This is a genomic window from Rhodococcus sp. SB1D, assembly GCF_048573875.1.
Lineage (GTDB): Bacteria > Actinomycetota > Actinomycetes > Mycobacteriales > Mycobacteriaceae > Rhodococcus_F > Rhodococcus_F qingshengii.
Map to the genome: position 1 here is coordinate 111919 of NZ_JBMAIQ010000002.1, position 111617 is coordinate 223535.

Below are 111617 nucleotides of genomic sequence, written 5' to 3' on the forward strand. Positions count from 1 at the left end.
GGCTGCCCTTCACGCGCATCCGGCGATCTCCGACGCGCTTGTCGTCCCCGCACCCGACGCGCGCATGGGGCAGCAGGTTGCCGCGGTGATCGCGACCTATCCCGAGTCCGACGAGCTGACTCTCGAAGCGGTTCAGGAACATTGCCGTAAGACGTTGGCCGGTTACAAGGTGCCGCGCACGATCGTGCTGGTCGATGAAGTCAAGAGGACCCCGGCCGGTAAGGCGGACTACCGCTGGGCGACGACACTGGCGTCGTCCTAGCAGTGTGGAGTGGGTGGCGACAACCTTTCACACGGATTTCACCACGACATAAGAGACATACCGGAAAGATGGCGCAGAGTAAGTCGTTCGCGCCTTGCGTCGTCACTCCACGAAAGGGTCTCAGCTCATGCTCATCATCGGAATACTCCTGTTCGGGATCGTCATCGGAGCGGGAGCCCAGCTGATTCTGGGGAAAACGACCGCACGAGTGGACTGGACCTTCGCGTTCATCGCGGGAATCGGTGGTTCGCTGGTCGGCGGATTGCTCGTGAGTTTGATTGCAGGCGACGGATTATCATTGCGCCCGAGCGGCATCCTCGGGTCCCTTGCCGGCGCTGTCATCATCACCGCGGGGTGGCAGTGGTACCGCGGGAGGAACGCAACTACAACTACGCGTCCGTCTGATCGCTGATTTCCACAGTTCCGTCAGGGGACGGAGAGCGTCGACATATGACCGAACTACTCGATGAAGTCCTCACCGCACATGGCGGAGTCGAACGTTGGCAGTCTGTTTCAGCGATCACGGCACGGGGACGTTTGGGCGGTCTGCTGCCTCAGCGCTTCCCCGGCAACAAGCTGGCGAAGTTCACGGTCGAGGTTGAAGTCGCCGAGCAACGCACTGTCCTCCAAGACTTTCCGCGTGTCGGCGAGTGCGCTGTGTTCGACAAGGGCGTCGTGCGGATCGAAACTCGTGACGGCGAAGAACTCGGGAGGCGAACCGACCCACGTCCAGAGTTTTTCGGGTTGAGTGGAGTCCGGCGCAACCTCCACTGGGACGCGCTCGACACCGCTTACTTTGCCGGCTACGCCTTTTGGAACTATCTGAACGCACCGCTGCTGCTCGCCCGCGACGACATCACTGTCACCGAAGCCGAACCTTGGCAGGAATCCGGGCAGCAATGGCGACGACTACAAGCAACATTTTCGCCAGAAATCGACACCCATTGCCGGCAGCAGACCTTCTATGTCGACAACGGTGGCCTCATCCGCCGTCACGACTTCGTCGCCGAACCGGTAGGCAGCTGGGCGAAAGCTGCTCTCTACTGTGACCATCACCGTCAGTTCGACGGTCTCACCTTTCCCACTCGACGGCGCGTTCTCCCGCGGGGCCCAGGCAGTCGCGTTCTCTCGCGGCCGACCCTCCTGGCGCTCGACTTCGACGACATCGAGATCAAGCGATGAAAATCAGTTCTCGGTTACCTGTTGTCGAGTGTGAACAAACGGAACACGGTCCGCATGCACAGAACGACGCCGACGAACCCCAGTACCGCACTCGCGAGTGCATAGCCCGACAGCTGAGGTGTGAGTTGTGGTCCGCCAGGTACGAACAGAAGGATCGCCGCGACAATCAGCGCGGTCACTCCCGCCGCCATACCCAGGGCGTTGTTCGCCGACCGTCGTAGCCATCGCCTGTCGTCGGGGTGTGCGACCGAGCGAGTGCGAAGTGTGAAGCTTCCCGAGGCGATCGAGGTCGCGATCTGATCGAGCTGACCAGGCAGGCGCCTGACCACCGCGGTTGTGACCGCCGTCGTCGACAGGATGGCCTGCGCGGCTGCAGTCGGGCTGGCGACATGGGTCAACAGTCGGGGTACTTCGGCCCGAACAGCAGCGACGAGGTCGATCTGCGGATCCAGGAGCCGCAGGGCGCGCTCCAAAGACGCGAGCGAACGGAAAGCGGCGGCGACGTCTCCCGGCACTCCGATTCGGTGTTCGCGAAGCACAGTGAACATTCGCGCGAACGATGCCATGGAAACATTGGGTTGGACACTGAGCAGGGTGATCTCTCGGCCCACCTGGTGACGTAGTGCTCCGCGATCAACTTCGGGCGGCACGTCGAATGCCATCAGCATCGCGTCGACTGTCGCCACCGGATCACCTGCGAGGGCAGCGTTGAGGAGCACGGCGAACAAGATCCGTGTCTCGCCGTCCAGAACCCCTACTGCGCCGAAGTCGAGGAGCCCGACCCGGCCGTCATCGAGGATCATGATGTTGCCGGGGTGCAGGTCCGCGTGAAACACGCCGTGGACAAAGATCCCGTCGAGCAACGACGCAAGAAGTTCGTTGGCGATGCTGCTGCGGGTGTCGCGGTCGAGGCCGGTGAGCGCCGACTCACCGTCGGAGAGCGGTGTGCCGTGAAGACGTTCCATCACGAACACCCGTCCGCTACTGAGGTTGGGGTAGATGTGCGGAACGACGATATCCGGGCGGTTCGACATGGTGGAAGCAATCGCGCCGGTATTCGCTGCTTCGGTGCGGTAGTCGAGTTCCTCGAGCAGTGACGTGACGAGGCCCCCGGCGAGTCGGTGAACGCCGATATCGCGTGCCCAGGGAAAACGGGTCTCCGCGCGGGATGACACGCGAAGGAAGATATCGCAATCCACGCTCACTTGTGCGCTCGCCTCGGGGCGTTGAACCTTCACCACAACGTCGACGCCTTCAACGGTGCGCGTGGAATGTACCTGTGCGACAGAGGCGGCGGCGAACGGCTCCACATCGAACCATGCGAACACCGACTCTGGTGCGTCGCCGAGTTCCGATGCCAGTAGCTTCGCAATGCGGACTGGATCAGCCGGTCGTGCCGAACTTTGCAGAGACGAGAGAGTGCGAGCCAACTCGGGTGGTATGAGGTCGTCTCGCGTGCCGAGGATCTGTCCCAGCTTGACGAAAGTGACACCGCACCGGTTGATTACTTCCACCAGCGCGTCCCCGAACTGAGGCGCTGATGGCCCAGCACGGAGAGCGGGCCCGCCTCCCGCTCGCACGACGATGCCCATGATCTGGACGTATCGCTTGGTTCGTCGCCACGATTTGCGGCTGCGCTGCAATGCTTCTGGCGGTCCGGGGATGGACCCTGTTGGAAGGACAACTTCGAGGAAAACCAATGCGGCCAGGCATGCTGCGAACACCCAGAGCGCGACAACTCCGAAGAATATGAGCGCTGTTCCTACGCTCACCAGAAGTTGATCGTCCTGGCTGGCAATTCCTGCGAATGTCGCGGCGTAGCCCGAGAGTGGGACACCCACCGAGAGCGCTATCACCGCGATCACAAGTGTCCGTGGCCAACCGACCCTCGTCCCCAGCGTTCGTCGCATCACGCCCGCCAGTGCTGCTGCAAGAAATGGCGTCGTGACGATCCAGACCATCAAGTCCATTGCGATAGCGTACGGGTTTGCAATCTGCGATTCATCCAGGAAAACCCTGAGCCCACCCCGACTGACGGGTAACAAAGTCCGACAGTGCCCAAGCGTCGAACGTGCTCGGGCACTTTGGAGTTCATTCGCTCCGATGTCGACCCGTCCTGATCGAACGTCCAAAAAGAAGATAGTGCACCGCAGCAAAGAAACAATCACAGCGCACGGTGCGCTCAACCCTCGATCGCAGTGGATTATCGTCGAGGAGTTGCGCGATCGGCAGCCCTGAAATCGAACCAGTCGGGCGACCGTTGCGGTACACGATGCGGTTTCGCTGGTACCGTCGATGTCATGACTCTGCAGAAAGGCGCATGAGCGCCCACCTCCGGCGTAGGTTCCTGCGCCCTCGATATGTCTTCTTCGCCGCTGCTCACCTGTGGGTGGTCGACGAGCGTCAACCCGTTGCGGCACTGATTGATCCGCACACAGAATCGTTGGCGGGGTTGGTGGCGTGGACCGATCTTCCTCCGACCCCTCCGGGATTCGGCCCAGCACAGATCTCTGCCGACGAGTCCGGTTTGTGGATACAGAATCACCGCGACGGCCCTTTGGTTCACGTCGGTACCGACGGCATCGACCGGTCCGAATACACCGAAGGGCACCATCTGATCGGCGCGGGACGCGCCGGCGCCTGGTGTATGACGACTACACGCAGGCACAACGACATCTCACCCTCGCCGGATATTCCGCCACGGACGCTGAGGCGCAAACCGGCGCTGCTGGTGAGCAAGCCGGGTGGTGGGATGCGTCTGGTCGAAGTGGATGCCGCGGCGATCGTGTCGGCCGAGTTCGACGAATCCTCGCTCTATCTCGGTGTCGAGCACGATCCGTGGGAACGGGTGCCGCGCGTGGACGGCACGGGAGGAAAGCGGGCCGGGTTCGAGTTGCGTTACAGCTCATCGGTATTGCAGATACCTCTGCATGATCCGGCCCCGCTGCGCATCGACCGCAACACCTACCTGTGCGCGGAAAATCGGCAGGTCGGGTACGCCAGCGAGTATGCGGATGTGTCGTACAACGAAAACCATCGCCGCAAGCGCGCATTCGATGGCAACGTGCGCTGGTACTGGGGCAAAGACCCCATTGCGCGTGGCGCCACAACTGTACGGGCCTACCGTGGTGAGGTTCCGTCGCCGGTGACGACTTTGATGCTGCCCGGGATGGATGTCGCCCACGGGGTCGCAGGGGCCAGGAGGCTGTGGTTGGTCGCGAGGACCGCTACCCGTCCTGCCGGCGGTCGGTCGGTACTTTCCACCGGGGTCGATGGCGGCATCCATTCGCTGATCACCGGCGGCATCGACATCACCGATCGGTGCTGGCCTGTCGGGCCTGAGCCACTCGATCATCACGGGTACGTGCAGTACTGCCTGCGCGGTCTCGACCGAATGCGGTTCTCGGACAAAGTCGATCAGGTGAGCGCCACGTACGTCGGCCACTGGCCGAGCGGCCGGATCCATGTCCGATTCCGGCATCGTGACTACCCGGGACTGATGTTGACAGCTCGGCTGAATCTGTACGACGAGCTTGGTGTTCGTCTCGACAATCTCCTGTCCTACGCCTCGGCAGAGTTGAGGGAACAAGCCGACACCCGCGCCTACCCCGCGGCTTCCGAAGCGATCGCGGGAGTCCTGCATGTCTGAGCTGAGCGGCGCAGGCGATCGGGCCGGAAAGCTCACCGAAACCAGTGGGAGGCGCGTTGACCTAGGCCGCAGACGACCGATACCCGAATGCATAACGGAGGCAGTGATGACCGAATGGGTGCAGATGTTGGTGACCTTGGCCGACGGACCGCGGCAACCGGTCCACGGGGTCGTGGTCCCGTACCGCAATTCCGACGAACCGTTTCACTATTACTTCGGCAGCTACGGTGAAGAACCTGTGTTTCTTCCCGTTCGCCTCCCCGGCGTGCATCTGTATCGGTGGGGGCGCCGATCGAGGATCGAGTCACTCGACGGGCAGGTGATGTTCGTCAGCGACGGCACCACCGCTTGGGACTTCACCGCCGACCCAGACCAACCGCGCTGCACCGAACTCCATCACGTGCACTCGCCCGGCGCGGGCCGATACCTTGCGATCACCCCGCGCGTTGAGCATTGGGTCGGCAACGATCATTCACGCCCGACAGGGCCGGTGACAGACGTCGAGTTCCTCGGCCGTCGATGCTGGTCGGTGGATCTCGCCCCACGCGAGAGCCGGAATCTGCCGAAGCCGTCGCTGCGGCTTGTCGTCGACGCCGAAACCGGTGCGGTACTTGCCCAACACTCCGGCGACGGTATCGACGGCGCCGCATACACCGACCTCAGAGTGGGGGAGCACCTCGAACTCTCCCTGTTCACCTGGGACGGTCCGGTCACCACCGATGCAGAATCGAGGAGCCTCACCGGTCGCGGCGGGCCACCAGTAACGCCGGCGCAGGAGTCGATGAGCTGGTTTCATGAGGAGATCGCCGCCGAACCCATCAGGGTGCCCATGCTGACGGACCTGACCCCACGCTTCGTTCACTCGATCGAACCCGAAACCGGCGCATTCGCCGCAGAACTCGGTGATAAAGCGGGATGGATCGCCCGGAGGCCACGATCGAACCAGCCGTGGAAAACCAAGACTTACGGATATCAGATCGCCTGGTCTACAGAAGATTTCGACTGGGTCTGCCAGATTCACCACGGAACACTCGACACCGCCGGGATCGAGTCCCTACAGCAGCAACTACACCCCGGCCTATCGGTAGTGGGCACGCCTGAACTTGTATTCGGCGGTTCGAACGGCGACTGAGACTGAGGGCGATAGGCACTCTTCAAGGAGAACGGGCATCTGGCAGCGTCATCGAACATGGCCGGAAACTTGCTGCACTGCCCACCGCGGCGACGAACGCACCTCCGCCGGTCCCGGTGTTCGACAACGATTCGGTGTGGATCGGCCCTGATTCAGTGTGAATTGTGATGGTGCCGAACGGTATACCCTTGATCGCTGCCCGAACGATTGCCGATTCACCATTGGTGGTCAACTTGCAGCCAATCTGCGCGCACTGTTTGTCAGCGGTTGCCGCCAGTGACAGTTCGATTGCGGGTGCCGCATCTGAGCTTTGCGAAGTCTCGACTGCCGCCAAAAATGCCGGGGACAGCGACCCCAGCTTGCTCGAGCCGGTCGCCGGGTGGGCGTAAACTCAGCCACTTTTCGCCCACTGCGTGTGGCTCTACCACCGGTTTCCCTCTCGTTCCCCGATGTTGCCTGACTGGCGAGACAATGAGAGCCTATACGTACTTGGGGGAGTCGGATCCAGGAGTATCGTATGCAGATCCACGCTTTGCTTCCGGCCATGATCCCGCCGGACGATGGCCGTTTCGTCGAACTATCCGATGTCCACGTGCGCGCTTCTGCTGCAATGAGAGTCCTGCGGGATTCGATTCCATGGGATGGATACGCATTGACGGCATGGGATGCGGGTTCAGGAAGTCATAGGCACGTCACGTTGGCGAGCGAAGGCTACACGCGGGAGCTCGACGAACATATGAACGACGCGTTCGTCGACGGGAATCCGGGCTTTCATTTGTTGCATACCCAGGTTCCGCACGCCCTCCGTTGGCTGGACTTGCAGAGGGATTGGCACATCCCGTTCGCGCAGACGCAGTCCGCCGAGGGATTCTTGATTCCCGCTGGGTTCAAGGAGGGCGCGACCATGTGTCTGAGGTTGCCTGGTGGGCGATATACCGGTGCTCTGCACGTGAGTTGGGCGCGCCCCAAAGACGCCAGTAACGAGGCTCTTAGCGTGATCGAGAGGTTCCGTCCTGTACTCGCTGACGTCTGTGATCTCTTCCGGAGCGCTCATGGTGCCGTGCAACGGGCTGGGGTGGCAGCGCACGCCGTCATAGTCACCGATACAGGCGCAATTTCGGAGCTGCCAGGTCATACGGCGGGTCCGGTTCTTGGGGAGTCTGCGCGCAGGTGGTTGGCGTCAGCGATCCGGGATTGGGCTGGCCGACCGGCGCAGTATTTGTGGGCCGAGTCGGATGGTTCGTGCCATCGAATCGAGTTGTCGGCGGGTCCCGGAACGTCCCTCGTGGTCGTTGAACGTCGGATTCCGTGGCCGTTCGGGTTGAGCTGCCGGGAAGTGCAAATTCTTCATTGGGTCACCCGAGGCTGTTCCAATCCCCAGATCGCGAAGAAGCTGTTCATCAGTCCTAGAACCGTTTCGACCCACGTCGAGCATCTTCTCGTCAAACTCGGGAGCCAATCTCGTGTGCAGCTCGCCGCGCTTGCTGTGGAAGCAGGACTGTTGCTCGCGAGCGAGATGTGAGTACCCGGAGTGCGACCGTCGTCAGGGTGACCGCAACGACCAGCGAGTCGGGGGAGTCGGAACGGGCGTAAACCAAAGCCCTACGGTAGCGCCAAAGGCGCTGTGAGGGGAGATGTATCTCCGTTGATGATGCAGCAGCCGCGTCTTTAGTGGCGGATTCTCACCCGTTCAGTTCCGGTTATGAAATTCTCGATGCCCCAGTACATTTCGCCCGTTCGGTTTGTCGTGTCCGCATGTGATGTCCGACCGGAGGTATGCGGAAAATACGTCAACTGACCGATGGTCGAGGAATGTGATTGTTCATACGCTTTTCATCTGGCTATACGCCGCCCAGCCGGCCCTGTTGACGGCCTGCAGAGACGAAAAGAGTATCAATGAAACGCACTGGCTTATTCAGTCGTTCCCCAGCGAGGAACATCGCCTTCGGCGCACTATTCGCGCTGATCAATATGATCGCGCTCTGGCCACCTTTGTACATCGCAATGTCCCACCAGCACGGTCTGGTCATCGGCGTACCGATTTCGGTCTGGTACCTGATACTCGTGTCCGCAGCTGCGATCGCAGCAGTCACCGGTCTCTGGGTCACCGAGTGTCGTCAGGGAGCGGTGGACTGATGATCGTCACTTTTGGCGCCTTAGGCGTCTTCTTCGTCGTCATCGTTGTTGTCCTTCACATCTCCAAGAACCGGCAAAGCGTCGCGACGTTCAGCAACTACGCCGTCGGCGAGCGCTCGTTTTCGAGCTGGTTCGTGTCGATGGCGTACACGAATTCGTGGTGGCCCGGTTCGACTTTTACCGCGGTTTTCGGTCTGACCGTTGCTAGTGGCGTGATCGGGTTGTACTTTCTCGTCTACTCCGTCCTTGGTGTTCTCGCGATGTATTTCATCGCCCGGCCAGTATGGAAGTGGGGTAAGAAGTTCGACCTGCGGACCCAGGCGGATCTACTGGACCTGCGGTACAACAGCCGCGGCCTGAAGTTGATCGGAAGCGCCATCAGTGTCGTCGCCCTCGTGCCCTGGCTCGTTCTCGGGCTCATTGCAATGGGCGCGGTAGTTCAGTGGGCATCGCTGGGTAAACTCTCTGACGCCGACTCCATCCTGATCGGGATTGCAGTATTGGTCGTGCGTCAGTTCTGGACCGTCCAGATGGGTATGAGGGGTCTCATCCTCACCGATATGGTCCAGGGGATTGTTGCCTACATCGGATCGGCCATTTTGTGCCTGGGCCTGTTGTTCTTCTACTTCGGTGGCATCTCGAACATGAGCAAGCTTACCGACGCTCAACTGAGCCTGCCCGGCTTCGGATCCGATGAAGGCGGACTCTACTACTTCGGCATCGTTGCCGCCGGAATCATTGGAAGTCTTTGCTGGCCTATGATATTCACGCGAATCTACACTGCGGCCAGCGTGCGTGAAGTGAAAAAGGGCTCGCTGCAAACAATGGCGATCGGCTTCGTGTTCTGCGTTCTACTCATGTTTGTCGCGCTGTGCGCGGCGCCGATCCCTTTCGCCGCTGCCAATCCAGTATCGTCGTTCTTCGCGATCGCGCAGGACGCCGGTGGTACCTGGTTGTTGGCGATCGCGCTTGTCATAGTTTTCGCGGCGGGAATGGGCTTCGTCGACGGCGTCACCCAAGCGATCGGCACTCAAGTTGCGAACGACATCGTTGCTGTCGTTCACCCACTGCGGGACAAGCAGGAGCTCTACCTCGCCAAGGCTGCGATGGCAGTTACCGCAATAGTTGCCGCGATCATCGCGTACCGCATCTACGATTCACCCAACTTGGCCGGCGTCACGCAGTTGGCGTATCAAGCCATCATCCAACTTGCCGTACCGATCTTCGGCGGACTCATGTGGCGCAAAGGTAACAGGGACGGCGCAATCGCCGGGCTGCTCGTCGGTGCGGTAATCGCTCTGGCGCTGACGGTTCCGTACATGGACCAAGGCGGGGCAGTGCCGTGGCTTGAGGGGTTAGGTTCCGGACTGGTCGGCCTCGTAGCCAATCTTGTCGTCTTCGTCGCGGTCAGCCTCCTTCGAGCCAGTGACCGGGAAGAGTTGGAACGAGTTGATCAGCTCTTCGAGTCGGCCCGAGAGCCGTCCCGCAGCCCAGGCCAGACAACACCCATACCGAGTGCCGGCCAGATAGCGCCCGCACCTTTACCGTGACCCGATCTCGGGACTGCCCCACAAAGAAGAGGAATTGAGTTCATGAGCACGTTCGATCAAACCATCACCATCCCCCACCTCGGCGGCTCGGTCATAGGGGCCACGTTCGGGCGACCTTACAACCCCGAATTGCCGACCCTGGTCATGATCAACTCGTACACCACCTCTGCGGAGTTGTACCGCGACCAGTTCGCGGATACTGCGCTGACCGACAGGGCCAACCTACTGGCCCTCGAGCCGTACGGTCATGGCCGAACCCGTTCGACATACAAGCATTTCACCTACTGGGACAGCGCAGTTGCGAACCTGCAGGCTCTTGCGGCACTGGACATTCCGAACGCATTCGTCTTGGGGACTTCGCAAGGGGGGTGGATTGCCACCCGAATGGGCTTGCTGGCACCAGAGGTAGTCAAAGGCCTGATTCCGTTGGGTACCTCGCTGGACGTCGAGAGTCAACGCAGCCGCGACCTCGGGTGCTGGGACGGGCCGGGATTCTGCACCCCCTACATCGAGGCCTTCGGCGAGCCGGTCGACGACGACTGGGTTGTTCCCGATGATTTCGTCGATGCCACCTTCGACGCTGCGCTGGGAGGCTTGAGCCCGGAAGACCGAGTGAGGTGGCTCGAGATCTACCGCACGAACTACTCCGGCGACGCGGGCCGGCACCGACTGCGGCTCGCCACGATCAATCTCCGTGATCGCGACGGGTTGTTCGGGCGATTGGACGAAGTGACGCAGCCGGTTCTGTGGCTCCACGGCACGGCAGACCAGGTTTATTCAGTGGCCAACGCCGAGGACGAAATCAAACTGTTCACCCGTGCGGCCGAAGTGCGCCTCGAGACGATCCCGAACGGGCATCACTTCCTGAGTGCGTCCAAACCCGCTGAAGTCAATGCTGCTGTGATCGATTTCCTCGGTCGGTGGGCATGACCGACACACAGCTCGAGCAAAAGGCAGATTCTATGCAAGACCTATTGTCGGACAGGCGAATTCATGCAAATATGGTCGCAGTGAATGCGATGCTGCAAGCAGACCCCGTCTTGATCGATGTCACCCCGGCACTCGATGCGCTGCCCGGCATGACCCGCCACACCATCCTCACCTCGGGAGCCCCGTTGCCCTGGCCTGCATACGAAGGAGGCCAGCGCCGAGCGATACTGGGAGCAGCACTCTTCGAGGGGCTCGCGAACTCGGTGGAAGAGGCCGACGCTCTCCTGCATGCGGGAGACATCCTCGTCCGGCCGTGCCATGACTACGGGTGCGTAGGCTCGCTGACCGGGGTGACGACGGCGTCGATGCCTGTCCTCGTTGTCGAAGATTCGATGTCGGGTTCGCGCGGACACTGCGTTCTCTACGAGGGAAGTGCCCGCGAACGCCTCACCTACGGGGTATGGAACGAGGCTGTACACCAACAATTGACCTGGATCAAGGACGTGCTCGGACCAGCCCTCTCAGCGGCACTACGACACAACGGCGGTCTACACACCAGTCCCATCATTCGGCGTGCCCTCGGCATGGGCGATGACTTGCACAGCCGTAATACAGCGGCAACAGCGGTGTTCTTCGAGCAGATCTACGAGTCTGTTCTCGAGGCCAACGGCTTCACCGCAGCAACCCGCGACGTTCTGAACTTCCTCAGTCAGAACGATCTGTTCTTTCTCCATGTCGCGATGGCGACGGGTAAGAGCATCGCGACAACCGCCAGCAATACACCGCACAGCAGCATCGTCACCGCTATGGCGTTGAGCGGGAAGGAGTTCGCGATTCGTACAGCTGGCACCGGCCAGCGATGGTTTCGCGCGCCGATTCCCACGTTGCAGGCGAAATATTTCGACGGGATCACCGCTGAGGATACTGCGTACATGGGCGGGGAGAGCCTGATCACCGAGACGGTGGGACTCGGCGGCCTTTCGGCGGCGGCTGCTTTTTCGCTTCAGGATTACAGCGGCGGATCGGCTCAGAACATGGTCGAAACGACGGAGGCAATGTACGGCATTACTCACACTGAGCACCCCCAGTGGAAGATTCCGTATCTAGAGTTTCGTGGCGTTCCGTTCGGAATCGACGCGGCACGTGTGGTTTCCACCGCGATCACTCCACGTATCCACATGGGTGCCGCCCTGCGTGAGGGCGGACACGCGGGCGCCGGTCTGCTCATCGCCCCGATCGAACCCTTCCGCGAGGCCATCGCGGCGCTCACCGTGTCGGCGGCATGACGGAGAATCCCCCTTCGGCCGTCCACGTATCCGCAACTGGCGGCTACTTCAGCCGAAGAACCATCACGGACCTGGCTGCGGACCTTCGGGCACGTCGGGTCACGTCAGCGGACTTGATCGGGATTGCCATCGAGGAGGCCGAGAGCTCGCAATCGACAATCAACGCGTTCGTCACCATCGACGTGGCCGGAGCTCGTGCCGCCGCAGCCGCCGCCGATCGAGAATTGGCCGCAGGTGCTGACCGGGGTCCGCTGCACGGGGTGCCGATAGCGGTGAAGGACATGATCGATGTACGAGGTCTGCCGACGACCGCTAGTTCGCGCCATTTCGTGAATCGGATCGCCACTCGCGATGCAGATTGCGTCGAGCGGCTCAGACGAGCAGGTGCGATAGTGATCGGGAAGACGACGACGCATGAATTCGCGAACGGTCCGACGGGGGATCGTGCTGCTACTGGACCCACTCGTAACCCACATGCATTAGGGCACATGTCCGGAGGGTCTAGTAGCGGTTCGGCGGCCGCCGTCGCTGCCGGCATCGTTCCAGTCGCACTCGGCACCGATACCGGTGGTTCCGTGCGAATCCCCGCAGCATGCTGCGGCGTCGTCGGCATTCGCCCCACACAAGGGGCGATCAGCACGCACGGAGTACTTCCTCTGGCCAGTTCGATGGACACCGTGGGTGTTCTGGCTCGCTGTGCGGCTGATGCACACGTCGTACTGTCAGCGTTGATCGACGATTTCTCACCACCGGCCGAGTGCACTTCCGTCGCCGGTGTGCGCGTTCGCTGGATATCGCCGAGATCAATTCATGCCACTCAACCATCGATTGCCCGTTCTGCCCGCGATCTGGTCGCACCGTTCCTCACCGACGAAATAGATATCCACGGCGCGGAGGCACTTCGCTTCTCCTATCGTGTCATCCAAGGGCGTGAAGCTCACGCGGTCCACGCCGAAAGGCTCAGTCTCGCACCCGATCTCTACGACCCAGAGGTGCGTGAGCGTCTCGAGATGGGCGGCACGTACACCGATTCGCAGTTCTTGCAGGCGATCGCGATTCGTGAACAGTTCCGTGTAGGTGTTGCTCAGCTACTGAGTGCGGTCGATTTCATTGCGCTGCCTACGATTCCCTTTTCGACACCGCCGCTGTTCAGCCGTCGGGTGAGTGTCGAGGATCAGCCGGTCGACGTTCCAAGTGGTCTGCTCTCACTCACCGCGCCGTGGAGTCTCATCGGACTGCCCGCAGTGTCCATTCCAGCAGCCGACGTCGACGGTCTACCTGTCGGTGTACAGCTCGTCGGACGCCCACACACCGAGGCTGGTCTTCTCTCGTTCGCAGCGAAGCTCGAGGCGCGGAAGCTGTTCGAGAGTTGACCGGGCCAGATCACGCTGCTCGCGCACCGATCAGCTGACCTCGCTGATTCGTAGTCCCAGTCTGCCGCCGCATGCAGGTAACCGATGTCACGCAAGGTGATCGGGGTTCTTCACGGACAATGTGATGAACAATGCTGACGCAATCAGCACGACTCCGAAAACCGAAAACACCGCCATGGCACCCCCGGCTCCGAACATCGCACCGCCTGCTGCGGCACCTGCAGCGATTCCGGACTGGACACCGACCACCACGATCCCGCCTGCACTTTCCGCCTTGTCGGGCACGGTCCTGGTCGCCCACGTCGACCACGCCACCGAAACTCCGCCGAATGCCAAGCCCCACAACACCACCAAGGCTGCGCTTACGCTCTGAGTTGCAGGCACCAGTGCCAGACCTAGAGCAGCTATCCCGATCAGTAAGGGCATCAGCGCCAATGTCAGACGCAGGCTGAGTTGGAGGAGCCATCCGGCGACAAGTGTGCCTGCCAAGTTCGCCACTCCGAAGGCAAACAATAGAACAGTCAAGGTGGAGGCGCCGACATCGACCATGGTTTCGAGCGCCGGCCGAATGTAGGTGAACAGTGCATAGTGCCCGATATGGACGAGCAACATGCCGACGATGCCGATCCCGAAGCGTGGATGTACCAACACCGACCACAAAGTTCTCAACCGTGCCTCGTGCCGCGGTGCCATCGGGGGCAACGCGAACAGTTGGAAGGCAAGCGTCACGACCCCGAGGGCTGCGGTGACCCAAAAGGCACTGCGCCAACCGGACAGTTCACCGAGGTAACTACCGAGCGGCACGGCCACGATGGTTGCTACGGCGATACCGCTGAAAATGATTGATACAGCGCGAGGTACCGACGATTCCGGTACCAGACGCATCGCCGTGGCAGCCGCCATGCTCCAGAAACCACCTAACGCAATGCCGAGCAGGATCCGCATCGCCAACAGCACCACCATGTTCGGGGCCAGGGCCACGAGCGAGTTCGACGCGATCATCAGCACAGTGAAGCTGAGCAGAACAATCCGCCGGTCCATCCGTCGTGTCAGGCTTGCCGTCAGTAGTCCAGAGAGGATTGCTGCTCCAGCCGTGACGGTGACTGCTTGGCCCACCAGTGCTTCCGGCACACCCAAATCATCGGCAATCGGAGTCAACAGACTGGCCGGAAGATACTCGGCCGTAAGCAGTCCGAATACGCCCAGAGCCAGTGACATCACCGCCATCCACTTCGGTGTTACCGGCAGCGGTGGCGGGTCGACAACTGCGGTTGCTCGGACGGGTCGGGTATCGGGCGCGGTGCTGCATACATCACTGGACAACGGTTGTACTTCTCCTGGATCGCATGAAAGGCTTTGAGTCAACACTAGATACGACTTTCAGGATGATCTATGACTGAGGATCCGGCCGTTTTGATCAAGAGTCCGGCCGAGTCGGCTGCCGGGACGTTCGCCTCGTCCTCCGACCTCATCAGCGAACTGTTGACGAGTATGCGGTTGCGTGGAGTGCAGTACCGTCGCGTTCATGCCGGTCCGCGATTCGGCATCGGCTTCGATGCGAAACCGGGCCGTGCCTATTTCCACTTTCTCGCAGTCGGTCACGCGTTCCTGCGTGCCGAGAACGGCACCGTCCACGAACTGTCAGCGGGTAACGCTGTGTTCATCCCGCACGGTCGACCCCATCAGTGGCTGTCCGGGCCGGGCGTAGTGGTTCAGGGCATCGACAGCTACGACTCCGAACCCCTCGGTGATGCGGTGGGGGACGTGAATGTCGGCCTCGCCGCCGACCTGTCTCCCAGCGCCGTATTGTTCACCGGTTACATGGAATTCGATCTCGGCGGGATGCAAGGCCTGAGTCGTATCATGCCCGAGATCATGATCGCCGACGCCCAGGGGGAGCGATATCCCGGACTTTTACCGATCCTTGCTGCGATGAGGCGTGAGACCTGTTCGGCGCGTGTCGGTTTTGCTGGTGTTTCAGCGCGTCTCGCTGAAGTCGTGGCTGCGATGATCGTGCGAGGGTGGGTTGAATGTGGCTGCGACAATGCCTCTGGACTGGTGGCGGCGCTGCGCGATCCGCGACTGGCGGGAGCCATCTTGGCTGTCCACCGGGATCCCGGACATCATTGGACGGTAGCGGAGTTGGCATCGCAGTGCCATGTTTCCCGATCGGTGTTCGCGGAGCGCTTCCATGCGATGATCGGCGTACCGCCTCTGCGGTACGCGACGGAACTGAGAATGCTTCTTGCCAGCCAGTGGCTGGCCCAGGACACGATGTCGGTGGAAGCCATGGCTCGAAATCTTGGTTACACCTCTCAAGCTGCGTTCAGCCGCGCTTTCAAACGCGTTACCGGGCAACCTCCCAGCGCACGCAGAACGACCTCGCCCATACAGTTCGTTGCGTGATGCCTCCGACAGCGATCGCCCCGAGAAGGTAAAAGGGGAAGGGGTTTCGAGTGCTTCTATGCCCAACCCACCACGAGCCTCGCCGATTGTTCAGGAATCGTGGGGTCCAAACCGGTGAGTTTCGCAAATCGATGAAGACGATTGGAAACGGTGTTGCGGTGACAGAACAGCTCGTTGGCCGATTCCCCGATACTGCCTGTTTTCATATAGCTGCGCACGCATTCTTCGAGACGGACCCGCTCCGCGTCTCCGCAGGTCACCAAAGCATCGTCGACATCGGTGAGTAACCCGCTAGCTGATTCTTGTAGGCCTAGTTTGGCCAGTCTTGCCCACCCTCGGTCCCAGGTGAGAGCAGCATGGTCTTCGCTGGTGATTGTTCGTGTGAGAGCTCGTGCGGTATTGGCCGCCGCGCGAAGGGCTGACAGACCGGTGTCGGCGTTGACAATTCCGACTCGGAGCTTGAGGAGGTTCCGGCCGACATCGGTGGCTTGCGATCCGTCGAGGTCGAATCTGCGCGTGAAGGCAATCAGGACGTCGCCGAGGTAGTGGGTGTACACCGTTCGTCCGGAGCGCTCGGTTTCGGAGATGAACACTCGTAGCGCCGGGATGTCGTCACCGGCCGCTCCGATGACCAGAAGGGGGGCGCGTTGTGGGATTCGGAGTTCGGCTGCGATCGCATCCAGTCGATCTGCGTCTGTGGATCGGGGATCCTGGAACAGGTTTGCGATGCGTCCTTGCAGCGCAGACGATTCCTCTCTCAGCATGCGTTCTCGTTCGGCCATGTAGGCCCCTTGTGTCTGTGCGGCGTACTCGTCGACGGTGCGAAGCACGATCCACGTGTGTCGGACCAACAGTTCGGCATCCCTCGGTGACGACGCGGAGGTGAGGGCCTCCCACAGCACGTTGTAGTCCAATCGGATCGCGGTCATCAATGAGGTGATGGGGATCCCTGCCCGTGCACGAGAGATGCCGACATCGTTCGCGACGGGGACGAAATCGGGCAGACCTCCCGCGCGCAGACCTTGGAGCATGGCGGAGAAGGCCATCCGGCCTGTGCGTTCGATCTCGGACGTCGGTAGCGGCGACGAGTCGTAGCCGGCGATCGAGGCGACACGTTTGACGAAGGTGTCGGTCAGTTCGGCGACGTCGAGGCTGTCGAGCAGCTCTTGCCATCTTCCTGAGTCGCGGGCGTCCGGCTCGTTGCCCGGTCGTGAGGGGGCGAAGTGGTTCACCAAGTCAGAATAGGGCATATGCACAAATTCGTCGCCGTAATCGGCGGGGAATGCCTAGGGACAGTGAGCGAATAACCTGAAATGCTTGCAACAGGCCGAAATCCCCTGGGGACAGAAGCAGACCGAATCCCTCATCCCTGATGGAGAGTTATGACGTACACACAATCGACGTCGATCGAATTCGGAGCCGTTCATGAGCTCGACAAGAAGAGCGCAAACAAGGTCGCACTCGGCGCTCTGGTCGGTTCCGTGCTCGAGTACTACGACTTCTTCCTGTTCAGTGCCGCGGCCGCTCTCGTGTTCAATGTTCAGTACTTCACCAGCGGCAACGCAACCTTGGCCGCACTTGCCTCGTTCGCCACTTTCGGAGTAGGGGTAGCGGCCCGACCGATCGGCGGCATTGTCTTCGGTGCAATGGGCGATCGGATCGGCCGCCGAAAGACGCTGATGATCACCATCGTCGGTATCGGCATCATTACCGCGTTGATCGGCATACTGCCCACCTACGCAGCGATCGGCATCGCGGCGCCGGTGCTGCTCGTGCTGCTGAGAATCGTGCAGGGACTTTTCGTAGGAGGGGAATGGTCAGGTGCCTTGACCTTGGTGGTGGAGAACGCGCCACTGCATATGCGGGCGCGATACGCAGTGATTCCCCTCATCGGATCTCCGATCGGAACAATTCTGTCTTCTGGTGGATTTTTTCTGGTCACCATTGCAATTTCGCAGCAGAACTTCGAAACCTGGGGTTGGCGCATTCCCTTCCTCCTCTCGTTACCGTTACTTCTTGTCGCGGTTTATATTCGGCGCAAACTCGAAGAATCCCCTGTCTTCCGTCAGCTTGAGGAAGCTGGGGAGTTGGCGACCAATCCCGTGAGCACAGCCTTCAAACACAGCTGGCGTCAGATTCTGATCGGAATGGCGGCTTCACTTCTCGGAATGGGCGGGTTCTACCTCGTCACGACATTCTGTGTGTGGTACGGAGTGAACGTACTCGGATACAGCCGATCGTTGATGCTGCTCGGAACTATCGTCGCGGCCATAGTCGAGATCTTCGTGATCTTGTTGAGCGGGCGGTTGGGCGCGCGGTTCGGTTCGAGTCGAGTGATCGTGTGGGGCGGGATCGCCTCTGCCGTAGTCGCTCTGCCGGCCTTTCTGCTACTGACTTCGGGCGTTCCCGTGCTCATCGTTCTGTCGATGACGTTGGCAGTGGCGACGTTGTCGTTTCCCTACGCAGGTACAGGAGCTGTTCTGACCGGACTCTTTCCGGCGCGAACCCGATTCACAGGTGTTGCCGTCGCGAACAACACCGCCGCGATGATTGCAGGATTCGTTCCACTTCTGGTTACCAGCCTCGTAGCTGCAGCTCATGATCACTGGTGGCCAGCTGCGTTGGTTCTCGCGCTGATCTCGTTGATCACCGCATCGGCAGGAGCGATCGCGCCGAAATTCAGCGTGGACCTTCCCGGCTTCAAGCACTGAGAAACGTAGCGCGGCTGGTGTGCGAAACATCGCACCTCGTACCCCTGGATCAGACGCGGCTCGATTACTGGACAAGGACATTTCTCTTATGCAACTCGATCTCATTGTGCGGGCGCGCGAAATCATCACCATGGATCCTCATCGGCCGATCGCTTCGGTTGTCGGGGTAATCGGTGACCGTATCGTCGGGTTCGACGACGAGGTCGCCGGTATCGAGGCGATACGAACCCTGGACTTCGCAGACGCCTGTGTGACGCCCGGTCTGATCGACGCTCACTGTCACACCGTCTGGTGGGGACTCGGATTGGCGTCGATAGACCTCAGCCGCGCCGCCAGTCTCGAGGATCTCTACAGGCTGATCGAGACCGAAGTAGAGCGTATCGGTGATGACGCCGATGCCTGGGTCCACGGCACAGGTTTCAACCAGGGGCACTATGGCGGCGAATTCCCTGCTATCGATCGGCTCGACGCCGTGACGGGAGACCGCCCACTGTACTTACGGCACACCTCTGGTCACGCTGCGATTGCGAACACCGCTACGTTGCGTCTCATCGGTGCGCTTGACGACAGGTTCGAAGTTCCCGTCGGAGGTGTCGTCGTGCGGGATGACGAGGGCCGCCCTACCGGTGTCGTCGAAGAGTCGGCGCAAGGTTTGGTGCAGGCGTTGCTTTTGCCCTACTCCACCGAGCGGCTCGCCGAGGCAATCGACGGAGCAACCAAACGCTTTGCTGCGCAGGGGATAACAAGCTTCACAGAAGCTGGTGTCGGTGGCGGTTGGATCGGCCACAGCTCCATCGAAATCGCGGCCTATCAATTGGCCGCAGATCGCAATCATCTGCACGCCCGTGCACAGTTGATGCCGGCAATCGACGCCCTTCATCCCCTTGCTGCGAACGCTTCGGACTTCTGCGGCGAGGGGACAGGAGTTGGCTTGGACCTCGGGATTCGTTACGGCTTCGGCGATTCCCACCTTCAGTTGGGGCACGTCAAGGTTTTCCTCGACGGTTCTTTGCTTGGGGCGACCGCCGCTGTGACAGAGGACTTCTGCGGCCATGAACACAACCGGGGCTACCTCCTCGACACGCCGGAACTATATCGAGAGCGTGCACTCGCGGCATATCGATCGGGGTGGCCGCTTGCGTTGCATGCAATCGGAGACGCAGCAATAGACCTGGCCCTGGACCTGATCGAGGAGGCGCAGAAGAGTTACGGCCGCCACACAGCTCCGTGCCGTATCGAACATTTCGGCATCGCTCGACCGGATCAAGTGCGGCGTGCCGGCGATCTTGCCATTGCTGTGACCCCCCAGGCAGGTTTCATCGGGCCGCTCGGCGATCAGATTGCCGATCTTGTCGGCACCGACCGTGAACCGTGGCTCTACCGTGGGCGATCGGTCATCGATGCGGGAGCAATACTCGCAGGCTCATCAGACCTTCCTGTCGCCGACAACAATCTTCGTAGAGGTATGCAGTCGGCCGTCGATCGTCGTACCGACACCGGATTCGTCCTGGGCTCGAACGAGGCGATCACACCGGAGGAAGCCCTTCGAACGCACACGGAGTGGGCTGCGCGCGCGACCGGTCAGATCGACGACAAAGGCACCCTCGAACGGGGAAAACTTGCGGACTTTGCCGTGTTCTCGTCGTCGCCGCTCACGGCGCCGAACATATCGGAGATCGACGTCGTCGCAACAATACTCGGAGGAAACCTCACCCATGATGCCCGACCGACTCGCTGAAGAATTACTCGTAATCTTGTGAAGGAGAATGCCGTGAACGTGATGCGAGAGCCGGCTGACGAACTCGCCGTCGATCTCGGCTACGTGAAAGCCGGACAAATGCACTTCGACCGGACGTTGCGCGAACTCGGTGACGACGAACTGCGTGGACCCTCGTTGCTTCCAGGATGGACTCGCGCGCACGTGATCGCGCACGTCGGTTTCAACGCCCGCGCCCTCGGCCGTCTGGTGGATTGGGCGACGACAGGCATCGAGAAACCGATGTACGAGTCTGCCCATGCGCGGAGCCGGGAAATCGACAGTGCAGCACCACTGTCGAATGTCGAACTCCGTGAACTCGGCGACAGGGAGGCGAGAGCGCTCGAAATCGCCTGGAGCGCAGTCCCCGACAATCGTTGGTCTACCGAGGTGAGCAACGCTCAAGGTGTGCGGATACCGGTCGTCGATACAGTGTGGATGCGATCTCGCGAATTGTGGTTACACGCAATCGATCTCAACTATTCGGCGAGTGCAGCGGACATACCGCCAGCGGTGCAGCGACGAATAATTCACAATGTCCTGGATACTTGGGCCACCCGAGACGACTATCGCGTGCACATGACAGTCGCGGACACCGGTGAAGAGTTCGAACCGGTATCGAGTCACATCACCACCGCCGATTCGACCACGGCACGCACGGCGGTGTCCGGGTCGCTTCCGAATCTGCTGATGTGGATGACCGGCCGCAGAAACATCGCAGTGTCCGCGGTCGACACGTCGGGCCGCGAGATCGGCACAGCCCCGACAGCTCCGCGCTGGCTCTGACGCTCACTATCGACAACACGAAAATGAGGAACGAATTGTCAGTCTCGTCAGTAACGGGCGGCCCGCTGGTGTCGCAACATAGAGAACTCGTAACCGCAATTCCAGGACCGCAATCGCAGGTGCTTATGCGTCGAAAAGAGGCGGCCGTTGCGGCCGGTGTAGGGCACGTTGTACCCATATCGATCGTCGCAGCCGGAGGCGGCATCTTGATCGACGTCGACGGCAATTCTCTGATCGATCTCGGTTCGGGCATTGCCGTCACCGGCGTCGGCAATTCAGCTCCAGCCGTTGTCGAAGCCATAACTCGCCAAGCGAAACTGTTCACTCACACCTGCTTCACCGTCACCCCATACGACGGCTACGTTGCGGTCGCTGAGAAACTCAACTCGATCACCCCCGGTGACCACGAGAAGCGCACAGCACTGTTCAACACCGGTTCCGAAGCCGTCGAGAACGCGATCAAGATCGCACGCTCCTTCACCAACAAACATGCGGTTGTGGTCTTCGATCACGCGTTCCACGGCAGAACCAACCTCACCTTGGGCATGACTGCGAAGAACACCCCTTACAAAAACGGCTTCGGTCCGTTCACGCCCGAGATCTACCGTGTTCCAACCTCGTACCCATATCGCGATGGGCTGAGCGGAGTGGCGGCGGCAGAAATTGCGCTCCTGCAGATCGAAAGACAGGTCGGCGCTTCCAATCTCGCAGCAATCGTCATCGAGCCCATCCAGGGCGAGGGTGGATTCATCGAACCCGCGACCGGTTTTCTGCCTGCTCTATCCGAATGGGCAACTGCCAACGGCGTCGTATTCATCCTCGACGAAGTCCAAACCGGGTTCGCCCGTACCGGTGATCTCTTCGCTGCGAACCACGAGCGAGTCGTACCTGATCTCATCGCAACAGGAAAAGGTATCGCGGGTGGATTGCCACTGGCCGCGGTCACTGGCCGCGCAGAGATCATGGACTCGCCACAATCCGGCGCTCTCGGGGGCACCTACGCCGGAAACCCAATCTCCTGCGCCGCGGCGCTCGCCACAATCGAAACGTACGAAAAGAACGACCTGGTTGTTCGTGCACGTGAAATCGCGGCGATCATCGATGAGGTCTTCACCGAACTGGGCGCCTCGGACGACCGTATTGGTGACATCCGCGGCCGCGGCGCGATGAAGGCCATCGAAGTAGTACACCCCGACAGCACAGATCCGAACCCGGCGCTGACCGCTTCCGTCGCAAAATTCGCCGCGGATCATGGCGTAGTGGTTCTTACGTGCGGCACCTACGGAAACGTCATCCGATTTCTCCCTCCGCTCGCAATTTCGGACGAACTGCTACGCGAAGGTCTACGCGTCGTGGCCGACGGATTCCGTGCGCACGCCCCGACCTCAGCCACAAAGGAAAGCCAGTCATGACATTGAAGCCACATGAACAGGACCTACTCAACCGTGTCGAGACCGGTATCGGCGTCGGCGGAACATGGGCGACGTCGAGTTCGGGTGCGACCTTCACCGTCGAAGACCCCGCAACCGGGCTTGTGATCAAGACGATTGCCGACGCAACGGTCGACGACGCCATTCGCGCCCTCGATTCAGCCGTTGCAGCACAACAAGAGTGGGCCGAAACACCTAGCCGCCTACGTTCGGACATCCTCCGCAGAGCATTCGACTTGCTAATGGATCGCAAAGAAGAGTTTGCTCTGCTCATCGCCCTGGAAATGGGGAAGCCGATCGCCGAAGCGCGCGGTGAGGTCGTTTACGGTGGAGAGTTCCTTCGGTGGTACTCCGAGGAAGCCGTACGCGTCAGCGGAGACTATCGCCGAAACCCCGAAGGGACAGGCAACATCACAGTGTCGCACCTCCCTGTGGGGCCCTGCTACTTCATCACACCGTGGAACTTCCCACTCGCGATGGCAACCCGCAAGATTGCTCCGGCACTCGCCGCCGGTTGCACCACCATCATCAAGCCGGCGGAACTCACTCCGCTGACCACGATCTACCTGGTGCAGCTGCTGGAAGAGGCAGGACTTCCGCCGGGTGTGGTGAACGTAGTACCCACGTCGAATCCCAGCGCTCAGTCCAGTGCCCTGCTATCGGATCCACGCCTTCGCAAGCTGAGCTTCACAGGCTCGACGGCGGTTGGCGTCAAACTCCTCGAAGCTGCTGCGCAGAACGTATTACGTACTTCGATGGAGCTCGGCGGCAACGCACCCTTCGTGGTTTGCGAGGATGCAGATATCGACCGAGCGGTTGATGGCGTGATGCTCGCGAAATTCCGCAACATCGGTCAGGCATGTACCGCCGCAAACCGCATATTGGTACACGATTCCGTGGCCGACGAATTCGTTCGTCGAGTAAGTGAAAGGGTTGCTGCGTTGAAAATTGGTCGTGGGGCCGACGAAGGTTACGACATCGGTGCACTGGTCGACAAGAAAGCCATTGCGAAGACAGAAGGTCTCGTCGCTGACGCGGTGGACACCGGCGCGGAGATTGTCACCGGCGGTCAGGCTATCGTCGGCCCGGGCAACTTCTTTCAACCGACTGTGATCGACAAGATCGGGCCTGAAGCTCGGATGGTGAACGAGGAGATCTTCGGACCAGTGCTGGCTATAACTCGCTTTTCGTCCGAGGACGAGGCCGTGCACATTGCCAACAACACCGAGTACGGGTTGGTCAGCTATGTCTACACAGAGAACGTCGGCCGAAGCCAGCGAATGATAGAAAAACTTCAAACCGGGATGATGGGCCTCAACACCGGTCTCGTCTCGAATGCAGCAGCGCCTTTCGGCGGCATCAAGCATTCGGGGATCGGAAGAGAAGGTGGCTTCGAAGGAATTCGCGAGTTTTTGTCCACGAAGTACACGTTGACACCCCGATGACACTTGAATCGACCGCGCGAAAAGCGTCAGTAGGCGTCAGGACTCGTACCGCACGTGGTCGTCGTTGAGTTGCAGTCAGGCACTGTCTTTTGCTCGTAATCTACTACTAGAGAGTAATTTTCGTGACTGAGAACGCACGGCCCGCTACGTCGAACTTTCGGGTAATCGCCGAATACCGGCTGGACGAGGAAACCGCGAACGAGGTGCTCGGCCATCTGGCCCAACTCGCTGAGGCAAGCCGGAACGAGCCCGCCAATCTCGGCTACGAGTACTTCCGCAACGTCGAGAATCCGCTACACGTAACCATCCTCGAGATGTACATCGACGAAGCCGGCTTCGAAGCGCACCGAACTTCGCCGCACTTTGCATCTATCGGCACGGACAAGATCCTTCCACTTCTCACCGATCGCATTGTGCGCACGTACTCAGACGAGAGTGGTCGCTGATGGCCTAAGGCCACCGAGCCGCGTCCCAGCATTCTTAGAGTGATCGGCCTGGCTGGTGGCATGATGGAGGACCGAATTTTCTCGCCAAGAGATCCCGACGAGTAGACGTGTCCTCCGACGACGCTCACGCGATGTTCGGCAAGAGCATTGCTGCAGCCGACTGGCACTCGAACCGGCGGAAGGCGTCGGGTTCAACGGAGCCGAAATCAGACGAGTCACGTACGTTCCGAACGAAAAGTTCGCCGCTGGCGCAAGCTTCGTCGGCAGTTTGCCGACACGCGTTCCACCACCAACCAGATGCAGGGTGGCCTCCGATACGGTTCGACGGCAATGCTTCTCAGGTTCGCTGCCGTGCCCGTGGTGTTCGGAACCGGCAGCCTGTTTGCAGGATCGCCCAGGATCGTCACTGGGTGTAGATGACGGGCGCTGGGTACAACGCGCAACAGTGCTCGCCCGCCACGTGGGACGGACCTACGGGCTCGCCGAGATGGCCGATGACGGTGGGTGGTCCTCTTTCGTCGGACGCGGTGACTATCCGATCTCAAGCTGGATATCGTCTGCAGCCTTGCAAGGCCTTGGCGATGCTGTACGTCGATGTCTTTCGGCGTCACGGCTTCGGGTTCACGAAGTGGTGTTTTCTGTGGCAGTCCGTGCATCCGTGTCGGTCCGTCGGGAGGTGCAGGATCGGCGGATGTTCCATGCAAATCCGAGGTCGGCATTCGTGTTGCGTGCCGGCAGTTCAAGAGTGGGTGCCCGGTCGCCGTATCCAGCAGTGCTACCTCGGGATTGCATTTGAACTACGTTGCACAACTGCTGAAATGGAGGATGGAACCGATGCGAGCAGTCGTTGTGTGTATTGGTGATTTGGTGCGTCGAGCACGGCCTCTGTCTCGCCGGCTTCTACGATTTCACCCCGGTAGAGAACCACTGTTCGATCGGTCATCTGCCTCACGACTGCTAAGTCGTGAGTGATGAAGAGCATGCTCATCCCGTTTTCCGCTCTGATAGAGCGAAGCAGCTCGAGAATTTGGGCCTGCACGGACACGTCCAGGGCGGCAACAGGTTCGTCGCAGATGAGCAGCCTGGGTCGAACGGCAATTGCCCGGGCAATCACGGCGCGCTGACGTTCGCCACCCGAGAGCGCAGCCGGACGGAGAGCGGCGTAGCTGCCTGGTAGTCCCACCTTGCCGAGTAACTCCGAGACTTCCGAGGCTACGGAATCGCTATCGCGTTTGTCCGCTCCGGTTCGTACGGCTATAGCTTCTCGCAAGGCTGCACCGATGGTTCGGGATGGATTGAGCGCTGCGTACGGATCCTGAAACACTACTTGGATCTCCCGGGCCAACTCGACTCTGGTTTTTCGCGCAGTGGATCCAGTGGGCGCGAGCTCTCTGCCGAATGCCGATATCCGGCCGGAGGTGACGTGCTCCAGACCTAGGAGAGCACGAGCGATAGTTGTCTTCCCTGAGCCGGATTCACCTACCAGTCCCACTGATTCGCCGGCGCGGATCGAGAAAGTCACGCCGCGGAGGGCGTGCGAGTCCTTGGGCTTGCCGAACATCGCTTTGGCGCGATATACCTTGTGTACGTTCGCAACCTCGACTATCGGTGGGCCGATGGTGTCGAAAGATCGTGACTCGGATTGTTGAGGTAGAGGTGGTTCGAACTCGGAACCGCGGGGAAACTCGTCGTGAATCCGATCGATCCGGATGCAAGCCGAAGCGTGTTCGATCGTGATGGGAGTAAGAGCTGGTCGGGCTGAAAAGCATTCGCCGACAGACCATTCGCATCGGTCAGCGAATGCGCAGATCGCCTCGACGGCTGCGGCTCTGGGTACACTGCCGGGAATCGACGTCAACCGTTCGACTCGACGATCGACAGGGGGACTGGCCGACATCAGCCCACGTGTGTAGGGATGCGTCGGGGTGCGGGCAAGATCGGCGACCGTAGCCTCCTCCACCACGCGTCCGGCGTACATGACCTGGATCCGATCGCAGACGTCCATCGCCACGTGCAGATCATGAGTGATCAAGATGAGCGCCATGTTTCGTGACTTCTGTAGACCGGCGAGAAGTCGGAGGACTTCGTCCTGGGTGGTCACGTCCAGTGCAGTTGTCGGTTCGTCGGCGATCAGCAACTCCGGATCGCCGGCAAGCGCGGCCGCCATGGCAACTCGTTGCCGCATCCCCCCGGAGAGCTGAAAGGGGTACTTTTGTGCGACGGCGGGATCCAAGCCAACCTCCGCGAGACGCGCAGCAACTTCGGCCCGAACTTGTTGGCGTCCGCCTTTTCTGACATTTGGCGGGAGTGTCTCCCGCACGTGCTCGCCTACCGTGTGGATGGGGTTGAGCATGCTGAACGGGTCCTGCATCAAAAGACTGATTCGGGAGCCCCGTAACGATCGCAGTTCACGTTCGCGTGTGCCGATCAACGGGATTCCGTCGAAATCTGCTGCTCCTCGTGCATAGATTCCCGGCGGTAGCAAACCGACAAGCGAACGAACTGCCATCGATTTTCCACTGCCAGACTCGCCGACTATCCCGAGAGTCTCGCCTCGGGGGACCGTGATGTTGACATCGCTGACGAGCACCTGCGACCTGTTCGCGTACACCGATAGCCCGGAAACTTTCAGGAGGGGGCCATTCGCATCGGCCGTTTCCGATTGTACTGTCACATCTTCCACAGTCATCTACTTCCGTTCTCCTGAGTCTGACAGCCGTTTGAAGAACCAGTCGCCGAAGATAGTTGCGGCGCTGCCGGTCAGGATGAGACAGGCTGCGGGGGCAACTGCGACCCAGGGGTTCTCGGAGATCATCGATTGCCCCTGGGAGAGCATCGATCCCCAATCTGCAGCCCCGGGGGCGATACCGATACCGAGAAATGACAACGACGAGAAGGCGACCAACGCTCCGACGAAATCCAGCAGGAAGACGGCGAGCACGGTGGGCGCGATGTTGGGCAGCACATGGCGGATCATGATCCGTGAGTCGGTCAATCCGAGGGTCTTCGCAGAGTCGATGTACGGCAGACGAACCTGGACGCGCGTCACACTGCCGACTATTCTGATGGCGCTCGGTACTGACAGGAAAACCAGAATCGCCACAGTCAGCCAGTAGCTCCCGCCGAGAATCCCCAGGAGCACGATGGCGACGAGGAGCGCGGGCAGGGCATACACGAGGTCTGCGAATCGGTTGAGGACGTTGTCGAGTGCACCGCCGTTATATCCGGCGACCAGCCCCGCGGATGCGCCGGCTATCACTGTTCCCATCGCTACGCACAGCGGTCCGAGCACGGAGCGGCCGGTACCGTCGATCAAACGGGAGAGGACATCGCGTCCCATATCGTCGGTGCCTAACCAGTGTGTGCGATCGGAACCGGTCACACCGCGGAGAAGATCCTGAGTGTAAGGGTCGTAAGGGCTTATGAGCCGACCGGCGACAGCCGCGAATACCATCACACCGAGGATCACCAGTGCAATCACAACGGTGATGGGAATTCGCGATCCCTGCCTGCTCTTTTCGCGATCGGTGAGTGCAGTCATGTCATCCCTTTCCTGCGTACCGCATGCGCGGGTCGACGAGGAGAGCTACCACGTCCACCGCCAGGTTGACGACAATCACGAAGGCGCCGAGACACACGGCCAACCCTTGTACGACGGGTAGGTCCTTTTCGGTGACCGACTGCACCATCAGCGAACCGACTCCCGGTACGGAGAACACGGTCTCGACGAGTACGGCGCCGGACAGCGCAGCGATCAGTATCAGACCGGCCGCAGTCACCACCGGCATTGCGGAGTTCCGTAACGCATATCGGAAGAAGACCCGTGAGGGGTCGAGACCACGAGCTTTCGCGAATGTCATGTAGTCCTGCCGGAGCACGTTGAGCGCTCCGGCGCGTGTCTGCCGGATCAGCAGTGCGATGAGCGCGATGCCGAGTGCTGTTGCTGGCAGGGTGAGGTGCACCAAGCGATCGAAGAATCCATTGCCCACGCCGTAAACGGGGAACAGTCCGAGCTCGAGTCCGAATACGAAAATCAGCAACATTCCGACTGCGAAACCTGGTGCACTCATACCTATTACGGAAGCCATCGAGATACCTCTGTCCACCCATTTATCGCGCTGATACGCCGCTGACATTCCGCAGGGGACCCCGATCCCGACCACCAAAACAAGTGTGTACACCGCCAGTTGGATCGAGACCGGTAGGTGATCGGTGATGATGCCGGTCACCGGCGCACCTGATCTGGTCGACGTCCCGAAATCGAGCTGCAGTGCATCGACCAACCAGTGCCAATACTGAACAAGGAAAGGATCGTTGAGGTGATGTCGTGCCTCCAGGGCCGCGATCAGTTCGGGTGTGCTCGGACGAGAGCCGACAAGGACGGCAATTGCAGAGCCTGGCGTCACCGACAGCAGACTGAACACCAGAAAACTGATTACCAGAAGCAGCGCGGCCGACACCACGAGTCGCTTGCCGATGAACGCCGCTACTGCCATCTCAATCGAACCTCGTTGTGTGGGAGAGATAGTCGTTCACGACGTTGCCTTCACCGCGGTAACCCACGAACCGTTGACGAAGTCGTAGAAGGACATGTCGCGATCGAAGGCGAACCCGTCGGCAATTGCGTAGACCAGATTCGGATTGAACAGCGGGACGTACGGAAGTTGTTCGTGGATGCCGGTCAAGATGGTCTGGGCGGCAGTCCATCGGTCCAGGGGTGAGGTCGATCCGTTCAGGACGGGCAGCGCCTGTTCGACGGAATCGGTAGACCAATTCGAGGCGTTGAATTTCGGTGCGACAGCGTTCTCCTTTCCGACGACGGAGCCGATCAATTTGGGGTCGGGCGTCGATGCGGTAATCGACAGGAATCCGATTCCGGGAACCTTGTGGGCGTACAGGTCGGAAATCCATTGGGTCTGGGTGATGGGCTTTGGAACAACGGTCACACCGAGTGGCGCCAGGTTTTGTTGCAGGTTGAGTACCGTCAGTTCCGTCCAGTTCACGTTGTCGGTGTAGGGGACCTCCACCGTGAATCCCTGGGGGTGCGACGAGGCGGCAAGTTCTTGCGCCGCAAGGTTACTGTCGAACTCGATTCCGCCGATTCCGTCCAGGAAGGATTGTGCGTTCCCAGGGGAACCGGCGACACCGGTCAACATTTCCGGAGTTGCCAAACCCTTCAATATCGCGGAGTCGTTGCCGAATGCCGCCTCTGCGATTCCTTTTCGATCGATCGAGTGCGCGACGGCCTTCCGCACGTGGACATCGTCGAACGGACTCGTACTGGTATCGAACGTCAAATACGTGAGCTTGGTCAGAGGGACCTCGATCGTGTCGATTCCACCGATCTGCTTCCACTGTGACTGCTTCTTGATGTCGGCCACATTCGCAGCTTGGATGTCGCCGGATCGCATTGCCAACTGAGCGGTGTTGCCGTCCGGAATCACGTCGAACTTCAGCGTTTCCGGTGCAGGTTGCTCCGACCAGTAGTCATTGTTACGGACAAGTTGCACACCGGAACTTGAATATTCTTGGACCCGGTACGGGCCAGTGCCCACCGGAACCGCTTGCGCAGTACCCAATTCGGCAGCATGTTCTTCAGCGAACCTTGCCTGTTGGATCAGTCCGAATAGCGCGATGCTCTGCCTGGCAACCGGATCGGGATGCGACAACTTCACAGTCACCCGCATCGGTCCGGTTTGTTCGATGCTTTCGAGACTTTCCAGCTCGCCGGCAGTTTGCGCCCCGGCTGCGGAATCAGAGACGTGCCGAAGGCTCCAGATCACGTCCTCCGGGGTCAGTAGAGTTCCGTCGGAGAATCGCACGTCGGACCGGATGACGTAGTCGATGGTCGTCGGGTCAGGAACCGATACGGCTTCGGCGAGATGAGGTCGCAACTCTCCTTCACCGGAAAGCCGTTCCAGCGGTTCGGTGAACAGGGTCTGAACCTGCATGGAAGGACCGAAATCCTTAGTGATATCTAAGGAGATCGGAGCCGCTGCAAGAGCGAAGGTGAAGGCGGGTATCGGATCGTCGGTGATCGTTCGAGTCTGTGTGGCGCCCGGTGCGGAGCCACACGCGGAAACCACGAGGACGAGTGCTGTTGCCGATACCGCGTACGTGGCGGTTCGCGTGTAAGCGCGCATCGCGCGATGTAGAACTGGCTTCTTCAAGCGTCAACTCCCTGTTCACGAAAACCCAACCGGATATGACGGGTAACGCTACGGAGATGTAGGTCACATATCGTTAGACGATTGTCGAATCCAGCGCGGATATTTTTCGACGATCGGAAGAGTGCTTTGGAAAGTCCCGAGATACAGAGTCAGAGCAAAGATTGCACGCCAACGCGTTCAGACGGAAGCCGGGATTTCAGTATCGGTGTTCTGGGGGTGATGCGACCTGAAGTCGGGATCGGTTGTTGGAGGGCTTCTTTAGGGCCTCGGCCACGACTGGGCGTTCACCAGTGCGACCCGTCGCCAATGTCGACAGCCTCAAAGCATCAGCGCGCGGATGACCTCGGGTTACCTGATCGGCGACTTGGCGACAAGACTGGGCGGGCTTTACGCCCGGTCTGGCGGGCCTGTCGGTGCCCACGGGCGGTTGTTGTTCTCTTTTGGGAACTGCTGCGTGTACTCCGATGACTGGTGACCGCAGGTTCACCGCGTGGGGAGTGGCTCGAGTTTAGGGTGCTCGGCGTGCAGTGCTCGTCCATACCTTCGAACGGGCGGTCGCTCTCGCCGCCGAGCGGGAACAGGCCTAGTTCTCCATTAACCGCCGAAGTCCTCGCATCCAAATTGAGTGGATCCACGTTGCGGCTCGCAGATATGGTCCACTGGTGACGCATCCGAATGGTCGAAACGACAGTCCGATCCTGGTGATTGGTGCCGGCATCGTCGGCGCGTCGATCGCGTATCACCTGGCGCGCGTTGGTCTCCGAGTCACCGTGCTGGAGCACGGCTCGGTGGCGGGAGGGGTGACCGGCAACTCCTTTGCCTGGGTCGGCCTCTCGAAGAGTGCAGCAGAAACCTACTCCGATCCGTTCCGACATGGCGCCGCACTCGAGCTCGACCGACTGGAGCGCGAACTCGTCGAGCCATTCGGTCTGCGCCGCAGAGGCGCGATCACCTGGGAAGAGACGGATGCGGAGACCCGAGCGTTCATAGATGCTCATCGAGCACTCGGCCATCCCGTCGACCTCATCGGTAAAGAGGAAATCCTTGCTCGTGAGCCGGGATTACGGACGGCCCCGTTAGTGGCAGCCTGCGCGCCTGATGACGGTGGCGTTGATCCGGTTGCGTTCGCTCGATCGCTCCTGCGAGGTGCCGAAGAGTACGGTGCCACAGTGTATTCCGATGTCAGTGCGCTCGGGGTGCTCACGGAGGGCATGAGAGTGTGCGGAGTAATGACTGCCGACGGTCCCGTCTACGGGTCGGCCACCGTGCTCGCTGCGGGTACCGCGATTCCTGGACTCGCGGCGTCGGCGGGAGTCGACGTCGAGGTCGACGCCTCCCCGTGTTGCCTCATCAGATTCTCGACGCCCCACCCATTGGTGAACGGAATACTCTCCTCTCCGGATTTCGAGATCCGGCAATTGGACGACACGACACTGATTGCGGCTGAAGATGTTCCGGTCGGGTTCTCCGGAGATGCTCGTGAGCTTGCGGGGCCGACGCTGCACGCGATCCGCAGTCAGCTCGAGGACGGTGACCAAGTGGAACTGATCGAGGCGGTAGTCGCTGACCGTCCCATCCCGCGTGGTGGCCGCCCGCTGCTGGGCTTCGCCGAAGGCGTGTCGGGGCTCTATCTGGCCGCGACGCATCCGGCGATCATTCTGGCCGGAGCAATTGGAGCCCATGCGGCCGGGGACTTCGCCCGAGCGTCAACCCTGGACGGTTAGACGACGACGCCGGAGCCCGGTTCGACAAGGTCGAGCCGATATTGCGGTTCCTAGTTCTCTCTAGGACACGCGCTAGAGAGCGGGATATTCGTCCACTCGGCTTGTACCGTCGATGGGCATGGACCCCGTGCGCAATCCGTATGCCCCCGGTGCCGGTCAACGCCCGCCGGAACTCGCCGGGCGCGACAAGCAGATCGACGCCTTCGACGTCGTTCTCGAGCGAATTGCGCGTGGCCGCCCGGAACGAAGTGTTGTCCTCACCGGATTGCGTGGCGTCGGCAAGACCGTCCTGCTCAATCAGTTGCGTTCGGCCGCGATCTCCCGAAGTTGGGGGACCGGCAAGATCGAGGCGCGCCCCGATCAGGATTTACGACGCCCACTCTCGTCAGCGCTCCACATGGCAGTCCGAGAGATCGCGGTCTCCCATCGCGATCCGGAGCGAGTCGAGCAGTTCCTCGGAGTCCTCAAATCGTTTGCCCTACGCGCCACTGCGGACAAGGGAATGCGCGAGCGCTGGCAGCCAGGCATCGACGCACCCGCGATCAAAGGTCGGGCAGACAGCGGCGACATCGAGATCGACCTGGTCGAGTTGCTGCTCGACGCGTCGTCGCTGGCCAGAGATGTCGGCGTCGGGATCGCCATCTTCATCGACGAGATGCAGGACCTCGGAGCAGCGGATGTCTCGGCGATCTGCGGGGCCTGCCACGAGTTGAGTCAGGACGCGGCACCGCTGATCGTCGTCGGTGCAGGGCTTCCGCATCTGCCTGCTGTGCTGTCGGCGTCGAAAAGCTACTCGGAGCGCCTGTTCAGCTACCACCGGATCGACCGCCTCGAGCGTGAAGCTGCAGATCAGGCACTGATCGCACCTGCCGAGCGTGAGGACGTCGAGTTCACCGAATCCGCGCTCGACGCTCTGTACGAAGCGGCTGACGGGTACCCGTACTTCGTTCAGGCCTACGGAAAGGCCACGTGGGATGTGGCGGCGTCGAGTCCGATCACGGCAGAAGACGTGCGCGTCGGCGCGCCGACGGCTGAGGAAGAACTCGCTGTCGGTTTCTTCGGATCGCGATACGAGCGAGCAACGCCCGCGGAGCGTGAGTACATGCGCGCCATGGCCGATCTCGCCGGTGACGACGGACCCGTCGCAACCGCGAAGATCGCCGTCGAGTTGGGGCGCAAACCGGCTTCCCTGTCGCCGGCACGCGATGGACTGATCAAGAAGGGACTGATCTATTCGGCAGAACGTGGATCCATCGGATTCACGGTCCCGCACTTCGGCCGATACCTGCGCGGACAAGCGGAGTGAACGCGCTCGAAACCGCGTGGGATCGGGTGGCGGCGCTCAGTCCCAATCCGCCGGTGTGGGTAGTTCAACTGGCCGCGTTGATCGCCGTGATCATTGTTCTCGAACCACACCTGTGGCGGATCGCCCGTAACGTTGTCACCATCGCACACGAGGGTGCTCACCTGATCGTCGCCGTCCTGGTCGGTCGACGGTTGAAAGGTCTTCGCCTGCATTCGGATACGTCGGGTGTCGCGATTTCGTCGGGCAAACCGACCGGCTTCGGCGTCATTCTGATGACGTTCGCGGGGTACGTCGGACCGTCGATTCTCGGACTCGGCGCGGCCGGGTTGTTGGGCGCGCAGCGTGCGGTCTCGGTGCTGTGGATCGGCGTATTCGTCATCGCGGTGATGATGGTCCTGATCCGAAACCTCTACGGAGTCTTCTCACTTGCAGTCGTGGGAGCCGTGTTGTTCGGGCTCGTCTGGTGGGGGACCCAGGAGCAGCAAGTGGCCGCAGCGTACTTCCTGACGCTCTTCCTCCTCTTTGCCGGACCACGCCCGGTCGTGGAACTTCAACGGCAGCGAATGCGACGAGGCGGGGCACCGGACTCGGACGCCGACCAATTGGCCAGGCTCTCACCGATACCCGCGATCGTCTGGGTCGGGTTGTTCCTGCTCGTGAACGTCGCGGTGCTCGTGCTCGGCGGATGGTGGATTCTGCGCCCGGTGGGTGGCTGACCGGATTGATCCGTTGTCCCGTCAGGACAACGGACCAACGATTGTTGATGCTCTGCGGACGTAGTCATCGCGTGAAGGCGCTCATATCGTGGAAGTCGACGAGTGGTCGTGCCGGGACTTCCCGCGGCCACACCCGCAACGACGAAGACCGTCGACGATGACAAGGATTCGTTTTGGACGACAAGAACTTCCGGGGACGAACCGCGATCATGTCCGGGGGAAGCCGTGGCATCGGACTTGCCATCGCCCGTGCGATAGCGCGCCGCGGCGGAAATATCGTGTTGCTCGCCAAGACCGATACGCCGGATCCCAGGCTGCCCGGAACTATCCACACGGCTGTGGACGAGTTGAACGAGCTCGAGGGTCATGCCGTTCCGGTCGTCGGCGACGTGAGGAACGACGACGACATCGCGCGGGCCGTGGCTGCAGCGGTAGAGCACTTCGGTGGCATCGACATCGTGGTCAACAACGCGAGCGTCCTCGACATCTCGAAAACCGAAGATCTCGCGATGAAGCGATTCGATCTGATGCAGCAGGTCAATGTCCGTGGTACCTTCGCGCTCACCCGCGCGTGCCTTCCGTACCTTCGGGTTTCGGCCAATGCGCACGTGTTGACGCTGTCGCCGCCGCTCAACTTTTCGCCGCACTGGTTGGGTGCTCATCCGGGCTACATGTTGGCCAAATACGGAATGACATTGGCGGCCTTGGGTATCGCCGCAGAGTATTCAGGTGCACCGATTTCGAGTAATTGCCTGTGGCCGGAGACCATGATCGCCACGGCCGCTGTCGGAAACCTGCTCGGGGGAGACGACAGTATCGAGCACTCGCGTTCACCCGAGATCATGGCCGATGCGGCTGTCGAGATTCTCGGGCGTCCCGCCGGCACGGATACCGGTCGTACAGTGCTCGACGTCGAGATCTTGCGCGAGGCGGGGATCTCGGATTTCTCGCAGTACGGCGGTCAGTCACCGTTGGCGATCGACATCTTCGTCGACGCGCCAATTCCGTGATCTCGGGCGATCTACAGGTATCTAGCCAAATCGCTAGATACCTGTAGATCTTCCTCACGCCACCTCGTGCTCGCCGCCCGGGGCAACCTTCTGAAGTCCGCGATATGCGTCGCTGGCACTTTGGCGACCACCGATGACGGCCTCGACCTCCGCGGCAATCGGCATGTCGACGCCGTATTCACGGGCCAGATCCATGACAGTGGGGGCGGTCTTGACGCCCTCGGCGACCTGACCGAGCTTGGCGACCGCCTCCTCGACGGTCAATCCCTGCGCCAGAGCTTCGCCGACGCGACGATTGCGAGAAGTCGGAGCCATGCAGGTGGCAATCAGATCGCCGACGCCCGTCAAGCCGGCAAAAGTGCGCGGGTTGGCGCCCATCGCCTCACCGAGTCGGGTCATCTCGGCGAGACCGCGTGCGAGCACCATCGCACGAGTGTTGTCACCGACTCCCAGACCGTCGGCCATGCCCGAGGCGATGGCAACGATGTTCTTGAGGATGCCGCCGAGTTCACAGCCGAGTACGTCGGTGTTGCGGTAGACGCGGAAGACCGACGATGCGAACAGGGGTTGCAGCGCGGCGGCGACGCGATCGTCCTGGGTGGCCACGACCGATGCCGCGGCCATGCCGTCGACGATCTCCTTGGCGATGTTGGGGCCCGCGAGCAGTCCGACGGGATGGCCGGGCAGGCACTCGGCGATCACTTCGGTGGGGCGCTGCCGGGTGCCGGGCTCGAGACCCTTGGACAGTGACAACACCGGGACCCACGCCCGAACCTCGTTGGCGATCTCGGCGAGGGTGGAGCGAACGGCGTGCGAAGGCACCCCGCATACGAGTACGTCCGCTTCGCGGGCGGCTTCGACCAGATCCGAGGTTGCCTTGAGCCCCTTGGGAAGTTTGCGCTCACCAAGGTATTTGGAGTTGGTCCGTTGCGAATTGATCTCGTCGGCTGCTTCGGAATTGCGTGCCCACAACAGGGTCGGGGTGTTGCGGGCAGCGAGGCCGGCCACCGTGGTTCCCCACGATCCGGCACCGAGGACGACGACGCGTACCGGGCGGGCCATCAGAGTGCGCTGTTCTGGGTAGCGAGTGCTGTCATGGCGCCAAGCGTTCCACTTGCGGAGCAGTTGCGGGCCAATTCCGCCGAGTCTGTGGCTCGACTTACAGATGAGGCGGCGGTTCGGGGCTTTCGCGCATTGTTTCGACCGCTTCTGCGGATTCCGCGACGATCGAGCGCATGGCGGCTTCCGCGGCGTCGGCGTCTCCGGCCTGAATAGCCGATGCGACCACTCCGTGCAGGTGAATCGCTTCGGGGTCGGCCTCGTGGGGCATCAACGAGTGGCGGGTGCGGCCTTCGAGTATCTCGACGACGATCTGCGACATCGCCCGCAGCATCGGGTTGCCGGAAGCGGCGAGCAGTGTGCGGTGAAAGTCGGAATCATGGCCGAGATATGCGTCGGTATCGGCAGCGCGCGAGGTAGCTGACATGCCGATGACGGCTGCAGTGAGAGCGCCGCACTGCTCAGGTGTGGCGCGAGTTGCGGCCAGTCGCGCAGCCAGAGGTTCGATGCCGGAACGGAGTTCACTGAGGATCGAAAGTTGCTCGAACCGATCAGGACCGGCCAGTTGCCAGCGGATGACATTGGGGTCGAGCGAGTTCCAGTGTTCGGAGCCCAGGATGGTGATTCCGACGCGTCGACGAACCGAGGCGAGTCCGAGGGATTCGAGAACGCGGACAACTTCGCGGATGACGGTTCGCGACACGTCGTATCGCGTTGCCACCTCGTCGGCGGAGATCGTGGTTCCCGGAGCGAGCACACCACCGACTATGTCTTGGCCGAGCTGTTCCAGCATCGAGTCGTGTAACTGCTGAAACGGGACAGAAGGCATACGTAGATCGTCCCATGCGTATGGAGTAAGCCCGGTGGAAGCCGAATAAATACTACAAATTAGTGTCTGCTCTTGAAATTGTAGGTTAATTAAGGAACAGTGACCTCAATCACTCATCGGACTGGGAGTCCCTATGAACACCACAGCATTGCTGGCGGCCGAGGTCGTCCCCGCTGGTAGCGACGCACGATTGATCATCGCTGCAGTCGCCGGCGTCGCGGTCATCATCGCGTTGATCACCTGGCTGGACCTGCATCCGTTCCTCGCGCTGTCCATCGGCGCGGTGGGCGTCGGTCTGGCGGCCGGCCTCGGATCGGCCGAGTCGGTCGCGGCATTCGCGACAGGCTTCGGGTCGACCATGGGAAGCGTTGGAATCCTGATCGGTTTCGGCGCGATGTTCGGCAAACTCCTCGCCGATTCCGGCGGTGCCGACCGAGTGGTCGACACGCTGGTCGGCCGTTCCAGCACCAAGGCGCTTCCGTGGACCATGGCTCTGGTCGGCGCAGTGATCGGTCTGCCGATGTTCTTCGAAATCGGTCTCGTCCTGTTGATGCCGGTCATCATCCTCGTCGCGCGGCGTTCCGGCTTGTCCCTGATGCGCATCGCGATCCCCACCCTCGCCGGCCTCTCGGCCATGCACGGGTTGGTTCCCCCGCACCCAGGGCCGCTGGTTGCAGTCTCGGCTTTGAACGCAAACCTCGGCCTCACCCTCGCGCTCGGTGTCCTCGTCGCGATCCCCACTGTTGTTCTCGCCGGACCGGTCTTCAGTAAGTACGCCGCGCGGTGGGTCGACGTGAAGGTCCCGGAACTTTTTGTCACAGGCGAAGATCGAGGCGAGGAAGAGAAGAAGCAGCGTCCCTCGTTCGCGGCTACTCTCGCAGCGATCCTCCTGCCGGTTGTTCTCATGCTGGGCAAGGCATTTGCAGACGTGATCGCACCCGATTCCGAGGCACTCCCCAAGTCCGTCCTCGACTTCCTCGGAACACCCGTTGTGGCTTTGGGTCTCGCGGTTCTGGTCGGTATGGTGCTGCTGGGTCGCGGCGGCGGAATGGACCGCAAGGCCATCTCGAAGTCACTCGAGAGTTCCCTACCTCCCATCGCAGGCATCTTGTTGATCGTCGGCGCCGGTGGTGGTTTCAAGCAGGTCCTGATCGACACCGGTATCGCCGGAGTGATCGCCGACGCGATCAAGGGCAGCAGCCTCCCCGTGCTGTTCCTGGCCTGGCTGGTAGCGGTATTGATCCGCGTCGCAACAGGTTCGGCAACGGTGGCAACGGTGACGGCGTCGGGCATCCTCGCTCCGGTTGCGGCAGACCTCTCGTCCGCACATGTCTCGCTGATGGTCTTGGCGATCGGTGCGGGCTCGCTCTTCCTCTCGCACGTCAACGACGCCGGATTCTGGTTGGTGAAGGAGTATCTGGGCGTCAGCGTGGTACAGAACCTCAAGACCTGGACCGTGATGGAATGCATCATCTCGGTATCGGGCCTGGCCGGAGTGCTCGTGTTGAGCGCATTCATCTAGGTAGGCGAGCACATGAACACCGAAGCGGCACAGCAGAAGCAGTATCCCGTGCTCGTCCTGATGGGTGTCTCGGGTTCGGGAAAGTCGACGGTCGGCGGCATGCTCGCCGGAGCGATGGGTTGGGACCTTCAAGAAGGCGACGATCTCCACCCGCAGGCGAACATCGACAAGATGGCGACCGGGCATCCGTTGAACGACGAAGACCGCTGGCCCTGGCTCGACAAGATCGCCGTCTGGATCAAGAGCCATACCGACGCCGGTCAGCCGGGCATCGTCACGTGTTCGGCACTCAAGCGCAGCTACCGCGACGTGCTTCGCGGTGAGCACGTCGTGTTCGTGCACCTCGCCGGTTCGCGGGATCAGATCGGCCAGCGATTGACCGCTCGCCTCGATCACTACATGCCCGCCTCGCTGCTCGACTCCCAGATCTCGACACTCGAGGCCGTCGACCCGGACGAACAGGCCATCGTCGTCGACGTGGGCGGGAGTCCCGCCAAGATCGCGGAGGAGATCCTGCGACGGGTGGAGACATTCGAATACTGAGCAAGCCCGGCGTGTAGGCACCCGCGGTTCGGGTTACGGTGCTTGGGTGACTGCTGCTGCGCAGACGGACTGAACCGTGACCGACTTCGACTTCCACAGCGTCTGGACGCTTCCTGCCTCTGCTGACCGCGTCTACGAGGTTCTCGCGGATGCCGAACGGTATTCGCAGTGGTGGCCTCAGATACGCCGAGTCGGGACGATCGACGAGCATTCAGGCTCCATGTCCATCCGCAGCGCTGTCCCTCTGACGCTGCTGGTCTTCGGGCGACGCGAGGTGGAAGACTCAGTTGACCGCTTTCTGAAAGTGCGTCTCACCGGCGCAATGACCGGGTGGAGTAGCTGGGCGGTGCGCCCCGCTGGATCTGGTTGCACAGCCGAATTTCGGCAACAGGTAGCGGTGTCCGGAGCGCTTGGTCTGGCCGCGAAGGTCGCGAAGCCGCTGTTCGAGTGGAATCATGAAGCGATGATGCGTGGAGGGCACCGCGGACTGTGCGCATATCTCTCCCGGCCGTGATCGCGACCAGAACTTGCACACGCTCGAGCAATTGATCCATACCCGTCGTGTCATTTTGACGCAGCGTCAGTTATCGTTCACATCAGCAGCCGACAAGTATGTGTAACTCAAATGCACAAAACGGCTTGACCTGGGAGGACGCTATGCGGACGCGAGATTCGACGGTATGGCATTGGAACGTGAGTCCGCGAGCGCGGGTTATCTTCTGCCTGACCAGGACGTTCGTGAAGCCGATGTTCACCCTTTGGCCGACCACCGAACGTGGTATCCGCCAACTCGAGCGACTCGATGCGATGGCGGACAAACTGCCGAAGCCGAAGAACCTCGATATCGAGCCTTTCACGCTGGGGGGTGTGCCCAGCGAGAAGGTGCAGCATCCACGAAAAGCGCAGGGCGAGTTGGCCGGCGCCACGATCCTCTACTTCCACGGAGGGGGATTCGTCTTCTGCGGTCTGGCAACGCACCGGGCACTGTGCGGTTTGCTCTCTGCGAAGGCCGGCGTACCGGTGATCTCCGTGCGCTACCGCCAGCTGCCGGAAGGTTCCATCGGCACCTCCGTCAAGGACGCAATGGCCGCGTACACCGCGTTGCTCGAGACAGCCGAAGACCCGAACAAGATTGTGGTTGCCGGTGACTCGGCGGGCGGATACCTGGCCATGAAGGTCGCCGAAATTACCGCACTGCGCGGAATCACGCGGCCCGCTGCCGTGGTGGGATATTCCCCTCTTCTCAACGTGAACCTCGAGGACCATGATCCCGATTTCATGAAACGTGATGCCTACCTACCGATGTCACAGGTGGAAAAGCTCAAGGACCGGTGGCTCGAGGGGCCGGACGAGATTCCTGGTGCGCAGTCGCCGATCAACGCCGACGCCAGTCTGATTCCGCCGTCGTTCCTGGTGTCCGCCGAATACGAACTGATGCGTCCGGACGTCGAGATCATGACCGAAAACTTGATCAAGGCAGGACAAGCCGTCGAAACGCACATCTGGAGTGGGCAGATCCATGCTTTCCCGGTGATCGGCAAAGCTCTTCGGGAGGGCAAGGCGATCGTCGATCTGACAGTCAAGTTCCTCGAGCGAACGATGGCCTCGCAGAACCAGATCAGCGCCTGACGCTTTTCAGCCGATCGATGTGAGTGTTGCGTAGTCGTCGTTGTCGAGAACGCCGTCGACGACTGCGCGAACTTCCGAGGCGTGCAACGTGATCGAACCGCCGTGATTGTCGAGGAAGGCTGTGTCTGCGGCATCTCGGCCGGTCGAGATGCGCACAAGATTGCTGCGCGGCGCCAATTGCGTTGCATCGACCACGCGCCAGACGTGGTCGATATTGGCTTCGACTACGGCGTGAAAATCCATCGGATCGCAGCCCGGCGCGTAGACGGCCACCAGTCGAGCGGGAATCCCCACGGCGCGCAGCAGTGAGATGGTCAGGTGCGAGTAGTCGCGGCACACTCCGGCGCCGGCGAGCAAGGTGTCGACCGCACTGTCGGTGCCGCGACTGGTGCCGGGAACATAACTCAAATGTGTACTCACCCAGCGAGTGACTTCGAGGAGGAGTTCGGCCGGGGGAGTGGCGAGATCGAATTGCCCGGCGACAAAACCGAAGAACTTGTCGGCCTCGGCATACCGGCTGGGGCGCAGATATTTCGACACGTCGTAGTCGCTGACCGACGCCGGTTCTGCGCGGCCGATGACGGTTGCGTCGTAGCTGACGATCAGTTTGCCTGGGGCACAGTCGAGTAGGTGAATCCGGGTACCGTGTTCGGCGGTGATCTCGCGGGGTTCGAGCGGATTGCCGTCATGGACGAACGACATCGTTTCCAGCAGTTCGACACCCGGCGCGCGCGTCACCGCGATCTTGAACTCCAGGTTGGTCGCCTCGTCGATCTCGATGTCGAGCAGGGCGGCGACGGTACGTTTCATCGGGCCATCTTTACACCGAATACGGACACCCACCACCTGGGAGGATTGTGACGTGCGATCAGGCTTCGGGGTAGTCGACGTCGACGCCGCTGCTGAGGTCGCTGCACTCCACCAACTCGACCCCGTGTTCGCGTAGGTAGGTGTTGGCGCCGCCGTCCCCGGTGAGTGACTTTGCAAGCGTCGGCCAGTGGTCGCGTCCGATCAGGACGGGATGGCCGGGACGGCCGTGAAAGACAGCTCTTCGCAGTATGTTTCGTGATGGGGAGCTGTGACCCACGATCCGCGTCACGGTGTCGGCGTTGAGGTCCGGGACGTCGACCAGAGAGATCGCTGCCGCATCTGCGTCGTCGATTCGCATGGCGGCCTCGAGTCCGCAGCGCAGTGACGCGCTCATTCCGTGTTGCCAATCCGATATCACCACAATGACATCGGTGGTGGGCAGTAGTTCGAGGGCGTCCTCTGCCTGCGCGCCGAGGACCACGATGACCGGTGAGAGGCCTGCGGACTGCAGTGTCGTCACCCCGTGGTGGAGCCAAGACTGACCCTCGGTGTTTGTGACGAGCGCTTTGGGTTTGCCCATGCGGGATCCGGCCCCGGCCGCCAGCAGGATCCCGCACGTAGACATGACTATGCTCCGGTGACCCGCGGACGCAGCCACTCGATCAGATCGTTCAGAACTTCTTCCTGCTCAGGCTCGTTGAAGATCTCGTGGTACAGGCCGTCGTACACCTTCAAGGTGACATCCGAAGAGCCGGCCAGATCTGCGACGAGCTTGCTGCCGGCCGGGTCCGTCAAACGGTCGTCCGAGCCGTGTTGAAGCAGTACGGGAATGGTGAGCGAGGGCAGGCGCGCCGGGAAGCCTTCCGCGGCGGTGATCATGCCGCGCGCGATACCGGCGGGAACCTTGCCGTGGTGAACCAGCGGGTCGGCGTTGTACTTGTCGACGACCTTCTGATCACGCGATACGGCAGCAGCTTCCAGGTTCTCGACGGGCACGTCCGGGAGGTATTTGCCGACGATCTTGCCCAACTGCATCACGATCTTCGGAGTGCCGGTTGCGATGATCACCGCAGGTCCGGACAGGGCGAGGGCTTTGAGATCGGCCTGATGGTCGAGGGCGTAGGAAAGGGCGATCGCGCCGCCCATGCTGTGCCCGAGCAGGAACTTGTCCTTGCCGGGATGTGCCGCCGTCACGATCGAGAACAACGTGTGGACGTCGTCGGTGAAGTCGGAGAATTCCTCGAGGTGAACGCGCTTGCCGCCAGAGCGTCCGTGCCCGCGATGGTCGGGTGCATACACGATGAGCCCGAGTTCCCCGAGCCGCGCAGCAACATGGTCGTAGCGCCTCGCGTGTTCGCCGAGTCCGTGGCACAGGACGAGAACCCCGGTGGGTTCGCGGTCCGGTGTCCACACGTCGTAGACGATCTTGGTACCGGCGACTCCGGTGAACGACGACTCTTCGTGCTGCATTGTTGCGCCCTCTCTGCGACCGGTTCCGGTACGCGGATTCTCACATGCTATTCGCCCGGTGGGCAGGGCGCGGGTGTTCAGGGTGTGAGGTCATCGAGGAAACTTCGACACTTGTTTGTTACGACTGGTTACATTAACTTAGGGGCGTGACCGGACAAACCGTTGATCGTTCCGACCCTGTTCCCGCCACCCGCTCGCGCCGATTGTGGAGACCCGCGGTTCGGGCCTTGCTGGACGGCGCGCTACCGCTGATCGACAAGCGAATGGCGGAATCGGTACGCCCGTTCGATCGGCCCGACATGATGCGTCCGCACCTGGCTTCGCGTAAGTTCGCGTGGACGCACTACGGGATCTTCGTTCCCCGGCTGCCAGGGCCTTTCCGTTACCTCAACACCATGACGTTGATCGGTGCAACCGGGACGGTGGTGTTCGACAACGACTATCTCGCTGCACCAGACGCGCGAAACACCGCAACCGTGCTGAGTTCCACCGCAGCGCCGGGCCATCACTTCTACCGGGCGTACGACGCTGCCGATGAGTGTGCGTTCGAAGAAGATGGTTCGCGAATCGCCTTCGGTGACAACCTGATCATCGAGAACAGCTATCCGAACTTCCGAGTCACCGGGCGATACGACTCATTCGACGTCGATCTCGAGATCGTGGCAACGGATCAAGCGTCGTGGTTCGTGCGTAATCCCGTCTACGACCACGTCAGTCTGCTGGCACAGTGCTCCGGAACAATTGCGAGTCCGGATGGACCGGTAAGTATTTCGGGTCTGTGCACCGTCGAGTACGCGCGGTGCATGACACCGCAATCGTTGACTCGCCGCGCGCTTCCCGAGTCGTGGAAGCTCCCGGCCGACTTTTTCACCTACCAGATCGTTCAACTGGACGACCGGCATCAGTTGTTGCTCACCGATGTTCGAGCGTCAGGCGTTACGGCGTGCAAGCTCGCCTACATTCGGACTGTCGACGGTAGTGCGAAGGTCTTCGACGACGTCGAGTTCGACGTGCTCGAGTACGCCGACGCATTGCACGTCGACCCACAGGGTCGCGAGATGCGTGTGCCGCGCGTACTGCGTTGGCAGGTACGCGATCACGGCAGGACGGTCGTGGAGTTCGAGGCCGAGATCGATTCGGAGTGGCGCTACGGTCACGGCAAGGGATACGTCGGCGCGTACACCTACCGGGGAAGCTTCGACGGTGCGTCGATCAACGGCACCGGTTACATCGAATGGGTGGACTGCGAAGTGTAAGGCCCCTAGGGTGTATCGGTGCCTTTCGTAGACCCCGCCGCGCTGACGATTCGTCCGCAGAAGATCCTTGTCGCGGGGACTTCCGGTGCCGGAAAGACGACTCTCGCCGGTCGAATCGGGCGGCTTCTCGAGATCGAACACACTGAGCTGGACTCGCTGTTCCACGGGCCCGGCTGGATTCCGCTCGACAGTTTCGAAACCGAAGTACGACGCTTTTCCAGCGAGCCGGCCTGGGTGACCGAGTGGCAGTACGGTGCGGTGCGTCGACTTCTGGCCGAGCGTGCGGACCTGATGCTGTGGTTGGATCTGCCTCGGCGGACGGTGATGCGCCAGGTGATCACACGAACCGTGCGTCGGCGATTGCAGCGAGAGGTGTTGTGGAATCGCAACATGGAGCCGCCACTGCACACCATTCTGTTCGATCCGGATCACGTGGTGCGCTGGGCCTGGCGAACCGACGGACGCAACGAGGAGCGAATGGCCACGGTCCTTGTCGATGTGCCGTCGTTGCCGATAGTTAGGCTTCGCAGTCGAGAAGAGATCGAGGCTGTGCTCGAAGTCCTCGGCCGTCTGCCCTCAGATCGTCTGAGCTAGGCGAAATCCCAAGTCGTCGATAGCAAACGTCGGGTGGCTTCGCCTCCTTACGGTAGCGCCGCAACCGCGCTCACTTTCGGCCCAACTGCCGCCGCGGAAGATCCGGTACGTGCCGTAAACCTCGGGGTCGTAGAGATCCCAGCACCATTCCCAGACATTGCCGATCATGTCGTACAGGCCCCAGTTGTTGGGTGTCTTGGTTCCGACGGGATGCGCTCTACCCTCTGAATTGTCGCTGTACCAGGAAATCTCGTCGATCTCGCCGTAGCGGTAGCCGGAGGTGCCGGCCTTGCATGCGTACTGCCACTCGGCCTCGGTGGCGAGCCGGTAGCCAGTTGCGCCCCGGTCCCACTGCGGAGAATCGGTGTCGACGTCTCGATATGCGGGTGTCAGACCGTCCGCGACCGAAAGTGTGTTGCAGGTTGCGATGGCGTCCTTCCATGAAAGGTCGACCGCTGGTTTGCTCGAATCGTCCGACGAATCTCCGTGAAGCAGTGCCCTGGTGGTGAGATGGCGTGCGAGGCGGAAGGATTCGACTTTCGAGGTCCACGCAGTACCTTTGCGGTCGTCCCGAAGGTGCACCTCGCCGGCAGGGATCTCGATCATCAACTCCGCTGCTCCGGTCATTCGTTCATCATCGCAGAGGTTGTCGCTCACCCGGGGAGACGCTCGAACGCAGCTTGTGGATCAAGGCCGGTGCGCATGCGCCATGCGGTCAGCGCAAGCCCGAGGCAGACCACCTGTGCCGGATCGTCGAGGGAAACACCCATCAGCTTCTCGATACGAGTGAGCCGTGCATAAAGCGACTGGCGCCGAATGCCGAGGAAATCCGCGGTTCTCGCCTTGCCGCCCCGATGTGCGAGGTACGCGTCGAGCGTTCGGACGAGGTCGGCGGAATGTGCTGTGTCGTAAGCGATCAGCGAACCGAGTTGCTCCGTGACGAACGAGGACAAGGAAGCGGGCGTCGTGCCGGCGGCGAGCAGTCGTTGGACGCCGACGGCCCTGGCGAGGATCACTCCGGTCCGGGTGCCGAAACGCCGTGCGATCTGGACGACTTCGCGAGCTTGCGCGACCGCAGCCCCGACGCCCGACAGATCCGCGACCGGCGTCGCCACTCCGAGCGTGCGTACCGCGGAACCGCCCGGCCCGCGGCGTAGCAGCTCGTCGGCTTCGGTGAACGCAGTCCGCACTCGAGCGGGGGATGCGGACGCCCACCCGTGCGCGAGCACGATGACGTGATTGGCCGCAGTCCCGACGACACAGGAGCCGAGCACGGCCCGCACGGCGTCGCGTACTTGGTCAGCGAGCTCTCGAACCGGGGTTTGCCGATCGATGTCGACAGCGGCGACGAGGACGTGGTGCCCCTCCGACAACGGCGTCCACCCGGCCGCTGTCAGTCGCTCGGACAAGTCGCCGTGCGATGTGAGCACACCGCCCACCACGTCGGTGATCACCGATTGGGCGAGTGACTGTCTTGGGCCGAGATCGCCGTGACGGCCGAGTTCCAGAGCTACCGCGACGGCGGCGCAGTTTGCGACGGCGGTTCGGCGTGTGGTTGCCGGCCCGCACAGGACAAGTCGACCGAGTGAGTTCGTCGGGCCGCGTACGTCGTGGATAGTGCGTTCGGTCTCGGATCGCTCTGCGCCGGTTGTGCTGCGCTCGACGGTTCTGCCATCCGCGTCGAGCAGATCGACGCCGCACCCCGCGAGTCGTGACACCTTGTCGAGCAGCGCGGTCATGCCCTGGCCTGCAACCACGAGACTCAGAAGTTCTTGCCAGACAGGCTCGCCCGCTTGCGCCGAACCGAGAGTGCGGCGGAGCATGAGGTCGTGAAAGTCTTCGACCATCCGCTCGAAGGGCACTACTGCGTGCAGGGCCAAGAACGCGAGTCCCCGTCGGCGCGAAGCTTCGACGAGTTCGGGAGGGGCCGTGAGGAACGAGCGCCCGACTTCCATCGCGAGTGCGACGCATCCCGCGTCCGCCAATTGGTCGATGTAGGCGGTGAGCTGCTCGGGAGATCGCCCGTGCAGACCGAGGCCCGTGGTCAGAAGGACCTCACCTCCGGACAGCAGCCCACCCATTTCGTACACCTCGGACGAATGGACCCAGCGGACCACCGCGGTATCGACGTCGCCCGCGAGCACCTCGATTGCGGCGGCCTTGAACGAGGGCATCGCAAGAACTTGTCGCAGAGTCGGGAGCATTTCTATATCGTCCGCCGAGGGGGCACTTCGTCATAGAGCTAGTTCTGCCGAACTGACAGGTTGTCCCTTGTCGGGCTGTTACCACCGTGGTCGGATTGTGACACGAGCCACAATCGACGATTTTGGTCAGACTCCAGGAGCGCACATGAATCATCCGGCACACACCGATGAGTATTTTCTCGGACTTGCGATCGAACAGGCGAAGATCGGTTGGGAGGAGGGCGGCGTGCCGATCGGCGCGGCGCTGATTCACCGGGGCGAGGTTCTCGCAGTCGGACGTAACCGTCGGGTCCAGATGAACAGCGCCATCCGTCATGGCGAGACCGACTGCATCGAGCGCGCCGGACGACTGCCGGCCTCGGTGTATCGCGAGTGTGTCCTCTACACGACTTTGTCGCCGTGCTTCATGTGCGCCGGAACGGCTCGCCTGTACGAGATCCCTCGAATCGTGGTCGGCGAAAATCGTTCCTTCGAGGCATCGGAGGAATGGTTGCGCAGCAGCGGAATTCAGGTCGACGTCGTCGACGACGCGGAGTGTGTGGCACTGATGGACCGCATGCTGGCCGAGCGCCCGAGCCTGTGGCTCGAAGACATCGGCGAAGTTGTATGAGCAGCGCCGTCAAACCTGCCACGGTCGCAGGCGATTCGGAGAGCGCAGGCCACCCGATCGATCCAGACTATCCCGTCACTCCGGTTCCGCTTCATGCACGTAAGCCGTTCTTCTCGCTCGCGGTCGTGTTGTTGGGGTTCACCATCTTCACGCCGACGATGTTGGCCGGAGCAGCACTCGGTACCGCGTTCTCGTTCTGGAAACTGATGGTGGTGATCGCCGCCGGATCCGCCATCTTGGGGGTCTACGTCGCCATGATGGGGTTCGTCGGAGCCCGAACCGGACTGACTACAGTTGTGATGGCGCGCTACAGTTTCGGCACTCGCGGGTCCAAGCTCGCTTCGATCCTGCTGGGCGGTACTCAGATCGGCTGGTACGGCGTCATCATCGGCACGATCGGCGATCTCACCGCCCAGGCGCTGGGCTGGGATTCCTACCTCGCCAGGGCGTCGGTGATGATCGCGGCGAGCATCTTGATGTGCGTCACCGCCTGCTACGGCTACCGCGGAATGTATTGGGTCTCGCTCGTCTCGACGCCCTTGATCCTGGCGTTGGCCTGCTGGGTCGTGTTCAGGTCCCTCGAAGAGGTCGGTGGATTCTCCGGCCTGGTCTCGGTTCAACCGCAGACGACCATGACGATCGCGCTCGCAATCACCACTGTCGTCGGCACGTTCGTATCGGCGGGAACGCAAGCGCCCAACTGGACCAGGTTTGCCCGTTCCGGATCACAAGCGGTGTGGGCCTGCGTTATCGGGTTCCTCCTCGGAAACGGATTGATGATCCTGTTCGGCGCCATCGGAGCCATCACGTTCCACGAGGGTGACTTCGTGTTGATCCTCTACAACCTCGGGCTTGTCGGCTGGGGCCTGGTCTTGCTGTTCGGAAACCTCTGGAAGAGCAACGCAGACACCGCATACGCATTCGGAGTGGCCGGTGCCGAACTGTTCAGAAAGCCCCGCAAGACCCCGTTCGTCATCGGTGGATGTGTGATCGGCACGGCGCTCGCTCTGACCGGTGTGCACAACCATCTGGTCGACTACCTGAGCCTGCTCGGAACTTTCATCCCGCCATTGGGCGGCGTGATCATCGCTGACTTCCTGTGCCGGTGGCGGCGAGGCATACCCGAGGGGTACACCCCGCAGCCGGTCCACTGGCGAAACCTGGCCGTCTATGCCGTCGCAGCGTTCCTCGCTTGGCTTTCCGGTGAGTTCGAGGTGGGAATCCCGCCGCTGATCGGAATCGTGGTAGCCATTGCACTGACGATGTTCCTGCACAAGGCGTTTGGCAACAGATCGGCAGATCGGGAGGTCTCGACCTCCACCGTCTGAATCATGCTTCAGGCACCAGCGAGCCCCCGGCGGTATCGACCGCGCCGGGGGCTCGCGCACTTGATGGAAAGGGCAGACGCTTCCGTCTCAACCGTCATCGCAGAACAGGCAGGTACGGTGCCTCGATACCCTGCTCTTCGAACGCAGTCAGAGCCGAGCGCGCAAATGCGCGCTGGACTGCCCATTGGCGCCCAGGCTTGACCTGCGCCGTCACTCGAATGGTAATTGCCTCGGCAGTAACCGAATTGACTCCCAGCATCTCCGGCTTGTCGATCATGTCCGCCCTGATCGGTTCGGACTCTGCCGCCTCGAGGACAGCTCGCGTCGCCACCTCACACGCTTTGTGCACGTTCGCATTGTGGGCGATCGGGAGATCGAGAACTGCAGTGGCGTAACCCTGACTCATGTTGCCCACTCGCAGGATTTCGCCGTTGCGGCAGTACCACAAGGTGCCGTTCACATCTCGAATCGTGGTGACGCGCAGGCCCACTGTTTCGACGGTGCCGACCGCGTCGCCGAGATCGACGACGTCGCCGACACCGTACTGATCCTCGAGCAACATGAAGATGCCGGAGAGGAAGTCACGCACCAGGTTTTGTGCACCGAAACCGATGGCAAGGCCGATGACTCCGGCGGATGCGATGAACGGCGCGACGTTGATCCCGAGGATGCCGAGAATCTGCAGCACACACCAGACCAGGATGACGATGGACACCGTCGATTTGAGTACCGAACCGATGGTCCGGGCTCGCTGCGATCTGCGCTCGTTCACCTTGGCGTTCGGAGACTTGCGAGGCTTCGACATTCGATCGATCCCGCGGTGCAGTGCGAAGCGCAGAACGACTGCGAGCGCCACGTAGATCGCGATCTCGACGGGTCGGTGAATCAACCAGTCTCGGTTGGTATCGGTCAGTTCCCATGCTTGTATTTCGGAAATCATCCCCATGCAGTCTACGGATTCGGGCCGATCCGGGCATCGGTGCAGGGCAGCACCTCGTTGATGCCAGAGATACGCGGTTCACTCAGTTGTGCTCTATAGCTGTGAGTGCCAGCCTGCGGGTGGTGCTGGTGGAGGGCTCTGTGAAGCTTGCACTGAGCCGTGTTGCTGAGCCGCGGCGGATCGCGGTGTGGGCGTGGCGCGCATGCGAGCCGAAAGTGCCACAGCAAGTGCTGCTATCGCAGTCACCAACGCGATGACGGCGATGATGAGAACGGGAATGTTCAATGGGGCTTCCACGACTACCGGGGTTGGTTGGAAGACTTCCTGGGCCAGTAGATCCGTGAATGCCGACAGTCTCGGTGTCATGTATTCCCCCCCCTGTGAGTAATTGTTGTTCCACCTGGCCATATTTCGGGCAATTCGCGGGCACGGCAAGAGTCCATTCGGATGACACGTCGGTGGTGCTTGTCAGCCCGGGCTAGGCTTACGCCATGGCTGCGTTCACTGGCATACCCGTTGCTGCACTCGACTTCTACGAAGACTTGGAGGCCGACAACAGCAAGACCTGGTGGGCAGCGCACAAGGAGACGTACGACGAAGTGGTTCGTCGTCCGATGGCGTCGTTGACCGCGGCGTTGGAGGACGAATTCGGCACGGCCAAGCTCTTTCGGCCGTATCGTGACGTTCGATTCTCGAAGGACAAGATCCCGTACAAGACGCACCAGGGAGCGTTCGTCGGTCTCGCCGAGAGCTGTGGCTACTACGTGCAGATCGACGCGGCAGGGTTGATGGTGGCCGGTGGATTCTACGCCAGCAGTTCGGAGACCATCGCGCGTTATCGTGCGGCTGTCGACGACGACGTTCGAGGCCCGGAGCTCGAGAAGATCCTGGCCTCCGTCGAGAAGGCCGGATTCACGATCGGCGGCGACAAGCTCAAGACGGCGCCTCGCGGATACACGGTCGATCACCCGCGGATCGAATTGCTGCGTCACAAGTCGCTGACTGCTGGTCGTAGTTACCCAAGCCCGTCGTGGCTGGACAGCGCCAGGACATTGAAGGAAGTTCGCACAGCGTGGCGCGCACTGACGCCTTTGGTCGAATGGTCCGGACAGGTGCTCGGACCGAACTGACCGTCCGACAGAAAAGTGTGACGTAGCCGTAGGAGAGTTCACCTCGAGTTCATCAAAACTCGAGACGCCTGGGGCTAGCGTGGTGTGTGTAACCGAAAGTTTCGGCCCCGCTTCGAGTCGCAGCGCCGCAGTTCGAAGCCATTTTCTCTCGATCGACATCGTGAACAACCCGTGTCAGTGGAGACCATCATGGCTATGTTTCTCGCTCTCGTCCTGATCATCTCGGTCCTCGGAATCGTCGGCACCTACCTCGCGTTCAGTGCGGTCTACTTCGTCGAGATGCGCAAACTCGACAAGTAAGGGGTGCGAATTGGCCTGATTCGACTATTTCTGGGCCGATCGCGACGACCCTCCCTGCGTACGCTGTTAGGGCATCCTTATCCGCTCGCAACAGTGGATGATTCATTTCTTTTGGAGGTTCGACACGCATGCCCGCTCAATCCACGCTCTTGCTTCCCGAGGGCTACTCCGACAACCGCCTCGTTTCGGACCTCACACGTCGGCAGTTCGGCTTCGGTGCCGGGATCGCCGGGCTGGGCGCGTTCCTGGCGGCCTGCGGTGACAGCGGGAGCAGTTCGGGTGAAACCGAAATGCGTTCTGTGACGACACCTCTCGGAACGTACGACATTCCTGTCAATCCGAAGAGGGTTGTCGCGATCGACTCGCGGCTCGATCTGGAACCTGCTGTAGCTCTGGAACTTCCGCTCGTCGGCTACACGTACGCCCAGGCGACACCGTGGGTGCCTATCGATTCGTCGGTACCGTTCCTGTCGGAGATCCCCAACCGCGAGCAGATCTTGGCGCTCGAGCCCGACCTGATCGTGTGCCTGAACTACGAGAGCGAGTGGTGGCCGGTGGCCGAGATGTCCACCATCGCACCGGTTCTGACGACAGAGTTCACCGACGACTGGCGCACAAACCTCTCGCGGTTGTCGGGCTGGCTCGGTCGAACGGCCACACTCGATCGATTGACGCTCGACTACGACAATCTGATTTCCGACATCCGCAGTCGTCATGCCGAGAAGATTGCGTCCAAGACCGTCGCCAGTGTCTCGTTCATGCCGGACACGAACACGCTGTACGTCACGAGCATCCGTACCTCCGAGAAGGGCGACAAGCCCAGCGACATGACGCTCGGCGACATCGGTGGCAAAACCGCCACCTCGGAGGGGCTCGATCCCGAGGGCGGCGTCAGCCTCGAAGGCCTCGACGTGCTGGCCGGCGTCGACGGCTTCATGATCACCGAGAACGAGGACAGTGCGGCGTACCAGGCATTGGTGGCGAGCAAGCTGTGGCAGCGACTCCCGGCAGTGCAGGCGGGCAACGTCACCAGTCTGGGTGGCTCTACGTTCTACGGTTCGATCTACACGATTTCGTACGTGGCACAGGGTTGGGATGCCCTGTACAACAAGATCAGCTGAAGCCACTGCCGACCGGACCGATGAGTTTAGGTAACGCGGGCGGTCTAATCAGGTAGGCATTGACCAGACCTGAGGAGATCGACGTGCAAACAGAGCAATCCCCAGCGGTAGTGCAATCCCGCGACGGTACGACCATCGCATACGAACGCTCCGGTGCCGGACCAGCAGTGGTCCTGGTCGCCGGAGCGTTCTGCGACCGCGGATGGTTCGAATCCCTGGCTGCAGAGTTGGCGGCGGACTTCACGGTGTACTCGTACGACAGGCGCGGACGCGGGGACAGCGGTGACAGTCGCGCGTTCTCGATCGACGCCGAGGCGGAGGACTTGCGGGCGGTCGTCGCTGCCACCGGTGAAACACCGCTCGTTTACGGATTGTCGTCGGGTGCCGCGCTGGCTTTGGAGGCCGCTGCGCAGGCCGTTCCGATGCGTAAGCTCGCCGTCTACGAGGCGCCGTACATGGACGACGACCAGCGTGACGAGACTGCCCAAAGTGACCTGGAGCGATTGATTGCGGGCGGCGACAGGGAAGGTGCTGTGACGCGTTTTCTGGATCTGACCGGTGCATCCGCGGAGATGGTCGACGAGATCAAGCGGAGTGCCGATTGGCCCGACATGTGCGCCATCGCGCACACCTTGCCTTACGACGTCGCTGTGTGTGATCACGGCTGTCAGTCGCTCGACTGGCTTGCCTCCATTACCGTCCCCACGTTGGTCATGTACGGCGGTGACAGTGGTCAATGGGCACCTGCCTCGGCGACGAGAATCGCTGCAAAAGTCTCGGGGACAAAGACTTTGGAGATCCCCGGTCAGGGCCACGGCGTCGCCGACGACGCTATTGTCCCGGCTCTGCGTGAATTCTTTTCCGGCTGAGCACTGGGCGGCGAAGACGATCGTCAACCTAGGGTTGACGTTTTCGATTGCGTCAACCTATGGTTGACGCATGAGCAAACCAGTGGAAATGACCAACAAGGTTCGACTCGACGACCTCATCGACGCGATCAAGAAGGTTCACACCGATGCTCTCGACCAACTTTCCGACGCCGTGATTGCCGCTGATCATCTCGGTGAAGTTGCAGATCACCTGATCGGTCACTTCGTCGACCAGGCGCGCAGGTCGGGAGCGTCGTGGACGGAGATCGGCGCGAGCATGGGTGTCTCGAAGCAGGCTGCGCAGAAGCGTTTTGTTCCCAAGGCGCCGAGTGATCAGAAGCCGATGGATCCGAACGAAGGGTTCAACCGGTTCACTCCCCGGGCGAAGAACGTCGTCATGGCCTCGCAGAACGAAGCCCGCGCCGCCGGTAACGCAGAGATCCAGCCGGAGCACCTGCTCCTGGGGCTCGTCGAGGAGCCTGCCGGGTTGGCTGCGAAGGCGATAGTGGCGCAAGGGGTGGAGCTCGGATCCGTCCGAGCTGCAGTGGCCGGTGTACTACCGACTCCGACTTCCGAACTACCAGAACTCATTCCGTACGACGCTCGTGCGCGCAAGGTCCTGGAACTGACGTTCCGTGAGGCTCTTCGCCTGGGCCACAACTACATCGGAACCGAGCACATCCTGCTCGCGCTGCTCGAACTCGAAGACGGATCAGGTGTTCTGGCTGATCTCGGAATCTCGAAGTCGGTGGCGGAGTCGAACATCGTTGGAGCACTGGCCGTCATTCAGGATCAGTGATCGGTGTCAGTGCCGGCATCAATTCCTTAAGTGCCGGCATCCATTGCTCGATGTGGCTCGGAAAGCACTTGGCGAGTACGTCCGTCATCACAGATGGTGCAACCGAAGCTCCCGGCGATGCACCCAGGAGACCGGCAATCGATCCCTCTGCGCTGGTGATTACCTCTGTGCCGAATGTCAGCATCCCGACCTTTCTCGGGTGAGGCTTCACCAATTGGGCGCGCTGCCCGGCCTGAATCAGCTTCCAGTCTGCGGGATCGGCCTCGGGATAGAAGCGTTGCAGTGCGGCAAACTTGCGCCGTTTCGATGACAGTAATTGGCTGAACAGGTATCGGACGAGCGAGATGTTCTGTATTCCGACAGCAAGCAATACTGCGACGTTTCGGAATCGGATCGTAGCGAACAAGTCAGTTAGCTTGCCATGCTTGAGGAGTCGTGTGCTGAAGGTGGCATACGGTCCGAACATCAATGACGGGCAGCCGTCGACCACACGCCTGTCGAGATGGGGGACCGACATCGGTGGTGCTCCGATCGCGGCCTGGCTGTACACCTTCGCGTTGTGGGAGTCGACGACGGTGCGTTTTTCGGTATGCAGGAACTGGGCTCCGAGAGGGAACACCGCATAGCCTCGAACCTCGGGAACTCGCGCCTTCTGAAGAAGCCTGAGCGCGTACCCGCCTGCGCCGACGAAGACGAATCTAGATCTCAATTGGAACTGAATGCCAGAGATAGTGTTTCGCCCACAGATGAGCCACGTGCCGTCTGTCATGCGCTGGAGTGATGTTACGTCGTGGCTCGTGCGGATGCGTGCACCACGATTTGTCATGGTGTGAAGCAGTTCTCGGGTCAGAGCACCGAAGTCCACGTCTGTACCTGCTGCGTATCGAGTCGCAGCTATCGGTTCGGAATCCATTCGGCCGCGCATCATCAGCGGCGCCCAATTATTGACCGTCTGAGGATCTTCTGTGTACTCCATGGCTGAGAATTCGGGTAATCCATGTAGCGTGGCGTGGCGCTGACGTAGATATTCGATGTCTCGTTTGCCGAAAACGACGTCCATGTGAGGGGTTGGGTTGACGAACGATGGGGTTTGTTTCAGCTCGCCGGTTTCCGCGAGTGATCCCCAGAATTGGCGAGACAGGTGGAATTGGTGGCTGATCTCTACAGCTTTCGCGGGGTCGCTGGGGTCGGGCATGTAGTTCAGTTCGCATAGGCCCGAATGGCCGGTTCCTGCGTTGTTCCACGCGTTGGAGCTTTCGCCGGCGGGTTCGCCGAGCCGTTCGAGTACCTCGATGGACCAATCGGGTTGGAGTCTTGCGATCAATGTACCCAGCGTTGCCGACATGATCCCGGCGCCGATGAGTATTGCGTCGAGTGGGGGCTCTTCGGAACCAGGTTTCAATCCCGACGGTGGCGACGTGAACATGGGCGGCCTTTCCTCAGAGGTTGGGGTGTATGTGCATCGTGGCCCCAAACAGACTCATCCGTCCAATGAAGAAACCATCGGTTTATGATCCGAATATGGATGAGTTTCGATCGGCTGAAGTAGAAGGGCTGGCGCCGCTTCTGGCGGCCTTCGATGTGGCCGCGGAGGAAGGCCACATCACGAGAGCTTCCGACCTGCTCGGGATTCCTCAGTCCTCGCTCAGCCGGAGATTGAAGACGCTCGAAAAGACGCTGGGATTTCAGCTTTTTCAGCCGGTTGGGCGCCGGGTTGCACTGACCTCGGCAGGGCGCGAATTACACGAACTAACTAGCCGCCTCGTCAAGGAGCTGGACAACGCAGTAGGTCTGGTCCGTAGTAACGCGGATCCGGAGGGTGGCCTCGTACGATTCGGGTTTCCACTGACATTGGGCCCGATCAGCGTCCCGTCGCTGCTCGCAGAGTTTCACGAGGCGGCGCCGCGGGTGCGATTGAACCTTGTGCAAGCGCATGGGGAATCACTCGCGCAAATGGTCCGAGACGGGCGTCTGGATCTTGCCGTGATGATTCCAGCGCCGGAGGACTTGCCTACAACGCTGTTGGGGCATCAGCAAATACTTCTGCATGTGGGTACTGGACATCGATTAGCGGCGAGAGATGGTGTCGACCTCGCGGAACTGGTCGACGAGACATTCATCGCGAGTCCGCCCACCTATCACCTTCGGATGTTGCTCGACTCTTGCTGTATGCAAACCGGATTCGAGCCGAGGGTTGCATTCGAGATCACGGAGTTCGAAACGATTCGTGCCCTGGTCTCGCGTGGTCTCGGTATCGCGTTGCTCCCCGTCGCCGAGGTCGATCACCCGGATCTCGTCGCTGTTCCGGTAACGGGCGTTCGCGATCGAACCATCGCGTTGGCCGTCGGCAATTACCGCCTGACGCCCGCCGTAATTCGACTGCGTGATCACCTGATTGCTCGTGCAACAGCGCTTCTCGGGTCGCCGTAAGGACAATGCAGAAGAGGGCCGCACCCTTGCGGGTGCGGCCCTCTTCTTGTGTCACTGATTAGACAGCGCGCACATTGGTGGCCTGAGGACCCTTCTGGCCCTGGCCAACCTCGAACTCCACACGCTGGTTCTCGTCGAGCGACTTGTAGCCGTTGCCCGAGATTTCAGAGTAATGAACGAACACGTCCGGTGTTCCGTCGTCGGGAGCGATGAAACCAAAGCCCTTTTCGCCGTTGAACCACTTCACGATGCCCTGTGCCATACCGATACTCCCTACAAACTCGATCCGGGCCCTCACATCGAAGTCCCGATCTCGATATGTCTATCCTCCCACGCCGCGCAAGTCGAACGGTGGGCGACGTGCAAAAGACGGTAATTCGGAAGCTTTCGAGGAGGGAATGGCAACTGATCTTCGACTGATTTTCGACGCTGGAGCGACCCGATCGCCGAAGGCAGGGACTGGTGGCTCGCCCAACTGCCTGCGGTGATAGATCAGCGGGAATGTACTTGTCCGCTCGAGAACGGTCCATCTTTATCGCTCCGATCTCTCGGAATCGCAAACGTAGGAACCCTATGGAAGATGAGGGTGGGCTAACCTCTCTTTCGCTGTGCCCTCGGCGCGCGCAGCAGTCGCCGAGAAGGAGAGTGCATACATGTACGGAACGATTTGTGAATCCACGACGTCTGAACTTGTGGACCAGCTCAGTCGCCGTGGGTTCTTCGGGGTCGGCGCAGTGGCAGCGGCCGCCATCCTTGCGGGGTGTTCGACTACATCAGATGCTTCTGATGCCGGCGAACAACGTGAGGTGATCAATGCGCTCGGAACCACCACGATCTCGGGAAAGCCGGAAAGGATCGTTGTTGCCAGCGACTTCACGGATCTGGAATTCCTGCTCTCGCTCGGCGTTCACCCAGTCGCCTACGGCAACACAGGATCGTGGGACCGCGGTTCACTGCCTTGGCAGAGCACCGCGGGAATAGCCGACCTCGAAAGCTTCGGCACCACAGGCGAAATCAACCCGGAAATCATCGCGCGCTACTCGCCGGACCTCATCATCGGAATGAAGACTTATCTCGAACCTGCAGCCGAGAGGCTCAGTCAGATCGCTCCGGTCATCGCGCTGGACTGGACCACCTCGTGGCGTGACGGCGTCGCCACGGTCGGGCAGGCCGCTTTTGTCGACGAGGCTGCTGCTGCAGCGATCGCCCGGACCGACGCTCTGATCTCCGACACCGCAGCTTCCCTGAACGGCTTCGGTGGCAAGACGATCATGATCGGCTCGATGTACGGCGATCAGTTGTATGTGCAGGGGGATGCCAGTGCGCCCGGGGTTCTGCTGCGCGAACTCGGACTCGACTATCGCGGATACAACGCCGAGCAGATGACTGCGCTGTCGATGGAGCAGGCGGAGGTACTCGCACCCGCAGACATTTTGCTCAGCCTCGCTTCTGATCAGGAAGCGACGACGAGGTTGGAGAACTTCGCAGTTTTCCAGAACCTCCCCGCGGTGAAGGCGCGAGCCTATGCGCCGGTCGAACTTCTGCTCTCGAATGCCTTTGTCGACAATTTCGGTCCACTGAGCGCACCGTACGCCTTGCCGCAGCTCGCCGAGGTCTTGACCGGGCTTGCGGCGGGCCAGGGAAAACAACTCCCCTGACCTCGCTTCCGAGCGTACGGACCCTGCGTCGGCCTAGCATCGAAACATGGTGGACATAGATCTGACGGGCCGCGCCGCAGTAGTCGGCGGATCACAACCGCTGCGAGCGATACTCGAAACCCCCACTACCCCCGGCCCGTGGCCGGGGGTAGTGATGATTCACGAGGCCTTCGGGCTCGAGGAGGTGATGCAGCGGCAAGCCAAGCGGCTGGCCGCTGCGGGATTCCTGACGCTCGCTGTCGACCTCTACAGCGCGGGCGGGGCGAAGCGGTGCCTAGTGCCCACCATGACGTCGATGCTTCGAGGACACGGCAAGGCGTTCACCGACATCGAAGTCGCTCGCAGTTGGCTGGTGGAATCCCCGGACTGCACCGGAAAGATCGGTGTCATCGGATTCTGCATGGGCGGCGGCTTCGCGATGGTCAGCGCCGGAGATTTCGACGCTGCCTCGGTGAACTACGGTCAGCTTCCACGCAAACTCGATGAGGCCGTGGTGGATGCGTGCCCGATCGTCGGGAGTTTCGGAGGCAAGGACTTTTCGCTCCGGGGCGCGGCAGCGAAGCTGGAGACGGCGCTCAGCAATGCCGGTATCGAGAACGACGTCAAGGAGTACCCCACCGCCGGCCACGCGTTCCTCAACGACGCGGAGGCCGGACCCAAGGTGCTTCGTCCTTTGGAGCGCATCCTCGGAATCGGTCCCGATCCTGTTGCAGCGCAGGATGCCTGGAAGCGAATCGACTCGTTCTTCGAGCGCCACCTGGCGTGATCAGCGACTGGTTCTCTCACCGCCGTTGACTGCCAATACCTGACCGGTGATCTGCCGGGCACCCGGTGAGGCCAAGAAATGGACGGCTGATGCGATGTCGTCCGGGGTTCCGGCGCGCTTGGTGCTGGTGGATTCGATCAGCATCGCGCGACGCTCGTCCGTCAGAAAGTCCCGGAAGAACTCGGTGTCGGCGATGTAACCGGGGGAGACGATGTTCGCCGTGATGCCTTCTGGGCCCAGTTCGGCGGCCAGATCGACATTCCACGTCGCAACTGCTGCTTTGGCAGCGCCGTACGCTCCAGCTCCCTTGTCGGCGGCAATCGATCCGATGGTGATGACGGCACCGCCACTGGGGATTCGATCTCGAACTGCTGCTGTGGTCAACACTGCCGAGATCAGATTGGAGTCCAGATTGGCCCGCCACCCGGCGGCCAGGGATTCCAGATCTGACGGCGCTTCACGATCGAAGTCCGTGTTACCGCCGGCGCAGTGCGCCACGACGTCGATGGTTCCCGGAAGCGAATCCTGCAGCCGCTTCAGGTCTTTCGGGTCGGAGTTGTCACAAGTAAAGGCGTGAACATTATCGCCCAACTCCTCCGCGGTCTTTTCGAGTGGTTCCGTGCGTCGGCCGGTGACAAAAACGGTGTCTCCGTCCCGGGCGAACGCCGCTGCAACTGCGCGCCCGATCCCTGTTCCGCCGCCGGTTACCAGAACTGTGCGTGTCATGCCTACCTCCGTGAGCTACGTTTAGACCTATACGAAGAACGTATCATTTAGAGCTAAACGAGGTGTGCAGTGGTGGGCGACTACAACCCGGACGACGCGGTGGACGCGGTTGCCTTGGCGTGGCTTCGCGAAAGGCCGGGCACGCCCGTGGAGGGTATCGGCATCGTCACCAGGCTGTGGATGTGCGCCAAGCTGCTCGGTGAGGATCGCCGACGGGTACTCGCCTCGGCCGGTGCGGACACAGCCACGCTGGACCTACTCAGTGTCCTGCGGCGATCCGGCGAGCCGTATCAGTTGACGACTCGCCAGATCACCGAGCAGACCGGAGTCACGGCCGGTGCGATCTCGCAGCGACTCGCACGCGCGGAGAACGCGGGTCTGGTGGAGAGGTCCTCCGCCGCGCAAGGGTCACGAATAGTGCTCGTGACCCTCACTGCCGCCGGTCACGAGCTGGTGGAGCAATTGGTGGACCGAGTTCTCGGCCGTGAAGCCGAACTGACGTCGATTCTCACCGAGCAGCAGCAGGCCGAACTCACCGAACTGCTGCGTGTCTTTCTCGACGGCCTACGCGGCGAACTCGGTGACTCCGGCGTCGCGCACGTCGGGGCTTGATCAGGACAGGCGCTCGAAGACCGCAGCCAGGCCCTGCCCGCCGCCGATGCACATCGTCTCGAGGCCGTAACGCGCTTCGCGACGGTCCATCTCGCGCAACAGGGTGGCCAGGATTCGTCCACCCGTAGCTCCGACCGGATGTCCGAGGGAGATGCCGGAGCCGTTGGGGTTGATGCGTGGGTCGTCGGCCTCGAGATTCCAACTCTGCAGGACTGCAAGTGCTTGTGCCGCAAAGGCTTCGTTGAGTTCGATGACGTCCATGTCCGCCAGGGACAGCCCGAGGCGGCCGAGTGCCTTCTCCGACGCCGGTACGGGGCCGATGCCCATGGTGCGCGGCGGAACGCCCGCAACGCTCCAACTCGCGAGGCGTGCGAGCGGTCGCAGTCCGAGGGTACGAGCTTTGTCGGCGGTGGTGACGATCGCCAGTGCTGCGCCGTCGTTCTGACCGCTGGCATTACCTGCAGTCACGGTGGAGTCGGGGTCGATCTTTGCGCGCATGGGACGAAGGCGCGCAAGCGATTCCATCGAGGTGTCGGCGCGTGGATGCTCGTCGGTGTCGACGAGCAGGGCCTCGCCCTTGCGCTGCGGAACGGATACCGGAACGATTTCTTCGGCGAAGACGCCGTTCTTCTGTGCTGCGACGGCACGCTGATGGGATTGAACCGCGAGTGCATCTTGATCCTCGCGGCTGATGGAGAACTCGGCGCGCAGGTTCTCTGCCGTTTCGATCATTCCGCCGGGAACCGGGAAGTCACGTCCGCCGGCTGTGACGCGGGCCCGCGCGAGACGATCGCTGAGCGCAACTCCTTCACCCTTGACGCCCCAACGCATTCCGGTTGCGTAGAACTCGGCCTGGCTCATCGACTCGGCACCGCCCGCGAGGACCAGGTCACTGCCACCGGACTGAACCTGCATGACGGCCTGGATGACTGCCTGTAATCCCGACCCGCACCGGCGATCCACCTGCATGCCGGGAACATCGATGCCCAGACCCGCGTTGAGCGCCGCGATGCGTCCGATCGCCGGAGCCTCACCGTTCGGCGAAGCCTGGCCGAGAATGACGTCGTCGATCTCCGCGCCGGAAATGCCGGTACGCGTGACGAGTTCGGTGATCAGCGTCGAGGCGAGATCTTCCGGGGCTACGTCACGGAAGACACCGCCGAAGCGGCCGACAGGGGTACGGAGCGGTTCACAGATGACAACGTCAGGCATTGGTTCTTCCTTGGGTCTGCTCGGTCAGCGGGTGGCAGCCGAGTGATTGTTGGACGACTGAGTACGTCCGAGATCGACGGAGATGGCGTCCGCAGTGGCGACTGCGGCCGGAACCAGTTCACCGCGAACAGCTTCGGCGCTGTAGCGGGCGGCTTGGGTGGAGATGTTGACGGCCGCGACCACGTCACCGGTCGCGTCCCGGATGGGTGCGGCGAGCGAGCGCAGACCCTCTTCGAGTTCCTGATCGACTATCGCGAACCCGTCGGTGCGAATCTTCTCGAGTTCGGCGCGTAGTCCGTCGGCGGTGGAGATGGTCTTGCCGGTCAGGCGGGCGAAGGACACTCGGGCGAGGTAGGCGTCCAGGGCGTCGTCCGGCAAGCCGGCGAGCAGAACTCGACCCATGGATGTGGCGTACGCGGGAAAGCGCGTGCCGATGGTGATGGAAACCGTCATGATGCGGCTGACCGGAACACGAGCCACGTACACGACGTCGTCACCGTCGAGGATCGACACGGACGTGGATTCACGGACCTTGGCGGACAAGGCTTCCAGATGCGGCCCGGCGATCTCGGGAAGGGACAGACTGGAGAGGTAGCTGTAGCCGAGTTCGAGGACACGGGGCGTCAACCAGAACACCGAACCGTCAGTACGTACGTATTCGAGTTCGACGAGCGTGAGTAGGAAGCGGCGAGCAGTCGCACGCGTGAGGTCGGTGTGCCGGGCAACCTCGCTGAGGGTGCGACGCGGGTGCTCACCATCGAAAGCCTTGATGACGGAAAGCCCACGGGCCAGCGACTGCACGTAGTCCGGGGACGGTCCCGGCGCTTGCTCGCTGCTGTTCTCACTCATGTTGTCTCGTTCTCCTCAGGTTCGGCCGAGAGGTCCGCGAGTGCTTGCTTTCCCAGCGCAAAAGCCAAGTTGCTGTTCGGCACACCCGCATAGACCGCGGTATGGAGAAATACTTCCACGAGTTCGTCGGGATCGATCCCGGCACGCAGCGCAGCGCGAATGTGCATGTCGAGTTCGTGTTCGTTGCCGACGGCAGTGAGGATCGCGAGAGTGAGGAGCCTGCGGGTGTGGTGATCGAGGCCGGGGCGCGACCAGATGTCACCCCACGCCGTGCGAGTGATGAAGTCCTGGAAAGGGGCGGTGAACTCGGTGGCACCGGCAATGGAACGGTCGACGTGGGCGTCGCCGAGCACCTGGCGTCGTACGGTCATGCCGGCCGACACGGCGGCGCTACGTTGGGCGAGCGCAGATGTGTGCGAGGCAATATGCGTTGCAAGTAGTTTGGTGACGTGCCCGGCTTGTTCGACGTTGGCCAGGTGTGCGCCCGGATCGACCACGTGCAGTACCGCATCGGCGATGCCGTCGGCGATCGCACCCAACGTCGACGGAGGCGTCGCCGGATCCTGCTCGCCCGCGACGAGGAGCGTCGGAGCGACGATGCGGGCCAGGTCGTTGCGGCCGTCCCACGTCGAAAGCGCCTCGCAGCAGGCGGCATAGCCCTCGTCGGGTGTGGCTTCGACCATCGCGACGTGACGGGCGACAAGCTCCGGATCATTCTCGGCCAGTCCCGGCGTGAACCAGCGTCCGACGACGGCGGCCGCGATTGACGCGATACCGTCCGCACGGACAGCCCGAGCACGATCGATCCACGGCTGAGCCGGGGCGAACTGCGAGGACGTGCACATCAAGGTCAACGTCTCGACGCGAGTGGGGTGGTGTGCGGCGATCCACTGGCTGACAGCGCCGCCGAGGGAGAGCCCGACGAGATGTACGGACTCGAGTTCGAGCGAATCGAGGAGAGCGATGACATCGCCGGCGAGATCGGCAATTGAGTAGGGGCCCGCAGGCACCGGTGACTTGCCGTGGCCGCGATGGTCGACGGCGATGACGCGGTAGCGATTCGACAGCGCGTGAATCTGCGGCTGCCACATGGACAGATCGGATCCGAGTGAACCCAGGAGAACCACTGCCGGGGCATCGAGATTGCCGGTCTGTTGAAAGTTGAGCGCGACGCTCATCGAGATCCTCCTGTGGGGCGTTCGGCGAGGGCGCGGTCGACCAGATCGGTGGCGTGGCCCAGATAGTGTGCGGGGTCGAGTAGTTCGGCGATCTCGGTTTCGCTCAGGTGCTCTGCGATGGCGGGATCACGATCCAATCTGGTTCCGGAAGTGGCTGCCGCGGTGACGATGTCGCGCGCTCGATCAGTGTGTGCGGACAGGGCCTTGGTGACACGCTCGGCGAGAATCAGGCCACCGGTGATGTCGAGATTGCGAGCCATCGACTCGGTGTGTACTTGCAGGCCGGTGAGGCTCACGGAAAGCTGGTGCGCCGCTCCGCCTGCCAGACGCAGGAGATCGGTGACGGTTTCCCACTCGGCGTGCCAGGGGCCTGCGGCGCGAGCGAATTCGTGATCCATGTTCGACAGGGCTGTGGCGACCAGTGCGGGAGCACGTCGCGCTGCTGCGCGGGCGGTGATGGCCGCGACGGGATTCTGCTTGTGCGGCATGGCCGATGAGCCGCCCGGAGCGCTTTCGGCGACCTCGGAGAGTTCGGTGGACGCCATGACGGTGATGTCGGTGGCGGGCTTGGAAACAGCGCCGGCGACGATACCGAGCGTGGTCGCGAGTTCTGCGATAGTCACGCGGTCGGTGTGCCAGGGAGTGACCTGCCTGGCCAGGCCGAGTTCGTCGGCCAGCGCGTCGGCGATCCTGAGCCCGTCGGGATACAACGCAGCGAGTGTGCCTGCGGCGCCGCCGAATTGAACCGGCAACGTGGACAGCACGATCTCGAGGCGAATCGCTGCGGCGTCGAGTGCGGTGAACCAACTCGATGCCAGTAGCCCGAAGGTGGTCGGAAGTGCTTGTTGTCCCAGGGTTCTCGCGACCATCGGAGTAGAGCGATGGAGGCGGGCGAGGTGTGCGGCGGAATCGGCGGCGCGGGTCAGGTCGGCCAGAACCACCGCGCCCGCGCGTCGCGTCAACAGCATCAGCGCACAGTCCATGATGTCCTGACTCGTGGCGCCCGGGTGCACCACGGAGGCAGGCACACCTTCCTGTCCGACCCTTTCGCGCAGCATCTTCACCAGCGGAATGACGGGATTTCCGCCGGCGGCCGACGCGCGGCCGAGCGCCACGATGTCCAGACCGCCCGGTTGTGAGAGTTCGGCCGCGGCAGCAGCCACCGCGGCGCAATGTTCCCCGTCCGCCAACCCGACTGTGGCCATCGCACAACTCAGTGCGGCCTCCACGTCGAGCAACGCGGTGACCCACGCCTGGTCGGACAGGTGCTCCGATACGCGGGTGGCCCCGAACACCGGGTCGAACAGTGCGCCGCGAGTGGGCATGTGTACTCCTCTTACAGCTCGAAGAAGGGCGTCTCGACGCCGTTCGCGTCCTCGTCCTGAACATAGACCGTCCAGGAGTACCCACCGTCGACCTTGGTTGCAACCAGCTTCGCGCGTTCGGTTTCGCTCAGTGAGGACAGCACCGGATCTGTTGCGTGTGCGTCGGCGTCTTCGGGGAAGTACAAGCGGGTGACCAGGCGGTCGAGCATGCCGCGAGCGAAGACCGACACGTTCACGTGTGGGGCCTCGTCCGCATCCGTTTCAGTGGGCTGCGCACCGGGCTTGACAGTGTGGACCAATGCAGTGCCCGTGGGATCCGCTGCGCTGCGGGCGAATCCGCGAAAACCAGCCGGAGTGAGCTCCACTGCGCCACGGGGATCGTCCGGATGGTTGAAGCGTCCGAGCGTATCGGCCTGCCATGTTTCGATCATCGCGTCGGCGACGGGTGTACGGGCGCCGTCGATCACCGTGATGGCCAGCGTGATTCGTCCGGGGGCATCGGCGGGAGCGGCGTCGGGGCCGTCCGTCCAGGGGAGGCCGATGTGCCAGTACGGCCCGACGGTCTGAGAGGGCGTGACACCGAAGGGGGCGGTGGTGAAGTCGCCGGGGACTACCGGATAAGTGGGTGCGGGCTTCGCGGTGTGATCAGTCATCGTGGTCTTCCTCGTTCTCGAATACGGAGGCGTTACGGCCGCGCAGGACGATGTCGAAGCGGAACCCGAGAGCCCAGTTGGGGACTGTGGCGTCGTAGTCGAAGACGCTGACCATGCGGTGACGTGCTGCTTCGGGTACCGCGTTGTAGATCGGGTCCTGGAAGAACATCGGATCGTCGGGGAAGTACATCTGCGTCACGAGGCGCTGCGTGAATGCCGTGCCGAACAGCGAGAAATGGATGTGTGCCGGTCGCCAGGCGTTGTCGTGGTTCATCCACGGGTAGGCGCCCGGCTTGATCGTGGTGAAGCTGTAGTGGCCGTTCGCGTCGGTGACGCAGCGACCCAGGCCGTTGAAGAACGGATCCAGCGGCGCGGGCCAGTTGTCGCCGGTGTGGCGGTAGCGTCCACCGGCGTTGGCCTGCCATACCTCGAGCAGTGTGTGGGGGACGGGTTTTCCGTCGCCGTCGAGTACGCGGCCGTGAACGACGATGCGCTGTCCCTGTGCTTCGCCGCCGTTGGCAATGGTCAGGTCGTTTTCGCCGGCGCCGACGCGATCCTCGCCGAATACCGGCCCGGTGAGCTCCGTGAGCCGCTGGGGGAGCAGCTTCAGCGGCTGCTTCGGGTGGCGAAGGGAAGTCGTCTTGTAGTCCGCGAAATCGGCCGGGGCGTTGACGCCAGTCGGCCGCTGGTACCTCGGCGGTAGATGCAGCATAGGGAACCTCGTCGTTCGGTTACGTGAAGTTGTTCGCAATGTGTACATGTGTTGCGCTCTGCGAACAGAATAGTTCGTAGATGTGACCCAGGCAATGCCGGGGGCGAAAAATGTTCGTTATGCGGACGGGGGTTCACAATACGTACGGGTCGCGCTACTGTGATCGACATGATGGACAAAGTCATTCCCACTGCTGCCGAGGCCGTCGCCGACGTGCCGGACGGCGTCACGATCGCTGTCGGAGGTTTCGGGCTCGTCGGAGTGCCGGAAATCCTCATCGATGCGCTCCTCGAGCAGGGCGCGACATCACTCGAAACGGTGAGCAACAACTGCGGCACCGACGGGTTCGGGCTCGGAGTGCTTCTGGAGAAGGGGCGTATCCGTCGTACTGTCAGCTCGTACGTCGGCTCCAACAAGGAGTTCGCGCGTCAGTACCTTTCCGGTGAGCTGGAAGTCGAACTCACGCCGCAGGGCACGCTCGCCGAGCGCATGCGCGCCGGGGGAGCGGGCATCCCCGCGTTCTTCACCCCGGCCGGCGTCGGCACCCAGGTCGCCGACGGCGGCCTGCCACTGCGTTACGACGGCAGCGGCGGCATCGCAGTTGCCAGTCCGCCCAAGGAAACTCGTGACTTCGACGGCGTCACCTATGTGATGGAGCGCGGCATCGTCGCCGACTATGCACTGGTCCATGCCTGGAAAGGTGACCGGCACGGCAACCTCGTCTACCGCGCGAGTACCCAGAACTTCAATCCGGCTGCAGCAACGTCGGGGCGCATCACCATTGCGCAGGTCGAGCACCTCGTAGAGCCGGGTGAGCTCGACCCCGCCGAGATCCACACGCCGGGCATTCACGTTCAGCGTGTTGTCCACGTCGGCCCCGTGACGGTCGGCATCGAGAATCGGACGGTACGAGCATGACTTCTGTACTACCCACCAAACTCACCCGCGAAGAGATGGCGGCCCGCGTCGCGCGCGAACTCGAGGACGGGCAGTACGTGAACCTCGGCATCGGTATGCCGACGCTGGTTCCGAACTACCTCCCGACCGACATCACCGTTGTATTGCACTCGGAGAACGGCGTTCTGGGCGTGGGGCCGTACCCGACCGAGGACGAACTCGATCCCGAGCTGATCAATGCGGGCAAGGAGACCATCACCGTTCTCCCCGGTGCGTCGTTCTTCGACTCCTCAGCGTCGTTCGGCATGATCCGCGGCGGCCAGGTCGACGTTGCCGTGCTCGGTGCCATGCAGGTCAGTGCCACCGGAGACCTCGCGAACTGGATGATCCCTGGCCACATGGTCAAAGGCATGGGCGGCGCGATGGATCTGGTCCACGGCGCAAAGCGCGTCATCGTGATGATGGAGCACGTCTCGAAGAAGGGTGAGCACAAGATCGTCGAGAAGTGCTCGCTTCCGCTGACCGGTAAGGGCTGCGTCCAGCGAATCATCACCGACATGGCCGTGATCGACGCGACTGACGACGGTCTCCGCCTGGTGGAGACGGCGCCGGGCATCAGCGTCGAGGACGTGGTTGCTGCTACCGGAGCGAAACTGATTCTTTGACAGTCTGTTTCATCTGATGGCTCAGCCGCCGGGTCGTGACTTCCATCCGACCTGGCGGCTGTTTTACGCCCCGACGTCGCTCAGCTCGCTCTCGACCGGAATCCAGAGCTCGAACCGTGCGACGGTGAAATCGTCGTTGTATTCGGTACGCATGATCTCGGGACCAGGTACGGAGCGAAAAGGGTTGGCAGGAAACCATTCCGTGTAGATATCTCGCCACAAATACTGCACAGATTCGATTTCCGACCCGTCGGCGGTGAAGACGGCCCACGTGTGTGCGTCGACCGTCAGCAGATCGAAACCCGTGGGTGAAGGTTTGCCGGTGACCACTCCCAGGTAGTAATCCAGTTCTGTGCCTTCGGTTCTGGGATGCGCCAAATTGTCGACGACACTGACGATTCCCGCCGGGTCCTGATCGGAGAGCTCGCGCAACCCTCGCAACGCAACCTTGTCCACGGAGCGGGTGAAATCTTCGATCGCAGAATTGGGACCTTCGTGAACCAATGGAACCCGGGTCTTGAACCCGACTACCGTCAGGGCAGGTTTGTCCACAAGCATGTAGTCCATCGGTGTGGCTCCTTCCAGTGTCACGTGAATGACAAGTTTCTGTTGGGATTTGAGAACGGCGGGAGCGCGTTTGACCGCGCCGGGGCTCACGCCGTGAAATGCGGTGAACGCTCGTGTGAAGGCTTCCGCGGACGAGTAGCCGTACTTCACGGCGGTCTCCAACACTCCTGATCTGCTGACGGACAACTCGGCACCAGCCAGGGTGAGTCGACGTCGACGGATGTATTCGGATACGGGAATGCCGGCCAGGGCCGAGAACATCCTCCGAAAGTGATACTCCGAGGTGGTTGCCAGCCTTGCCATCTCGGCTGTCTCGATCTCGCCGCTCAGATTGCTTTCGATGTAGTCGAGCGCGCGGTTCAGTCCGTCGATCATCGTGTCTTCCTGTTCACGGGTTTCACGCTACGCAGATCACTTGGGCCGTACCCGACTATCCGTGCCCGAAAAAGTAGGGCAGGAAATGGATCTGGACAACTCAGTTAATCATCATTATCTTGAATCGAACATCGATGGCTGACCAGGAGGCACAGTGAGCACCCGTTTTCCGCAGGCTGAATTGACCGAGGTGCCCGAGGACATCGCCGCCAAGATTCTCGAGATCCAGGAGAAGTCGGGGTTCGTGCCCAACGTCTTCCTGATGTTCGCTCGGCGCCCAGCCGAGTTCCGGGCATTCTTCGCATACCACGACGCGATCATGCTCAAGGAAGATTCCGCACTCACCAAGGGTGATCGAGAAATGATCGTCACCACGATCTCTGCGGCCAACAAATGTACGTACTGCGTTGTCGCGCACGGCGCAATTCTGCGTATCTACGAGAAGAAGCCGCTGGTTGCCGACCAGGTTGCGGTCAACTATCGCACCGCAGAAATCTCCGATCGTCAGCGCGCGATGCTCGACTTCGCCACCAAGGTGAACTCCGCCTCGCACGAAATCGCCGACGCCGACTTCGACGCCCTTCGTGTGCACGGCTTCGGCGACGAGGACGCGTGGGACATCGCCGCGATCACTGCATTCTTCGGGCTCAGCAATCGCATGGCGAGTTTCTCCGGCATGCTGCCCAATCCGGAGTTCTACCTGATGGGGCGCGTTCCGCGGTCCTGATTCTTGCGGGTAGAGCAGCAGCTCTCAATTTTTCGGACCGACCGGTCGTAACGTCTGGAAGTCAGCCGACGAAGTAAAGGCTGTCCACGCCGGAATTGCCGTCTTCGTAAAGAAGGCCGAAAGGTTGAGCGCTATGTCGGAGAAGTCCATCGCCCATTCTCGGAGGGTCCGCTCTGCGGCCGCCGGTGCCGTACTAGCTCTCGGATTGGCGGTGGGCGGCACGGGAATTGCATCGGCAGAGCCGGAAACCGTGTGTACCCCGAGCGCTGATCCGCTGGTGACCTGCGCCGAGGAAGAGGCAGCTGCCACCACCGACGCCGACGCGGCGACGAGCACCGAGACCACGCCGGAGAAGGTTGAAGCCGGGGTCGCGGGCACGGGCAGTGCCGAAACCGCTGGTACGGACGCTGCAGCACTGGCGGAAGCCGAAGCAAAAGCCAAGGCAGCTGCCGACGCGGCAGCGAAGGCCGCCGAAGCAGCCGCGACGGCAGGGGTCGACTCGTCCGCAGCGACAGACACTTCGGTGAAGGCGACCGAGGCAATGACCCAGGCGAGCGTCGAGGCAACCAAGGCGGCGGTCGAATCGACCAAGGCCAAGGCGGAGGCCGGGGCCGCGGAACAGTCTGCCAAGGAAGCCGAAGAGGCGGCCAAGGTTGCGGAGTCCGCGGCGGCCGATGCCAAGGAGGTAGCAAAAACAGCTCAGGCAGAAGCCGACGCGGCCGCTGCCAAGGCTGCGGAACTCGAGGAGGCTGCGAAGGCCGCCGGTTCGGGGCCCAAGACCGAAGAGGCAGCAAAGGCGCGCGCCGAGGCTAATGCTCTGCAGGCCAAGGCCGATGAGGCGAAGGCTGCCGCGGATGCAAACGCCAAGCTGGTTGCGGACAAGAACAAGGAAGCCGAGGAAGCCTTCAAGAACTGGGATTTCGCGAAGGCAGCCGTCGCTAAGGCTCAGGCGCTGGCCGCGGCTTGGAACGCCAAGCAGCTCGCGATCACCGTCAAGGAAACTCAGAAGGTGGCCACCGCCGCTGAAACCACGGCCAAGGCAGCCGAGTCCGCAGCTGCCACCGAGGTAGAAGCTGCTACCGCCGCCCGTAAGGCCGCAGATGAAGCGGCGGCTACTGCGGCTTCCGCGCAGAAGGATGCCGACGCTGCGCAGAAGGCCGCGGAGACGGCCCAGGCCGAAGCCGATGCTGCGGGCGAGGCTGCCACCGACAAGCGAGCCATCGCCGACGAAAAGGCTGCCGAAGCCGCCAAGAAGGCCGAAGCTGCCGAAGCGGCGAGCAAGAAGGCGCAGGATCTCTACCTGGCCGCCGAAGACGCGAAGGCCGCAGCCGACGCCGCGGCAGCAAAGGCCAAGGAAGCTCAGGCCGCTGCAGCCGCCGCAAAGGCCGAAGCGGATGCAGCGCAGAAGATCGTCGACGAGCTCAAGGCAAAGGGCGAGAAAGAGATCGACAACGGAACAGGCGTCGGCGGTGAAGTGATCATCGGTGAGCACACTGACGACGGCTCCGGGGTCACGAAGGTCGACGAGACCACCGCTGTAGTGAACAAGACCGGCGTCAAGCTGGTCGGCTACTACAACAATAAGGGAGCCTTCGACGTCGTCGACTACTACGTCACCGATGCCGACGGCGATCCGGCGCTCGCCGGAAGCCTGCCCCCGGTCGACCTTGCTCTCGGTGACACCGCAAGCAGCAGCACCAGCGGTAGCAGCAACTCCAACCTGCCGGCTGTATTGATCGGCGTCGGAGTCGTGGGCGCTGCCGCCGCAGCAGCTACGACGGTGGTTGTTCGTCGCAAGCGTCATGACGGCCCGGGCAACACGTCTGCGTAGCCTCGGTCTCTCGGCGGTAGCGATCCTCGCCCTCCTCGTATCCGGATGTTCGGGCGAGAACGCGGGATCGCTACCTGACCGCTCGCCGGTGCAGTCGCATATCGCGGCTGCACCGGCTTCGGTGACCGTCGATCCGGCAGAACCCGAGAGGATCGAGTTGAGGTCTGCGTCCGGGGTCACGTACCTGAGCAGTCCGTTGCACTCGGAGAAACTGATGCGCGGCGGCGAGAGTGGGCAGCAACTGAATCCCGTCGACGAACTGCCGGTGTGGTGGGGTGAAAGCGGAATGCCGGGAACGTCGACCACACAAACAGTTGTCGTGGTCGGCCACAACTACACCACTCGCGAAGCACCGTTCCGGGCGCTCCGGGTAGTGGAGCCGCATGATCGAATTCTCCTGGGTACACCGAACGGCACACTCGAGTACGACGTCGAAACAGTCGGGCCGCTGCACAAAGGTTCGCTGCTGGGAACTCACGAGTTGCGTGAATCAGTTCCCGGGCGGTTGATCCTCGCCAATTGTGATGTCGTCGAAGGAGAGTCGACCGACGACAATTACGTTGTCATCGCCCAGCTGGCAGCGCACTGAATCCGTGGCAGTGCAAGAATAGGGACATGGATTCCCTCGGACTTCTCTCGGAACTGGTAGCTCTCGACACGGTCTCGGGGGAGGCCGCTCCTCAACGGCGGGTGATGGATTCGATTGTCTCGTTGGTTCTCTCACGTGCGCCACAGGCGAAGGTGGAGTCAGACCTGACCGGCAATCATCCCTGGGCCTTGATCACCAACGAAGCTGCACCCTCGGCAGCCAGACTACTGTTCGCCTGCCACGTGGACACGGTGCCGGTGGGCACTGTCTCCGACTGGGAGTTCGACCCGTACGCCGCACAGGTCGACGGCGAATTGTTCCTCGGCAGAGGGACATCGGATATGAAGGCCGGCCTTGTTGCCGCTACTGCCGCGGTTGTCGACGCTTTCGAACGTGGAGTCCCGGTCGCACTACTGCTGACGAGCGACGAGGAAATCGGATCGCTCGGAGCTGTTCGTTCGGCCGACGCCGTGGCGAATCTCGAGGTCGGGGCTGTCATCGTTCCCGAGGCGACGGGCAATCGCATCAACCTGGGGCACCGCGGCGCACTGTGGCTCGAAGTGTCCGTCAAAGGAAAAGCCGCGCACGGGAGTACACCGCAGCGAGGAACTAACGCCGTCCTCAAACTGCTTGACGTCGTCGACCGAGCCCGGCGTGAGCTTCCGCTGTCGTCCGACGCGTTTCTGGGTGCCGAAACCTGGAACCTCGGCTTGGTCGGCGGGGGTTCGGCTCCGAACATCGTGCCGGACAGTGCACGTGCGGTGATCGATCACCGCACGGTGGGAGACGGCGCCGACCTGCTCGCGTGGTGGCGAGCCCAACCAGAAGTCGACTCGGTGGAGACGTCGATTCATCTGGGAGGTGTGCGTACCGACGCGTCGGATCCGTGGTTGGCTACCTTGCCTATCCCTGTTGCAACCGAACCGGTTTCGTACTTCACCGACGCTTCGGTACTGGCCGCCGCCGCCCCTGGTGCTCCCGTCGTGATCTGGGGCCCTGGCACTCCCTCGCTGATGCATGCGGCCAACGAAAGCGTCAAGGTCTCCGAACTGGACGATGCGATCGCTGCTTATGGTGCGGTTGCCGCCGCTTGGCCGACGGTGGACTGACGGACAATCAGTTCAGGAGCAAGCGCGATGTGGGCTGTCGACTCGGAAGAGTTGTTCATCGCCTGATCCAGAAGTCGCACAGCTTCTTCCGCGATTCTTTCCTGCGGCTGCCCGACGGTGGTCAACGGCGGGTTGCACAATTCGGAGAACGGGATGTTGTCGAAACCGGTGACCAGAACGTCGCCGGGAACGTCGATGCCCAATGCGTGACAGGTCTGCAACACGCCAAGTGCGATCAAGTCGTCGGCGCAGACCAGGGCGTCGGGGCGAGTTTTGCCGGTCAGGATGATGTTGGATGCCGTGCGCCCCCACTCGATCGAGTACTCGCCGAGTTGTGTCCACTCGTCACGAGTTTCGATGCCCATTCGATCCGCGTGGCGGAAGAAGCCGGCCCGGCGAAGTTCTGTTGACGAATTGGTCAGCTCGGAACTGATGAAGGCGGCTGATTGCGCGCCACGCTCGGACAGATGCTCCATCACCAGGGATTGAGCGGCGTCGTCGTCGACGCCGACCCAGTCCGTCTGGGTATCCATTGCAAACCGGTCCAGTTGAACGACCGGAAGCGTTGCCGCGCTGGCTCGGACGGCTTCTGCACTCAGTTCGCCGTGGCACGGGCTGATGATGATTCCGTCCACTTGCCGGGAGACGAGCGACTTGAGTCGCTGCGCTTCCACGTCGGGATCGGAACGAGAATCGCACAGGAACAGTTGTAGTCCGCGCCGAGCGAGGACGTGTTCGACGTTGACCACCAGCGAAGTGAAGAAGGGGTTCGCGATACTCGGAACCACCATTCCGACAGTGTCCGTCCGATTACGACGCAGCGAGCTGGCGATGATGTTTCCCGAGTATCCGAGAGAATCCGCGGCTCGTTTGATCGTCGCTGCAAGCTCGTCCGAGACAGGGCGGGATCCGGACAGTGCCCGCGACACGGTGGCCGTCGACACCCCGGCCAGTTCCGCGACATCGCGAATGGTCGCCTTGCGCATGCGTCCCCCGTTTTCTGCTCGATTCGGGTCCGAGGTTATCGAACCGCACGGTCCAGTGTCCCGCATGTAACGCGATTGAGGCAATCGTTTACAAATTCGAATTGTGAAATCCTTGACACAACCCGGTGTTGATCGCATAACCTGCTAATTCATCAAGGCAATCGATTACATCGTGTGCAGATCTTGTGCATGGACATACAGCGCAAATCTTGCGCATGGAATGGGGTAGCTGAAGTGACCGCATCACCGCTCGGAGTCTTTCCGCCCAAGCCCTCGGCGCTGGCAGAGATGTTCACCGGCACGCCATCTCTCATCGGGGCCATTCACCTCCCGGCCCTGCCGGGCAGCCCGCACTACACCGGGCAGCCGGTTTCGGAAATTGCTCGCTTCGCCGTCGAGGAAGCACACGCGTATGTCGACAACGGTTTCGACGGTGTGATCGTCGAAAATCACTGGGACATACCGTTCCTCAAGCCCGGCGAACACGGATACGAAACCGCCGCGAGCATGGGAGTCATCACGGCAGCGGTGGTCGGCGAGTTCGGCAAGGCCGTCGGCGTCAGCATCCTGTCCAACGCCGGCGAGTGCGGAGTGGCCGCAGCGTGGGCGGCAGGCGCGAGTTTTGTGCGCGTCAATCAGTGGGCAAATGCCTACATTGCCAATGAGGGCTTCATCGAGGGCCAGGCCGCCAAGACGACGCGCTTCCGCCATCGCATCGGCGCCGACCCGGTCCGGATCTTCGCTGACGTGCACGTCAAACACGGTGCGCATGCCATTGTCGCGGACCGCACTGTCGCGGAACAGACCGAAGACGCCGAGTTCTTCGACGCAGATGTTCTGATCGCGACGGGTTCGCGCACCGGTGACGCCGCTTCGGTCGACGAGGTTTCCGTGATCCGAGACAACACCGTTCTTCCGGTGATCATCGGCTCCGGCATCACGGCTGCCAATGTCGCAGCGCTGATGAAGGAATGCGACGGCGCGATAGTTGCATCCTCGGTGAAGGACAATGGACGCTGGTGGGGACGGGTCGCAGGCGAGAAGGTCCGCGAACTGTCCCGGGCCGCAGGAAAGTAACCATGATTGTCTTTTGTGGATACGCCAACAACGATGTGACGGTACATGTCCCACACGTACCGGTACTCGGTGAGCGCGTTCAGGCAACGGCCATCAGTCAGATCGACGGTGGAATGAATGCAAATGCTGCGGTATCCGCGGCCAGAATGGGCGCGCAAGTGATCTTTGCCGGTGCCGTGGGCCCGGACGCGCGGTCCACCGAGTTTCTCGAAGCCCTCGAGGCAGATGGCGTCGACACCAGTTGGTCGCCGCGAGATGCGTTCCTGTCGACGGCAGTTGTTCTCATCGCGCAGGACGGCGATCGCTCCATCATCAGCCAGGACGACCCGAACGATGCCGAACGCATCGGAGTTGTCGTCACCCGATTGGCGGCTGCCGGCGGTGGACGACTGTTCCTCGACGGATACCGTGCGGTCTTCCTCCCGGATGAATTACCGGGAAGCGTAAGTCTGGTAATCGATCTGGACGGTTGTGAAAACAAAGCCGCGGCACTGCGCGCGTTCGCTCTGGCCGACCACGTCGTCGTAGGGCGTGCCCTGTGGGAAGGCGAGTTCGGGATCGGTTTCGACCAGTGGCAGACTCTGGCCGCCGAGCACAACACACACCTGCTGGTGACCGACGGCTCGCGAGGTTGGACACTGGCCACACCGGACGGCGAGGTGACGAGCGAACCGGCAGTAGTGGTCGACGTCGTCGACGCCGTCGGGGCCGGTGATTGCTTCGGCGGTACGTACATCGCTTTTGTCGACGCCGGGCGATCACCGGTGGACGCCGCACGACTCGCCGGGGCATCGGCTGCATTGGCTTGCGCCACCGCAGGCCCCCGCGGATGCCCCACCCGAGATGAATTGAACCGCTTCACAGCAACATTGACCCCTCACACCCTTTTGGAGACTCGATGATGAAACGTGCATTGCCTCTGGCGCTGGGAGCTGCAGTCGCGCTCACGCTCACCGCTTGTGACTCGGCTTCGTCGAGTGACTCGAAGGACGCATCGGGGGGCTCGTCCATCCCGCAGCCGACCCGGGTCGCCGAAAGCTGTGACGGGACGAACGGCAAGCTCAAGGTCGGTCTGGTGACCATCAACCTCCAGGCGCTGTACTTCAACCAGATCAACAATGCCGCGAAGAACGTCGCGGACAAGGCAGGCGTCGACCTGCAGATCATCAGCGGCAACGACGATTCCGTCGCGCAGGCCAACGCCTTCGACAATCTGATCGCCGCCGGAGTCGACGCGATCATCGTCGATGCAATCGACACGGACGGAATCAAGCCGTCGGTGGTCAAGGCCAAGAACGCGGGCATCCCCGTCGTCGCGGTCGACGCGACCATCGACGATCCGGCACTGTCGACTCAGGTCGGTACAGCCAACGCCGAGGGCGGTGCCAAGATCGGAAACACCTTGGCCGACGTCGCGAACAACACCGGAACGGTCGGTATCGTCGGCGCGCTCAACAGCACTGTTCAGTTGGAGCGGCAGAAGGGCTTCACGGAGACCGTGACCGGCCGCGGAATGACCGTCGGCACCGTCGTGGACGGACGTAACATTCAGGAGAACGCACAGACCGCAGCGGAGAACCTGCTGACCGGCGGTGGCGACATGAAGTACGTCTACGCAACCGGTGAGCCGGCACTGATCGGTCTCGTCGCGGCGGTCAACAGTCAGAAGGCGCAGGATCGCATCGAAGCAGTCGGTTGGGATCTTTCGGATCAGGCGGTAGGCGGACTCAAAGCCGGTTGGCTTAAAGGCGTGGTCCAGCAGAACACCTTCGAATTCGGCCATGAGGCAATGAATTCGGCAATCGACCTGGGTTGCGGACGCGGCGCTCCGGCAAACATCCCGGTTCCCACCCAGATCGTGACCCCGGAGAACGTGGCCGACTACATGTACTACTTGGAGAAGTAATCATGGCACCTCCACTGATCGAACTCTCGGGCATCACCAAGTCGTACGGACCGGTGAAGTCCCTTCAAGGAGTGGACCTTCGGCTGGCGAAGGGTGAAGTACTCGGAGTGGTCGGCGACAACGGCGCCGGTAAGTCCACTCTGATGAAGATTCTCGCCGGTGCGGTTCAGCACGACGGCGGCGAAATGCGCGTCAACGGTGAACCAGTGCGCTTTTCGACGCCTCTCGACGCGCAGCAGAAGAAGATCGGAATCGTCTACCAGGATCTGGCTCTGTGCGACACGCTGGATGTCGCCAGCAACCTGTTCCTCGGCAGAGAACCGCGAAAAGGCCCCTTCCTCGACCGGCATGCCATGCACGAGAAGGCGGCTCACATTCTCGCCGACCTGCATGTCAAGGTGAAGTCGACCTACCAGGAGATCGGGCAACTGTCCGGCGGACAGCGGCAAACCGTCGCGATCGCCCGCGCAGTCTCCTTCCGCCCAGACGTACTGATCCTCGACGAGCCCACCGCAGCGCTTGCCGTCGCCGAGGTCGAGTCGGTGCTCAAGCTGATCACGGACGTCGCAGCGGCCGGCGTGGGCGTCATTCTCGTGACACACCGCCTGCAGGACCTGTTCCGCGTGTGTGACCGAATCACGGTCATGTACGAGGGGCAGAGTGTCGACGACGTTCCGATCGGCGACCTCAACATCGAGTCCCTCGTCGGACTCATCACTCGAACTCCGGTGCCGCAACGGACATCGGCAGCAACACAGGGAGCCACGGCATGACCACTCTCGAGAAGACTCAGGCGCCGATCGAGCGCAAGCTCGCCGCGAAACCCTCCTTGTGGGACAGCGTCAACAAGCCCACCCTCGCGATGCTGGCGGTGACAGTTGCTGTCGCAGCCGTCTTCTCGGCGACCACGTCGTCGTTCCTGACATTCACCAACCTGTCGAACCTGGCAACCCAGATCGCTCCGGTTCTGATCATCGCGGTGGCGATGACTTTCGTGATCACGGCAGGTCAGATCGACCTGTCCGTCGGTGCGATCGTCGCGTTCGTCGCGGCGATGAGTGCCGAGCTTATCCAGGCCGGCGTCGATTCGTCCCTGGTCTTCGTCGCCGCCCCGGTGATGGGTGCGGCCTGGGGCCTGGTCAACGGATGGCTCGCTGCCTATCAGGGCATTCCGCCGTTCATCGTGACTCTGGCGACGATGTCCGTCATTCGCGGTATCGCGCTGTATCGGACCGAAGGATTCTCCGTTCCGGTTCCGGCCGACACTTACTTCGCGAAGCTCGGAACTGCTGAGTTCCTCGGGTTCTCCGCCAGCGCCTGGATTGCTCTCGTCGTCGTGGTCATCGGAGCAATTGCGCTCAACCGCATGCGCTTCGGGCGCTACGTCACCGGTATCGGCTCCAACGTCGAATCCGTGCGACGGTCCGGCGTCAACACGCGTCGTGTGCTCATGATGACGCTCGTCTTCACCGGCTTGGCTGCCGGTATCGCGGGACTGCTGATCGCGGCTCGACTGGGCTCGGGTTCGGCCAACTCCGCAACGGGATTCGAGCTCACGGTGATCACCGCGGTGGTTCTCGGTGGCACCAATCTCTTCGGCGGTCGCGGCACCGTGATCGGTACCGTCATCGGCGCCGTCCTGACCGGAATCATCGCGAACGGACTGACCCTGCTCGGCGTGAGCCCGTTCCTGACACCGATCATCACCGGTGTCGTTCTGCTACTGGCCATCTGGATCAACATGCGCGGACATACACTGAGCGCGCTGTGGCGACACCTGCAGTCCGCACCGTCGGGGCCTGCACGCTCATGAGCAAGGTTCGTACTGTCACGGGAACTGTGGACAGCTCGGAACTCGGACTGGTTCTCCCACACGAACATCTGTACAACGACGTCACCGGTGCGTACAGCGAGGCCCCGGATCCGGTTGTGGCACAGCGGTTGGCCGGTCCGGTACGCGCCGAGGATGCCTGGCTTCTTCACGACAATCCGTACTACAGTCTCGACAATTGTCGAGTCGACGACGCAGCGGCCGTGGTGGAAGACCTTGCGGACTTCGCCCGCCTCGGTGGTCGGACGATCGTCGATCTGACACCGCCGGGACTGGGCCGGGCACCGGAGAAGCTGGCGGAGTTCTCGCGAAAGTCAGACGTGCGAGTGATCATGGGTTCAGGGTGGTACCTCGAGACGACCCATCCGGTCGAGGTCCACGAACTCGGTGTCGACGATCTGGCAGGTTCGCTCGTCGAGGAGTTCGATCCGGCAAAGGAATTGGCTCCTGGCGTGATCGGGGAGATCGGAGTCTCCCCGCTCTTCACTCAGAACGAGGCGAAAGCGTTGCGGGCGGCATGCATCGCCCAGCGCGAGGTGGACGTGCCCCTGTTCGTCCACCTTCCGGGCTGGCAGCGCGTGGGACATCACGTCGTCGACATCGTGGTCGACGAGATGGGCGTCGATCCGCAAGCAGTGGTCCTGTGCCACATGGACCCGTCCGGACACGACGCCGACTACCAACGATCGCTCGCCGACCGCGGTGTCTTTCTCGAGTTCGACATGATCGGGATGCCTTTCGATTTCCCCGGCGAGGGTCTTTCTCCGCATCCGGCGGAAACAGCCACTGCGGTAGCCGGATTGGTCACCTCCGGTCACGCATCACAGCTCCTGCTCAGTCACGACCTCTTCCTCAAATCAATGCTCAGAAAGCACGGCGGAAACGGATTCTCCTACGTACCACTCGCCTTCGCCGCCCGATTGGTGCGCGCAGGCGTAGATCCCCAGCAAGTGTCCGCATTGATGCGAGACAACCCGAGGTCGCTCTTCGAGCAGGCCGCGAAAGGAAACAGAAGCAGTCATGGGTAAACGAGTACTGATCGCCGGCGAGAGCTGGATGACGACGTCGACGCACGTCAAGGGCGTCGACGAGTTCAGTGTCCATTCCTACGTCGAGGGAGTCGGCCCGCTTCGGGATGCGCTCACCTCACGTGGCCACGACGTGACACACATGCCCGCACACCTGGTGCCGACGCAGTTCCCCGGTACCGCAGAAGCACTGTCGCAGTTCGACGTCGTCGTTCTCTCCGACATCGGAGCGAACTCGCTGCAGCTGGCTCCCGGCGTGTTCGACCAGTTCCGCGCCGGCGAGGATCGCCTTGTCGCGCTTCGTGACTGGGTGAACGCCGGCGGCTCACTGATGATGATCGGTGGCTACCTCTCGTTCTCCGGATTCCAGGCGCGAGCAGCTTTCCGCCAGACCGCGATCGCCGAGGTACTGCCCGTGACGATGCTGGCCGAGGACGATCGCGTCGAGACACCGGCTGGGATCGTTCCCACCGTCGTCGATGCTGCTCACCCGGCTCTCGGTAATGCCGGCGATTCCTGGCCCGCGCTCCTGGGATACAACCGCGTCGTCGCGAAGGACGGTGCCGTGGTTCCCGCCACCATCAACGGCGATCCGCTTGTCGCTGCCGGTGAATACGGCGCCGGACGGTCGATCGTCTTCACCTCGGACTGCTCGCCGCACTGGGCTCCGCCGGAGTTCTGTGAGCAGTGGCCCGGATACACCGACCTGTTCGACGGCTTGATCAGTTGGGTCGCCGGCGAATGAGTCGCTCCTCAGACCTGCTCGCGCGGCAGCAGAGTAATCTCGCTGCCGCGCGGGCGGTTCCATTCATCGAGGACACCATCGGCGGGACGTTGAGTGATGAGGGATTCCGCCGGTACCTCGTGATCGAAGAGGCATTCGTACTGACGGCCGTCAAGGTGTTGGGGTTGGTGGTCGCCGAATCCCCGACGCTCGACGACGCGCTCGACCACGTGACGTCGATGTCGAACCTGGTGGGCGAGCAGCGCGAGTATTTCGCGCACTTGCGTTCCCGCTTCCCGTACGAGGGTGACGCAGCGGCGCTGGTCGAGGAGTCGGCCGTGCTGTCCACGCACGCCTTGGCCCTCGCTCGCGAAGAGGGCAGGGCGGCGGCGCTGGTGGGCATGTACGCCGCGGAAACCCTGTATCTGTCGTGGTGCCGGGAGGCGGCGGCAGTGAAGGTAGATCGCGAACCAGCGTTGCAGGACTGGGTGGACATGCATGTCGCTCCGCCGTTCGTGTCCCAGGTGGCAGTGCTGGCGTGCGAAGTGGACGCCATGCCGAAGTCCGTGAGCGACGAGGACCTGGATCGGTGGTTCTCGGGCATGCTGGCCGCAGAGATCGATTTTCACAACGTGGCGGTGTGAGGTACTGCTGTGCGCCTTTATTAACCCCCGGCGGCTAATAAAGGCGCACAGCAAAAGGCCCGTAGGTCGCTTTCGCAACCTACGGGCCTCTTCTTTGTAGCGGGGACAGGATTTGAACCTGCGACCTCTGGGTTATGAGCCCAGCGAGCTACCGAGCTGCTCCACCCCGCGTCGGTGTGAAACCAACAGTACACGACTTCTGGAGGCGCAATTACCACCCCCTGTCACCGGCTGGAGTGCGCGCTTTCCGAGTAGTAACCGCGGATGTGGCCGACTATGCGCTGACGTGCGAGTTCGCCGTCACCCGCGTTGACCGCATCTACCAATCCTCGGTGTTCGTCACGCAGTCGCATGCAGGTGCTCGGCCAGCTGTCGATCTGGACGCCCGCGAGAACGTAGGCCTCGATGGACTCGCGCAGGCCGGTCATCATGGCTGCGATCACCTGATTGCCCGCCGCGTCGGCGAGCGCCACGTGGAACTGTGCGTCGAGTAGCAAGAATTCCTCGGCCGAGAGAGCTGCGTCCTCCATCGAGTCGAGCAGTTCGACGGCCGCGCGGAGGTCGGGCGTCGGGGTCCGCGATGCCAGGGACTGCATCACCTCGGATTCGAGCACGAGTCGTGTCTTCACTACGTCCGATACCGGAAAGCCCTGTGCTGCAACCTGCATCCGCATCAGCATGGTCATACCGCCGGTCGGTTTGGCAACAATCATCGCGCCGGATGTCGGGCCGGATCCAGTCTGCGCCTTGAGGAGGCCGAGTGCTTCCATGACCCGCAACGCTTCTCGGACCGATGACCGTCCGACGCCCAACTCTGCTGCCAGAATTCTCTCTCCCGGCAGGCGCTGGCCAGGAGACACCTCGCCTGAAACCAGCCGACGTTCGAGGTGGCTCAGTACTTGTTCCCACGCTCGCGGGCTCGGCTCGGTCGGCATGAGGCAAGAGCATAACCGGGTGGACGCCGTTTATGGGGTGGCCTGTACGGGGATGTATTACTGTGGTCAGACCACACCGACAGATTGCGGGGAACCACATGCGAGTAGCGCTGTTCGCCACCTGCATCGGGGACACGATGTTTCCCGACGCCGTCAAGGCCACCGCCCTCCTGCTCACCCGTCTCGGGCACGACGTCGTGTTTCCGTCCGGGCAGACCTGCTGCGGGCAGATGCACGTCAATACCGGCTATCAGCCGGGCGCACTACCGCTGGTCGCGAACTACGCCGATACCTTCGGTGATGCGTCGATCGACGCCGTTGTCGCACCATCGGGGTCGTGCGTCGGCTCGGTCCGTCATCAACACGAGATCGTCGCCGAGCGCTACGGCACCGCGTCGCTGTGTGGACAGGTGCAGACCGTGAAGGCAAAGACGTACGAGCTTTCCGAATTCCTCGTAGACGTTCTCGGGGTCACCGATGTGGGCGCGTACTTCCCGCACCGAGTCACCTATCACCCGACCTGTCACTCACTGCGGATGCTGAGGGTGGGGGACAAGCCACTTCAGTTGTTGCGCAACGTCCGCGACATCGATCTGGTCGAACTCCCCGAAGCAGATTCCTGCTGTGGATTCGGCGGCACCTTCGCCATCAAGAATGCGGAGACTTCGACGGCCATGCTGGCGGACAAGATTCGCCACGTTGCGGACACCGGCGCCGAATTCTGCAGCGCCGGAGACTCGTCCTGCCTCATGCACATCGGCGGCGGTATGTCACGACTGCAGATGGGCGCCAAGACCATTCACCTCGCGGAGATTCTGGCGTCGGTGGAAAGCCGGGTGCACGCATGAGCGCTATGACGCTGGGTCTGCCCAGCTTCCCGCCGAGGTCGCCCGAGGGTGCAGGGTTCCTGCGAGGTACTGAGAAATTCCCCGTCGCAGCACATCACGAGCTGGCCAACGCGCAACTGCGACGCAATATCGGCAAGGCGACGCACACCATCCGTGCCAAGCGCATCAACGTGACTGGAGAGCTGCCCGATTGGGAAGAGCTGCGTGACGCGGGTTCGGCGATCAAGGCCGACGTCATGGCGCGGTTGCCGGAACTGCTCGAACAGTTCGAGGCTGCAGTCATCGCGCGCGGTGGGCATGTGCATTGGGCGGCGGATGCCAACGAGGCCAACGCCATTGTGACCGAACTTGTCAAAGCCACCGGCTCCGACGAGGTCATCAAGGTCAAGTCGATGGCCACGCAGGAGATCGGTCTCAACGAGCATCTCGAAGCCCACGGAATCACCGCCTACGAGACCGATCTCGCGGAATTGATCGTCCAACTCGGCCATGACAAACCGTCGCACATCCTGGTTCCCGCGATCCATCGCAACAGGTCCGAGATTCGCGAGATATTTCTTCGAGAGATGCCAGATGTCGATCCGAACCTCGGGGAGAACCCGGCCGAACTTGCCGCTGCTGCACGAAAGTTTCTGCGCCACAAGTTCATGACGACGCCGGTCGCCGTCTCCGGCGCCAATTTCGGCATCGCGGACACGGGCACTCTGACCGTCGTGGAGTCGGAGGGCAACGGGCGAATGTGCCTGACGCTGCCGAAAACACTGATCACCGTGATGGGCATCGAGAAGATTCTGCCGACGTATCAGGATCTGGAGGTCTTCCTGCAACTGCTGCCGCGGTCCTCGACGGGGGAGCGGATGAACCCGTACACCTCCATGTGGACCGGCGTCACGCCCGACGACGGTCCACAGGAGTTCCACCTGGTCCTCCTCGACAACGGTCGGACTGCCGCGCTTGCCGACAAGATCGGGAGGGAAGCCCTGAGCTGCATACGGTGCTCGGCGTGTCTGAACGTGTGCCCGGTCTACGAGCGCACCGGCGGTCACGCCTACGGATCGACCTATCCGGGACCGATCGGCGCGGTGCTGACTCCGCAGCTCGCGGGCATGCATGGCAAAGACGATCCCAACTCGACGCTTCCCTTTGCCTCGAGTCTGTGCGGTGCGTGCTTCGACGCCTGCCCGGTCAAGATCGACATACCCTCGCTGCTCGTCGAATTGCGTCACCAAAAGGTCGAGCAATCCGGTGTCACAGCAGAGTCTTTGGCGATGAAAGCCGCCTCTCTGGCGATGTCGACCGAGGGCCGGTGGACGTTGGCTCAGAAAGCTGCCGGGCTCGGACGCGTCGTGGCCGGCAGGAAAGGGAAGATCTCTACGTTGCCACCTCCATTGAACGGTTGGACAGCTGCCAGAGACATTCCCGCACCGCCCAAGCAGACCTTCCGATCCTGGTGGGACTCCGACGAAGGCCGCGCGGCATTGGACGAGGCTCGTCGTGACGGGAAGGCGGACAGATGAATTCACGTGAAGTGGTGCTCGGACGCATTCGTGATGCCATCACCTTGGCGCCCGCCCGCGAAGGCGAGATACCGCGAAACTACCGGACTGGCAGAACCAAGTCCGACGGGGAACTCATCGATTTGTTCGTCGACCGTCTGGTGGACTACAAGGCGCACGTTCACCATTGCGCTGCAACAGAAATCGCCGAGGCCGTCGCCGGAATACTGAGAGAGCACGGACTACACACTCTGGGGATCCCCGCCGGCCTCGACCGATCATGGGTAGCCGGATTCGACGGAACGCTGGTGGTGGACAGCCCGGACGTACCGGCTCCTGAACTCGAGAACCTCGACGCCGTTGTCACCGGCTCGAAGGTATCGTGCGCCGAAACCGGCACCATCTTCCTCGACGCCGGTCCATCGCAGGGACGCCGTGCGTTGACGCTGGTACCGGACACACACATCTGCGTCGTGTATCGCAGCAGTGTGGAAGTGGGAGTGCCGGAGGCGATTGCGAAGCTGACACCGGAGCGCCCCACCACCATGATCAGCGGCCCGTCGGCGACCTCCGACATCGAACTCGAGCGCGTCGAAGGTGTCCATGGTCCGAGGAATCTTCACGTCGTCATCGTCGACGGTTGATTCCCGTCGAGCGGGAACTCGGAGGCAGCGGGCCACATCAGCGTCTAACGTCCCGGCCATGACACAACTGTTGGCAGGCAAGGTCGTTTTCATCACCGGTGCAGCGCGGGGTCAGGGACGCAATCACGCGATTCGACTCGCGCAGGAAGGTGCAGACGTCATCGCTGTCGACGTGTGCGCGTCGGTGTCCGAAGACGTGGGTTACGCGGCCGCGACTGAAGCCGACCTCGAAGAAACGGCTCGTCTCGTGCGAGCGGAGGGGCGCGAGATCGTCACCGCTGTAGCGGACGTCCGTGACCTCGAGGCACTGCGTGCGGCGGTGGCGTCGGGCGTCGACAAGTTCGGTCGCCTCGACGTCGTGATTGCCAATGCGGGCATCGCTACGTGGAACCGTTTCTGGGAGATGCCTGAAGAGCAGTGGTCGACGCTGGTGGACATCAATCTCAATGGTGTCTGGCGCGCGATGACAGCTGCGGTTCCTGCAATGATCGAAGCTGGCAACGGTGGTTCCATCGTGATTGTGAGCAGTGCTGCCGGCGTCGCCGAAGCGCCCGGCTGCGCGCACTACTCGGCGGCCAAGCACGGCCTCGTGGGTTTGGCTCGCACTGCTGCAACGGAATTGGGAAGCTTCGACATTCGAGTCAACACCATCCACCCTGGCGCGGTGGAGACCGAGATGGGCAACGATCCCAACGTCGGTAAGGTACTCACTACTCATCCGGAGTACATGAACTCGTACAAGTGGCCGCTCACGTCCGTCCCGCGCACCACCGTCGAGGACATCTCCAACGCCGTCGTCTACCTCGCGACGGACCTCTCCCGCGCGGTCACCGGGACGAAGATCGTCATCGACATGGGTCAGACGATGGCGTAGTTGCGCTCAGAGGAGATTGAACTGCGCGACCTCGATGGTGTTCTCGACTGCCTCCGAGAGTGTGCGAATACGTTCGTCGGCGCCTGGCGCGGTCAAAATCGCCAGGCGATCGGCGTCACCCATTGGAATGCTCCTGGCGAGGGCATACAGCCGAGAACCCAGCGGATCCAAGGGATCCGGTGGGACGGGCATTCGCGGAGTCTGTTCGCCGGCCCGAAGTGCGAGCTTTCCCAGCATTCCGTACATGAACTCGATGCGCTCGAGGAGCGAGTCGTATTCGTAAGCAGTGACTGGTGTTCCGTTGTTCTCGTCAGGCCACAATTCGACCTCGGCGAGTGGGTAGGGATCGTCCGGCAGCCATCGATTGACCCGGATGCGGTCTTCGGTCCGGCAATACAACTGATACCGCCCGGCACCCATGGCGACATGAGACTCGATCCGAGCCAGAGTGCCGACGTCGTGACGTGATTCGCCGCCACCGACCTCGTTGCCACGAGCGATGAGCACTACTCCGAACAGTGGGCCGTCGGCAGCTTCGAGAACGTTCTCGACCAGTGCGCGATACCGAGGTTCGAAGATGTTCAGGGGCAACACCTCACCCGGTAGCAAAGCGGAGCCGAGCGGAAACATGGGGAAGATGGGCATCAGGGGATTCTCAACCTCGGAATCGGAGGGGCGGGGAAATCGCCGGGGCGATCGATTTCGGCGAGCAGGTGCTCGGACCACGTCAGTAGACCGGGGATATCGAGGCCGTGCGGACTCTCGACCTCGTAGTGCCTGATGCGGTCGTGACCCTGGCCGAGGAGTGAGACGGCGCCGGTGTTGTTGCCCCGAAGCAGATGGGTGAGCCCGACGGCCAACTGAGCCAGTCCCTGCCACAGGTCACGTTCCTCGGGCGGCGCGCTTTTCCACGTTCCTTCGAGAATCTCGTGTGCGTGGAAAGGCATGCCGTGGTCGAGGAGGCGCTGCGCCTCGGTGATCGACTCGTCTGGTGGCAGGCGTACATCGTCCGGAATGCGCGGGACACCGCCCGCTGCGTCGCGTGGCAGTGGACGTCCGAGTCCGTCACGGGGCCGCGAATTGAGGGGTTTCCCAGCGGCGTCCCGGTCGCGTTCGGTCATACACTCAGCCTAACGGCAGCGCCTCGGCCGAACTCGCCAAAAGTTTTTTCGAGTCGCCTGTCGATTCCGGGGAGAACCGTTCGTCGTCATGTTGTAAGGCAAGAAAGCCGGAAGAGAAACAACAGACCAAGGAGTCAGTCATGAAGTACATGATGCTCATCTACACCGCACCCGGCGGAGACACCGAACCCCAGTGCACGTTCGAGGACTGGCAGCAATACGACAAGGAAATGAAGGATGCCGGGATCTGGGTGTCCGGCGATGCCCTCGCCGACCTGACGACTACGACGACGGTTCGGGTCTCGCAGTCCGGAGAAAAGACCGTCACCGACGGACCCTTCGCAGAAACCCGTGAAATCCTCGGCGGCTACGACGTCATCGACGTTCCCGATCTGGATGCGGCGCTTTCATGGGCCGCGCGGTGCCCCGGCGCGCGCGACGGCGGCAGCGTCGAGGTGCGTCCACTGGCCGGGTTCGGGGACTGATTCACCGTGGACGAGCAGGCCGAGAACTCCATCGAGTCAGTGTTCCGGGAGGAACGCGGACGACTCTTGGCCTCGCTCGTCCGCCGCTTCGGTGATCTGGATCTGGCCGAGGAAGTCACCTCCGAAGCCGTCGAGGCCGCGTTGGTGCACTGGCCCGTGGACGGAGTGCCGGCTAAACCCGGCGCCTGGCTGCTGACCACGGCGCGTCGTAAAGCCGTCGACAGGCTTCGTCGTGATCAGGCCTATGCGGCGCGATTGGCGGTGATGCAGGTGGACGCCGATCGTGCCGACCCGGCGCCGCCCACGGTCGACGGAGAACTTCCCGACGAGCGGTTGCAGCTGTTCTTCACCTGCTCGCACCCAGCGCTGGCCGAGGACGACCGAATCGCACTCACCTTGCGTTGCCTCGGCGGGTTGACGACGCCCGAAGTCGCTCGGGCCTTCCTCGTTCCTTCGGCGACGATGGCGCAGCGGATCGTGCGCGCGAAGAAGAAAATCCGTCAGGCTCGGATTCCCTTCCGCACTCCCAGCGCCGAAGAACTCCCGGAACGTTTGCCCGGTGTTCTGCAGGTGATCTACTCGGTGTTCACCGAGGGGTACGCAGCGAGTTCGGGTCCGGATCTGCAACGCGTCGACCTGGCGGTGGAGGCGATCAGGCTGGCGAGGATCTTGCGCGCATTGCTTCCCGATGAGCGCGAGATCGCCGGGTTGCTTGCATTGATGCTTCTCGTCCACGCGCGTCGGGATGCCCGTACCGACGCCGCCGGCGGGATCGTGCTCCTCGAAGACCAGGATCGCGGGTTTTGGGACCAGCCGATGATCGAGGAAGGCAGCGACCTCGTCGTAGTCGCGTTGACCGGGGGAGCGCCGGGGCCGTACGGGGTGCAGGCCGCCATCGCCGCATTGCACGACGAGTCCGCAGATGTGGAGAGCACCGACTGGCCACAGATCTGCGCGCTCTACGGAGTGCTTCTCACGTTGACGCCTTCGCCCGTCGTCGCAGTCAACAGGGCAGTGGCGCTGGCGATGCGCGACGGCGAGGAGGTTGGGCTGGCAGCTTTGGAAGAACTGGCAGCGGAGCCCAAACTTACCGACTACCACCCGTATCACCTTGCACGCGCCGAACTGCTCGCGCGGTTGGGACGCACCGACGCGGCAATGTCTGCATACCGACGTGCGCTGAATCTGGTTGGTACGGAACCGGAGCGGGCCTACCTGGAGCGTCGGTTGGGTGAGATCTCCGACTGATCGGCGCCTCAGACCAATTCGAGTCTTCGGGCCATGTCGGACACGAAAACACCTGTCGGATCGATATTTCTGCGTATCTGGATCCACTCGTCGATTCGCGGATACATCGAGTGGAAACTTGCTGCGGTAGTCCGAGAGTCCTTGGCGGTGTAGAGGCGACCGCCGAATTCGAGTACCCGTTTGTCGAGGGAGGCGACGAACTCACCCAGGCCGGACTTGATCGGGAAGTCGAAGGCGACGTTCCACCCGGACATCGGAAAGCTCAGTGGCGCTGCGTTTCCCTCGCCGAAAAGTTTGAAGACGTTGAGAGCTGAATAGTGTCCCGAACGCTGGATATCGCGGATGATGCTCTTGAATTCGTCCACCGCGTCGACGGGCACCACGAACTGGTATTGCAGGAATCCCTTGGACCCGTAGGCACGGTTCCACTCACCGATGAGGTCGAGCGGATGGTAGAACTGCGTCAGGTTCTGCACCTTCCCGACGTAGTTGCCGCCGGTGCGGTAGTAGAACTCGCCGATCGCTGACGCCGAAAGCTTGTTCATCAAGCCGTTGGGGAAAACATCCGGTGTCGTGAACAGTTGTGGCGCATCGAATTTCAACGGATTCTTCTGCAATTTCAGCGGAAGCTGGTCGACGGTCGCCAACGAACCACGCGTGATCGAGGCCCGGCCGAGCTTCGGCGGCGCACTGACTGCATCGAACCAGGCGCTCGAATACGTGTAGTCGGCTTCGCTGCCGTCGCTGTGAAAAGCGACGGTTTCATCAAGACTCGCGGTCAGAGCGCCGTCGTTGGCGAAATACGCCGTTTCGGTCGGCGTCATCTCGAGGGTGACGCGCAGGATGATCCCGGTCAGTCCGATCCCGCCGACGGTAGCCCAGAAGAGCTCGGATGTCGGGCCATGCGGCTCCAAGGTTCGGATACTGCCGTCAGCAGTGAGCAGATTCATCGAGCGGACATGATTTCCGAAGCTGCCCTCGGTGTGGTGGTTCTTGCCGTGAATATCGCAGGCGATCGCTCCGCCGATGGATACCTGGCGTGTTCCGGGGAGAACCGGGACCCAGAGGCCGAACGGTAGTGCCGCGCGCATCAGCTGATCGAGAGAGACTCCCGCGTCCATCTCCACGAGACGGGACTCGGCATCGATCTTGTGAATTCGACGGAAGGCGGTCATGTCGATGACCAACCCGCCGGTGTTCTGCGCGTTGTCTCCGTAAGACCGGCCCAGACCACGAGCGATGACTCCACGTCGGAGGTGCAACGGCTTGTCCGCGTTGTCGTCTGCGACGCGGGCGACGGCCTTCGCGATCGCCTCTACATCAGGAGTCGAAACGACATGCGAGGTAGTTCGGGCTGTGCGACCCCAACCGCCGAGGACGGTGGACGCAGCGGTTGGCAGATCGGTGGCGTAGTCGGGCACGAAATCCGAGGGTACCTGTTTGCGGACCACCCGGTCTGAAACCGATGGATGCTCGGTTCGCCTATCGCGGGACGTCGAGATCGAAGTACAGGGTCTCGGACCAGTAACCGAGGCCGAGCTCGCGTAGCGGTTCCTCGACGCTCTCCTGAGTCGGCGTGAACAGTCGCTCCCAGAAGCTTGGCTTGACGGGTGCGAGCGTGGCCAGCGCCGCCTCCATCTCGGCGTCGATGTCCGCCAGACCGGTCATCAGGGCCGCGCCCTGTTCGGCGAACGGTTCGTCGTCCATGTCGAAGATCTCGCCGCACTCGAGGACGAAGTAGTGGTCGGGTTCGGTGTGGCTGCGCAGGAAACGCAGCGCATCGCCGGCCATCGTGCCGAGTTCGGGGTGATCGATTCGGCCGAGGAAGTCTTCGAGCCGGGCGATACCAGGACCACAGGGCGCGGTGACCGCGATCAGGTCGGGGGTGTCGTCCCAGATGATCGACTGTTGGGCGAAGGGATTCACGGACACAAGGATCCTCGGGACCAGCGGTATCGCGTACGACCACTCGGAGATACCGGTGAGACCTCGGGCGCGAGCGGCAGCCGGATTCTCATGCGGAGCAACAGGAGTCGAGTAGAGATAGGTGCGGTTGGCCACTGGCCGAGTCCTTTCTGCGGTCGGTGTCACCTGATTCAGGCGGCGCCCACCATCCTCAATGCCAGGTCTCCGTAGAGTTTTCCGATGTCTTCCGGATTCGTGTAGTTGCCGGCCGGGAACCAGCGGCACACGTCGACGCACAGGGACATCAAGGCGAGGGTGACGCCTTCGGCATCAGGGATCGTGAAATCGCCCGACTGCACGCCGGCATCGACAACCTCCCGGACCACCCGCGTCGTGCTGCGGCGAAGCGCGACGACGGTTCGGTAGTGCTCTGGTGTGAGGGCAGTGAGTTCGTACTGGACAACGCGAGCGAGTGAATGGTGCCCGGCCTGCCAACTGGCGAAGGTGCTGATCAGTTCCTGCAAACGAACGGACGGTTCTTCACCAGGTCGGTCGGCGCCCTCGACCACCTTCAACGCTTCGGTGTGGCCTTCGAAGCTGATCGCGAAAAGCAGTTCTTCTTTCGAGCGGTAGTGCGGGTACATGGCGGCGGGACTCATGTCGAGTCGCGCGGCGATGTCACGGGTGGTGGTGCCGCCGTAGCCGGCAGAGGCAAAAGCGTCCACGGCTGCCGCGCGGATACGGGCCGCAGCTTTGGAGGGGCTGATCACCACGTCAGGTGAATCGCTCACGGTTTCCTCCAGGTGTGACGGATTTCGATGTTGACAATATCCCGCTCTCGATTCACTATAAGCAGGTGCTTAGATTCTAAGCGAATGCTTAGGAACATCGTTACGTGTGGCTTTGCCACGCCGAAAGGAAGCAACTCGTCATGCGTCGCACTCTGTACGGACCCGATCACGAGGCATTTCGCGAATCTGCTCGCGAATTCGTCAACCGGAACATCCTTCCGGTCGCAGAGAAGCTGATCGACCAGCGCTTCATCGATCGTGAAATCTGGCTCGAAGCGGGACGCAACGGCTTCCTCGGACTCGAGGTTCCGGAGGCGTACGGCGGAAGCGAAGCCGGCGACTACCGCTTCAACGCGGTTCTGGCCGAAGAGCTCTCGCGCGCCAGTGCAGCTGTTGCCTCGAGCTTCGGCATTCACGCCGACGTCGTTGCTCCCTACCTCGTTCAGCTCACCACCGAAGAGCAGAAGCAGCGTTGGCTGCCCAAGTTCTGCACCGGTGAGATGCTGACGGCCATCGGCATGACCGAGCCTTCCGGTGGATCCGACCTCGCCTCGCTCAAGACCACTGCGGTCAAGGACGGCGACGACTGGATCATCAACGGCTCCAAGACCTTCATCACCAACGGCTACAACGCCGACCTCGTGATCGTGGCGGCTCGGACCAGTCCCGAGAAGAAGTCCAAGGGCATCACCCTCTTTGCCGTCGAGACCGGCATGGAAGGCTTCGAGCGCGGACGCAAGCTCGACAAGGTCGGCCAGCACGAGTCCGATACCGCCGAACTGTTCTTCGAGAACGTTCGCGTGCCGTCCACCAACATCATCGGTGAGATCGACCGCGGCTTCATCCACATGATGGAAATGCTGCCGCAGGAGCGCGTCGGCGCTGCGGTGTCCAACATCGCGCACGCCGCTCCGATCCTCGAAGAGACGCTGCAATATGCCAAGGACCGCAAGGCTTTCGGTCAGCCGATCGGCTCGTTGCAGTGGAACAAATTCCTTCTCGCGGATCTCGTCACCCGCATCGAGGTCACCCAGGCCTACGTCGACAACTGCGTCGCGGCACACGCTGCCGGCGAGCTGACCGCCATCGACGCCGCCAAGGCTAAGTGGTGGACCGCGCAGGTGCAGAACGAGGTCCTCGATCACTGCGTTCAGTTGCACGGTGGCTACGGCTTCATGACCGAGTACCGCGCCGCTCGCGCGTGGATGGACGCCCGCGTCACCAAGATCTGGGCCGGATCCAACGAGATCATGAAGGAACTCATCGGCCGCGATCTCGGCCTGTAATTTCGCAACTGCAGTCGATACGTCACTGCAACCGCCACTTCCCGAACCCGACGACACAGGAGCATCACCGCGCATGTCTGTTCTCGACAAGTTCTCTCTGACCGATCGAGTGGTCATCGTGACCGGTGCGTCGTCGGGCCTCGGGGTGGCGTTCGCGAAAGCCGCAGCAGAGGCCGGCGCGGACGTCGTCCTCGCTGCTCGCCGCGTCGACAAGCTCGAAGACACGGCCAAGCTCGTGCGTGACGCAGGCCGCGAAGCATTGTGCGTGGCCACCGACATCGTCGATCCGGCTCAGGCTCAGAACATGGTCGACGCCGCGATGGAGAAGTTCGGCCGCGTGGACGTGCTGGTCAACAATGCCGGCGTCGGAACTGCCGTTCCGGCGACCCGCGAGACCCCGGACCAGTTCCGCGCCGTCATCGACATCAACCTCAATGGGTCCTACTGGGCAGCGCAGGCCTGCGGCCGCGTCATGCTCCCGGGCAGCTCCATCGTCAACATCTCGAGCATTCTCGGATTGACGACCGCCGGACTCCCGCAGGCCGCCTATGCGGCGAGCAAGGCAGGCGTCGTCGGATTGACCCGCGACCTCGCACAGCAGTGGGGAACGCGCAAGGGCATTCGCGTCAACGCGATCGCGCCCGGCTTCTTCAAGTCGGAAATGACAGACCAATACAACGACGGTTACTTGGACGCGATGGCTCCGCGCCTGATCCTCGGCCGCATGGGCGATCCGGAAGAGCTCGCGGCCACCATGGTGTGGCTCGCGTCCGAGGCCGGCGGATACGTCACCGGTCAGACCATCGCCGTCGACGGAGGAATCACCATCACCTGACGCCGATGCCGAGATGTCGCCGGCTTTGCCGTATAAGTAGCTGGTGACCTCTCGCGCCGAACCTCAGGAGAACTGGGAAGACCGTCCGCCACCATCCATGGCTGCGACGGAGCTTCTGCGTGACCTGCCGGTGACTGCCCGCGGCGTCCGGACCAGGGCTTCTTTGGTCGCAGCGGCTCGAACGGTGTTCGAGCGCGCAGGGTATCTCGACGCCCGTCTCACGGACATCACCAAGGAAGCGAACTGCTCCACCGGCACGTTCTACACCTACTTCGACAACAAAGAGCAGATCTTCGCCGCAGTTCTCGACGTCGCGCAGGAAGACATGCTGCACCCCGGCATGGGACGGGTCCGCGACGTCGACAATCCGTATGCGGTCCTCGAATCGAGCAACCGTGCCTACCTGACGGCTTTTCGCCGCAACGCCAAACTCATGGGCCTACTCGAGCAGGTATCGCACATCGATCCGGCCTTCGCGAAACTGCGTCGGGACCGAGCCGAGACCTTCATTTCTCGTAATGCCCGAGCCATCGAACGCTTGCAAGCGGCTGGCAAGGCAGATGCCTCGTTGGACCCGCTGTTGGCTTCCCGAGCACTGTCGGCGATGGTGAGCCGTCTTGCCTACAGTTCATTCGTCTCCGAGGAACCTGGCGCCGACGGCAACCCCGTCCCGTTCGAGGACGTCGTCAAGACGGCTACTCAGGTGTGGGCCAACGCGCTGGGACTCGAAGGCGACCGCGGGTAGTTTCAGCCTTCGCCGCGGGCCGCGAACTGCTCCTCGAGGCTGTGGCGCAGTGTTTCCTCGCTGTTCTTGACAGCGTTTTCGACGAACGGCCCGATCAATCGGCCGAGTGCCTTGCCGGCAATGCCGCCGGGCAGTTTGTAGGCGAAGTCGACGGAAAGCTCGGTCTTGGAATCGTCGATCGCGGCGAACTCCCACGTGGACGAGTTGGATACACCGCCGAGCGAAGACAGCTTGATGATTCGATTCTTCTCCCACTCGGTGACCTCGAGTTTGGAGCGCAACGTGCTCGGCCCGATCTGCATGGCCGCGTCGAACGTGGCGCCGAGTCCCTGATCGAACTCTCCGAACGGGGTGAACTCGGAAACACCGAACATCCACGTCGGGACATTGCGGTAGTTGTCGATGTAGTCGAAGGCGACATCAACCGGCACGGCAGCAACCGCGGTGTGGCGAACATGGATCATGACTGGTCCCTGTCTTTCGGTGAACACCGACTCTAACCAATGGCTCCGACGTGTTCGGCGGCGGCGCAAGAGCGATCTACGGTATCGGTATGACGAACGAGCTTCCGGTACGCGGGTCCTGGCGCGATTACGAAGACCTGGGACTACCGAAACCGCTCGCTGCGGCGCTGGAGGCGTTCGTCGAGCAGGGCTATCACGGGACTTCGATCCGTGACGTCGCGTCGCGGTCCGGGCTGTCGGTGCCGGGGCTCTACCACCACTACCCGTCCAAGCAGGCTCTGCTGATCGGTCTGGCGACCGTGGTGATGACGGAGTTGTTGGAGCGAAGCCGCGCCGCCGAACTCGATGCCGGGGACGATCCCTCCGATCGCTTCGACGCGGTGATCGAATCTCTGTTGCGGTTCCACATGTTTCGACGCGAGCAGTCGTTCGTCGCCTCCTCCGAGATCCGCAGCATGGAGCCCGACAGCCGGGCTGGTTACATCGCCCAGCGCGACGAACAGCAGAAGCAGGTGGACCGGATCGTCCTCGACGGCGTCGCTTCGGGAGTGTTCGAGGCCGACCATCCCGAGGACGCCAGCCGAGCCGTGGTGACGATGTGCGTCGCCGTCGCGGTCTGGTACCGACCGGACGGTGAGTTGTCTCCGGACGAGTTGGTGGAGAGGTATTTGGAGATAGCGAGGCGCATGGTGGGGGCGAAGCGGGTGGGGGAGTGACTGTGGGGGCGAAGCGGGTGGGGGAGTGACTGTGGGGGCGAAGCGGGTGGGGGAGTGACTGTGGGGGCGAAGCGGGTGGGGGAGTGATCTGTTGACGCAACTGCGCGAATCAGTCTGAATTTTTGAGCAATTCGAGCGCTGCGTTCCGGCCGGCGCCGAAGGGGTCGGTGCCGATACCGATCCCGTCTGCGACAAGGGCACCTTCGTGAAGCAGCATGATTGCCTCGACGAGACGTTCGTCGGCTAGTCCGTCCGTCGCCAGAATGCGCCGGAAAAGGTCTGACATCTCCCGCTTTTGTTCGGCGATGACAGCGAACACCGGATGTGAGTGATCGCTGAACTCGGCGTGCGCGTTGATCATGCTGCACCCCTTGCCTCCGCTCGCCTTGGACCAGGAGGCGGAAGCGTCGAATACCGCACTCAACTGTTCGGCGCGGCTAGCTCCGGCTGATGCGAGCTTCTCGTCGCGGAAGATTCGCCACCGCCAATCTCGAGCCCTCAGGTATTCAACGACGAGACCGTCTTTCGAGCCGAACCGTTCGTACAAAGTCTTCTTCGTGACCCCGGCGTCCAGTGCGACGGTATCCACGCCTACGGCATGAATCCCCTTTTCGTAGAACAGCTTCGACGCAGACTCCAGAATGCGACGCGCTTTCGGAGTCAATTCGGGTGTGGATTCCTCTGCCATGGACAAAAGTATACCGATCTGTATAGTCGGGCTCATGAGTAAACAGATCGGTATACCTCGGATCGTGACCTCGAGATCTGCCGTGACGGCTACCTTGTCGGTCCTGTTCGTCGCGTGCTGGAGTTCGGGATTCATCGGGGCCAAACTCGGCGCTGGCAGTGCCGAGGTCCCCACGCTGCTGATGTGGCGTTTTCTCCCGCTCGCGGTGGTACTGCCCCCGATTGTCTGGCTCTCCGCCCGGCGCCGGAACACGATGCCCGCACCGCGGGCTCTCGGCAGGCAGGTGGTGATCGGGATGCTCTCCCAGAGTGGCTACCTGTTGTCGGTGTACTGGGCAGTCGATCTCGGCGTGAACACCGGAACCACAGCGCTGATCGACGGTATTCAGCCGCTGGTGGCTGCCGCGCTGCTCGGTCCGGTCCTCGGTGTCGCAGTCCCGCGTATGCAGTGGATCGGGTTGGCGATCGGACTGGGCGGCGTCGCGATGGTCACGGCAGCCGATGCCGGGGCCGGTACATCGGCGCCGTGGTGGGCGTACGCGATTCCGTTCCTGGGGATGCTCAGCCTGGTTGCATCCACCTTCGTCCAGCAACGCGCTCCCACGTCCACACCGCCACTGCAAGCTTTGGCCATCCACTGCTCAACCAGCGCAATAGCTTTCACAACTCTGGCGATCGTCTCGGATGCTGCCGTACCGCCGAGTATCAGCACATTCTGGATCGCGTTGCTCTGGTTGATCGTGTTGTCCACCTTCGGTGGTTACGGGCTGTACTGGTTGTTGCTCCGCCGCATCGGCATTACGTCCGTCAACACCCTGATGTTCTTGATCGCCCCCGTCACCGCGGTCTGGGGCGCACTGATGTTCGGAGAATCCTTCACTCCGTTCACCGCACTCGGCTTGGCGGTGGGAATCGTCGCCGTCGTCGTGGTCACCCGGGTGGGCAATCGCCCGAAGAAGCAGGACGAGGGCACGGATTCCTGCCCGGCGAGAGCTTCGATCACGTCGCGCTGATGAAGGCCGATCGGGATGTGAACCGCTCGCGGAGCGCGGTGAGTTGCTCTGCGGTGAGCTTCAGTCCGTTGATTGCGTAGTCCTCGACGGTGCCGAAGTGCGTGCGCATTTCGTCGAGAGCTGCGTCGAAATAGCTGTCACGGACTCCGAGGAGGGGTCGTAGCACTTCTGCGTCAACGCCTTTGCTCGCGGCGAAGTCGAGGATCGGTTCTGTCATGGGAGCCAGATCGGTGTTCGTCTCCAGGTAGTCGGCGCGTACATCGGCTTCGTCGGCCCCGAGGAGGAGTAGGAAAGAGGTCGCGGCCCACCCGGTTCGATCCTTGCCGGTGGTGCAGTGGAAAAGTGCTGCCCCGGAGCGTTTTTCGTCGATGAGGTCGAGGTAGAACGTGCGATAGGCGTCGAGAGCGGACGGCAGGCTGACGAAGTTGCGGTTGGCTTCCTCCATCTGTGCGATCCCACGTCCGTCGCTGATGGTCTCGGCGTATGCGACCGGGTCCGTCATGAGTAGTCCAGTGGCCGCGGCGTTTTGGGCATTGTCGGCAAGTACGTCGAGCCAGACTGTGCGCGTCGAGTCAGGGAGATTGTCGAGTGCGCCGTCGCGCTCGGCGGCGGTCCTCAGGTCGTATACCGTCCGCACGTCCAAGTCGGCGACCGCGGCAAGGTCGTCGCCGTCGAGTTTCGCCAGAGTCGCCGAACGATAGAGCGCGCCCGCGCGGACGGTGCCGTCCGCAACAGGAATGCCACCGAGGTCCCGGAAGTTCGGAGCGGACTTCAGGAGAACGCGGCGATCGAGCGGGTGAGTTGGCATGGCTGACTCCTTGTGGGTTCCGTTTCCGAACTGATCATTCATGCCTTCTGCACACTGCGCACGAGCTTTTCGGCATTGCGTCTCTTGATCCACTTGTCGATGACGAGGGCCATGAAGATCCACCCTCCCAATGCCGTGATCACCCACACGATGATCGGGGCGAGGATCCAGGACCCGACGCCGCTGATCTCGATACCGTCGGGGACCAGGGTCGCAACCCAGAGCGCGAGCAGTGTGGCGACCAAGCCGACACCACCCGCCAGCGGAGCCGCGTAGTGCAGTGCCACGCTGAGCACGAATGGGCCGAGAATCATGTGTGCGAGGGTGAATACACCGATAGCGGCCAAGAAGCCGTTCACGCTCAGGCCGACCCCGGGAAGAGCAAAATGCACGACGATCAGCGCGATCGCGCCGAGAACACATTGCGAAATGAGCTGAAATAACAGACGCATGGCTTGTACCTCCGTGATCAGGTCGAGTCACCCGAGAGTGGTGTGTGCGTGGGGAACGCTTTGCTGCAGGGCTTCGGGACGAGGCGCCGTCCAGGTGCCGTCGAGCACGGAGGGACGGGGGCGGTACAGGCGCAGTACGTAGTTCCACCCGGGCATGATGGGCAGTGCGTTCGCGACGCCGTCGAGATGGACCCCGAAGCGAATGGTGGTGCTGCCGTCGGAGTCTGGGGTGGCCGTGAGGCTGTTGATGCTGTTGACGCCCAGAGCGTTCTCTTCGAAGTATCCGGCCGCGTTGTACAGCGAGACCGACCAGAACGCATCCACGGGAACATCGTTCAGGCGGAGACGGTATTCCCCGACCGGGAGACGTTCGTCGAAGTTGACGTAGGTGGCCTCGTACTCGGGAAGGCCACCCCAGCCGGATGCGGTACCGAGCAGGTGCCTGATCGGATCGACTTCCGCAGCGGTACCGAATGAATGGTCGTACGTGGTGATGCCACGCGCGAGTGCGAGGAGTGCGTCGCGGGTCGCGGTCTGCGATTGCTCGTCGTAGTCGGGCAACGGGAACTCTCCCGTTCCGCCGCCGTCGATGTTGAGGGCGTCTTGCAACCGGTTCACCTCGGCGACGTCTTCGGGGCTGTTCGGATCGACGAGGATGCGCACGATCAGTGCGGCGTAGTCGGTCCCGACCAATTCACGCGTGAGCAGGTGCTCTCCCGGGTCGCGCAGGATGACGGGACCGTAATGATCTTGACTGACCACCCACACGGAGATGTAGCGCTTGCCGGTATCGGGCACCGTGATCGTGACGTTCTCGCGCACGTCGATGATCGCGCTGCTGTACAGAGTGTCGCGGTTCTGGCGGATGATCGGCTGGTTGTCGAGTGACCCGAGATCACGAGTGTGGTTCCACGTGCCCAGGCCGACGCCCGCGGCCAGGCGAGCGAACATGAGATCGGATTCTGCCCGATTGAAGTTCAGGACGTTGACGGCGATCGTGGACATAGCGGGTTCCATTCGGTGTCGGGTATGGAAGCGAGAGCGGGAATCCCTCGCCTCTGTCGGGGTGAATCAGCCGAGCAGTCGCGCTTTGGCGGCTTGGAACTCGGCCTCACTCAGCAGGCCTTGTGATTTGAGGTCGCCGAGTTTCTGCAACTCGGTAACGAGATCGACCGGGGCCGCGGGTGCGGGTGTGGGCATCGGGAGTGCGGCATGCTGCTGGGCGAATTCGTACTGCGCCTGCTCGTAGTCGGCCTGAGCTCTCCTTTGCCGGCGGGTGGCCATACCGTCGCTGACGGCGGTCGCGGTACCGGTGACGACCGCGGTGCGGGCGGCGAGGCCCAGTAGTCCGGGGCGGCCTCGTCTCGGGATGTACGGCATGTCAGACCTCCAATTCCGGGATGATCGTGTCCATGAGGGCATTGACGACGGGTGCGGGTATCCGCTCATAACCCAGTAGCACCGCGCCTGACGCAGCGGTGCGGGCGGCGAGCTCACGCTGATAGACCAGCTCGAGCGCGACCAGCAGCGCTGCAGCGCCGGTGGGAATGGCTGCCGCGAGTTCGGTGATGTCCTCATGCCCGAGCAGACCGGACGCGCCGAGCATCTCGACGTTGATCTCGAAGCCGTTCGGCAACTCCTCGACTTCGATGAGGGTGAGTTCACCGTCCTCGGACTTGGAGATGACGATCAGATCGAGCAGCCGCACCAGGCCGGTATCCGTAAGGTCGGTCAAGGCGGAGAGCGCGGCCGGGTCGAGGCTCTGCCCAGGCAGGCCGAGAAGGTAGAAGTCGACGGGGCCGAAACGCGCGGCACTCACGAGAGGACCTTCAGCTTGAGTGCGGCGAACTCGTCCTCGCTGATCGCTCCGGCTTCGAGCAGTGCTGCGGCTGCGGCGATCTCCTCGCTGGGGCTCTTCCCCGCGACCTCGCGGATATACGATTCGGCGGCCTTCTCGGCGTCGCGTGCGGCCTTGTTGCTGCGTTCCGTCATCCCTTCGCCGCGGGCGACGAGATAGACGAGCGCGGTGAGGATGGGCAGGAAGAGTAGGAAGAACACCCAGACGGCCTTCAACCAACCGCTGAGCTTGTGGTCGCGGAACAGGTCGGCGATGATCGCGAACAGCGCGAAGAGATATCCGATGAAGGCGGTTGCCCACAGCATCCAGCCGAGGCTTTCCCAGAAGCTCATGTGTCTTATCCGTTTCGTGTCAGGCCTGCGCACCGGGATTCCGCCGACTAGCGCATTTCGGTTGATTCCGGCAATTCTCACTGGTTTCCGCAGGCTTCGATCGCGGTCTCATCCGAAGCGGATGAGACCGGATTTCCACGGACATCGAACGTCTCGAGTATCTTCGACACATGATCGAAGCCGTGCGTGACGCACTCGCCTCTGGTGAGGCGGAGCAGGCTCGACGAGTCCTGCGGAAAAACTGGCTTCGTTTGATTCTCGAATCTCACACCAGGGAACTCGAGCAGCTCTGCCTTGCTCATCCCGATCCCCACGATCCGCACATCCTGCTGATACGGGCGTGCTGCCGCGATCTCAGCGGTGATCCGTACGGCGCTGAGTTTCTCCGCGGGCAGGGTCTGCGGGTGGCGTCCGACGATTTTGTCGTCTGCTTCACCGACCTGCTGCTCGCTCCGGACACCTCGACCAAGGCCGTCATCGCCGATCGCGCTCGCCACGCGCTCGCCCAGTGTGAGCCCGAGGATGATTACCCGTCCGCGCTCTTCCTCCTCGGGTGGACCGAGATCAGGCTTCGTCGTGACCTTCCTCGTGCCATCGCGCTACTTCGCTCGGCCGGCGACGAGGCGCAGTTGCAGTCGCGTACGGAGACGTTGCGTCTCGCACAGTCCAACTTGGCTTTCGCGCTCACCCACGCAGGGATATTCACCGAAGCCGAACAGATCCTCGACGGCCTTCCTGCTCGAGAGGTGGCGTCCGACTGGGAACGCTTCGAAGGCGGTCTCCCACAGTCGAATCGAGGGTGCATCGCCTACTGGCGTGGTGACTTCGAGGAGGCGATCGCTCAGTTCGACTCGATCATCGAGGAGGGCAGTCCCGGAACCAACTTCGAGGCGCTCGCCCGTCTGTACCTGGTAATGAGCCTGATCGCTCTGAACCGGGAAGACCGATACCACAACGCCGCTCGTCTGCTGCGAGGCGTGAGCACTGCGGACAAGCACGGCATTCCTTGGGATACGCTGCGGCGCGTCACCACGGCCTGGCTCGCCCACGCTCAAGGGCAGGACGAGCAAGCTCGCCGCATCGCAATGCCCACGCTGACCAGAACAGGTGCTGCGGTCGCTCACGCGCTTCTCGCGGAGCTCTACCGAGTCATGGGGGATCCGGAACCGTCGGCTCAAGCGCTTCGCTTGGCAACCTCGGCCGCGCTGCCGCGATACGCGCTGGTGAGCACCCTTGTCACGTCTGCCGCCCTGAGCTCCGTCGCCGGGCGTGGACCGCAGGCGCACGAGCAGTTGGATCGTGCGCTGGCGGAAGCAATCCCCGAGCGGATTCTCGCCCCATTTCTGAGCGGCGATCCGGTTGTTGTCGACCTCCTGACAGCGCACGCGGTCCGGGGGTCGAGACACCACGAGTTCCTGCGCACGATTCTGGAAAAACGGAACCAGCTTTCGTCTCAGCTCACGGGAGTCCTGACGGAACGAGAGAAAGAGATCCTCACTTTTCTGCGAACTACGATGACTGCAGACGAGATCGCTGCGCACCTCGGCATCGCCTATCCCACTGTGAAGACTCACATTCGCTCGATCTACCGCAAACTAGGCGTGACCAAACGGCGTGCCGCTGTTCAAGCAGCCGACAACCTAGACCGCGGGATCGGGGGCGATTCCGCGGCGGAGGCTGCGAACCGTCAGATCCAAGGCTTGTAGTCGCGTCCCGGAACCGCGGTTCACGTAGTCCATCGACGTGTAGAGCAGTGACCACAGCAGGTTCTGCACCCAGTCCGAACCCATGTCGGGGTCGATGGAACCGTCGGAGTGTCCGCGCTCGATGGCATCGGTGACTGAGTCGTCGTTCGACGCGGACTCGGCAAACGAATCTTCTTGATACACACCGGGAGTGAAGAACAGGACCGTCAAGAGGTCGGCCAGTTCGAAGTATTCATGGCACAGGCGAACCAGTGCTTCGGCTCCGGTACCCTCGCCGAGTCGAGCTGCTGCTGCTGCCTCTCCGACGGCGCGGGTGGCCTCGGCCGCGACTGCGTCGACCAGGTCTGACCGTTCGGGAAAGTAGCGGTGCAAAGTGGTCCGGCCGACCTTTGCGGCCGAAGCGATCTCGCTGAGGGTCGCAGCAGGCTTGGATGCGAACACCGAAACGGCAGCATCGAGGATGGCCTTCCGTGTGCGCTCGCGGGTCGCGCTTTGTTCTGGTGCGCTGTGGATCGTTGTCACGAATCCGAAGCGTAGCCGTGTCCGGTTTCGGTATCCAGTGTTTCCGAATCGGAATTTCTCTTGCCCTTTATGGAACATTCGTGTTCCATAAATTCATGCTTGAATCCGACGCTTCTCAGCCCGCACCGAAATGGAGCAATCTCCGCGTCCTCTCGGAGTTCGCTCGACCGCATCTGCCGTCGCTCCTTCTCGGATTGGTACTGGCGCTGTGCGGCTCCGCGGCGACGCTGGCAACGCCCATGGTCACCAAGTGGGTTCTCGACACCCTCGATACCGGTGCGTCGCTGAAAGGACCTATCCTCACGCTCGTCGTCCTTCTGATCGTCGGTGCCGTGCTCGGTTGTGCTCAGTGGATCGTTCTCGGAACCGCCGCCGAGAAGGTTGTCTTCGACGCCAGGTCGTCGCTGGTGAAGCGATTCCTGGCGGCGACCGTACCTTCGCTGCAATCGCGATCCGTGGGTGAATTGGTCACCCGGGTCACGTCTGACACCTTGCTGCTGCGGGAGGCTGCGTCGTCGGCCGCGGTGAATATTCTGAACGCAGCCGCGTTGACCATCGGAACGATTGTTCTGATGGGCGTACTGGATCTGCCGTTGTTGGGCGTCACCATGGTGGCAATCGTGTTCGCCTCCATACTCTTTGCCGTTTTGATGCCTCGGATTTCCGCAGCCGAAGCGCGAACCCAGGAATCGCTCGGTCAGCTCGGCGGCGTACTCGAGGGTGGCTTGCGTGCGATCCGGACGGTCAAAGTTTCCCTCGCCGAGGATCGCGTCGGCGCTCTGGTGACGAACAATGCGTCCGATGCGAAAAAGCATGCGATCACGGCAGTTCGAGTGTCGGCAACCGCGTGGACTGTCGCGTGGACCGCCATTCAAGGATCGATCATTGCCATCCTCGGCTTTGGTGCCTGGCGAGTCGCCGACGGCGAAATGGCAGTCTCGACGCTAATCGCGTTTCTGCTCTACGCCTTCACCCTGATGGGGCCGGTGTCGGAGCTTGCGCAGAACGTGACCTCCGTTCAGTCGGGAATCGCGGCAGCTATCCGGATTCGCGAGATGCAGTCGTTGCCCACCGAGCAGTACGACGAGGTCGTGGACGTGGTCGCGAAAACCAACGCTGCCGCGCCGCTGATCGAGTTGCGCGACGTCACCGTGAGCTACCACGGATCGAACCAGCCGGCGTTGCGCGATGTCTCGCTGGTCATTCCGACGCGTGGGCACATGGCCATCGTCGGCCCGTCGGGTGCAGGAAAGACGACCTTGCTCTCGACCGTGCTGCGATTTGTCGAACCGCGATCGGGTGAGGTTCTCCTGCATGGAGTCGGTTACGACGCGCTCGATCACCGCGCTGTGCGCGAGAGTCTCGCATACGTGGAGCAGGAGACACCGGTGGTGCCCGGAACGATTCGGGAGAACGTCGTCTTCAGCCATCCCGATGCGACGGACGAAGAAGTCCAGGCCGTTCTGCGCTTGCTCCGGCTCGACGACGCGATCGAGGCCCTGCCCAACGGACTCGACACCGCTCTGACGGCCACTTCGCTGTCGGGCGGCCAACGTCAGCGGATCGCGATGGCGCGCGCAGTTCTGCGGCCGAGTGCTTTGCTTCTGCTCGACGAAGCCACTGCCCAGGTCGACACGCTCACCGAAGCCGCGATTGTCGACGCGATCAACGAACGTGCGCGCACCGGGGCCGTGGTGACTATCGCTCACCGGCTCTCGACGGTGCGTGACGCCGACTGGATCGTGGTCATGGAAGACGGTCGGATCCGCAACATCGGCAACCATGACGAGCTCATGGACAAGGACGATCTGTACCGCGACATGGTGGTTGCCGGCCGGCTCGATCAGGGCGAGGCAATGCTCGAGGATTGTTGACCCGACGCGTCGGCGTGTGCGAGAGTGCTGATACCGAGCGATCGCTCGGTCGGGATGTTCTTTCGGAGGTGGCTGGTGGCAATCGATCTGACGTACGCGCCCGAGGTGGTGGCGCTGATCGAGAAGACGCGCGACTTCACGCGCAACGTAGTGCTCCCCATCGAAGACGAACACGCCGGTGACATCGCTGTAGCGGGTGGCGATGCAATCCGCATCGAGATGCAGTCGGCAGCAAAAGAAGCCGGTGTCTTCGCCCCGCATGCGCCGATCGAGTACGGCGGACACGGACTCAACATGAGTGATCGCGCGCCGGTCTTCGAGGAAGCCGGCTACTCGCTATTCGGGCCGACGGCGCTCAACATCGCGGCGCCGGACGAGGGCAACGTTCACATGCTGGCCCACGTGGCGAACGAAGCACAGAAGCAGCAGTTCCTCGCGCCGCTCGCAAGCGGGGACATGCGGTCGGCATTCGCCATGACCGAACCCGCGCCCGGAGCGGGATCCGATCCCTCGGCTTTGAACACCCGCGCCGAAAAAGTCCCCGGTGGCTGGAAGATCAACGGTAAGAAATGGTTCATCACCGGCGCCGACGGCGCCGGGTTCTTCATCATCATGGCGCGCACGTCCGGCGAGCCCGGGCAGCGCGGCGGAGCGACCATGTTCTTGGCGCCGACGGACACTCCCGGCCTGGTAGTGGGTCGACACATCGACACCCTCGACAAGGCCATGATCGGTGGGCACTGCGAGGTCACGTTCGAGGATCTCTTCGTACCCGACGAGGCCGTTCTCGGTGAGGTCGATCAAGGTTTCGCCTACGCGCAGGTTCGCCTCGGTCCCGCCCGCATGACGCACGTGATGCGCTGGCTCGGTGCAGCGCGCCGCGGCCACGACGTCGCCGTGGCCAGAGTTGCCGAACGAGAAGGCTTCGGCTCGAAACTCGGTGATCTCGGAATGATCCAGAAGATGGTCGCCGACAACGAGATCGACATCGCAGCCAGCCGTGCACTTCTGGTGCAGGCCTGCTTCGAACTCGATCAGGGCGGGCACGCGAGCAACGCGACGTCCATCGCCAAGACCTACGCTGCCGAGGCGATCTTCCGGATCGTGGACCGCTCCATTCAGATGTGTGGCGGAATGGGCGTGTCCGGCGATCTGCCGCTGGCACGCTTGTCCCGCGAAGTGCGTCCCTTCCGCGTCTACGACGGCCCGTCCGAGGTTCATCGCTGGGCAATTGCGAAACGTGTTGTCGGAGCTGCGAAGCGCGCTGCTCGCGAGGAGTCGAAGTGACGGACTTTCCAGGACTCGATCTCGCGGCGCTCCACAAGTATCTGCAAGCCGCTGGCGTCGAGGTGAGCGGTGAGTTGCGAGCCGAACTGATTTCAGGCGGCAAATCCAATCTCACCTACGGTATCTTCGACGACAACTCGAAGTGGATTCTCCGTCGTCCACCCACGGCCGGCCTCACGCCGTCGGCGCACGATGTTGCGCGCGAGTTCCGAATCACCTCGGCGTTGCAGAACACCGCCGTGCCGGTCGCGCCGACCGTCGTGCTGTGCGAGGACGCCTCGGTGATGGGTGCGTCGTTCACGGTGGTCGAGTTCGTCACCGGTCAAGTGATCCGAACCAAAACCGAGTTGGAAGCTGTTCCGGCAGCGCAGGTCACGCAGTGCACCGACGAGTTGGTGCGTGTTCTCGCTGCACTGCACGACGTCGACTACACCGCAGTGGGTCTCGGCGAACTCGGCAGACCCGACGGTTACGTAGCCCGCCAGGTGAAGTTGTGGGCCGGTCAATGGTCACGCGTCAAGACCGAGGACTCGGCCGACGTGGACAGGTTGGCGTCGAGCCTCGCGGAATTGATTCCGGCGGAATCAGCCTCGTCGATCGTTCACGGCGACTACCGGATCGACAACACGATTCTCGCGGCGAACGACGTCACCAAGGTTGCCGCAGTGGTGGACTGGGAACTGTCGACGCTGGGAGATCCGCTGGCGGACATCGCGATGATGTGCGTCTATCGGCATCCCGCGCTGGATCTGGTTCTGGGTGAGCCTGCTGCGTGGACGAGCCCGTCGCTACCGTCCGTTGTCGATCTGGCGCAACGGTATTCGTCCGTTTCGGGTCGTGAACTGGCGCATTGGAACTTCTACATGGCGCTCGGGTTCTTCAAACTCGCCGTCGTGGCGCAGGGCATCGATCACCGATTCCGAGCAGGAGCCACCGTCGGCGGGGGATTCGACAAGGCTGGATCTTCTGTGCCGGAACTGATCTCGGCCGGACTCAACGCACTGCAAGGGAAATTCGAATGACTCGATCAGCACTGGTCACCGGCGCCTCCAAGGGAATCGGGCTCGGCATCGCAACACGCTTGGCTTCGCAAGGGTACGGGCTGACCATCACGGCGCGTGATACCGAGCGGCTCGCCGTTGTCGCCGAAGAACTTACCCGCGCCGGATCGCCGGACGTCGTCGTCTCGGCCGGCGACATGGCGGACGAGAACTTCGCCGCAGCACTCGTCGCCACACACAATGAGCGATTCGGCTCCATGAGGGCTCTCGTCCTCAACGCCGGAGTGGGAACCAGTGGGCGAGTAGCGGATTACCCGATGCGACGTTTCGACAAGACCGTTGCCGTCAATCTCCGAACACCGTTTGCACTATTGCAAGCGTCGCTGCCGCTCCTGCGTACAGCGGCGGACGCGGACCTTGCCGGCGGAGCGAAGGTGATCGCTCTCGCCTCGATGGCCGGTGTGTATGCCGAGAGCGGCCTGGCCGTCTACGGAGCCACCAAAGCTGCGCTGATTTCGATGGTCGAGGCACTCAACGCCGAGGAATCCGGAAACGGCGTCAGTGCGACGGCCATCGCTCCCGGTTACGTCGACACCGACATGTCGGCATGGACACACGATCGGATCACACCGGACACCATGATCAAGGTCGACGACATCGTGGAGTTGGTGGACGGTCTGCTCAAGCTCTCGTCTCGAGCGGTCGTTCCGAAGGTCGTCATGGCGCGGGCCGGGACCAACGGCTACTCCGCCTGAAATTTCAATCCAGCTTGGCTTCGCCCCGCTTGCGAAAGAAGTGAAAGCCAGGCACCCCGACGATCGCCTGCCGCAGGTCCTTGACCACTCCGAGGAGTTCGTGGATCTCGGGCGAGACGGAGTCCAAGGTTCCGAGGATGGGCAACACCGCGGCCACCCGGTCGGTGAGCTCCGGTAGTTGGTCGATCAGCTTGATCGCGGCGCTGACCTCTGCCTCGGAAAGGTCGTCGGCGAACCTGGCGGCCAGCGGCGCGAGCTGTAGGGCGATGGGCTCGTAGATCTCGAGGAGTTGTCCCGCGATGTCCGACGTCTGCTCGACGGCCTCGACCAGTGTCTCAGCGCGAACGGTCACGGCGGCAGCTCCGATGACGACGCGGTCGGCGTTGTCGGCGATCTGGTTGATGCGCGCCACCAACCTCTCGACCGAGAAGAGGAGCGCCTCGAGTCGAGTGGGCAGGGTGACCGCAAAAGCGACCGTGGACAGGGACCAGTGCACCACGTCGCCGACGGAGCGGACGACGGTGGAGCTGCCGGGCAAAACTAGAGCCATCCCTCGATACTGCCTGATGTGACGTCAAAGTACAGGTAAATCTCACATTCACGAGGCCCGCGGCGTCTTCGAGGTGTCGGTGCCGGCGCGGACAATCAATTCACCCGCTGCCTGCCGCACCGCGCAACCTGGAAGGATCGAGACATGACGGCTATCCGTACGCACACTGTGATCGACTCGCCGATCGGAGCGTTGACGCTGGTAGCAGCAGGTGACGACCTCTGCGGGCTGTACATGGCGGAGCATCGCCACAAGCCGGACGAGTCCACGTTCGGTGATCGTTCCTCGGCGGTCTTCGCTGAAGTCGAATCGCAGCTCACCGAGTACTTCGAGGGTGATCGCACGGAGTTCTCCGTGCCGCTGGCGCCCGTGGGTACCGAGTTCCAGAAGCGGGTGTGGGACACCTTGCGAACGATCCCGTACGGCGAAACCTGGACCTACATGGAGCTCGCGCAAACTTTGGGTAACCCGCTTGCGATCCGTGCCGCCGCCGCGGCAAACGGCAAGAATCCGATCAGCATCATCGTTCCCTGTCATCGCGTGGTCGGTAGCGACGGAAGTCTGACCGGTTTCGCCGGCGGCCTCGAACGTAAGCGGTTCCTGCTCGACCGCGAGCACGGCGGCGAATCGGATGTCCTCTTCTGATGCGCTCGGCTCACAATTCGGTGATCGGGAACGTCTACCGGTCGTGACACTCAAACCGTTCGAAGACGTCGTGACCGAATACGGTGCAGTGGTCCTCCGTGTCTGCCGCGCGGTGGTCGGGCCCGTCGACGCCGAGGACGCGTGGTCCGAGACGTTCATCGCAGCGATGCGGGCATATCCGGATCTGAATCCGGACGCGAACATCGAAGCCTGGCTGGTCACCATCGCGCACCGCAAGGCAATCGACATCACCCGAGTGCGCGCCCGGGTGGCCGTGCCGACAGACGACGTTCCGGAGTTGCCGACGCGAATCGGCGTACCCGGAACGTGGGATCACGAACTCTGGGACGCACTCGAACAGCTACCGCTCAAACAACGTGCGGCAGTCGCCTATCACTTTCTGGGTGGGCTGCCGTACGCAGAGATCGCGGACATCCTCGGCAACACCCCGGCGGCCGCCAGACGCGCGGGTGCGGACGGTATCGCCACACTACGAAGAACCTACTTGTCCGCTACCGCTGCGGAAGGGAGTCACTCATGAGTAACGATGTGTTCGAGGCGCTTCCAGCCGTTGACGCTGACGCCATGATCCGCCTACGGGCGCGCCTGGCTGCTCAGGCGTCCGAAGCTGAATTGATCGACGTGGCATATCGAACCGTCGATTCGCCGGTCGGAAAGCTGCTCCTGGCGGCGACCGATGTCGGCCTGGTGCGGGTTGCCTTTGCCGTCGAAGGGCACGACCTCGTTCTGGAACGTTTGGCGGACACCGTCAGCCCCCGTGTGCTTCATTACCCGCGCAGGCTGGACACTGTCGCTCGCGAGTTGGACGAGTACTTTGCCGGTGCGCGTCGAGAATTCGATCTGCGCTTGGACTTCCAACTCGCGAAGGGGTTCCGACGCGAAGTGTTGCGTCATCTTCCCGAGATCGAATACGGCCACACTGCAAGCTATTCGGTGGTCGCGGCAGCATCGGGAAGCCCACGTGCGGTGCGTGCCGTAGGGACCGCATGTGCAAAGAACCCGCTGCCGTTGGTGGTCCCGTGTCACCGGGTGGTGCGCAGCGACGGCAGCCTCGGGCAGTACGCGGGTGGCCCCGAACTGAAAGCGATTCTGCTGGATCTGGAAGCCGGCCGGTGAGCGCAGTGACGCTGCGCTTTCAGGCGCCCTATGCAGTCGAACCGCTCACCGGTGCCCTGCGGGCTCACTGCGTCGCAGGCCTCGAGCGTCACGACGACGGTGTTCACACCAGAGTCGTACCGTTGCCTTCCGGACCCGTTGTCGTGTCGGTGTCGTGGACCGACGACGGTGTCGTCGTGGATTCCGATGTGCCGGTAACGGATTCCGCAGTGCTGGAGGTGATCGTGCGCCGTTGGCTCGACCTCGACGCCGATCACACTGCTGTCGAAGCGGCGTTCGGTAGTGATGAGTTGTTGGCCCCACTTGTTGCCGCCCGTCCAGGATTGCGTGTGCTCGGTTCGGTGGACGGGTTCGAGACCGCAGTGCTCACTGTTCTGGGACAACAGGTTTCGCTCGGCGCGGCGAGGACGTTCGGTGGTCGTTTTGTCAGCGCATTCGGGGTACCGGTGCAAGGGGATTTTCTTGCCTTCCCTGATCCGGACGTGGTTGCAGCGCAATCAACCGAGGGCATACAGAAAGCCGTCGGATTGACCACAGCGCGCGCAAGAACAGTGCACACGCTGGCAACTGCGGCAGCGAACGGCCTCGACCTCTCCTGGAATGCGGATCCTGTCCAATTTCGGCGAGAGCTGTTGGCGCTAAAGGGGATCGGACCGTGGACCGCTGACTATCTCACCGTCCGGATTCTCGGTGATCGCGACGCATTCGTGCCCGATGATCTGGTGTTGAAACGTGCGCTGGGGGTCTCGACGGCCAAAGAAGCCGCAGCGTTGTCCGAGCGCTGGCGACCCTGGCGAGCCTACGCGCTCTTTCATCTGTGGACCAAGGAAGCGTTTCTGTAGTCGGTCAGTCTTTCGCGCGCGCCAGTTCGGACGGCCACCAAATACGTTTCCCGATGTCGTGAGAGAGTGCCGGCACCAGGACGCTGCGCACGATGATCGTATCGAGCAGCACGCCGAAGGCCACGGCAAATCCGATCTCGGCGAGGAAGACCAGTGGCAGGATGCCCAGTACGGCAAATGTTGCGGCCAAGACGATTCCGGCTGACGTGATCACACCGCCCGTCACCGCAAGACCGCGCAGTACACCTGCGCGGGTGCC

At 62.1% G+C, this 111617-nt stretch carries 116 protein-coding genes and 1 tRNA gene (2 of these 117 only partly in view); 72 read left to right on the top strand and 45 right to left on the bottom strand.

Annotation, left to right across the window (positions count from 1 at the left end):
- The 3 genes from ACN50D_RS06020 to ACN50D_RS06030 form a co-directional block, all read left to right on the top strand.
- A protein-coding gene (locus tag ACN50D_RS06020) for an AMP-binding protein (protein ID WP_054188441.1) crosses the window boundary here: on the top strand, window positions 1–262 show its final stretch. Its footprint begins 1346 nt before the window's first position; only the last 262 of its 1608 coding nucleotides appear in the window; its start codon lies beyond the left edge, outside the window; its stop codon occupies window positions 260–262.
- 127 nt (window positions 263–389) lie between these two features.
- Window positions 390–674: a hypothetical protein gene (locus ACN50D_RS06025; protein ID WP_003939785.1), complete on the top strand. Its 285-nt coding sequence runs from the start codon at window positions 390–392 to the stop codon at window positions 672–674.
- A 38-nt stretch (window positions 675–712) separates the two neighbouring features.
- A complete protein-coding gene (locus ACN50D_RS06030) occupies window positions 713–1444 on the top strand; it encodes a hypothetical protein (protein ID WP_211921004.1) in 732 nt (243 codons plus the stop codon).
- A 14-nt stretch (window positions 1445–1458) separates the two neighbouring features.
- Here the strand turns inward: ACN50D_RS06030 and ACN50D_RS06035 are convergent, their stop codons facing one another.
- Window positions 1459–3414, bottom strand: a complete 1956-nt coding sequence (locus ACN50D_RS06035) for an ABC1 kinase family protein (protein WP_249342809.1) — start codon at window positions 3412–3414, stop codon at window positions 1459–1461.
- A gap of 350 nt (window positions 3415–3764) precedes the next feature.
- On the opposite strand from ACN50D_RS06035, the gene ACN50D_RS06040 reads away from it, so the two are divergent.
- The 8 genes from ACN50D_RS06040 to ACN50D_RS06075 all read left to right on the top strand — a co-directional run bounded on the left by ACN50D_RS06040 (window position 3765) and on the right by ACN50D_RS06075 (window position 13500).
- Complete coding sequence (locus ACN50D_RS06040; RefSeq protein ID WP_134929656.1) at window positions 3765–5093, top strand: hypothetical protein; 1329 nt, start codon at window positions 3765–3767, stop codon at window positions 5091–5093.
- Window positions 5094–5199: 106 nt separating this feature from the next.
- A complete protein-coding gene (locus ACN50D_RS06045) occupies window positions 5200–6225 on the top strand; it encodes a hypothetical protein (RefSeq protein ID WP_054827031.1) in 1026 nt (341 codons plus the stop codon).
- 517 nt (window positions 6226–6742) lie between these two features.
- Window positions 6743–7747, top strand: a complete 1005-nt coding sequence (locus tag ACN50D_RS06050; protein WP_065351475.1) for a helix-turn-helix transcriptional regulator — start codon at window positions 6743–6745, stop codon at window positions 7745–7747.
- A 374-nt stretch (window positions 7748–8121) separates the two neighbouring features.
- Window positions 8122–8361 (top strand): hypothetical protein, encoded by a 240-nt coding sequence (locus ACN50D_RS06055; RefSeq protein WP_047271996.1) that lies wholly within the window; start codon window positions 8122–8124, stop codon window positions 8359–8361.
- Entirely contained in the window at window positions 8361–9911 is a 1551-nt protein-coding gene (locus ACN50D_RS06060) for a sodium:solute symporter family protein (RefSeq protein ID WP_047271997.1), read from the top strand. Before ACN50D_RS06055 ends, ACN50D_RS06060 begins: the two co-directional genes overlap by 1 nt.
- A 42-nt stretch (window positions 9912–9953) precedes the next feature.
- Window positions 9954–10841 (top strand): alpha/beta fold hydrolase, encoded by an 888-nt coding sequence (locus ACN50D_RS06065; protein ID WP_047271999.1) that lies wholly within the window; start codon window positions 9954–9956, stop codon window positions 10839–10841.
- 71 nt (window positions 10842–10912) lie between these two features.
- Complete coding sequence (locus tag ACN50D_RS06070; RefSeq protein WP_158170424.1) at window positions 10913–12127, top strand: DUF1116 domain-containing protein; 1215 nt, start codon at window positions 10913–10915, stop codon at window positions 12125–12127.
- On the top strand, window positions 12124–13500 hold the full coding sequence (locus tag ACN50D_RS06075; protein WP_054827037.1) for an amidase: 1377 nt from the start codon (window positions 12124–12126) through the stop codon (window positions 13498–13500). The genes ACN50D_RS06070 and ACN50D_RS06075 overlap by 4 nt, the downstream gene beginning before the upstream one ends.
- An 87-nt stretch (window positions 13501–13587) precedes the next feature.
- Here the strand turns inward: ACN50D_RS06075 and ACN50D_RS06080 are convergent, their stop codons facing one another.
- Window positions 13588–14823 (bottom strand): MFS transporter, encoded by a 1236-nt coding sequence (locus ACN50D_RS06080; RefSeq protein ID WP_211921003.1) that lies wholly within the window; start codon window positions 14821–14823, stop codon window positions 13588–13590.
- A 69-nt stretch (window positions 14824–14892) separates the two neighbouring features.
- On the opposite strand from ACN50D_RS06080, the gene ACN50D_RS06085 reads away from it, so the two are divergent.
- Window positions 14893–15906: an AraC family transcriptional regulator gene (locus ACN50D_RS06085; protein WP_047272003.1), complete on the top strand. Its 1014-nt coding sequence runs from the start codon at window positions 14893–14895 to the stop codon at window positions 15904–15906.
- Window positions 15907–15962: 56 nt separating this feature from the next.
- On the opposite strand, the gene ACN50D_RS06090 is transcribed toward ACN50D_RS06085, so the two are convergent.
- Window positions 15963–17138: a PucR family transcriptional regulator gene (locus ACN50D_RS06090; protein ID WP_211921001.1), complete on the bottom strand. Its 1176-nt coding sequence runs from the start codon at window positions 17136–17138 to the stop codon at window positions 15963–15965.
- A 150-nt stretch (window positions 17139–17288) separates the two neighbouring features.
- Between ACN50D_RS06090 and ACN50D_RS06095 the strand changes: the two genes are divergently transcribed.
- From ACN50D_RS06095 to ACN50D_RS06120, 6 genes are all read left to right on the top strand, one after another.
- Window positions 17289–18617 (top strand): MFS transporter, encoded by a 1329-nt coding sequence (locus ACN50D_RS06095; protein WP_211920999.1) that lies wholly within the window; start codon window positions 17289–17291, stop codon window positions 18615–18617.
- Between the two features lie 88 nt (window positions 18618–18705).
- On the top strand, window positions 18706–20355 hold the full coding sequence (locus ACN50D_RS06100; protein WP_211920998.1) for an amidohydrolase: 1650 nt from the start codon (window positions 18706–18708) through the stop codon (window positions 20353–20355).
- Between the two features lie 42 nt (window positions 20356–20397).
- Complete coding sequence (locus ACN50D_RS06105; RefSeq protein ID WP_249342891.1) at window positions 20398–21159, top strand: maleylpyruvate isomerase family mycothiol-dependent enzyme; 762 nt, start codon at window positions 20398–20400, stop codon at window positions 21157–21159.
- Window positions 21160–21182: 23 nt separating this feature from the next.
- A complete protein-coding gene (gabT, locus tag ACN50D_RS06110) occupies window positions 21183–22571 on the top strand; it encodes a 4-aminobutyrate--2-oxoglutarate transaminase (RefSeq protein WP_211920994.1) in 1389 nt (462 codons plus the stop codon).
- Window positions 22568–24034, top strand: a complete 1467-nt coding sequence (locus ACN50D_RS06115) for an NAD-dependent succinate-semialdehyde dehydrogenase (RefSeq protein WP_211920992.1) — start codon at window positions 22568–22570, stop codon at window positions 24032–24034. Before gabT ends, ACN50D_RS06115 begins: the two co-directional genes overlap by 4 nt.
- Window positions 24035–24156: 122 nt before the next feature.
- Window positions 24157–24480, top strand: coding sequence for a putative quinol monooxygenase (locus ACN50D_RS06120; RefSeq protein WP_054827042.1), 324 nt, complete (start codon window positions 24157–24159; stop codon window positions 24478–24480).
- Window positions 24481–25255: 775 nt separating this feature from the next.
- Here ACN50D_RS06120 and ACN50D_RS06125 read toward each other — a convergent pair.
- From ACN50D_RS06125 to ACN50D_RS06140, 4 genes are read right to left on the bottom strand one after another with little or no spacing between them, the layout of a single operon-like run.
- Entirely contained in the window at window positions 25256–27169 is a 1914-nt protein-coding gene (locus ACN50D_RS06125) for an ABC transporter ATP-binding protein (protein WP_064112376.1), read from the bottom strand.
- Window positions 27170–28021, bottom strand: a complete 852-nt coding sequence (locus ACN50D_RS06130) for an ABC transporter permease (protein ID WP_047272016.1) — start codon at window positions 28019–28021, stop codon at window positions 27170–27172.
- Between the two features lies 1 nt (window position 28022).
- Window positions 28023–28976: an ABC transporter permease gene (locus ACN50D_RS06135; RefSeq protein WP_047272018.1), complete on the bottom strand. Its 954-nt coding sequence runs from the start codon at window positions 28974–28976 to the stop codon at window positions 28023–28025.
- A gap of 36 nt (window positions 28977–29012) precedes the next feature.
- On the bottom strand, window positions 29013–30650 hold the full coding sequence (locus tag ACN50D_RS06140; protein ID WP_134929666.1) for an ABC transporter substrate-binding protein: 1638 nt from the start codon (window positions 30648–30650) through the stop codon (window positions 29013–29015).
- A gap of 662 nt (window positions 30651–31312) precedes the next feature.
- Between ACN50D_RS06140 and ACN50D_RS06145 the strand changes: the two genes are divergently transcribed.
- The 4 genes from ACN50D_RS06145 to ACN50D_RS06160 all read left to right on the top strand — a co-directional run bounded on the left by ACN50D_RS06145 (window position 31313) and on the right by ACN50D_RS06160 (window position 35406).
- Entirely contained in the window at window positions 31313–32374 is a 1062-nt protein-coding gene (locus tag ACN50D_RS06145) for an NAD(P)/FAD-dependent oxidoreductase (RefSeq protein ID WP_211920990.1), read from the top strand.
- A 118-nt stretch (window positions 32375–32492) separates the two neighbouring features.
- Entirely contained in the window at window positions 32493–33680 is a 1188-nt protein-coding gene (locus tag ACN50D_RS06150) for an ATP-binding protein (protein WP_007729973.1), read from the top strand.
- Window positions 33677–34396, top strand: a complete 720-nt coding sequence (locus ACN50D_RS06155; RefSeq protein ID WP_007729974.1) for a M50 family metallopeptidase — start codon at window positions 33677–33679, stop codon at window positions 34394–34396. Before ACN50D_RS06150 ends, ACN50D_RS06155 begins: the two co-directional genes overlap by 4 nt.
- A gap of 173 nt (window positions 34397–34569) precedes the next feature.
- The gene (locus tag ACN50D_RS06160; protein WP_047272023.1) at window positions 34570–35406 is read left to right on the top strand and encodes an SDR family oxidoreductase; all 837 of its coding nucleotides are present in this window, start codon (window positions 34570–34572) and stop codon (window positions 35404–35406) included.
- A gap of 54 nt (window positions 35407–35460) precedes the next feature.
- Here ACN50D_RS06160 and ACN50D_RS06165 read toward each other — a convergent pair whose 3' ends face one another.
- Window positions 35461–36468 (bottom strand): NAD(P)H-dependent glycerol-3-phosphate dehydrogenase, encoded by a 1008-nt coding sequence (locus ACN50D_RS06165; RefSeq protein ID WP_003940093.1) that lies wholly within the window; start codon window positions 36466–36468, stop codon window positions 35461–35463.
- A 97-nt stretch (window positions 36469–36565) separates the two neighbouring features.
- On the bottom strand, window positions 36566–37294 hold the full coding sequence (locus ACN50D_RS06170) for a FadR/GntR family transcriptional regulator (protein ID WP_047272025.1): 729 nt from the start codon (window positions 37292–37294) through the stop codon (window positions 36566–36568).
- Window positions 37295–37427: 133 nt separating this feature from the next.
- Here ACN50D_RS06170 and ACN50D_RS06175 point away from each other — a divergent pair, with 133 nt between their 5' ends.
- The 4 genes from ACN50D_RS06175 to ACN50D_RS06190 all read left to right on the top strand — a co-directional run bounded on the left by ACN50D_RS06175 (window position 37428) and on the right by ACN50D_RS06190 (window position 40988).
- Window positions 37428–38816, top strand: a complete 1389-nt coding sequence (locus ACN50D_RS06175) for a GntP family permease (protein ID WP_211920989.1) — start codon at window positions 37428–37430, stop codon at window positions 38814–38816.
- Window positions 38817–38828: 12 nt separating this feature from the next.
- Window positions 38829–39359, top strand: a complete 531-nt coding sequence (locus tag ACN50D_RS06180; RefSeq protein WP_030536532.1) for a gluconokinase — start codon at window positions 38829–38831, stop codon at window positions 39357–39359.
- 76 nt (window positions 39360–39435) lie between these two features.
- Complete coding sequence (locus ACN50D_RS06185; protein ID WP_007729979.1) at window positions 39436–39873, top strand: SRPBCC family protein; 438 nt, start codon at window positions 39436–39438, stop codon at window positions 39871–39873.
- 143 nt (window positions 39874–40016) lie between these two features.
- Entirely contained in the window at window positions 40017–40988 is a 972-nt protein-coding gene (locus tag ACN50D_RS06190; protein ID WP_095972066.1) for an alpha/beta hydrolase, read from the top strand.
- 6 nt (window positions 40989–40994) lie between these two features.
- Here the strand turns inward: ACN50D_RS06190 and ACN50D_RS06195 are convergent, their stop codons facing one another.
- The 3 genes from ACN50D_RS06195 to ACN50D_RS06205 are packed head-to-tail and all read right to left on the bottom strand — an operon-like array spanning window position 40995 to window position 43268.
- On the bottom strand, window positions 40995–41798 hold the full coding sequence (locus ACN50D_RS06195) for a transglutaminase-like domain-containing protein (protein ID WP_030536536.1): 804 nt from the start codon (window positions 41796–41798) through the stop codon (window positions 40995–40997).
- Between the two features lie 58 nt (window positions 41799–41856).
- A complete protein-coding gene (locus ACN50D_RS06200) occupies window positions 41857–42423 on the bottom strand; it encodes a nucleotidyltransferase family protein (protein WP_037128704.1) in 567 nt (188 codons plus the stop codon).
- 2 nt (window positions 42424–42425) lie between these two features.
- On the bottom strand, window positions 42426–43268 hold the full coding sequence (locus ACN50D_RS06205) for an alpha/beta hydrolase (protein ID WP_211920987.1): 843 nt from the start codon (window positions 43266–43268) through the stop codon (window positions 42426–42428).
- A 146-nt stretch (window positions 43269–43414) separates the two neighbouring features.
- On the opposite strand from ACN50D_RS06205, the gene ACN50D_RS06210 reads away from it, so the two are divergent.
- Together ACN50D_RS06210 and ACN50D_RS06215 are read left to right on the top strand one after the other, a co-directional pair.
- Window positions 43415–44524 (top strand): DUF6670 family protein, encoded by a 1110-nt coding sequence (locus tag ACN50D_RS06210; protein WP_211920985.1) that lies wholly within the window; start codon window positions 43415–43417, stop codon window positions 44522–44524.
- 18 nt (window positions 44525–44542) lie between these two features.
- Entirely contained in the window at window positions 44543–45118 is a 576-nt protein-coding gene (locus ACN50D_RS06215) for a hypothetical protein (RefSeq protein ID WP_064073890.1), read from the top strand.
- Here ACN50D_RS06215 and ACN50D_RS06220 read toward each other — a convergent pair.
- Both ACN50D_RS06220 and ACN50D_RS06225 read right to left on the bottom strand, forming a co-directional pair.
- Complete coding sequence (locus ACN50D_RS06220; RefSeq protein WP_065352772.1) at window positions 45101–45745, bottom strand: formylglycine-generating enzyme family protein; 645 nt, start codon at window positions 45743–45745, stop codon at window positions 45101–45103. The two genes, ACN50D_RS06215 and ACN50D_RS06220, sit on opposite strands and share 18 nt — an antisense overlap.
- A gap of 26 nt (window positions 45746–45771) precedes the next feature.
- Window positions 45772–47292 carry a PucR family transcriptional regulator gene (locus tag ACN50D_RS06225; RefSeq protein WP_249342808.1) on the bottom strand — a complete coding sequence of 507 codons (1521 nt, stop codon included), beginning with the start codon at window positions 47290–47292 and terminating at the stop codon, window positions 45772–45774.
- A 175-nt stretch (window positions 47293–47467) separates the two neighbouring features.
- Between ACN50D_RS06225 and ACN50D_RS06230 the strand changes: the two genes are divergently transcribed.
- The gene (locus ACN50D_RS06230; RefSeq protein WP_003940577.1) at window positions 47468–47932 is read left to right on the top strand and encodes a nucleoside deaminase; all 465 of its coding nucleotides are present in this window, start codon (window positions 47468–47470) and stop codon (window positions 47930–47932) included.
- Window positions 47929–49260, top strand: coding sequence for a cytosine permease (codB, locus tag ACN50D_RS06235; RefSeq protein WP_211920981.1), 1332 nt, complete (start codon window positions 47929–47931; stop codon window positions 49258–49260). The genes ACN50D_RS06230 and codB overlap by 4 nt, the downstream gene beginning before the upstream one ends.
- A gap of 94 nt (window positions 49261–49354) precedes the next feature.
- Here the strand turns inward: codB and ACN50D_RS06240 are convergent, their stop codons facing one another.
- Both ACN50D_RS06240 and ACN50D_RS06245 read right to left on the bottom strand, forming a co-directional pair.
- Window positions 49355–50200, bottom strand: a complete 846-nt coding sequence (locus tag ACN50D_RS06240; RefSeq protein ID WP_003939801.1) for a mechanosensitive ion channel family protein — start codon at window positions 50198–50200, stop codon at window positions 49355–49357.
- A 93-nt stretch (window positions 50201–50293) separates the two neighbouring features.
- Complete coding sequence (locus tag ACN50D_RS06245; RefSeq protein ID WP_156519441.1) at window positions 50294–50566, bottom strand: hypothetical protein; 273 nt, start codon at window positions 50564–50566, stop codon at window positions 50294–50296.
- A gap of 125 nt (window positions 50567–50691) precedes the next feature.
- On the opposite strand from ACN50D_RS06245, the gene ACN50D_RS06250 reads away from it, so the two are divergent.
- The 4 genes from ACN50D_RS06250 (at window position 50692) to ACN50D_RS06265 (ending at window position 54419) form a co-directional block, all read left to right on the top strand.
- Window positions 50692–51330, top strand: a complete 639-nt coding sequence (locus tag ACN50D_RS06250; RefSeq protein ID WP_003939783.1) for a DUF2461 domain-containing protein — start codon at window positions 50692–50694, stop codon at window positions 51328–51330.
- 428 nt (window positions 51331–51758) lie between these two features.
- Window positions 51759–52751, top strand: coding sequence for an ABC transporter substrate-binding protein (locus tag ACN50D_RS06255; protein WP_007729992.1), 993 nt, complete (start codon window positions 51759–51761; stop codon window positions 52749–52751).
- 83 nt (window positions 52752–52834) lie between these two features.
- A complete protein-coding gene (locus ACN50D_RS06260; RefSeq protein ID WP_030536544.1) occupies window positions 52835–53620 on the top strand; it encodes an alpha/beta fold hydrolase in 786 nt (261 codons plus the stop codon).
- Between the two features lie 70 nt (window positions 53621–53690).
- Window positions 53691–54419: a Clp protease N-terminal domain-containing protein gene (locus ACN50D_RS06265; RefSeq protein ID WP_080552754.1), complete on the top strand. Its 729-nt coding sequence runs from the start codon at window positions 53691–53693 to the stop codon at window positions 54417–54419.
- On the opposite strand, the gene mqo is transcribed toward ACN50D_RS06265, so the two are convergent.
- Complete coding sequence (mqo, locus tag ACN50D_RS06270) at window positions 54403–55845, bottom strand: malate dehydrogenase (quinone) (protein ID WP_050654569.1); 1443 nt, start codon at window positions 55843–55845, stop codon at window positions 54403–54405. The two genes, ACN50D_RS06265 and mqo, sit on opposite strands and share 17 nt — an antisense overlap.
- A gap of 95 nt (window positions 55846–55940) precedes the next feature.
- Here mqo and ACN50D_RS06275 point away from each other — a divergent pair, with 95 nt between their 5' ends.
- Window positions 55941–56849, top strand: a complete 909-nt coding sequence (locus ACN50D_RS06275; RefSeq protein WP_249342806.1) for a LysR substrate-binding domain-containing protein — start codon at window positions 55941–55943, stop codon at window positions 56847–56849.
- 58 nt (window positions 56850–56907) lie between these two features.
- Here ACN50D_RS06275 and ACN50D_RS06280 read toward each other — a convergent pair whose 3' ends face one another.
- Window positions 56908–57111: a cold-shock protein gene (locus ACN50D_RS06280; protein WP_003939930.1), complete on the bottom strand. Its 204-nt coding sequence runs from the start codon at window positions 57109–57111 to the stop codon at window positions 56908–56910.
- A 346-nt stretch (window positions 57112–57457) separates the two neighbouring features.
- On the opposite strand from ACN50D_RS06280, the gene ACN50D_RS06285 reads away from it, so the two are divergent.
- Both ACN50D_RS06285 and ACN50D_RS06290 read left to right on the top strand, forming a co-directional pair.
- On the top strand, window positions 57458–58507 hold the full coding sequence (locus ACN50D_RS06285; protein ID WP_307850434.1) for an ABC transporter substrate-binding protein: 1050 nt from the start codon (window positions 57458–57460) through the stop codon (window positions 58505–58507).
- 46 nt (window positions 58508–58553) lie between these two features.
- A complete protein-coding gene (locus ACN50D_RS06290; protein ID WP_030536547.1) occupies window positions 58554–59273 on the top strand; it encodes a dienelactone hydrolase family protein in 720 nt (239 codons plus the stop codon).
- On the opposite strand, the gene ACN50D_RS06295 is transcribed toward ACN50D_RS06290, so the two are convergent.
- Window positions 59274–59999: an SDR family NAD(P)-dependent oxidoreductase gene (locus ACN50D_RS06295; RefSeq protein ID WP_211920979.1), complete on the bottom strand. Its 726-nt coding sequence runs from the start codon at window positions 59997–59999 to the stop codon at window positions 59274–59276. It lies immediately after the preceding gene.
- Window positions 60000–60071: 72 nt separating this feature from the next.
- Here ACN50D_RS06295 and ACN50D_RS06300 point away from each other — a divergent pair, with 72 nt between their 5' ends.
- Window positions 60072–60611 carry a MarR family winged helix-turn-helix transcriptional regulator gene (locus tag ACN50D_RS06300; RefSeq protein ID WP_099698127.1) on the top strand — a complete coding sequence of 180 codons (540 nt, stop codon included), beginning with the start codon at window positions 60072–60074 and terminating at the stop codon, window positions 60609–60611.
- On the opposite strand, the gene ACN50D_RS06305 is transcribed toward ACN50D_RS06300, so the two are convergent.
- From ACN50D_RS06305 to pcaH, 6 genes are read right to left on the bottom strand one after another with little or no spacing between them, the layout of a single operon-like run.
- Window positions 60612–61823 carry an acetyl-CoA C-acetyltransferase gene (locus ACN50D_RS06305; protein ID WP_007730007.1) on the bottom strand — a complete coding sequence of 404 codons (1212 nt, stop codon included), beginning with the start codon at window positions 61821–61823 and terminating at the stop codon, window positions 60612–60614. It abuts the gene before it with no gap.
- Window positions 61824–61847: 24 nt separating this feature from the next.
- Window positions 61848–62672, bottom strand: coding sequence for an IclR family transcriptional regulator domain-containing protein (locus ACN50D_RS06310; RefSeq protein ID WP_211920977.1), 825 nt, complete (start codon window positions 62670–62672; stop codon window positions 61848–61850).
- A complete protein-coding gene (gene pcaD / locus ACN50D_RS06315; protein WP_211920976.1) occupies window positions 62669–63850 on the bottom strand; it encodes a 3-oxoadipate enol-lactonase in 1182 nt (393 codons plus the stop codon). The genes ACN50D_RS06310 and pcaD overlap by 4 nt, the downstream gene beginning before the upstream one ends.
- The gene (gene pcaB, locus ACN50D_RS06320) at window positions 63847–65175 is read right to left on the bottom strand and encodes a 3-carboxy-cis,cis-muconate cycloisomerase (RefSeq protein WP_050654574.1); all 1329 of its coding nucleotides are present in this window, start codon (window positions 65173–65175) and stop codon (window positions 63847–63849) included. Before pcaB ends, pcaD begins: the two co-directional genes overlap by 4 nt.
- A gap of 11 nt (window positions 65176–65186) precedes the next feature.
- Window positions 65187–65828, bottom strand: coding sequence for a protocatechuate 3,4-dioxygenase subunit alpha (gene pcaG, locus ACN50D_RS06325; RefSeq protein WP_042446987.1), 642 nt, complete (start codon window positions 65826–65828; stop codon window positions 65187–65189).
- Window positions 65821–66540: a protocatechuate 3,4-dioxygenase subunit beta gene (gene pcaH / locus ACN50D_RS06330; protein ID WP_007730015.1), complete on the bottom strand. Its 720-nt coding sequence runs from the start codon at window positions 66538–66540 to the stop codon at window positions 65821–65823. Before pcaH ends, pcaG begins: the two co-directional genes overlap by 8 nt.
- A 171-nt stretch (window positions 66541–66711) precedes the next feature.
- Here pcaH and ACN50D_RS06335 point away from each other — a divergent pair, with 171 nt between their 5' ends.
- Both ACN50D_RS06335 and ACN50D_RS06340 read left to right on the top strand, forming a co-directional pair.
- Complete coding sequence (locus tag ACN50D_RS06335; RefSeq protein WP_030536554.1) at window positions 66712–67458, top strand: CoA transferase subunit A; 747 nt, start codon at window positions 66712–66714, stop codon at window positions 67456–67458.
- Window positions 67455–68102, top strand: coding sequence for a CoA transferase subunit B (locus ACN50D_RS06340; RefSeq protein ID WP_211920974.1), 648 nt, complete (start codon window positions 67455–67457; stop codon window positions 68100–68102). Before ACN50D_RS06335 ends, ACN50D_RS06340 begins: the two co-directional genes overlap by 4 nt.
- A gap of 63 nt (window positions 68103–68165) precedes the next feature.
- On the opposite strand, the gene ACN50D_RS06345 is transcribed toward ACN50D_RS06340, so the two are convergent.
- Complete coding sequence (locus tag ACN50D_RS06345) at window positions 68166–69044, bottom strand: AraC family transcriptional regulator (RefSeq protein WP_064114170.1); 879 nt, start codon at window positions 69042–69044, stop codon at window positions 68166–68168.
- A gap of 154 nt (window positions 69045–69198) precedes the next feature.
- Here ACN50D_RS06345 and ACN50D_RS06350 point away from each other — a divergent pair, with 154 nt between their 5' ends.
- The 4 genes from ACN50D_RS06350 (at window position 69199) to ACN50D_RS06365 (ending at window position 73300) form a co-directional block, all read left to right on the top strand.
- Entirely contained in the window at window positions 69199–69771 is a 573-nt protein-coding gene (locus ACN50D_RS06350; protein WP_003940498.1) for a peroxidase-related enzyme, read from the top strand.
- A 133-nt stretch (window positions 69772–69904) separates the two neighbouring features.
- Window positions 69905–71602, top strand: a complete 1698-nt coding sequence (locus ACN50D_RS06355) for a hypothetical protein (RefSeq protein ID WP_081558474.1) — start codon at window positions 69905–69907, stop codon at window positions 71600–71602.
- Window positions 71574–72191 carry a sortase domain-bontaining protein gene (locus tag ACN50D_RS06360; protein ID WP_211920972.1) on the top strand — a complete coding sequence of 206 codons (618 nt, stop codon included), beginning with the start codon at window positions 71574–71576 and terminating at the stop codon, window positions 72189–72191. Before ACN50D_RS06355 ends, ACN50D_RS06360 begins: the two co-directional genes overlap by 29 nt.
- A 26-nt stretch (window positions 72192–72217) precedes the next feature.
- Window positions 72218–73300: a M20/M25/M40 family metallo-hydrolase gene (locus ACN50D_RS06365; RefSeq protein WP_064114177.1), complete on the top strand. Its 1083-nt coding sequence runs from the start codon at window positions 72218–72220 to the stop codon at window positions 73298–73300.
- Here ACN50D_RS06365 and ACN50D_RS06370 read toward each other — a convergent pair.
- Window positions 73261–74286: a LacI family DNA-binding transcriptional regulator gene (locus ACN50D_RS06370; protein WP_042446970.1), complete on the bottom strand. Its 1026-nt coding sequence runs from the start codon at window positions 74284–74286 to the stop codon at window positions 73261–73263. The two genes, ACN50D_RS06365 and ACN50D_RS06370, sit on opposite strands and share 40 nt — an antisense overlap.
- Window positions 74287–74520: 234 nt before the next feature.
- Here ACN50D_RS06370 and ACN50D_RS06375 point away from each other — a divergent pair, with 234 nt between their 5' ends.
- The 8 genes from ACN50D_RS06375 to ACN50D_RS06410 are packed head-to-tail and all read left to right on the top strand — an operon-like array spanning window position 74521 to window position 81496.
- Entirely contained in the window at window positions 74521–75363 is an 843-nt protein-coding gene (locus ACN50D_RS06375; RefSeq protein ID WP_003940276.1) for a BtpA/SgcQ family protein, read from the top strand.
- A gap of 2 nt (window positions 75364–75365) precedes the next feature.
- Complete coding sequence (locus ACN50D_RS06380; RefSeq protein ID WP_211920970.1) at window positions 75366–76265, top strand: carbohydrate kinase family protein; 900 nt, start codon at window positions 75366–75368, stop codon at window positions 76263–76265.
- Window positions 76262–77269: a substrate-binding domain-containing protein gene (locus ACN50D_RS06385; RefSeq protein WP_211920968.1), complete on the top strand. Its 1008-nt coding sequence runs from the start codon at window positions 76262–76264 to the stop codon at window positions 77267–77269. Before ACN50D_RS06380 ends, ACN50D_RS06385 begins: the two co-directional genes overlap by 4 nt.
- Window positions 77270–77271: 2 nt before the next feature.
- Entirely contained in the window at window positions 77272–78042 is a 771-nt protein-coding gene (locus tag ACN50D_RS06390) for an ATP-binding cassette domain-containing protein (RefSeq protein WP_003939830.1), read from the top strand.
- Window positions 78039–79082 carry an ABC transporter permease gene (locus ACN50D_RS06395; protein WP_003939698.1) on the top strand — a complete coding sequence of 348 codons (1044 nt, stop codon included), beginning with the start codon at window positions 78039–78041 and terminating at the stop codon, window positions 79080–79082. Before ACN50D_RS06390 ends, ACN50D_RS06395 begins: the two co-directional genes overlap by 4 nt.
- Entirely contained in the window at window positions 79037–80128 is a 1092-nt protein-coding gene (locus ACN50D_RS06400) for a phosphotriesterase (protein ID WP_307850433.1), read from the top strand. The genes ACN50D_RS06395 and ACN50D_RS06400 overlap by 46 nt, the downstream gene beginning before the upstream one ends.
- Window positions 80121–80873 carry a glutamine amidotransferase gene (locus ACN50D_RS06405; protein WP_054828143.1) on the top strand — a complete coding sequence of 251 codons (753 nt, stop codon included), beginning with the start codon at window positions 80121–80123 and terminating at the stop codon, window positions 80871–80873. Before ACN50D_RS06400 ends, ACN50D_RS06405 begins: the two co-directional genes overlap by 8 nt.
- Entirely contained in the window at window positions 80870–81496 is a 627-nt protein-coding gene (locus tag ACN50D_RS06410; protein WP_192712185.1) for a TenA family protein, read from the top strand. Before ACN50D_RS06405 ends, ACN50D_RS06410 begins: the two co-directional genes overlap by 4 nt.
- A 97-nt stretch (window positions 81497–81593) precedes the next feature.
- Here ACN50D_RS06410 and ACN50D_RS06415 read toward each other — a convergent pair.
- Together ACN50D_RS06415 and ACN50D_RS06420 are read right to left on the bottom strand one after the other, a co-directional pair.
- Window positions 81594–81667 (bottom strand) — tRNA-Met (locus tag ACN50D_RS06415).
- A 53-nt stretch (window positions 81668–81720) separates the two neighbouring features.
- On the bottom strand, window positions 81721–82431 hold the full coding sequence (locus ACN50D_RS06420) for a FadR/GntR family transcriptional regulator (RefSeq protein WP_030536564.1): 711 nt from the start codon (window positions 82429–82431) through the stop codon (window positions 81721–81723).
- A 98-nt stretch (window positions 82432–82529) separates the two neighbouring features.
- Between ACN50D_RS06420 and ACN50D_RS06425 the strand changes: the two genes are divergently transcribed.
- Genes ACN50D_RS06425 through ACN50D_RS06440 form a run of 4 tightly spaced genes read left to right on the top strand, consistent with a single transcriptional unit; the run spans window position 82530 to window position 86293 of the window.
- Window positions 82530–83279 (top strand): (Fe-S)-binding protein, encoded by a 750-nt coding sequence (locus tag ACN50D_RS06425; RefSeq protein ID WP_003940529.1) that lies wholly within the window; start codon window positions 82530–82532, stop codon window positions 83277–83279.
- The gene (locus tag ACN50D_RS06430) at window positions 83276–84796 is read left to right on the top strand and encodes a LutB/LldF family L-lactate oxidation iron-sulfur protein (RefSeq protein WP_249342805.1); all 1521 of its coding nucleotides are present in this window, start codon (window positions 83276–83278) and stop codon (window positions 84794–84796) included. The genes ACN50D_RS06425 and ACN50D_RS06430 overlap by 4 nt, the downstream gene beginning before the upstream one ends.
- Window positions 84793–85419, top strand: coding sequence for a LutC/YkgG family protein (locus ACN50D_RS06435; protein ID WP_211920966.1), 627 nt, complete (start codon window positions 84793–84795; stop codon window positions 85417–85419). The genes ACN50D_RS06430 and ACN50D_RS06435 overlap by 4 nt, the downstream gene beginning before the upstream one ends.
- 58 nt (window positions 85420–85477) lie before the next feature.
- On the top strand, window positions 85478–86293 hold the full coding sequence (locus ACN50D_RS06440) for a mycofactocin-coupled SDR family oxidoreductase (protein ID WP_030536568.1): 816 nt from the start codon (window positions 85478–85480) through the stop codon (window positions 86291–86293).
- A gap of 6 nt (window positions 86294–86299) precedes the next feature.
- Here ACN50D_RS06440 and ACN50D_RS06445 read toward each other — a convergent pair whose 3' ends face one another.
- Both ACN50D_RS06445 and ACN50D_RS06450 read right to left on the bottom strand, forming a co-directional pair.
- Window positions 86300–86938, bottom strand: a complete 639-nt coding sequence (locus ACN50D_RS06445; RefSeq protein ID WP_211920964.1) for an LON peptidase substrate-binding domain-containing protein — start codon at window positions 86936–86938, stop codon at window positions 86300–86302.
- Window positions 86938–87414 carry a DUF309 domain-containing protein gene (locus tag ACN50D_RS06450; protein WP_003940372.1) on the bottom strand — a complete coding sequence of 159 codons (477 nt, stop codon included), beginning with the start codon at window positions 87412–87414 and terminating at the stop codon, window positions 86938–86940. The genes ACN50D_RS06445 and ACN50D_RS06450 overlap by 1 nt, the downstream gene beginning before the upstream one ends.
- Before the next feature lie 140 nt (window positions 87415–87554).
- On the opposite strand from ACN50D_RS06450, the gene ACN50D_RS06455 reads away from it, so the two are divergent.
- Both ACN50D_RS06455 and ACN50D_RS06460 read left to right on the top strand, forming a co-directional pair.
- Window positions 87555–87899 carry a YciI family protein gene (locus tag ACN50D_RS06455; RefSeq protein WP_211920962.1) on the top strand — a complete coding sequence of 115 codons (345 nt, stop codon included), beginning with the start codon at window positions 87555–87557 and terminating at the stop codon, window positions 87897–87899.
- Between the two features lie 6 nt (window positions 87900–87905).
- On the top strand, window positions 87906–89147 hold the full coding sequence (locus ACN50D_RS06460) for an RNA polymerase sigma factor (protein WP_211920960.1): 1242 nt from the start codon (window positions 87906–87908) through the stop codon (window positions 89145–89147).
- 8 nt (window positions 89148–89155) lie between these two features.
- Here ACN50D_RS06460 and ACN50D_RS06465 read toward each other — a convergent pair whose 3' ends face one another.
- From ACN50D_RS06465 to ACN50D_RS06475, 3 genes are all read right to left on the bottom strand, one after another.
- Complete coding sequence (locus ACN50D_RS06465; RefSeq protein WP_234551259.1) at window positions 89156–90568, bottom strand: FAD-binding oxidoreductase; 1413 nt, start codon at window positions 90566–90568, stop codon at window positions 89156–89158.
- A 61-nt stretch (window positions 90569–90629) separates the two neighbouring features.
- Window positions 90630–91208: a hypothetical protein gene (locus ACN50D_RS06470; RefSeq protein ID WP_211920958.1), complete on the bottom strand. Its 579-nt coding sequence runs from the start codon at window positions 91206–91208 to the stop codon at window positions 90630–90632.
- Between the two features lie 35 nt (window positions 91209–91243).
- Complete coding sequence (locus ACN50D_RS06475; RefSeq protein WP_039973130.1) at window positions 91244–91843, bottom strand: TetR/AcrR family transcriptional regulator; 600 nt, start codon at window positions 91841–91843, stop codon at window positions 91244–91246.
- Between the two features lie 140 nt (window positions 91844–91983).
- Here ACN50D_RS06475 and ACN50D_RS06480 point away from each other — a divergent pair, with 140 nt between their 5' ends.
- The 3 genes from ACN50D_RS06480 to ACN50D_RS06490 all read left to right on the top strand — a co-directional run bounded on the left by ACN50D_RS06480 (window position 91984) and on the right by ACN50D_RS06490 (window position 94709).
- A complete protein-coding gene (locus tag ACN50D_RS06480) occupies window positions 91984–93129 on the top strand; it encodes an acyl-CoA dehydrogenase family protein (RefSeq protein WP_007730036.1) in 1146 nt (381 codons plus the stop codon).
- A 73-nt stretch (window positions 93130–93202) separates the two neighbouring features.
- Complete coding sequence (locus ACN50D_RS06485; RefSeq protein WP_003939707.1) at window positions 93203–93964, top strand: SDR family NAD(P)-dependent oxidoreductase; 762 nt, start codon at window positions 93203–93205, stop codon at window positions 93962–93964.
- Between the two features lie 97 nt (window positions 93965–94061).
- The gene (locus ACN50D_RS06490) at window positions 94062–94709 is read left to right on the top strand and encodes a TetR/AcrR family transcriptional regulator (protein WP_007730038.1); all 648 of its coding nucleotides are present in this window, start codon (window positions 94062–94064) and stop codon (window positions 94707–94709) included.
- Window positions 94710–94711: 2 nt separating this feature from the next.
- Here the strand turns inward: ACN50D_RS06490 and ACN50D_RS06495 are convergent, their stop codons facing one another.
- Complete coding sequence (locus ACN50D_RS06495; RefSeq protein WP_003940411.1) at window positions 94712–95173, bottom strand: SRPBCC family protein; 462 nt, start codon at window positions 95171–95173, stop codon at window positions 94712–94714.
- Between the two features lie 89 nt (window positions 95174–95262).
- On the opposite strand from ACN50D_RS06495, the gene ACN50D_RS06500 reads away from it, so the two are divergent.
- Complete coding sequence (locus tag ACN50D_RS06500) at window positions 95263–95889, top strand: TetR/AcrR family transcriptional regulator (protein WP_030536574.1); 627 nt, start codon at window positions 95263–95265, stop codon at window positions 95887–95889.
- Window positions 95890–95998: 109 nt separating this feature from the next.
- Here the strand turns inward: ACN50D_RS06500 and ACN50D_RS06505 are convergent, their stop codons facing one another.
- On the bottom strand, window positions 95999–96577 hold the full coding sequence (locus tag ACN50D_RS06505; protein WP_064114187.1) for a TetR/AcrR family transcriptional regulator: 579 nt from the start codon (window positions 96575–96577) through the stop codon (window positions 95999–96001).
- A gap of 34 nt (window positions 96578–96611) precedes the next feature.
- On the opposite strand from ACN50D_RS06505, the gene ACN50D_RS06510 reads away from it, so the two are divergent.
- Window positions 96612–97589 (top strand): DMT family transporter, encoded by a 978-nt coding sequence (locus ACN50D_RS06510; RefSeq protein WP_249342804.1) that lies wholly within the window; start codon window positions 96612–96614, stop codon window positions 97587–97589.
- Here the strand turns inward: ACN50D_RS06510 and ACN50D_RS06515 are convergent.
- The 6 genes from ACN50D_RS06515 to ACN50D_RS06540 form a co-directional block, all read right to left on the bottom strand.
- Window positions 97576–98397, bottom strand: a complete 822-nt coding sequence (locus ACN50D_RS06515) for a tyrosine-protein phosphatase (RefSeq protein ID WP_230359112.1) — start codon at window positions 98395–98397, stop codon at window positions 97576–97578. The two genes, ACN50D_RS06510 and ACN50D_RS06515, sit on opposite strands and share 14 nt — an antisense overlap.
- Before the next feature lie 38 nt (window positions 98398–98435).
- Complete coding sequence (locus tag ACN50D_RS06520; RefSeq protein WP_065455876.1) at window positions 98436–98849, bottom strand: phage holin family protein; 414 nt, start codon at window positions 98847–98849, stop codon at window positions 98436–98438.
- A gap of 27 nt (window positions 98850–98876) precedes the next feature.
- Window positions 98877–99854 (bottom strand): DUF1214 domain-containing protein, encoded by a 978-nt coding sequence (locus ACN50D_RS06525; protein WP_065455875.1) that lies wholly within the window; start codon window positions 99852–99854, stop codon window positions 98877–98879.
- A gap of 66 nt (window positions 99855–99920) precedes the next feature.
- The gene (locus tag ACN50D_RS06530; protein WP_030537230.1) at window positions 99921–100229 is read right to left on the bottom strand and encodes an SHOCT domain-containing protein; all 309 of its coding nucleotides are present in this window, start codon (window positions 100227–100229) and stop codon (window positions 99921–99923) included.
- 1 nt (window position 100230) lies between these two features.
- Window positions 100231–100668, bottom strand: a complete 438-nt coding sequence (locus ACN50D_RS06535; protein ID WP_030537229.1) for a DUF6325 family protein — start codon at window positions 100666–100668, stop codon at window positions 100231–100233.
- On the bottom strand, window positions 100665–101039 hold the full coding sequence (locus ACN50D_RS06540) for a PLDc N-terminal domain-containing protein (protein ID WP_211920956.1): 375 nt from the start codon (window positions 101037–101039) through the stop codon (window positions 100665–100667). The genes ACN50D_RS06535 and ACN50D_RS06540 overlap by 4 nt, the downstream gene beginning before the upstream one ends.
- A gap of 170 nt (window positions 101040–101209) precedes the next feature.
- Between ACN50D_RS06540 and ACN50D_RS06545 the strand changes: the two genes are divergently transcribed.
- A complete protein-coding gene (locus tag ACN50D_RS06545; protein ID WP_211920953.1) occupies window positions 101210–102745 on the top strand; it encodes a helix-turn-helix transcriptional regulator in 1536 nt (511 codons plus the stop codon).
- Here the strand turns inward: ACN50D_RS06545 and ACN50D_RS06550 are convergent.
- Window positions 102680–103267 (bottom strand): TetR/AcrR family transcriptional regulator, encoded by a 588-nt coding sequence (locus ACN50D_RS06550; RefSeq protein WP_030537226.1) that lies wholly within the window; start codon window positions 103265–103267, stop codon window positions 102680–102682. The two genes, ACN50D_RS06545 and ACN50D_RS06550, sit on opposite strands and share 66 nt — an antisense overlap.
- Window positions 103268–103362: 95 nt before the next feature.
- On the opposite strand from ACN50D_RS06550, the gene ACN50D_RS06555 reads away from it, so the two are divergent.
- The 4 genes from ACN50D_RS06555 to ACN50D_RS06570 all read left to right on the top strand — a co-directional run bounded on the left by ACN50D_RS06555 (window position 103363) and on the right by ACN50D_RS06570 (window position 108184).
- Window positions 103363–105141, top strand: a complete 1779-nt coding sequence (locus ACN50D_RS06555) for an ABC transporter ATP-binding protein (RefSeq protein WP_007729612.1) — start codon at window positions 103363–103365, stop codon at window positions 105139–105141.
- Between the two features lie 75 nt (window positions 105142–105216).
- The gene (locus ACN50D_RS06560; protein ID WP_003940162.1) at window positions 105217–106428 is read left to right on the top strand and encodes an acyl-CoA dehydrogenase family protein; all 1212 of its coding nucleotides are present in this window, start codon (window positions 105217–105219) and stop codon (window positions 106426–106428) included.
- On the top strand, window positions 106425–107450 hold the full coding sequence (locus ACN50D_RS06565; protein ID WP_007729609.1) for a phosphotransferase family protein: 1026 nt from the start codon (window positions 106425–106427) through the stop codon (window positions 107448–107450). The genes ACN50D_RS06560 and ACN50D_RS06565 overlap by 4 nt, the downstream gene beginning before the upstream one ends.
- A complete protein-coding gene (locus tag ACN50D_RS06570) occupies window positions 107447–108184 on the top strand; it encodes an SDR family NAD(P)-dependent oxidoreductase (RefSeq protein WP_030537223.1) in 738 nt (245 codons plus the stop codon). Before ACN50D_RS06565 ends, ACN50D_RS06570 begins: the two co-directional genes overlap by 4 nt.
- Window positions 108185–108188: 4 nt before the next feature.
- On the opposite strand, the gene ACN50D_RS06575 is transcribed toward ACN50D_RS06570, so the two are convergent.
- A complete protein-coding gene (locus ACN50D_RS06575; RefSeq protein ID WP_007729604.1) occupies window positions 108189–108734 on the bottom strand; it encodes a hypothetical protein in 546 nt (181 codons plus the stop codon).
- A 144-nt stretch (window positions 108735–108878) separates the two neighbouring features.
- Between ACN50D_RS06575 and ACN50D_RS06580 the strand changes: the two genes are divergently transcribed.
- The 4 genes from ACN50D_RS06580 to ACN50D_RS06595 are packed head-to-tail and all read left to right on the top strand — an operon-like array spanning window position 108879 to window position 111358.
- Window positions 108879–109379 carry a methylated-DNA--[protein]-cysteine S-methyltransferase gene (locus ACN50D_RS06580; protein ID WP_211920951.1) on the top strand — a complete coding sequence of 167 codons (501 nt, stop codon included), beginning with the start codon at window positions 108879–108881 and terminating at the stop codon, window positions 109377–109379.
- Window positions 109366–109920, top strand: coding sequence for an RNA polymerase sigma factor (locus tag ACN50D_RS06585; RefSeq protein WP_080961251.1), 555 nt, complete (start codon window positions 109366–109368; stop codon window positions 109918–109920). The genes ACN50D_RS06580 and ACN50D_RS06585 overlap by 14 nt, the downstream gene beginning before the upstream one ends.
- Window positions 109917–110516, top strand: coding sequence for a methylated-DNA--[protein]-cysteine S-methyltransferase (locus tag ACN50D_RS06590; protein ID WP_007729599.1), 600 nt, complete (start codon window positions 109917–109919; stop codon window positions 110514–110516). Before ACN50D_RS06585 ends, ACN50D_RS06590 begins: the two co-directional genes overlap by 4 nt.
- Window positions 110513–111358 carry a DNA-3-methyladenine glycosylase family protein gene (locus tag ACN50D_RS06595; protein WP_192712191.1) on the top strand — a complete coding sequence of 282 codons (846 nt, stop codon included), beginning with the start codon at window positions 110513–110515 and terminating at the stop codon, window positions 111356–111358. The genes ACN50D_RS06590 and ACN50D_RS06595 overlap by 4 nt, the downstream gene beginning before the upstream one ends.
- A 4-nt stretch (window positions 111359–111362) precedes the next feature.
- Here the strand turns inward: ACN50D_RS06595 and ACN50D_RS06600 are convergent, their stop codons facing one another.
- Window positions 111363–111617: the 3' portion of an MMPL family transporter gene (locus ACN50D_RS06600; RefSeq protein ID WP_211920949.1), read on the bottom strand. The gene runs 1971 nt beyond the window's last position; 255 of the gene's 2226 nt are visible here — the last part of the coding sequence; its start codon lies beyond the right edge, outside the window — the gene reads right to left on this strand; its stop codon occupies window positions 111363–111365.

What these genes read in the sequence shown, in the direction of transcription:
- ACN50D_RS06170 (WP_047272025.1), bottom strand. Translation starts at nt 37,294, where the DNA reads ATGCCTTCTGTCCCGTTTCAGCAGTTACACGACTCGATGCTGGAACAG.
- ACN50D_RS06495 (WP_003940411.1), bottom strand. Translation starts at nt 95,173, where the DNA reads ATGATCCATGTTCGCCACACCGCGGTTGCTGCCGTGCCGGTTGATGTC.
- ACN50D_RS06175 (WP_211920989.1), top strand. Translation starts at nt 37,428, where the DNA reads ATGAACACCACAGCATTGCTGGCGGCCGAGGTCGTCCCCGCTGGTAGC.
- ACN50D_RS06530 (WP_030537230.1), bottom strand. Translation starts at nt 100,229, where the DNA reads ATGCCGTACATCCCGAGACGAGGCCGCCCCGGACTACTGGGCCTCGCC.
- ACN50D_RS06180 (WP_030536532.1), top strand. Translation starts at nt 38,829, where the DNA reads ATGAACACCGAAGCGGCACAGCAGAAGCAGTATCCCGTGCTCGTCCTG.
- ACN50D_RS06290 (WP_030536547.1), top strand. Translation starts at nt 58,554, where the DNA reads ATGGTGGACATAGATCTGACGGGCCGCGCCGCAGTAGTCGGCGGATCA.
- ACN50D_RS06390 (WP_003939830.1), top strand. Translation starts at nt 77,272, where the DNA reads ATGGCACCTCCACTGATCGAACTCTCGGGCATCACCAAGTCGTACGGA.
- ACN50D_RS06165 (WP_003940093.1), bottom strand. Translation starts at nt 36,468, where the DNA reads ATGGCCCGCCCGGTACGCGTCGTCGTCCTCGGTGCCGGATCGTGGGGA.
- ACN50D_RS06100 (WP_211920998.1), top strand. Translation starts at nt 18,706, where the DNA reads ATGCAACTCGATCTCATTGTGCGGGCGCGCGAAATCATCACCATGGAT.
- ACN50D_RS06575 (WP_007729604.1), bottom strand. Translation starts at nt 108,734, where the DNA reads ATGGCTCTAGTTTTGCCCGGCAGCTCCACCGTCGTCCGCTCCGTCGGC.
- ACN50D_RS06115 (WP_211920992.1), top strand. Translation starts at nt 22,568, where the DNA reads ATGACATTGAAGCCACATGAACAGGACCTACTCAACCGTGTCGAGACC.
- ACN50D_RS06445 (WP_211920964.1), bottom strand. Translation starts at nt 86,938, where the DNA reads ATGCCCATCTTCCCCATGTTTCCGCTCGGCTCCGCTTTGCTACCGGGT.
- ACN50D_RS06380 (WP_211920970.1), top strand. Translation starts at nt 75,366, where the DNA reads ATGATTGTCTTTTGTGGATACGCCAACAACGATGTGACGGTACATGTC.
- ACN50D_RS06035 (WP_249342809.1), bottom strand. Translation starts at nt 3,414, where the DNA reads ATGGACTTGATGGTCTGGATCGTCACGACGCCATTTCTTGCAGCAGCA.
- ACN50D_RS06590 (WP_007729599.1), top strand. Translation starts at nt 109,917, where the DNA reads ATGAGTAACGATGTGTTCGAGGCGCTTCCAGCCGTTGACGCTGACGCC.
- ACN50D_RS06540 (WP_211920956.1), bottom strand. Translation starts at nt 101,039, where the DNA reads ATGAGCTTCTGGGAAAGCCTCGGCTGGATGCTGTGGGCAACCGCCTTC.
- ACN50D_RS06500 (WP_030536574.1), top strand. Translation starts at nt 95,263, where the DNA reads ATGACGAACGAGCTTCCGGTACGCGGGTCCTGGCGCGATTACGAAGAC.
- codB (WP_211920981.1), top strand. Translation starts at nt 47,929, where the DNA reads ATGAGCAGCGCCGTCAAACCTGCCACGGTCGCAGGCGATTCGGAGAGC.
- ACN50D_RS06360 (WP_211920972.1), top strand. Translation starts at nt 71,574, where the DNA reads ATGACGGCCCGGGCAACACGTCTGCGTAGCCTCGGTCTCTCGGCGGTA.
- ACN50D_RS06200 (WP_037128704.1), bottom strand. Translation starts at nt 42,423, where the DNA reads ATGTCTACGTGCGGGATCCTGCTGGCGGCCGGGGCCGGATCCCGCATG.
- ACN50D_RS06265 (WP_080552754.1), top strand. Translation starts at nt 53,691, where the DNA reads ATGAGCAAACCAGTGGAAATGACCAACAAGGTTCGACTCGACGACCTC.
- ACN50D_RS06195 (WP_030536536.1), bottom strand. Translation starts at nt 41,798, where the DNA reads ATGAAACGTACCGTCGCCGCCCTGCTCGACATCGAGATCGACGAGGCG.
- ACN50D_RS06150 (WP_007729973.1), top strand. Translation starts at nt 32,493, where the DNA reads ATGGACCCCGTGCGCAATCCGTATGCCCCCGGTGCCGGTCAACGCCCG.
- ACN50D_RS06490 (WP_007730038.1), top strand. Translation starts at nt 94,062, where the DNA reads ATGGCTGCGACGGAGCTTCTGCGTGACCTGCCGGTGACTGCCCGCGGC.
- ACN50D_RS06125 (WP_064112376.1), bottom strand. Translation starts at nt 27,169, where the DNA reads ATGACTGTGGAAGATGTGACAGTACAATCGGAAACGGCCGATGCGAAT.
- ACN50D_RS06485 (WP_003939707.1), top strand. Translation starts at nt 93,203, where the DNA reads ATGTCTGTTCTCGACAAGTTCTCTCTGACCGATCGAGTGGTCATCGTG.
- ACN50D_RS06205 (WP_211920987.1), bottom strand. Translation starts at nt 43,268, where the DNA reads ATGCAGCACGAAGAGTCGTCGTTCACCGGAGTCGCCGGTACCAAGATC.
- ACN50D_RS06295 (WP_211920979.1), bottom strand. Translation starts at nt 59,999, where the DNA reads ATGACACGCACAGTTCTGGTAACCGGCGGCGGAACAGGGATCGGGCGC.
- ACN50D_RS06410 (WP_192712185.1), top strand. Translation starts at nt 80,870, where the DNA reads ATGAGTCGCTCCTCAGACCTGCTCGCGCGGCAGCAGAGTAATCTCGCT.
- pcaH (WP_007730015.1), bottom strand. Translation starts at nt 66,540, where the DNA reads ATGCTGCATCTACCGCCGAGGTACCAGCGGCCGACTGGCGTCAACGCC.
- gabT (WP_211920994.1), top strand. Translation starts at nt 21,183, where the DNA reads ATGAGGAACGAATTGTCAGTCTCGTCAGTAACGGGCGGCCCGCTGGTG.
- ACN50D_RS06435 (WP_211920966.1), top strand. Translation starts at nt 84,793, where the DNA reads ATGAATTCACGTGAAGTGGTGCTCGGACGCATTCGTGATGCCATCACC.
- ACN50D_RS06030 (WP_211921004.1), top strand. Translation starts at nt 713, where the DNA reads ATGACCGAACTACTCGATGAAGTCCTCACCGCACATGGCGGAGTCGAA.
- ACN50D_RS06135 (WP_047272018.1), bottom strand. Translation starts at nt 28,976, where the DNA reads ATGGCAGTAGCGGCGTTCATCGGCAAGCGACTCGTGGTGTCGGCCGCG.
- mqo (WP_050654569.1), bottom strand. Translation starts at nt 55,845, where the DNA reads ATGTTCACGTCGCCACCGTCGGGATTGAAACCTGGTTCCGAAGAGCCC.
- ACN50D_RS06245 (WP_156519441.1), bottom strand. Translation starts at nt 50,566, where the DNA reads ATGACACCGAGACTGTCGGCATTCACGGATCTACTGGCCCAGGAAGTC.
- ACN50D_RS06065 (WP_047271999.1), top strand. Translation starts at nt 9,954, where the DNA reads ATGAGCACGTTCGATCAAACCATCACCATCCCCCACCTCGGCGGCTCG.
- ACN50D_RS06440 (WP_030536568.1), top strand. Translation starts at nt 85,478, where the DNA reads ATGACACAACTGTTGGCAGGCAAGGTCGTTTTCATCACCGGTGCAGCG.
- ACN50D_RS06255 (WP_007729992.1), top strand. Translation starts at nt 51,759, where the DNA reads ATGCCCGCTCAATCCACGCTCTTGCTTCCCGAGGGCTACTCCGACAAC.
- ACN50D_RS06450 (WP_003940372.1), bottom strand. Translation starts at nt 87,414, where the DNA reads ATGACCGAACGCGACCGGGACGCCGCTGGGAAACCCCTCAATTCGCGG.
- ACN50D_RS06370 (WP_042446970.1), bottom strand. Translation starts at nt 74,286, where the DNA reads ATGCGCAAGGCGACCATTCGCGATGTCGCGGAACTGGCCGGGGTGTCG.
- ACN50D_RS06545 (WP_211920953.1), top strand. Translation starts at nt 101,210, where the DNA reads ATGATCGAAGCCGTGCGTGACGCACTCGCCTCTGGTGAGGCGGAGCAG.
- ACN50D_RS06240 (WP_003939801.1), bottom strand. Translation starts at nt 50,200, where the DNA reads ATGATTTCCGAAATACAAGCATGGGAACTGACCGATACCAACCGAGAC.
- ACN50D_RS06045 (WP_054827031.1), top strand. Translation starts at nt 5,200, where the DNA reads ATGACCGAATGGGTGCAGATGTTGGTGACCTTGGCCGACGGACCGCGG.
- ACN50D_RS06525 (WP_065455875.1), bottom strand. Translation starts at nt 99,854, where the DNA reads ATGTCCACGATCGCCGTCAACGTCCTGAACTTCAATCGGGCAGAATCC.
- ACN50D_RS06190 (WP_095972066.1), top strand. Translation starts at nt 40,017, where the DNA reads ATGCGGACGCGAGATTCGACGGTATGGCATTGGAACGTGAGTCCGCGA.
- ACN50D_RS06040 (WP_134929656.1), top strand. Translation starts at nt 3,765, where the DNA reads ATGAGCGCCCACCTCCGGCGTAGGTTCCTGCGCCCTCGATATGTCTTC.
- ACN50D_RS06075 (WP_054827037.1), top strand. Translation starts at nt 12,124, where the DNA reads ATGACGGAGAATCCCCCTTCGGCCGTCCACGTATCCGCAACTGGCGGC.
- ACN50D_RS06385 (WP_211920968.1), top strand. Translation starts at nt 76,262, where the DNA reads ATGATGAAACGTGCATTGCCTCTGGCGCTGGGAGCTGCAGTCGCGCTC.
- pcaB (WP_050654574.1), bottom strand. Translation starts at nt 65,175, where the DNA reads ATGCCCACTCGCGGCGCACTGTTCGACCCGGTGTTCGGGGCCACCCGC.
- ACN50D_RS06425 (WP_003940529.1), top strand. Translation starts at nt 82,530, where the DNA reads ATGCGAGTAGCGCTGTTCGCCACCTGCATCGGGGACACGATGTTTCCC.
- ACN50D_RS06355 (WP_081558474.1), top strand. Translation starts at nt 69,905, where the DNA reads ATGTCGGAGAAGTCCATCGCCCATTCTCGGAGGGTCCGCTCTGCGGCC.
- ACN50D_RS06405 (WP_054828143.1), top strand. Translation starts at nt 80,121, where the DNA reads ATGGGTAAACGAGTACTGATCGCCGGCGAGAGCTGGATGACGACGTCG.
- ACN50D_RS06585 (WP_080961251.1), top strand. Translation starts at nt 109,366, where the DNA reads ATGTCCTCTTCTGATGCGCTCGGCTCACAATTCGGTGATCGGGAACGT.
- ACN50D_RS06225 (WP_249342808.1), bottom strand. Translation starts at nt 47,292, where the DNA reads ATGCCCTCGTTCAAGGCCGCCGCAATCGAGGTGCTCGCGGGCGACGTC.
- ACN50D_RS06050 (WP_065351475.1), top strand. Translation starts at nt 6,743, where the DNA reads ATGCAGATCCACGCTTTGCTTCCGGCCATGATCCCGCCGGACGATGGC.
- ACN50D_RS06220 (WP_065352772.1), bottom strand. Translation starts at nt 45,745, where the DNA reads ATGACCGGAGCAGCGGAGTTGATGATCGAGATCCCTGCCGGCGAGGTG.
- ACN50D_RS06105 (WP_249342891.1), top strand. Translation starts at nt 20,398, where the DNA reads ATGCGAGAGCCGGCTGACGAACTCGCCGTCGATCTCGGCTACGTGAAA.
- ACN50D_RS06280 (WP_003939930.1), bottom strand. Translation starts at nt 57,111, where the DNA reads ATGGCACAGGGCATCGTGAAGTGGTTCAACGGCGAAAAGGGCTTTGGT.
- ACN50D_RS06580 (WP_211920951.1), top strand. Translation starts at nt 108,879, where the DNA reads ATGACGGCTATCCGTACGCACACTGTGATCGACTCGCCGATCGGAGCG.
- ACN50D_RS06340 (WP_211920974.1), top strand. Translation starts at nt 67,455, where the DNA reads ATGACTTCTGTACTACCCACCAAACTCACCCGCGAAGAGATGGCGGCC.
- ACN50D_RS06570 (WP_030537223.1), top strand. Translation starts at nt 107,447, where the DNA reads ATGACTCGATCAGCACTGGTCACCGGCGCCTCCAAGGGAATCGGGCTC.
- ACN50D_RS06520 (WP_065455876.1), bottom strand. Translation starts at nt 98,849, where the DNA reads ATGCGTCTGTTATTTCAGCTCATTTCGCAATGTGTTCTCGGCGCGATC.
- ACN50D_RS06060 (WP_047271997.1), top strand. Translation starts at nt 8,361, where the DNA reads ATGATCGTCACTTTTGGCGCCTTAGGCGTCTTCTTCGTCGTCATCGTT.
- ACN50D_RS06430 (WP_249342805.1), top strand. Translation starts at nt 83,276, where the DNA reads ATGAGCGCTATGACGCTGGGTCTGCCCAGCTTCCCGCCGAGGTCGCCC.
- ACN50D_RS06365 (WP_064114177.1), top strand. Translation starts at nt 72,218, where the DNA reads ATGGATTCCCTCGGACTTCTCTCGGAACTGGTAGCTCTCGACACGGTC.
- ACN50D_RS06505 (WP_064114187.1), bottom strand. Translation starts at nt 96,577, where the DNA reads ATGGCAGAGGAATCCACACCCGAATTGACTCCGAAAGCGCGTCGCATT.
- ACN50D_RS06345 (WP_064114170.1), bottom strand. Translation starts at nt 69,044, where the DNA reads ATGATCGACGGACTGAACCGCGCGCTCGACTACATCGAAAGCAATCTG.
- ACN50D_RS06275 (WP_249342806.1), top strand. Translation starts at nt 55,941, where the DNA reads ATGGATGAGTTTCGATCGGCTGAAGTAGAAGGGCTGGCGCCGCTTCTG.
- ACN50D_RS06555 (WP_007729612.1), top strand. Translation starts at nt 103,363, where the DNA reads ATGCTTGAATCCGACGCTTCTCAGCCCGCACCGAAATGGAGCAATCTC.
- ACN50D_RS06455 (WP_211920962.1), top strand. Translation starts at nt 87,555, where the DNA reads ATGAAGTACATGATGCTCATCTACACCGCACCCGGCGGAGACACCGAA.
- ACN50D_RS06250 (WP_003939783.1), top strand. Translation starts at nt 50,692, where the DNA reads ATGGCTGCGTTCACTGGCATACCCGTTGCTGCACTCGACTTCTACGAA.
- ACN50D_RS06130 (WP_047272016.1), bottom strand. Translation starts at nt 28,021, where the DNA reads ATGACTGCACTCACCGATCGCGAAAAGAGCAGGCAGGGATCGCGAATT.
- ACN50D_RS06480 (WP_007730036.1), top strand. Translation starts at nt 91,984, where the DNA reads ATGCGTCGCACTCTGTACGGACCCGATCACGAGGCATTTCGCGAATCT.
- ACN50D_RS06095 (WP_211920999.1), top strand. Translation starts at nt 17,289, where the DNA reads ATGACGTACACACAATCGACGTCGATCGAATTCGGAGCCGTTCATGAG.
- ACN50D_RS06310 (WP_211920977.1), bottom strand. Translation starts at nt 62,672, where the DNA reads ATGAGTGAGAACAGCAGCGAGCAAGCGCCGGGACCGTCCCCGGACTAC.
- pcaD (WP_211920976.1), bottom strand. Translation starts at nt 63,850, where the DNA reads ATGAGCGTCGCGCTCAACTTTCAACAGACCGGCAATCTCGATGCCCCG.
- ACN50D_RS06085 (WP_047272003.1), top strand. Translation starts at nt 14,893, where the DNA reads ATGACTGAGGATCCGGCCGTTTTGATCAAGAGTCCGGCCGAGTCGGCT.
- ACN50D_RS06335 (WP_030536554.1), top strand. Translation starts at nt 66,712, where the DNA reads ATGGACAAAGTCATTCCCACTGCTGCCGAGGCCGTCGCCGACGTGCCG.
- ACN50D_RS06055 (WP_047271996.1), top strand. Translation starts at nt 8,122, where the DNA reads ATGAAACGCACTGGCTTATTCAGTCGTTCCCCAGCGAGGAACATCGCC.
- ACN50D_RS06515 (WP_230359112.1), bottom strand. Translation starts at nt 98,397, where the DNA reads ATGCCAACTCACCCGCTCGATCGCCGCGTTCTCCTGAAGTCCGCTCCG.
- ACN50D_RS06305 (WP_007730007.1), bottom strand. Translation starts at nt 61,823, where the DNA reads ATGCCTGACGTTGTCATCTGTGAACCGCTCCGTACCCCTGTCGGCCGC.
- pcaG (WP_042446987.1), bottom strand. Translation starts at nt 65,828, where the DNA reads ATGACTGATCACACCGCGAAGCCCGCACCCACTTATCCGGTAGTCCCC.
- ACN50D_RS06395 (WP_003939698.1), top strand. Translation starts at nt 78,039, where the DNA reads ATGACCACTCTCGAGAAGACTCAGGCGCCGATCGAGCGCAAGCTCGCC.
- ACN50D_RS06420 (WP_030536564.1), bottom strand. Translation starts at nt 82,431, where the DNA reads ATGCCGACCGAGCCGAGCCCGCGAGCGTGGGAACAAGTACTGAGCCAC.
- ACN50D_RS06510 (WP_249342804.1), top strand. Translation starts at nt 96,612, where the DNA reads ATGAGTAAACAGATCGGTATACCTCGGATCGTGACCTCGAGATCTGCC.
- ACN50D_RS06070 (WP_158170424.1), top strand. Translation starts at nt 10,913, where the DNA reads ATGGTCGCAGTGAATGCGATGCTGCAAGCAGACCCCGTCTTGATCGAT.
- ACN50D_RS06025 (WP_003939785.1), top strand. Translation starts at nt 390, where the DNA reads ATGCTCATCATCGGAATACTCCTGTTCGGGATCGTCATCGGAGCGGGA.
- ACN50D_RS06230 (WP_003940577.1), top strand. Translation starts at nt 47,468, where the DNA reads ATGAATCATCCGGCACACACCGATGAGTATTTTCTCGGACTTGCGATC.